Source organism: Desulfobacter sp. (genome assembly GCA_028768525.1).
In the GTDB taxonomy this organism is placed as follows: Bacteria; Desulfobacterota; Desulfobacteria; order Desulfobacterales; family Desulfobacteraceae; genus Desulfobacter.
In genome coordinates this window covers 3,739,043-3,854,385 of the sequence record CP054837.1, presented here as the reverse complement: position 1 = coordinate 3,854,385, position 115,343 = coordinate 3,739,043, and the positions used below count along the sequence as shown (strand labels likewise).

Here is a 115,343-nt window from a genome sequence, read left to right as displayed (position 1 = left end):
GCGGTTGAAGCCGTGCATATCCCAGCAGGCGGCTTCGCCGGCGGAGAACAGCCCCTTCAAGGTCGGGCTTTCGCCGGTGGCCTTGGTCCTCACCCCGCCCATGGAGTAATGCTGGGTGGGACGGACCGGGATGTATTCCTTCACCGGATCGATGCCCAGGAAGTATTCACAGATCTCTTTGACTTCCCTCAGGTTCTTTTCAATGTGTTCCCGGCCCAGCAGGGTGATGTCCAGCCAGAGGTGGTCGCCGTAGCGCGACGGCACGCCCTTGCCCTTTCTCATGTGCTCGGTCATGCGGCGGGAGACAACGTCCCTGGAGGCCAGTTCTTTTTTATCGGGCTCGTAGTCCGGCATGAAGCGGTAGCCGTCCTTGTCCAGGAGCAGCCCGCCGTCGCCGCGGCAGCCCTCTGTGGTGAGGATGCCCACGGGCACGATGGCCGTCGGATGAAACTGCACCGCTTCCATGTTGCCCAGGGTGGCGACGCCGGTTTCCAGGGCAATGGCGGTACCGATGCCCTCGGAGATGACGGCGTTGGTGGAAACGGAATACAGCCGGCCGTACCCGCCGGTGGCGATGGTGGTGGCCTTGGCCACATAGGCGATGAGTTCGCCGGTGACAAGGTCCCGGACAATGGCGCCGTGGCAGACCCCGTCCTCGTGGATCAGGGCGATGGCCTCTTTTCTCTCATGGACAGGAATTTCCATCTGGATGGCCTTGTTGTCCATGGCATAGAGCATGGTATGGCCGGTGCCGTCGGAGGTGTAGCAGGTTCTCCATTTTTTGGTGCCGCCGAAATCCCTGGCCGTGATCAGGCCCTGGGCCTCTTTCTTTTCGGTGATGGTCACTTTTTTGCCGTTGATGACCACGTCCCGGTCCCCGGCCCTGACCCTGGACCAGGGCACCCCCCAGGCAGAGAGCTGGCGGATGGCCTTGGGCGCCGTATTGACAAACATTCTGGCCACATCCTGGTCGCAGCCCCAGTCGGAGCCTTTGACCGTGTCTGCAAAGTGGACGTCTTCATCGTCCCCGTCGCCCTTGATACAGGCGCCTAAACTGGCCTGCATCCCCCCCTGGGCGGCTGCCGAGTGTGACCGTTTGGCCGGCATCAGGGAGAGTACAATGCTCTCATACCCCCTCTGCTTGGCGGCAATGGCGACGCGAAGCCCGGCAAGGCCGCCGCCGATAATAAGTGAATCCGTATATATGATATTCATTGAATCGTCCCTTTCTTAGTGTGTTTCGTCTGCGGCATGTGCTTGGTCACCGTGTGAATCGCCGGCCGGGGCATGTTCTTCATGTTCGGCATGGTCTTCCGCCGCTTCGGCCTCTGTGTCATGGGTTTCCTCTTCCACGGCTTCTTCGATAACGGCTTCCTCTTCAGCTTCGTCCTCGGCCTCTTCAACGACCGCTTCTGCTGCCTCTTCGGATTCTTCCGCTTCGGCTTCTACGGCCTCTTCCTCGGCAGCGGCCGTCTCTTCTTCAACGGCTTCTTCTTCAACGGCTTCTTCTTCAACGGCTTCTTCTTCAACGGCTTCTTCTTCAACGGCGGCAGCCTCTTCGGCAGGTGCGGCAGCCTCGGTCACGGCAGCGTGGGCCGGTGCATAGCGCTGTCCGGCCTGGTCCCTGTGCCCGATGCCGATAACCACAAATACCAGCAGGGCCAGGATACCCACAGAAAGAAAGAAAATGGTGAGTCTGTTCTTGAGTTGTTTGAGTTTTGTCCTCTTTTCCCTGGCGGTCTTGAAATCCTTTCCCGTGAACCATCCCCATTTCATGCACAGCCGGTAAAGGCCGATGGTGCCGTGGAGTTCAACACAGATGAGCAGGATGAGGTAGACCAGCCAGTAGTTGCTGGAAACCACCCGGTCTGCGGAAAGATAGGGGTCGATGCCGCCCGGATTGGTGAGCATGGTGTAAAGATGGATGGAACCGGCAAAAAACATGATAAAGCCGGTAAGGGCCTGGACATACCAGAGATTGGTGTCCTGGTGTTTCATCATGACCATCTGGTCCTGCATGATCCTATGCTGTTTCCAGGAAATGGGGAATTTTCTCATGCCCAGCAGGGCATGGAGGATAAACAGGGTAAAAACACCGGCCACGGCAAAGAACACGGCAATGGGATATCCATGGCCGGTATCCGACAGGAATGCCAGTTCCATGGTTTTGGCTATCCAGTTAAAGGCGCCTTTGCCAAGGATGATGCTGGCCACCAGGAGCATGTGCACCCACATGAACAGCCCCAGGATCAGGCCGGTACCGGACTGGAGAAAATCCAGCTTTGCGGGCAGCCTGCTCTTTTTCTTGTTTGATTCAATGGTGTAGCTTTCCAAATTAACCTCCTTACAGGATAAATAATGCCGGGCAGCCCTTTTCCAGAGGCCTGCCCGGCAGCTGCCTAGAATACGTCTTTACAAATCCGGCCGATCTGCCCAAGGTTCTCGCATACATGAATGCCGTTTTCCTTGAATGCTTTGATCTTGGCTTCCCCTGTACCGCTGGAGCCTGAGATGATGGCCCCGGCATGCCCCATTCGTCTACCGGGAGGCGCTGTCAGGCCGGCGATAAATCCGACCACCGGTTTTGTAACGTTTGCCTTGATATATGCTGCCGCTTCTTCCTCGGCAGACCCGCCGATTTCACCGACCATGACAATGGCTTCGGTTTCATCGTCTGCCTGGAATGCGGACAATACATCGATAAAATTGGTGCCGTTCACGGGATCGCCGCCGATGCCGATACAGGTGGACTGTCCCATGCCCAGTTTGGTGAGCTGGTCCACCACCTCGTAGGTGAGGGTGCCGGAGCGGGAAACCACGCCCACATTGCCCTTGGTATGGATCTTACCGGGCATGATGCCGATCTTGGTCTCTTCAGGGGTGATGATGCCCGGGCAGTTGGGTCCGATGAGGCGGCAGGATTTGGTGGCCAAAAAATTTTTCACCTTCACCATGTCCATGATGGGGATGCCTTCGGTGATGCAGACAATGAGATCCACCCCGGCATCGGCCGCTTCCATGATGGCGTCTGCGCCGAAGGGCGGGGGTACGAAAATCAGCGAGGCATTGGCGCCGGTTTCTTTCACGGCATCGGCCACGGTGTTGAATACCGGGACATCGTCCATTTTCTGGCCGCCCTTGCCCGGGGTGACCCCGGCCACGACCTTGGTGCCGTATTCGATGCACTGCCGGGCATGGAAACTGCCTTCATTACCGGTGATCCCCTGGACCAGGAGCTTTGTGTCCTTATTTACAAATATACTCACGTTGGGCCTCCTTTAATTCACAGCCGCAGCGATTTTTTGCGCTGCATCGGAAAGATCGGTTGCACTGGTCAGGTTGAGCCCGGCGTCGGCCAGGATCTTCTTGCCTTCTGTCACATTGGTCCCTTCCATGCGGACCACCACCGGGATGTTGATGCCGGTCTTCTTGGCCGCATCCACCACGCCCTGGGCAAAGATATCGCAGCGCAGGATGCCGCCGAAGATATTAATGAGTACGGCTTTTACCTTTTCATCGGCCAGGATGATTCTGAAGGCGTTTTCCACCTGTTCGGAGGAAGCGCCGCCGCCCACATCCATGAAGTTGGCCGGGGTGGCACCGGCGTTCTTGATGATGTCCATGGTGGCCATGGCCAGGCCGGCCCCGTTGACGATATTGCCCACATTGCCGTCCAGATTGATGTAATTGAGATTGAATTTCGAGGCTTCCACTTCCAGGGGATCCTCTTCGGTGAGGTCCCTCAGCTCAAGGAGGTCTTTATGGCGGTAAAGGGCGTTGGAGTCAAAATCCACCTTGGCGTCCAGGGCCAGGACATTTTCGTCGGCCGTGAGGATGAGGGGGTTGATCTCCAGCATGGAGCAGTCGTTCTCCACAAAGCACTTGTAAAGGTTGGACAAAAGGCCGCCGAATTGTTTGAAGGCCTGGCCTTTGAGACCCAGACCAAAGGCCACTTCACGGAGCTGGTAGCCCTGGATGCCCATGAGGGGATCCACCTGCACTTTTATGATCCGTTCCGGGGTCTTTTCGGCCACCTCTTCGATGTCCATGCCCCCGTCCTGGCTGGCCATGATGATCACCGATGCCGTGGCCCGGTCCACCAGCAGGGAGAGGTAAAGCTCTTTTTCAATGTTCTGCCCGGCTTCGATGAGCAGCTTCTGGACCAGCCTGCCCTCGGGGCCGGTCTGGTGGGTGACCAGGGTCATGCCTAAAATTTCACTGGCCAGGGTTTCTACCTCTTCCATGGAATGGGCCAGCTTGACGCCGCCGCCCTTGCCCCGGCCGCCGGCATGGATCTGGGCCTTGACCACCACGGGGAATCCGCCCAGCTTTGATGCGGCGTCCTTGGCTTCGTCTACTGAAAAAACAGGCTCGCCTTCAGGTACGGGGACATTGTACTTGCGGAACAATTCCTTTGCCTGATACTCATGTATTTTCATTTACTCTTCCTTAAAACTTGGATTGATAAATACCACACAACACCTAATACTTTGACGCTATAATAATGCCAGAAGCGCCCCGGCAGCCGCCGTGGGCGATATCTGAGCCTTTTCAACCCGGCTGGAAACCAGAGGAATCTCAGCCTTTATTTTTTCATTCTCCCTGAACCTGCGTTTCAGCCCCTCTTCCACCAGGGTCCACATCCACTCCAGGGACTGGCTTTGCCTGCGCTGGTCAAACTCTCCGGTGGACTGAAATTTCTTACGGTGGTCCAGTACGGTCTCCCATACCGCCCGGGTTCCGCCATCGGTCACCGAAGAGCAGGTCAGCACCGGGGTGTGCCAGGTGGGAGTATCCGGGGCCACCAGGTGCATGGCCACTTCCAGGTCCTGGCGGGTCCGTTTTACCCGGTCCAGGTTATCCCCGTCGGCCTTGTTGATGGCAATGGCATCGGCCAGTTCCAGCACCCCTTTTTTAATGCCCTGGAGTTCATCCCCGGCACCGGCAATGGCCAGGACCAGGAAAAAATCCACCATGGCGGCCACGGCGGTCTCGGACTGGCCCACCCCAACGGTTTCCACCAGGATGACATCGAACCCGGCCGCCTCGCAGACCAGCATGATTTCACGGGTACGGGCGGCCACGCCCCCCAGGGTTGAACCGGCCGGAGAGGGACGGATAAAAGCGTTTTCATGGGCGGAGAGCTGCTCCATCCGTGTCTTGTCGCCCAGGATGGAGCCCCCGGAACGCCGGGAGGTGGGGTCCACTGCCAGCACAGCCACCCGGTGCCCTTCATCGGCCAGGGCCACCCCCAGATTTTCGATGAAGGTGGACTTGCCCACACCGGGCACTCCTGTAATGCCCAATCGCACCGAATTTCCTGTCCTGGGCAGGATGGCTTCCATGATCCGGTTGGCAAGGGCCTGGTGGGCCGGCAGCCGGCTTTCAATGAGGGTCATGGCCTTGGCCAGCATCCGCCGGTTGCCGGCCTCAACCCCCTTTATCAGTGCATCCGGATCCAGTGGAGACATGGGATCAGGCCCCGATGGCGTTCAGGGTTCTGTTGGCGGATTCGGTGACCACGGTGCCGGGTCCGAAAATGTCAGATGCCCCGGCATCCCTCAGGAAATCATAATCGTTGGGCGGAATAATGCCGCCCACCACAACCTTGATGTCCTCGGCCCCTTCCTTTTTCAGGGCCTCAATCACCTGGGGCACCAGGGTCTTGTGCCCGGCGGCCAGACTGGAGACGCCCACCACATGGACATCGTTTTCAACGGCCATCTTGGCGGCTTCCTCCGGGGTCTGGAACATGGGACCCAGGTCCACGTCAAAGCCGAAATCGGCATAGGCCGTGGCAATGACCTTTACGCCGCGGTCATGGCCGTCCTGTCCCATCTTGGAGAGCAGGATACGGGGACGGCGCCCGGTCTTTTCTTCGAAATCCTTGGTCCGCTTGCGCAGGGACTCCAGGATTTCCGGGTCGGCGTTTTCCGCATATACCCCGGAGATGCACTGGGTGGTGGCCACAAACCGGGAGAACACCTTTTCCATGGCATCGGAAATTTCGCCCACGGTGGCCCGGGCACGGACCGCGGGCAGGCAGGCGGCCAGAAGGTTGTCGCCGCTTTCGCAGGCCGCTGTGATGTCGGCCAAAGCCTTTTCAACGGCGGCATTGTCCCGGGTCTTTTTAATCTCTTCCAGCCGGGCCACCTGTTCGTTTCTCACCTCTTCGGAGACTTCCCGGACCGGAATGGGCTCTTCATCTTCGATCTGGTACTTATTCACGCCAACAATCACGTCGTCGCCCTTGTCGATACGGGCCTGGCGGCGGGCGGCAGCCTCCTCGATGCGCATCTTGGGCATGCCCGATTCAATGGCCTTGGCCATGCCGCCGAGATCTTCGATCTCATTGAGGATCTTCCGGACCTCGTCCACAATATTCTGGGTGATGGATTCCACATAATAGGAGCCGCCCAGGGGATCGATGACATCACAGATCCGTGTCTCTTCCTGGACCAGGATCTGGGTGTTTCTGGAAATTCTTGCGGAAAGCTCCGTGGGCAGGCCCACGGCCTCGTCAAAGGAATTGGTATGCAGGCTCTGGGTGCCGCCCAGAACGGCGGAGAGGCATTCCAGGGTGGTCCGGATAACGTTATTATAGGGATCCTGCTGGGTCAGGCTCCAGCCCGAGGTCTGGCAATGGGTCCGCAGCATGCTGGATTTGGGATTCTTGGGGTTAAACTGGTCCATGAGTTCCGCCCAGAGGAACCGTGCCGCCCGCAGCATGGCAATGTACATGAAAAAGTCCATGCCGATGCCGAAGAAGAAGGAGAGCCTGGGGGCAAACTGGTCGATATCCATTCCCGTGGCCAGGGCTGCACGGACATATTCCAGGCCGTCGGCCAGGGTGAATGCGCACTGGAGCACGGGATCGGCCCCGGCTTCCATGATGTGGTAGCCGGAAATGGAGATGGTGTTGAAACGCGGCATGTTCTGGGAACAGAACCCCATGATATCCGAGATAATCCTCATGGAGGGTCCGGGCGGATAGATGTAAGTATTCCGGGTCAGGTATTCCTTGAGGATATCGTTCTGGATGGTGCCCATGAGCTGGTCGTGGGAGACGCCCTGCTCTTCGGCGGCCACGATGTAGCCGGCCAGGATGGGCAGCACGGCCCCGTTCATGGTCATGGACACGGACATCTTGTCCAGGGGGATCTGGTCAAAGAGGATTTTCATGTCTTCCACGGAGTCGATGGCCACCCCGGCCTTGCCCACGTCGCCGGCCACCCTGGGGTGATCGGAATCGTAACCCCGGTGGGTGGCCAGGTCAAAGGCCACGGAAAGGCCCTTCTGGCCGGCGGCAAGATTTTTTCTATAGAAAGCGTTGGACTCCTTGGCGGTGGAAAAACCGGCATACTGACGGATGGTCCAGGGGCGGCCGGCATACATGGTGGCCATGGGCCCCCTGACATAGGGATTGAACCCCGGGAGGCTGTCTTTAAATTCTACCTTTTCAAGGTCCTGGGCGGTATAGAGCGGCTTGACGGCAATGCCCTCGGGGGTGGTTTGGGTCAGGGCTTCCAGGGGCTTGCCCCGAAGCTGTTTTTCGGCCAGTTCTTCCCATTTTTGGATATCAGACGATTGAGACATGGTTATCCTCCGGTCATAAAGGGGTTATGGAGGGCACAGGCAGGCTCATTCTGCAGGCCCCGGACATTGGGTAGGCAAATCGCAATAGCTCAGGACTAAAAACGATTATCTTTCGCACAGTTCCACCAGCACACCCGAGGTGGCTTTGGGATGCAGGAATGCGATCTTGGCACCGCCGGCCCCTTTGCGGGGCACCTGGTCGATGAGTTGAATCCCTTTTTCCTTCAGTTCAGCCAGGGCCTCTTCAATATTTTCGACCCGGAAGGCCACATGCTGGATGCCTTCACCTTTTTTCTCAATGTACTTGGCTACGGGGCCGTCATCGGAGGTCGATTCCAGGAGTTCTACTTCACTTTCGCCCACTGGAAGAAATGCGGTGGTCACTTTCTGGGCCTCAACGGTTTCCGTTCCCTCAAAGGAAAGCCCCAAGGCGTCGGTCCAAAAATTCTTTTTTTCATCAATACTGGAAACTGCAATACCGAGGTGGTCAATTTTTAAAATTTTCATTTTGCATCTCCATTCTTGGTTAACAAAAGTACAATATCTATAGTTGGTTCATTTGCTGAAAGTCAACCATAAACTGGCTAAATCATTTAATAAGCAGACACTAAAAATAAAACGCCAGCCGGGCGTTTTCGCCGGAAGATGGAAAAATGTAATATATACAAGGCAGAGCCCCTGGCCGGTACCCTGCCTCCCCCTTCAGGGGGCTGCGGCTATACCCAGAAATCGGCGTCAGCCAGGATATTCCCGGCGATTCTGCCCAAATCACGGGCCGCCCCGCTCCGGGCATAGGTGGAGACAAAGTTCTGCCTCAACTGGATGGCGTCGCGGACCTTCTCATCGTATCGTATATTGCCGATGAAGCGGAATCTGGAATGGAAATGGCGGTTGCAGACCCTGGCGATCTTTTTCCCCAGGCCGGGATCGTCACCTCCCCGGACCTGGTTGACCAGCAGCTTGAATTCAAACCGGCTCAGCTTTGCCCTGAGCAGTTCCCCCATTTCCGGGTCTTCTTTTGATACGGCTCTGATGATGCGGAAGGACTGGTCCAGGCTGTTGCCGGAAAGATCAATATGCCGGGTCACCTGGTTAAAGGCGGCCAGCTTCAAAGTCCGCTTCACCACCCTGAAATACAGGGCCTTGATGAAATTAAAGGTGTTCTCAATGGCTGTGGGCTCGGAGGTGAGCAGGCAGATCCCCTGTTCCGAGGTCAAAAAGAAGTCCAGCATGTTGAAATGGGTGCCCGCCCCCAGGTCCATGATGATGAAATCATAGTCCAGGCCCTGGATGGCCCGGATGATTTTGGTCTTCTGGGCGGTATGGAGATTGGCCGCCTCGGTGTTGCAGTTCCTGGAACCGATAAAGTAGAGATTGGGCACCGCCGTGGGCACGGCAGCCGCTCCCAGGTCGTCTATCCGCTTGTCCAGATAGGACTCAAGCCCCCGGGCCCTGCCGTTCTGGTCCATAAACGTATGCAGGTTGGGCGACCCCAAATCCAGGTCCACCAGCAACACCCGCTTGCCCAGCCGGGCCAGCAGTTCCCCTACATTGGCCGTAATCATGGTCTTTCCGATACCGCCTTTTCCGCCCCCGACGGGATATATCTGAGCTTGTCTAATGGGTCCGTCCTTTAATAAAGCTTTATTAATAATTTCAGGATATATCTCAAATCTGCAAACCCCTGTCAAGATTAGGGATGGGGGGAATCAGGCCCGATGCATTTGGGAACGGATCCGAAAATCAGAAAAGAAGCAATAGGATGCCGCAGCACCGGTCTTGGGCGGGGAGGGAACGACGCTTTATCTACGCGGCCCATCGTAAGCCGCTCCGAAGCTCCCAGACCGCCCCTTTGCCGTCCGGTTTCTGCCCTTCAGGGTATGGCGTTCCGGTCCTCCAAAACCGCGTTCGCCCCCTCCCCGCTCAAGACAACATTCTCCGCCATCTCAAAGCCCCAATAAGCAGCATGAAAAAATATCGCCTTCATCCACCAACGCTCTGAAGAAGTAAGGCGCTTAATATAGAATCTGGCTTTTTGTTATCTTCAAGAAAGAAATTCAACAGGGCATTATGTTGACTGTTGCAATCCTGGCCTGGGTATGTTTAATCTCCAATAAAATTGATTCTCGTTATTGGGCCAACCTTTCCAAGATGGTTGGATAACATTCATTAAATTTGAATGATGGCTGATTTATTCTACTCAACAATATTCTTCATGTTTCCCATATATTTGGTCGTTGGGATTCTCTTAGTGCGATTACTCTTTGTTAAATTTATTAATCCCGCAATTGGTTTTTCCGGAAAACAAATATCAAAAAAAATAAATTGGGAAAGTGCAACCGTAAAAGGAGAGGACTATGAAGTTTACCAACTTCCGAATTCAATAAAGATATTGGCAATTCTTATCGTCTGCTATACGACATATTATGTTTTTAACAGAGAATCAACTTATGGTGGCCTTTTCGAGAGTTATTTATTCTTTGGGTTAAGTTGGGCCTTTTTTTTATTCCAAATTTATAAGATCGAACTTATCGAAGATCAATATTTAGTCTTTCACAGGGTTTTAAAGAAAACAAAATTTGAAATCAAAGAAATAACGCATGATTTTGATGGTATCCGATATTACAGGTTATACTACAAAAATGGCTCAGTCTATTTAGACCATATGATTCAGGGTATAGAATCCTTTAAAAATAGAATAAATAAGTTGAACCCAGAAATGAGCCACGAAGAGCTTTCCGCTAAAAACCTTCACAAAGATATTTGGGGATTTCAGTTTGCTTTTCACTACATAATTTTTGGACTTGGTCTAATAGCGTTGATCATATTCGTTTGTATTAAAATATTTTTTAATTTCTGGACATAACGAACGGCTACACAATGATACGGACCTTTACGCTGCGCTCCGAGATTGGCAACTGTGAGCCTTGGTGTTAAAGTCAACTCTATACATTAGTATCCTGATCTTCAGAAGAAGAGGCTTGCAAAAATCCTGCTGGTAAGGATATTCTCCGATATAGTTAATTTTGGTTTCTCTATGGATTCAATATCTTTTCAAGGGATAAGAGGGGAAACAATATGAAGTATGAAATTCAGGATGAATCAAAAAAATATGGTCGTTTTTTGATAAAGCTATCTGGCCCATTCTCGATAGACAGCCAAATATCTATGCTAAGGGAATTAGTCAGTCATTCCAATTGGAGGAAAGGACTGAATCAAGTTATAGACGCCCGGGAACTTGAATTTGAAAATTATAATATCAACGAAATTGACTCAGCAGCTTTGTCAGTTGCCCTGCTAAAAAAACATTTTGAGAACAGCCGCCATGCAATCATACTTTCAAAGGAAGCGGATGGGCTCATGAAATCTGAAATGTTTAACTTCCTGACTGGTGACAAAGTCGGGTGGGTTTCCAGGATATTTACAGAAGACGAGTACGAAAACGCATTAACGTGGACAAAAAAATAAGTTCAATCTCCCAATAAAAGCGGATTAATGCAATCGTTTGTATGTAGCACGCCTGCTCTTTCTTTTGGCTTTTTTAAGGGGGGCCCCTTTGTTTAATCATGAGCGATTCTCTTTCCAAGCCGAAAAAAATCATGTATATTAAGCGCCCTTGATGACAGCCCCACCATACTCAGGAGTACCATGGACGATACCAGCATAATTGACGAACTATTCAAGAACTACAACGCCCTCATTGCCAGGATTGATGCCCACACTGCCGCCATCCAGGCCAACTGGGACGGGCAGATTGCCTGCAAAAAAGGATGCGACGACTGCTGCCGGTTCCTGAGCCTTTTTCCAGTGGAGGCCTTTGCCCTGTCCAGGGCCTTTTGCGCCCTGGCGCCGCCGGACCGAGAAAAGGTGGTTGACCAGGCCCGGGCAGGTGAAGAGAAATGCCCCCTCCTGGTGGACCATGCCTGCATGGTGTACCAGGCCCGGCCCGTGATCTGCAGGACCCACGGCCTGCCCATCTACATGGAAAAGGGCGGTAAGGTCCAGGTGGATTTCTGCCCCGAAAATTTCAAGGGCTTGACGGAACTGCCCAAAGAGGCCCTGCTGGACATCGACCAGCTCAACACCCTGCTGGCCGCTGTAAACGGCCATTTCCTGGAAAACCTGGATGCGGACCTGCCGGACCGGATCCCGGTCTCCGAGGCACTGGAACTCTGGCAGGCCCTGGAAACAGACTAGAAAACAGCAAGGCGGGCGCAGCGGTCGCACCCCGGCCCGCCAAGGGTTGCATCCCTGCAACCACCCGGCCATATTCAGCCGTCCCTCCCTTTACAACCCATTCAATTCAAAGCATTTTTCAAAAAATGGGCTCTGGCACCCATTTTGCTCAAATCACCTCTGGATTTATAAGGAAACTAGAGGTACAACAAAACAGGCAAAAAAGAGGCGAAAACAGTCTTTTGCCACGATAAAAATTACAAAACCTAATAGAAGGAGGGTGTTCAATGAATGCATTGCTGATGATGGTGCTGGCCTTTGCCGGGTATCTGTTAATGTACAATCTGTACGGAAAATTTATCGGACAGAAAATTTTCAAATTGTCCAAGGAGGCCATCGCCCCTTCCGTTGAGCTGGAAGACGGCATAGACTATGTGCCCACTAAAAAAGAGGTGATCTTCGGCCACCATTTTACATCCATTGCCGGCACCGGCCCCATCGTCGGCCCGGCCGTGGCCATTATCTGGGGATGGGTTCCCGCCCTGATCTGGGTCTTTTTCGGCTCCATCTTCATGGGCGCGGTCCACGACTTCGGGGCCCTGATCATCTCCATGCGGAACCAGGGCAAATCCATCGCCGACTATACCGCCAAATACGTGAACAACCGGACCCGGTTTTTCTTTTTCCTCATCGTATTTTTAGAACTCTGGATCGTCATCGCCATTTTCGGCCTGGTCATCGCCGTAGTCTTTGCCATGTACCCGGCATCGGTATTCCCCGTGTGGTGTGAAATCCCCATTGCCGTATACCTGGGCCACCTTATCTACAAAAAGGGTAAAAGCGTGATGACCTGGTCCATCATTGCCGTGGTCGTCATGTACATCACCGTATTCCTGGGCGTGGTCATGCCCATTAAAATGCCGGCCATCGCCGGCATTCCGGCCACCGGTGTCTGGACCATCCTCCTGGTGACCTATGCATTCATCGCATCCACCCTGCCCGTCACCACCTTGCTGCAGCCCCGGGATTTTATCAACTCCCACCAGCTGCTCATCGCCATGACCCTGCTGGTTCTGGGCGTGATCCTTTCCGCCTTCGGCGGCAACCTGGAGGTGGTGGCCCCGGCCATCCAGACCACCCCGGCCAAAGCCCCCCCCATGTGGCCCTTCCTCTTTATCACCATTGCCTGCGGCGCCATCTCCGGTTTCCACTCCCTGGTATCCTCGGGGACCTCGGCCAAGCAGGTGAGATATGAAACCGATTCCCTGTTCGTGGGCTATGGGTCCATGCTCATGGAAGGCGCCCTGGCCACCCTGGTTATCGTTGCCGTCTCCGCCGGTATCGGCATGGGCTATGTGACCAAATCCGGTGAAACCCTCACTGGCGTGGCCGCCTGGACCACCCATTACTCTTCCTGGGCTGCGGCAGCAGGCCTGGGCTCCAAGGTCGGCGCCTTTGTCAACGGCGCCGCCAACATGATCGCCTCCATCGGCCTGCCCAACAGCGTGGCCGTGGTCATCATGGGCGTATTTGTGGCCTCCTTTGCCGGCACCACCCTGGATACGGCCACCCGTCTCCAGCGGTATATTGTTGCAGAGCTGTTCACCGCCGTAAGAATGCCCTTCCTCACCGGCAAATACACCGCCACCCTCATTGCAGTGGGTACGGCCCTGGCCCTGGCATTTGCCACCGGCGCCGGCGGCAAGGGCGCGCTTAAGCTCTGGCCCCTGTTCGGTGCGGTCAACCAGACCCTGGCCGGCCTGGCACTGATCATCATTGCCGTCTACCTGAAAACCAAGGGCGGCCTCAAGTGGCTCATCGCCGGCATCCCGGCGGGCCTGATGATGGTGATGACCATCTGGGCTCTGGTCATGAACCAGACCAAATTCGGCGCCAGCCACAATATGCTCCTGCAGTCCGTCAACGGCCTGATCCTGGTGCTTGCCATCTGGATCTTTGCCGAAGGCGCCATCAAACTGATGGGTTCCGACAAACAGCCCGGCGCCACCCAGACCAACCCCTAAACAACAGCGGGCAGGGCGAAAGCCCTGCCCCTTCTTATTATGATGAACCGTTTAAAAAAACTTTATTTTATTCTGCTTCTGCCGGCCCTGGTTCTCTTTGCCGCCTATTACCTGGCCCTTGAAACCAAACTGGTCCGGCCGGGGCAGATCACCCTGCCGGAAACCTTTAACGGGCTGCTGTTTACATTGGCCGCCGTCACCGGCATTGCCGGCCCCATATTTATCCGGACCCTGTTTGCCAACAAATTCAAAGACCAGCACCAGGTCCCCGAAGCGGCCTTTTATTCATTCCAGGCAAAACTGCTGACGGTGTCGGGCATCACCCCCTATATTGCCTTTGCTGCCGCGGCCTGCGAACTGCCACGGTTCCATGCCGGGGCCATCGTGCTCATGGCCCTGTACAGCCTCTACTATTATTTCCCTTCGGCCAGGCGGATCAATTTTGACCGGAAACTCTTCAGGGTAAAAGAAAATGCCGCCTGAATTCCTCAATAAAATTGTCCGAAGACTGAAGGAGATCTGGCAGACCGCCGACGAGGTGGCCCGGACCAAGGCAGTGGACCGCATCGAAGACGAGCTTGAAGAGCTTGAATACATATTTGCCGTCCTGACCCAGGGGGCCTTCATCGGCATGCCCGCCCCTCCGGTGCAGATCAGCATGGACCTGCTGCCCGAGATGGAAAAGGAGCTGGTGCTCCTCCTGGACCGGGTGGAAACGGCAAACGAACCCTTATCCAGATTATTCTCGGTGTTTGACATCTCATGAACCTGAATCCTAAAAAGAAAGATTCCAAAAAGACAGGCCCCAAAACCCTATTTTTCCTGGGCAAGGGCGGCACGGGCAAGTCCACAGCCTCTGCCCTCACAGCCCTGGAACTGGCCGCCAAGGGCAGCAAGGTGCTCCTGGCCTCCTTTGACGACGCCCACAACCTTTCGGACATCTTCCAGGCGGAGTTTTCCCACCGCCCCGCCCGGGTGGCCGATAACCTGGAGGTCCTCCAGGTGGACCGGGACCGGGAAATCAAACGCTACCTGGACCAGACCACCAAGAAGGTCAAACAGAGCTACAACTACCTCACGGCCTTTAACCTGCACAATTATTTCGATGTCCTGAAATTCTCCCCGGGCATGGAAGCCCATGCCCTGGCCACCGCCTTCACAGACCTGAAGAAAAAGCACCGGGGTCTGGATTACCTCATCATCGACATGCCGCCCACGGCTCTGTCCATGCACTTTTTCAACCTGCCCGCCCTCTCCCTGCTCTGGATTGAGCAATTGGAAAAGCTGAGAAACGAAATCAACGAAAGAAAAGAAATCATCTCACGAATAAAGGTGGGTAATAAGGAAATCCAGCGGGACAAGGTGCTGGCCAGAATCAAGGCCCTGAAAACCGACCACCTGGACCTCAAGGCATTTTTCGGGGATCCGGAAAGGGCACTGTTCATCGCCGTACACAATGGTGAGCCCCTCTCCCGGGCCGAAACCCAGCGGATCATCTCCCAGCTGGAGGCCATGGGCATCGGGATCACCGGCCTCATCCTCAACCACAGAAGCCCCTCCCGGCCCCGGGGCGAACTGCCTGCTGAGATGGCCGCCGTCAACAGCATGGAACTGCCATATTCCGCCGATCCCCTCATCGGCATGGACACCCTGAACCATTATGCCAAAAAAGAAAAAATCAACCTGGCCCCGCTATTATCCTGACCCCGGAGAAATAAAATATTGACAAAAAGCAGGGGCATATCCTACTAATCATAGGAACATTCTGCCTGAAGGCAGATCCATTTACCGACATTTAAGCGATACCAACAATAATAGACCACGAAGGTCCCTTTAAGGTGCTGCATGCCCTTGGACCTTTGTGGTTTTTTTATGGCATGCCGTTTCCTTGAACTGGACCGAAAATATTCAATGGAGGCCGGCTATATGGACAGACTCAAAGAAAAAATCGAACGCTACTGGAACTGGAGAAGCACCAGCTACGGACTGGACCATGACAAATCCCTTGAAACGGCCCAGGACTGGGAAGCCACCCTCCAGGACCTGGTTGCCGGGTTCAAGACGGCCTCCCCCCGTGCCCTGGATGTGGGGACGGGGCCGGGACAGTTCGCCTTTTACCTGGCCCGGGCCGGCTTTGATGTCACCGGCATTGACCTTTCCCCCAATATGATAGAAACGGCAAAAGAAAAGGGGCAGGAACTGGGGCTTTCCGTTGACTTCAGGACCGGGGACGCCGAGGCCCTGCCCTTTGAAGCCAATACCTTTGATGTGGTGGTATCCAGAAATCTGGTATGGACCCTTCCCTCTCCCGAAACCGCCATTCAGGAATGGCACAGGGTGCTGAAGCCGGGGGGGCGGATCATTATTTCAGACGGGTTCTGGAAAAACATGACCTGGCAGGATATCCACCGTATTGCCCTTAAGACGGCAAAGGGGATTTTGAAAAAATCCTGTTTGACCTCCCTCCGTTTTTTTTACCATTATGCCGGAATGATCCATTCCCTTCCCCTCTATGAAGGGGTCCCCCATAAACGAATGGGGAAGCTGATGCAGCAGGCCGGATTCAAAGGGGTGCTTTTCTGTAATATCCGGGATTGTTTCAGGATTAATCCATATGGCATGGACAGAACCTCTTCCCCGCCCTTTTTTATTGTATACGGCGACAAGTAGACATTTTCAGGCAGAGCAGCCCCGGGCATCCACCCGTTCTTTTTGAAGGGCGCCGCCGCTGCCCAGCAGGTAGAATGAATCAAAAAGATTCATGCACAGGGCCACATTGACCGGTATGATGCTGATCCGCTGCCCGAGGCGGGGGGGATGTTTGCATCGGCTGACATCCACCCAGCCGTGTTCTTCGTGCAGCCTGAATATCCGGGCCCCGGGATATTCGCAGACATATCCCATTTCCAGGGATTCACGGCGGAGCAATTGTTTGGCGGACAGCCCCTTTGACCCCGCATCAATGATCACCTGGCCCGGCACCCTGTCGGAAACCACCGTGGCCACAATGCGGGCGGCGCAGTCCGCCGGCCGGCAATGGTTGAATTTCAGCACAAAATAGTCGTTCAAATAGGCCGTCCCCACCCGGATTTCATTGATATGGCGGAGCCTGTGGGTGTTAAAAAGGGAGGGGGTGGAACCGGAGGAGACAGTCTTGGGCCGGAGGCCGGCATTGCACAGGGCCCCATACACGGGGTCCCATAATTCATTGATCCCTTCATAGCTTTTAGGATCGTCAACCGCCTTTCCGTACAGATGGCCCAGATAGATCTGGATGCCGTCATATCGGAGCCCGGGGGTGTTTTCAGCATGGCGGGCCAGGGCCAGCACCTGCCCCGCATCGGCAACCCCGCACCGGTGGAGCCCGGCATCAAAAATAATATGGATACCGATCTCGGTGCGGCGGCCAAGGGCGGCCTCCGACAATTGGGTCATCAAATACTCGGAATCAACGGCCACCCGCAGGGTATGGATTTCAGCCAGCGCGGCCATCCTTTCCGCACACCGGCTCCCCAGAACCGGGTAGGCCACGGTGATGTCGCACCTTTCCTTTTCCGCCATCCTTTCGGCTTCCCCGGCTTTGGCAACGGCAATACCAGCGGCTCCGGCAGCCTTCTGCATCCGGGCAATGGACAGGGATTTATGGGTTTTAACATGGGGCCGGACCCCATAGCCCTGCGCACGGGCATAGGAATGGATCCGCCGGATATTCGCCTGGAGGACCTTTTCCTCAATGAGAAGAAAAGGGGTGGGAATATGGGCGGTGGCGCGGAGAATATTTTCCGGCATCATCATCTGTCCTTTCCGACCTGCCCGGCGGCTTTCACCACAAAAACCGATGTATTGTTCACCGGCGGCTTCGGGCGGATACGCCTGTATTCCCTGAGTCCCCCGGGCAGCCTGAAATCAGACTGAACATCCAGCAGGCGCCTGAGTCCTTTTTCATAAATGCGGTAGGAGAGTCTGTCCCCGTCGGCCAGCCGGGCGGCAAGGTGTGAAAAAATCTCCTCTTTGGGCAGCGCGTCTGCACCGACCATGATCAGGTTGGCCGCCTCCGGCAGGGGCAGGGAAAAATGGTTCCCCTTGATGATTCGGATATGGTCCGCCAGCCCAAGCGCTGAAATTAACTGCCGCGAAAGGCTTGCGTATTCGTCACATTGTTCTATGCCGATCCCCTGAATTTCGTACAGGGTGCACAGAGAGATCAGTGTCAGGGGCAGAGGGCCACTGCCGAGAAACACCACCCGGTCTCCGGCAGAGAGGCCACCGCCCTCATATTCCATCCGTGCCAACGCCAGGTAGTTGGGATAATAGACGAACCCTTTGATGACCTCCCAGGGGGTCGGGGAAGCAATGATGGACTTTGCATTGTTGATCTCCATACGCAGCCCGTTTGCCCGCTTCATCCGTGAAATATGCACCATGGCCGGCTGAAGTTCACCGTCGTTTCTGAGGCTCTCGGCCTCCCGGTCATCCACATCCATTGCCGCCATCCGGTCCAGTTGCCTGAAACAGGGATATAATTCCTCCTGCTCTCCGCGGAGAAGCGAGGCCACCGAAATATCGGAAAGGGAGGCATAGATGTCCATGAACTCTGTTTTGATCAACTCCAGGTCTGCCATATCCTTCCTCTGCCTTCCGGCTGAAACCACCAGGCCCCGGCCCTAGGTATTAATCTGCATGAATACCGTGGTGTTGTTCACCCGTCCCGTAGGGGCAACGGCCTTCACGATTTTAAACCCCCGGATCTCCTCGGGCTGGACCGGTTTGTAAAGAACGGCCCTCATGCCGGTATAGGTCCGGAAGATCACCGGTGCCGCCGGCCCCCGCTTATCCAGAATGTTCCTTAGTGTGTTGAAAATCCTGGTTTTGGGTTCGGCCAGGGCCGCCACCAGTATGATATCCCAGTTTAAACTGTCCAGGCAGGACTCATCCCCCTGGATGATTTCAATATCCTTTTGCAGTCCCAGATGGCGGACCACTTTTCTGGACAATTCCACGGTTTCCGGATTGGCGTCAAGCCCCATGGAGCGGATGCCGTAGAGCCGGCTCATGAGAATCAGGGTCATGGGCACCGGTCCGCTTCCCAGGAAAAGAAACCGGCTTTTGGATGAAATGTGCATGGCCTCTATCTGGTTTCTCACCAGGGCTTCATAGCGGGGATACAAAGGGAAATTAACCAGATGGGCCCAGGGGTCTTTGCGATGAATCAGTTCCTGGGCCAGCCGGGCTTCATGGATACTGAAAAAGGCGGTGTAATAGGACCGGATCAGGGGGAGGGTCTGCCGGATATCCGCCTCTTCCAGAATGAGCCCCGACAGGTGGGGGCCGGCGTTCATATGCGCCAGGTCATCCAGAAGCTGGTAGAGCCGGTAGAGTTCATCCGGCGGAAGCGCCGTGAGCATGTCATGGGAATATTGTTCTATCCTGCCGGCAAAGCCCATGATATGGGGCTTGATGATGGCCAGGCTGTTCCGGCAGTCTTTGCAGCATCCCAGAAAATCATGCTCCGCCAGTTCGTGTTCATGTAGAAAATTGATATCATGCATGGCTTATCCCTGGACTTGCAGTTAGTAAGACGATTTCAGAGTATTCAGTCCAATCCTACCCGATTGGAGAGTATCCTGACTTTCGCCGGAATGGCAAGGACAAATAATTATCCGGATATGGCGGCTGACATCCTGGTCACCCTATAGCTCGCCAAGGTATTGGGGGCACAGGCAGCCCACACTTTGGCATGCCGGGAAAAGCCATGCCGGGAAACCGCTTGCCAGGGACGGAATATTGATGATAAAATCCTTCATATTAAGCTTTTCGTAAACAATGCCCATTCGCCGATTTAATTTATAAAAGAGAAATATAATGAAAAGGCACACCCCATTATATATTCTGATTTCATTTAGCATCCTCACCCAATTTATTTTCCCATGGGCAGATTTTTCTGAGGCAGATGCAGGCGGGCTGGTCTTAGCTGTAACAGAAAAGGAAGAGACACAGGCATTCCGGTGGTACACCTATCTTTACAATGAACTGGGGAAACGGCTGGGCATGGATATTCAACTCCAATACTATCCCCCCAAAAGGGCCAGTGTTATCTCCAACAAGGGGATCGTGGATGGGGAAGCCGGGCGCATCCGGACCTACGGCGGGCTGAATCCGAATCTTATCAGGGTTGAAAATAAAATCACCTCGCATGTATTTTCCGCTTTCACCCTTAATCCTTCCATTCAACTGGACGGATGGAAGAGTTTAAAAAGCATTGACCATATAGTCGTCGGTTACAGGCTTGGCATCACAGGAACGGAAGCTGTTTTGCCACGGCTGATAAACGGAGATAATCTGTCTCCTGTCACCAATACATACCTTGGCCTGAGAATGTTGATCAAGAGGCGTATCGATGTATATGTGGATGGGGAAGCCGCTGTGAGGCATTGGCTGCAAACAGATGAATTTCAAGACGCCGGTATAAAAAAAGCCGGGGAGATGGCAAAAGTAACCATTCACTGCTATCTGCATAAAAAGCACATGGAGCTGGTGCCCAAACTATCAAACATGATAGGGGAGTTGCGGAAAAAAAATCTGATAAAAAAGTATTATTGGAAGGCGGTCAGGGAAACGGAATCAACGGATACGGGGCAGGAAAATCCGCTTGGACTGCCGCCAACATTATAAGCGCCCCCTTTGCCGCCACGGTTGTCATCGCAGGGGGCATCAACAGGTACAAAGATAAATCAACCGGGAATTGCAACAAGCCGGCTTGCCGGAACCACTTGGATGCGGCCCTTGAGTTTGGGTAGCTCGATTCTGAGGGTATCCAGGGTGGCCTGGTAGGGGTGGCCGATGCCGATGGCATGGCCGCTTTTTTCAGCCCGGCGGAGCAATTTGCGGAACTGGCCGGAGATGTAATCGATCTTCTGGTAATTATCCAGAAAGATGTCCCTGTGGGAAAATTTCAGCCGAAACAATCGGGCCGAAGCCTCTCCCTTTGAATCAGGGGCGGTTTTGGAGTCAATAAAAAACAAATCCTCTTTTTTAAGCACCGTGAACACCTGGTTCATTTTGTCGGAAAGGGCGGTGAGCCTGGAGCCCATGTGATTGTTTACCCCCTTGACACCGGGAACCGCATCCAGGTCCTTGCGAAGCTGCGCCAGAAGAGCATCCGGCGACATGGAGGCCAGAAGCGCACCGGGGCCGGGATTCACCCTGGGGTACTGGGTGGGTTCCATGGGCAGGTGAAGCATGATCTCCGCCCCTCTGGCAGCAAGCCTGCCGGCAATGGTCTTGCCGAAGGGAGAAAAGGGAAGCACGGAAAAGGTGATATCCGGATCCACTTCGAACAGCGCCATGGCCAGTTGCTTGTCATAACCGATATCGTCAATGATGATGGCAATTTTCGGAGTTTTGTCCCCGGCGGCCGGCCCCACCGGCCTTTTCCGCGTATGTTCCGGCGCGACACCTTCAAAGACCTCATAAACGATGCTGGACTGGTCGGTTTTCTTCATGAGCCCCGGGGTCTTTGTGATGAGCTTTGGGGAGTCGTGGACAGGCTTGGTGACGGTCACCGCCCTTTTCTTCACCTCCGGCGGCACGACAGTCTCCCGGTGGCCAGGGGAGGAGGACACCTTCACCGCCCCAGGTCCGGGATCGACGGGACTGCCGGATTTAAGAAGGATATCCGCAATCATGGCCGTGGTCATGCAGATGGCCAGCAGGATGGCAATGCCCAGCCCGATCTTTTTCAGCTCATGGATCAGGCCGGACCGGGCCGCTGGTTTGGCGGTTTTTTTCCTGGTTTTCCTTGGGGGTGACGCTTTTTTTACTGCCGGCCGCCGTTTTTTGGCCGGGGCCTTGGAGGCGGCCGGTTTGGTCCGCCCCCCGGTCTTCTTTTTAACTGCCATTTACTTTACTGAAGATTCCGTAGCTGATGAGAATATCAAGGGCCCGTTTCACCTGGGCGTCTTTATTCAGCTTATCCACCTCAAGGTCTTTGGGAGTTTTGGTCTGTTTTTTCTCTTCTTTATCTGCAGGGCCTTCGGGTTTCAGGCTGTTTTTCAGATTTTTTTCCTTCATCATCCGTTCAAAAGCAGACCTTTTTGGATCTTTTTTTATCACGGTACCCGAGGCCGCCTCAATATCCGGCAGAATTCCCTTGGCCTGAATGGACCGGCCCGAGGGGGTGTAATACCTGGCAATGGTATACTTGATCCCGAAGCCGTCTTTCAGGGGGCGAACGGTCTGCACCGAGCCCTTGCCGAATGACGGCGTCCCCAGAATCAGGGCCCGGGAATGGTCCTGCAGGGCGCCGGCCACGATTTCAGAAGCCGAGGCGGAACCGCCGTTGATGAGTATTACTATCGGGTAATTTCGCTCGGTTTCATTGGGGTAGGCCTTGAATTCCTGGGTGTTTTTCTTAAGCCGCCCCTTGATGGAGACGATGAGTCCCTTTTCCAGGAAAAGATCGGAAATCTTGATGGCCTGGTCAAGCAGGCCTCCGGGATTGTCCCTGAGGTCAATGATCAGTCCCTTGAGACCGGGCGCCTCTTTTTCAAGGGTTCCAAGATGCTTTTCAACATCCTCAAGGGTATTCATTCTGAAATTGGTAATTCTCAGGTAGCCGTATCCAGGGGCAAGCATGGCAGATCTGACGCTGGTCATGGGGATGAGATCCCGTTTCAGCTTGAATTCCAGGGGAGCGGCCTCTCCGTCCCGGATTACCGTGATTAACACCTCTTTGTGCCTGGGCCCCCTCATCTTGCTCACCGCTTCCCACAGGGCCATGTCCTTGGTGGATTCTTCGTCGATTTTTATAATGATATCACCGGCGACGATGCCGGCCTTGTAGGCCGGCGTCCCCTCAATGGGGGAAACCACGGTGAGAATGCCGTCCTTCATGGTGATGACGATGCCGATGCCGGAAAACTTTCCCTTGGTATCGTCCTGGAGATCCCCGAAAGCCTCGGGGGGCATAAAGGAGGAATGGGGATCCAGATTCCCCACCATCCCCCGGATGGCATTGTGGATCAACTCTTCGGCATCCACTTCATCCACATAATTTTTCTCAATCTCTTCCAGGACATCGGCAAAGAGTTTCAGGGATTTATAGGTCGTATCCCCGGCCGCCCGCACTGGCGATACCTGTCCGGCCCACAGCAGGACCGTCACCAGCAGGGCCAGGGCGCAACGCCCCATCATCGGAAAATAATCATCTTTCATCTGTCAGGCTCCTTTTTTCAGCCAGGTCATGGGATTGACCGGCTTGCCGTGGTGGCGGACTTCAAAATGGAGGCAGAGACCTTTAATGGAACCGGTGTCTCCAGCCGTTGCAATCACTTCTCCCGTGCCCACCGATTCTCCTTTTTTCTTAAACACCTCTTCCACATGGGCATACAGGGTATAGTAATTGTCTCCGTGGTTGATAATGACCAGGTTGCCGTACCCCTTGAGCCACCGGGCAAACATGACTTCCCCTTTGAACACCGAGCGTACGGGCTCTCCCCGTTCCACCCTTATATCAATTCCGCTTTGAAAAGTGAAGGAATTGTAATCCCCTTTCCTTGCCTTGCCGTAACGGGAAACGATTTTGCCCGGCACCGGTGCGGCCAGACGCCCCTTCTGCCGGACAAATGAGGTATTATCCAGGGCCGGGCTTCCCCGCATCCCCATCCGGTCCAGGGCCTGGTCAAGTGCTTTGGCCGAGGATTTCAATGATGCAATGGCAGCCTGGGACAATTTCTTCTTTTGGCGGATTTCCTGGAGGATGGCGGATTTCTTTCTGGACTCTTTTTCCCGGATGCGGATCTGCAGGGCCAGTTCCTCCTCCAATGCCGTTCGCGATGCGATCTGGCGGCTCAAATCATCTTCCAGCCGGCCCAGTTCCCTCAGGTCGCCGGCCTGCTTCTCCAGAAGGGAGAAATCAGAAGCCACCACCTTTTTAAGGGACTTCTGCTTGATAAAAAAATCAAATAGGGAGGCAGGAGGGCCTGCCATCTCCAGGCTGCCCATCATATGCATGCGGTACAGGGCATTGAGCCTGCGGCCGGCATAGGCCTGGTTCTTATCCATGGCTTTGGCCAATGTGCTGAGGCTCCCCTGTATCCGGTCAATCTCAAGGGTCAGGGCCCGGGTCTCCCGCCTCAGGTCAACCGACCGCACCCGTGCCTGGTTCAGGGCAAAATCAATGGCATTGAGCCCGTCCAGAATCTCCACCTCTTTTTCGGAAAAAGAGGCCACCTTCCGGGCCTCCTCCTCTATCTGCTGTTTTATGGCCTTTTTCCTGGCCCTGGCCGCTTCCGGGGCCGGATCGGCGGGCTTTGCCTTTATCTCTTCAGAATGGGGCGCGTCCTTTGGGGGTTTGGGTTTGAGAACTTTTGCCGTGACGGTCCTGGGTGCCGCCTGGGCCGGTTCAGATTGTACCAGAGCAATATACTGAGGCCGGTTGCGCACATATCCCTCTTCTCCGTGGTAACGGACCAGAAGCCAGCCGCCGATGCCGCCTCTGGCTTCCAGCACCTCCACTTCCTCTCCCTTGTCAAGCACCAGGACCACGGCACTGCCCCTGGCCGGCCGTTCCCTGATATTCAGCTTATGGGCGGTGACCGTTCCCTGATACAGGACCTCCGCCCCCGACGCTGCTGCCGGGACCAGTGCAAGCCATGCTAAAAGCCACGCACAGAGAAACGGTTTGCCTATTTTAAAATTTGCTTCAGGGATAAAAAGCATCCAAACCAACCTAAAAATGTACTTGAAAAAAGGATCACGGCCATGGCCTGCCAGGAAAGGAACCTGATGTCCATGTAGACATAGGAGCCCAGGTTCCGGGTGATGCCCGATGAAAGAGTGAGAAACCCTGCCAGCAGGAGCCCCATGCCCAGCAGGCCGCCCAGGAACCCCTGGAACACCCCCTCAACGTAAAACGGGGTTTTGATGAACCCTTCGGTGGCCCCCACCAGCCGCATTATTTCAACTTCTGTTTTTCTGGCATAAAAGGCCAGGCGCACCGTATTGGCCGTTATGAAAAGGGCGATCAGCAAAAAAAGGCTGCACATGGCATAGCCCGTCATCTTGAAAAGGTTGAATAATCTCAGAAACCGCCCCAGCCACCCCTGGCCGTATTCAACGGAATCCACCAGATCAATGCTTTCAATCCGGTCCGCCAGCGCCTTGACCTCTTCGAAACTGGAATAGGATACCATGGTGATTTCCAGGGCATGGGGAAGGGGGTTGGTCTTCAGGCTGGACAAAAACTCGGTTTTGGACCCCATTTCCTTTTGGAGCCGCGCCAGGGCCTTATCTCTGTGGATAAAGTGGACCTCCTGAATACCGCCAATGGCATTGAGCCGCTCCCTGAGACCGGGCAGCATGGGGGGCTGAAACTCCCCACTCAGATAAACCATGGCCCGCCCCCCCTGATTCCAGGACTCAAGCACCCGGCTGGCATTTTCAAAAAAAAGCATGAACACTGAAACCAGAAGGATTGAAAGAGCAATGGTCATCACGGTGATCAGGTTTAAAAACCGGTTGGACCGGATATCTGCATAGGCTTTTTTTAAAAATCGAATCATGGTTCAGTCTTCTTTGTTTAGTAGAGCATGGTGGAAATCCCTTTGAGTTTGCCGTCCTCAAGGGCGATATTCCGGCCCCGTACAGAGCTTTCGATGAGACCCAGGTTATGGCTGGCGATAAGGATGGTGGCCCCTTTTTTATGGTAATCCAGCAGCAGATCCAGCACCCTGCGGGCGGATTCCTTATCCAGGCTGCCCGTGGGTTCGTCGGCCAGGATGATGGCCGGTTCCCCGACCACGGCACGGGCCACAGCCACCCGCTGCTGTTCACCGCCGGAGAGGGTGGGCGGAAGGTGGTTGGCCTTTTTCTCCATGCCCGTCACCCGGAGTACATGCATCACCTTTTTTCGTATATAGGCGGGTTTCTCCCCGGCCACCTTGAGAACCAGGGCCACGTTTTCAAATACGGTCCTGTTGGGGATAAGCTTGAAATCCTGGAACACCATGCCGAAACGGCGCCGCAGAAAAGGCAGCTTGGAAGCTGAAATCCGGGCCAGGTTCATCCCGTCGATGAGGATCTGGCCTTCGGATACCCGCTCTGCCAGATAGAGCACCTTGAGCAGGGTCGACTTCCCCGCACCCGAGGGGCCTGAGACGATGATGAATTCGCCGGGCTCAATATCCAGGGTGATGTCATCCAGCGCCATCTTGCCGCCGTACCGTTTGCACACATTAAACAGTCTGATAATATTGGCTTTACCGCCGTCCGCGTTCATACACTCCTAAGCTGCTCCATCCCCTTAAAGACCCATGAATAATTGACTGAAATTGAATTTACTGATATAAACCGCTTGTGTCAAGGAGTGCTGCAAACAGTTTTTCTTACACAAAGCCTTCACTGAACCCGTAAACCGGCTTCTTCCAACCTCAGTGAAGGCTTTTTATGTATATACTTTGGAAGAGGCCGAAAGACCCTTTAGGAAAACCAATGATGCTTTTTGATTCCCACTGCCACATTGACGATAAGAGCTATGATGCCGATCTTCACGATGTAATGGACCGGGCCCGGGATGCCGGAGTCCGGGCAATGATGGTGGTGGGCATTGACCGGGCGACCTCCTGCAAAGCCATTGAAATTGCAGGGCGGTTCGACAACGTATTTACCTCCGTGGGCGTCCATCCCCACGACGCCATCCAGTGCTCGGCCACCGTGCTGGAGGAACTGCGGGCCATGGCCCTTGAAAACCCCTGCGTCAGGGCCTGGGGGGAAACCGGTTTGGACTTTAACCGCATGTTCTCCCCCACAGAGGACCAGGAAGCCTGCTTTTCGGCCCAGCTGGCCATGGCCGGCGAACTGGACCTGCCCATGATCTTCCATGAGAGGGACTCCAAGGGGAGGTTTTACGAAATCCTCAAATCCGACGGCCCTGCATCCCGGAAAGGGGTGGTCCACTGCTTTTCCGGCACAAAGGAAGAGATGTTCAAGTATCTGGATCTGGGATATTACATCGGCATCACCGGCATCCTCACCATCCTCCAGCGGGGGGAATACCTAAGACAGATCGCCCCCCTGATTCCCGAGGACCGGCTGCTCATTGAAACCGACGCCCCCTATCTCACGCCCAAACCCCAGAAGAATAAATTCCGGCGCAACGAACCTGCCTTTGTCGGTTCCGTGATGGAACGGCTGGCCCAGGTGCGTGGGGCGGATCCGGACCACCTGGCCCGGGCGGTGTTCAAGAACACTTTAAGACTTTATAATATCACCCTGGGCTCGGATTAACCCTTCCCGCCGCCTGCCCTACCCCTTTTCCATAAGTTTGGTCACGGCCTTTTCAAGGCCGTCCAGGGAAAGCTCGTACATGGAAAAAATCTTGGAGATGGTCAGGATGGTGTGGGTATACCCCCACATGGATTCGGAGACCGGGTTGAGCCAGACCGAATGGGAAAATGTATCGGTGAGAAATTTCAGCTGTTCAATACTGGGCCGCCCGCTGCGCTCGCTGATGTGAATGGAGCCGTCATGGGCCATGAGCTCGTAAGGCGCCATGCTGGCATCCCCCACCACAATGAGCCTGGTTTCCGGGTCCAGCCGTGAAAAGTCCATGATTTTTTTGGGCTTTTTATACCGGGATGAATCCTCCCAGAGGTAGTCGTAAATGGTGTTATGGAAAAAATAGGTCTTCACCTCTTTGAACTGGGCCCGGGCATAGTCAAACAGGGTCTGGACCACCTGGATGTAAGGGTCCATTGACCAGCCGCCGTTGTCAATGGCCAGAATCACTTTCAGCCGGTCCTTCATGGCCCGGTCGAATACCAGTTCAATCTCCCCGCCGTTGCGCATGGTCTCCCGGATGGTTTCGTCCACATTGATCTGGTCCCTGGGGCCGGCCGGGATCATATTGCGCAGCCGCTTGAGGGCCTCCCCGATATTGGCCTGGGTCAGGGGCCCGTGGGTGGAATAATCCTTGTACCGGCGTTCGTTGGCCACCTTGACGGCGGATTTATTCCTGGACTCGCCCCCCACCCGCATTCCCCCGGGGTGGTATCCGGAATGTCCCACAGGAGAATACCCCCCGGTGCCGATCCATTTGCCGCCCCCGTCGTGGCGGCCGTCCTGGTCCTTGAGCCGCTTTTTAAAATACTCAATGAGTTCGTCCGGGGACATCTTGTTGAGTTTTTCCTGGTCAACACCCAGGGCATCGGCCATGGTCTTGGGATTCTTCAGCCATTCGTCCAGCATGGCACGGGCCATGTCATCAATCTCAAAACCGGCATCCTCGGGCAGGGGCACCCCGTCAAAATGGTGAGCAAAGACCTGGTCGTATAGGTCGAAATACCGCTCGCTTTTCACCAAAATGGAACGGGCGCAGGTGTAGAACTCATCCAGACTGTTGATCAGCCCCTGGTGCAGGGCCTTTTGCAGGGTGAGAAAAGAGGTGGGCGATACGGGAATTCCCACATCCTTTAAAGTATAAAAAAACTTGAGAAACATAGGGAACCGCCCTTAAAAAAGTTTCCGCCGGGCCGTCATATTCTTTGCCCGCTCATAATCAGGGCTTTTTTTGAACAATACGCCCAAAAAGGGCATGCTGCCTTTGACCAGGTCCTTGGCATGGAAATCAGAATCGGCGTTCAGGGCCCGAATCCAATTGATCAGTTCCCGGGTGGCCGGTTTTTTTTCAATGCCGTCGATCTCACGCAGGGAATAAAAGGCAGAAATGGCATTCTCTGCCAGTTTGCTGTCGATGTCCGGGAAATGGACCCGGATAATCTTGCGCATCATTTTGGGCTCGGGGAAGGCGATGTGATGGAAGTTGCACCGGCCCAGGAATGGGTCTGACAGGTCTTTTTTGGCATTGGAGGTGATGATGATCACAGGCCGGTTAACGGCGGAAACGGTGCGGTCGGTTTCAATAATATCAAACTGCATCTGGTCCAGCACGTCCAGCATATCATCCTGGAAATCGGTGTCGGCCTTGTCGATCTCATCAATGAGCAGGACGGCCCGCCGGTCAGCACAAAAGGCCTGGCCGATCTTACCCATTTTAATATATTCCTCAATATTGCTCACGTTTCTGGAGGAGTCCCCGAACCTGGAATCATTGAGCCGGGTCAGGGTGTCGTACTGGTAGAGCGCCTCCACCAGTTTCATGCTGGATTTCACATTGAGGATGATCAGTGGCATATCCAGGGTATCGGCGATAGCATGGGCCAGCATGGTTTTGCCGGTTCCGGGCTCCCCCTTGAGCAGCAGGGGCATTTCCAGCTTCATGGATATATTGACAATGGAAGCCAGCTCCGGGTCCAGTACATATCGTTGTGCCCCCTGGAACTGGGCGTCTGGATTTTTTGTCATGGAAGTCTCCGTCAATCTGTTTCGGGTTTATAATACTGATGAACACTGTTCTGGTTAACAGGCCGGGTTTTTATAGTCAACTCTAAAATATTATTCCTGACCGGCAATGGCGAGTATTCTATAAGGCTCATTTCCAGGGCTACTGAATTTAAATTACAAAAACGTATTTTTATTCCGATATACCTGAACTTCTTAGAGATTGACACCCCCGGGATGACATGCTAAGTAAACTATCTTGATTTATTTGAGTTTAACGCCATGCAATAAATTTAGGAGCATATTATGATTGGTGGAATCGGAATGCCTGAACTGATAATTATCCTTGTTATCATCCTCATCATTTTCGGTGCAGGGAAACTGCCGGAAATCGGAGCCGGGCTGGGCAAAGGCATTAAAAACTTTAAGAAAGCCACAAAAGAACCCATTGAAGACAAAAAGGACGAACCGGAAAAAATCGAAAAAGATTAATTTTCAGATTTGTTCTCAATTTCCGGGCCGCCGGGTCCAGAATTTATCCAGCCGGGCAAGTAAATTGTCCGGCTGTTTTATTTTCCTCTCCGCAATCCTCTGCTGAAATTTTACCAATAAATTCCCCATAAAATTTTAATTACAAAAATGTAAGTATAAAAATCATAAAACAGACATTTTTGTAATTAAAATTTCGAATTTCCATATGTGCAGCATAGCTCCATTTTGCCATCCCGGCAAAACCCTTGACATCAAAGGGGTGGCACAGCCATTGCAGTATATCGGCTCCGAAGATTTAACGCGAGGGGCAGAAACGCCGCTCAAAACATAACAGGGACTGAATTCAGCATATGGAAAGCAGGGAAGCCAACCGGTTAATCGAACAAAAAGAAAACCTGATCAAAGAGTTTCTGGCGGGCAATGCCGAAAACTTCCTTGAACGGTTAACCGGCTGCCTTGATGAATACTTTCTTTCTGTATTTGAAAAGAGCATTGCCGCCCGTAAAATGGTCATTTCAGGAGATCCTTTTGCCGTCATTGCCCTGGGGGGATACGGCAGAAAGGAACAATGCATCCATTCGGATATCGACCTGCTCATCCTCTTTGACAAGACCGTCCCCCCGGATGTGGAAGCCTTTGTTCAGGAACTGCTCTATCCCCTGTGGGACGCCCGGTTCGAAGTGGGATACGCAGTCAGGAATATTGATGAGTGCATTAAAATGTCCTTTGAACGCTTCGATATCCTGACCACGGTACTGGATGCCCGGTTTATCTGCGGGGCCTCCCTGGTTTACTCCGCATTCATGGAAAAATTCAGGCAGCAACTGGCCGGCAAACACCTAAAGGACGCCCTGAATTACTTATATGAAAACGGAGAGAAACGCCTGGAAGACTTCGGCGACTCCACCTATCTTGTGGCACCTGACCTGAAATCCGGATTCGGCGGGCTGAGGGATTACCACACCCTGCTCTGGTACGCCAAAATCAAATCCGACATTAAATCCAGGCGGGACCTCGAGTACTACGGGTTTCTTTCCCATTTTGAATATACCAGCCTGGAAGAATCACTGGCCTATATCTGGAACATACGTAACCGGCTTCACTACATTTCCCGCCGGAAAAACGATACCCTGCATTTTGAATTACAGCCCGAGGTTGCAGGGTTCCTGAATTACACCAACACAACCGGTCGCCCCGAGGTGGAAATTTTCCTTGGAGAACTCCACGAAAAAATGGAATTCCTCAAGCAAATCTTCCAGATCACCTTTGAGGACATTGCCTCATCCTGCCGGATCAAAAAAGAGAGCGCCGCCCCCAAACCGGCCGGCACCAACGGCCTGGTGATCAAAAAACGCCGCCTCTTTTTTGCCAACACCGTGGTCATTCTCCAGGAACCGGATCTGCTGCTCAAAATATTCCTTGAAAGCGGACGGACCAAAACCCCGCTCTCCATTGAGGCCAGGCGGGTGGCTTCGGAGTTCAGGCATCTGGTGGATAAAAAAATGAGGCGGGATCCGGCCTGCATAAAAATATTCAAGCGGATCTTATCCCTCTCCTTCTGGAAATTCAACGTACTGAACGTCATGCTGTCCACGGGCATCCTCCAGCGGTTCATCCCGGAGTTCTCCCCACTGGTGGACAAAATCCAGTACAACCACTACCACCTTTTCCCGGTGGACAAGCATTCCATCCGCTGCGTCCAGATCATCAACAGTTTTAAAAGCCCGGACACGTCCATGATGAGCAACCTTTATGCCGGGGTATACAAGGATATCCGGAATAAAAATGTCCTGCTGGTGGCCGGACTCCTTCACGATATCGGAAAGGCCGACCCGGCCAAGGAACATTCCAGGCGGGGTGCCCGTATTGCCACCCCCATCATTGACCGACTGGGGTTCAATGATACGGAAAAAGAAGATATCCTTTTTCTCATCAGGCACCACCTCCTTCTGGCCAAAACCGCCACCCGGAGGGATATTTTTGATGAAGAGACGGCGGTTTACACTGCGGGCAAAGTGGGGAAAATCAGACTGCTGCGCATGCTCTTTTTGCTCACCGTGGCCGATTCCCAGGCCACCGGCCCGAAAGCCTGGAACGACTGGACCGAGCAGTTGCTCAAAGACCTTTTCCTCAAAACCATGGGGATACTCAAAACCGGGGAACTGGTCTCCAAAAAGAGCAGCCGCCTCATTGAAACAAAGAAAAAAGACGTCCTCACCCTACTCCGGGAAAGCTGGCGGGAGGAGGAAGTCAACCGGCAGCTTTCGGCCATGGCCAGAAGATATCTGCTATACGTACCCGCCCGCAACATCGTAGAGCACATCAATCTATACCGGAACCTGGGGGACCGGGAATTCATCTGGCAGATCACCAAGGACAACGGCTCGGATATGCGTACCGTTTCCATCTGCGGCAAGGACAAACCCGGGTTTTACTCCAAGATCGCCGGCGTATTCTTCCGCAACAATATTGATATCGCAGCGTCCCAGGCCTATTCCCTGGGGGACAGCCACATCCTGGACGTATTCAATGTCCGCCCGCCCAAGGACCGGCTTTTTGAAAAGGAAAAATGGGAAAAAGCCGAACGAGACCTGAACCAGGCCCTGGAAGACGACCACTACCTGGACAAGGCATTGGACAAAATTCCGTCCGAGATCACCATTGCATCGGGGCGGCAGCCGGAGCCCAACCAGGTCCGCATAGACAATGAAACCTCCAGTTTTTTTACCATCATTGAGGTGCTCACCTATGATTTCCCCGGCCTGCTTTTTGCCGTAACCAACACCCTGTACCGGAGCGGGCTCAACGTCAACGTGGCCATGGTGGCAACTAAAATAGACCAGGTCATCGATATTTTCTACGTCAAGGACCTGGACGGAGACCGTAAAATCGAATCCCAGGAAAAATTAGAACAGATAAAAACATCCACCATCAATTGTCTTCCCAAAGTCGCATCAAAGGAGGTTGTAAATGAGAAAAATTGAGGCAATTATCAAACCCTTTAAACTGGACGACGTCAAAGAGGCCTTAAGCGAAATAGGCATCTACGGCATGACCGTGACGGAAGTCAATGGTTACGGCCGGCAGAAAGGCCACAAAGAAATCTACAGGGGCGCGGAATATGTCGTGGATTTCGTTCCAAAAATCAAACTGGAAATCGTTGTCAATGACGAACGGCTGGATGAAGCCGTAACCACCATCCGCAACGCGGCCAACAGCGGCAAAATCGGTGACGGTAAAATATTTGTGCTGCCGGTTGAACAGGCCATCCGCGTCAGAACCGGAGAGAGCGGCGACGAAGCCATTTAAATCAGTTTTAACCCTAATAATAAACAGGCAAACAAAAACCACAAAACCAAAGAAAGGGAATCAACATGACACCTAAAGACGTAATCGCAATGGCAAAGGAAAACGATGTAAAAGTAGTCGATATCCGGTACATGGATTTCATCGGAACCTGGCAGCATTTTTCAGTGCCCATTTCCGAACTCTCAGAATCTGCATTTGAAGACGGTTTCGGCTTTGACGGATCTTCCATGCGGGCATGGCAGAACATCGACAACTCCGACATGATCGTTATCCCCGAACCGGAGACCGCCAAAATCGATCCATTTTTCAAGGTCCCGACCCTGGCCATCATCGGTAATATCCACGACCCCATCACCCAGGAATCCTACAGCCGCGACCCCAGGGGCATCGCCAAAAGAACCGAAGCGTATATCAAGAGCACCGGCCTGGGCGACACTATTTTTGTTGGACCCGAGCCTGAATTCTTTATCTTCTCCAACATCCGTTACGCCTCTGATCCCCAGGCATCCTTTTTTGAAATTGACTCTCCGGAAGCCCATTGGAACACCGGCGACGGCTCCGAACCCAACCTGGGCTACAAAATCAAACCCAAACACGGCTATTTCCCCCTTCCGCCGACAGATCAGTACCAGGACATGAGAACCGAAATGATGCTCACCCTGGAAGAACTGGGTATTGAAATGGAATGCCAGCACCACGAGGTCGCCTCGGCCGGACAGTCTGAAATCGACCTGCGCTTCGACTCCCTGCTCAAAATGGGTGACAAGCTGGCCTGGTTCAAATATGTCCTCAGAAACGTGGCTGCCAAATACGGCCACACCGTCACTTTCATGCCCAAACCCCTGTACGGCGACAACGGTACCGGCATGCACACCCACATGAGCTTTTGGAAAGACGGCGAACCCACCTTTGCCGGCAATAAATATGCAGGCCTTTCCGATAACGCCCTCTGGGCCATCGGCGGCATCATGAAACACTGCAAGGCGCTTTGTGCCATCACCAACCCCACCACTAACTCCTACAAGCGTCTGGTGCCGGGATTTGAAGCGCCCATCAAACTGGCCTACTCCAGCCGGAACCGCTCCGCCGCCATCCGTCTGCCCATGTACTCCGGCTCTCCCAAAGCCAAACGGATCGAATTCAGAACACCGGATCCCTCTGCCAACGGCTACATGGCTTTCTCCGCCATCGCCATGGCCATGATGGATGGCATCCAGAACAAAATTGATCCCGGCGATCCCATGGACAAAAACATCTATGACCTGCCCCCCGAGGAACTGGCAGAAATCAAATCTGCACCGGGTTCCCTGGAAGAAGCACTGGACGCCCTGGCCGCAGACCACGACTTCCTGCTCAAGGGCGACGTATTCACCAAGGACGTCATTGACTACTGGATTGACTACAAAATGGAAAATGAAGTCAAACCGGTCATCAGCCGTCCCCATCCCCATGAGTTCTACCTGTACTATGACATCTAATTCCTAAGCGCCTGCTGAGGAAACACCTAAGGCCCGGAAACGCTTTGTTTCCGGGCCTTCCCGCCTCCCTGCATCCCCTTTCATTTTTTTTAATGCATTCAAAAACAAAATAAGCTATATAAACAGACTGGAATAATTGCCGGAACAGGACTGAAACGCTTTAAACCAGTAAGGGATCAGACACCTTGAATATGAAAAAACTCAACCTGCCTGTCGTAACTGCCCTGGGAATGCTTTTCTTTTTATGCGCGTCTTCCATACCGCCAGATGTCCGGGCTGCCGCCCCGGCTAAAGAGAACCTGTTGGCCCCCCTGGCACAGCGGCTGATAAAAGACGGATTTGACGCGGACAAAATCCAGGCCCTGTTTTCCAAAGAGAATGTTTTTTTCACCCCCGACGGGGTCTCGCTATTTTTCATTCATTCAGAGTCCAGCCTGAACTACGACCAATTTTCTTCGTCCAAATCCATTGCCAAGGCCAAAAAATACATGGCCCGGCACAAAGAAGCCCTGGATAATGTGGAAAATGCATTGGGGGTGGACAAAACCATCATCACAGCCATCATCCTGGTGGAGACCCGGCTGGGAACCTACCTGGGCAAACGGACGGTGATCAACACCCTGTCCACCATGGCCGCCCTCACGGATAGACCCCTCCAGGAAAAAGTATGGGCCGCCATACCGGATAAGAAAAAGCCCAAACGGGCAACCTTTGATAAAAAAGTGGAGAAACGGACCCAATGGGGCTATGAGGAACTTAAGGCCCTGATCCGCTACGCCGATCGGGAAGGCATTGACCCGGCCGCCATCAAGGGCTCTTACGCCGGTGCCATGGGCATCTCCCAATTCATGCCCTCAAACGCCCTGACCCTGGCCAGGGACGGCAATGCCGACGGCCGGGTGGACCTCTTCGACCATAACGATGCCATTTTTTCCGTGGCCAATTTTTTAAGACACCACGGCTGGAAACCGGGCATCAGCCGCCAGCAGCAACACAAGGTCCTTTTCAGATACAACCACAGCAATTACTATGTGGACGCCCTTCTGAAAATTTCCGACAAATTAAAATAAACAAGGAAACACAGCAGAACCAATGGAAGATACATTATTATACATCCTCATTGCCGTCGGGCTATCGTTTATCCTGACCATGGCCGCCCTCATAGACATCATCAAAAAGGATTTCCCCACGGTAAAAGACAAGTTTGTCTGGCACCTGGTGGCCATTATTCCGGTCATCGGATGGCTCCTCTATTTTGCCCTGGGTGCCAAAAAAGGAAAAAAGAAAACATTTACCCCGTAATTCCAATTGACTTTTATACGGTTTCATTATAAAAGTTAGCGTTCAATTGATGTGGTCCCATCGTCTAGCGGTTAGGACGCTGGCCTCTCACGCCGGAAACCGGGGTTCGATTCCCCGTGGGATCACCACTTAGAGTATCAAGGCTCTCAGCGTTTTGCTGGGGGCCTTTTTAGTTTCTGGGGACTTGGGTTCCCCACACTATTCCCCACACATTTCATCAATTTGAAGGTAATTCCAGGTAAAAATATTGCCTAACCCAGGTTGTCATACACCCTTTTGAATTTTTTAGGCTGGGCTTCGTAATACATTCACGTGGGGCCCCACACGATACACTACAAATTTTCTAAAGCCCCTTTGATTCTCTGTGGATCTCTTCTTAAATCGAGCACCCGCCATACAGTGGCGACGGATTTTTCTTTCAGTTTGTAGCGTATGGAAATCTTTTTGAAAGCATCCGGTGGCAACCATAGAATATTGGATGAATACCGGCGTAGAGCGTTAGAGAATCGATATCTGAGAACAAAGAATCAAAAAAGTATTCTCCCAGCCCGTCGCTTTGTTCCTCATAGAATTGTCGACCTTCTGCAAGGCCTGACATGGCTGAAGAGAGAATCTCAATTTTCATTCAAAGTGTTTCCGTAGTTCTTTTTTGGCAGTATGCCAATCTACAATTCTCTCTTTACCTTCTGCAAGACGCTTTTCTGTTTCCTGAAGGGCCTTTTTATGCCAGGTCGGCGATTCGAGCAGCTCTTCCTCTGATAATAAATCCGCCCACAAAGCATCCACCATCCTGAGTTTTTCTTCTCTGGTGAGGTGCTTTATTTCTATTGCATTCTGCATGGTTCAATCCTTTTATATTTAAAAAAAAATTAACACTAATGGCCATTAGTGTCAATTTCATCAAATAGTTTTGCAAGTGAAATGCTCCGCCACTACATCTACATTAAAACAAAAATTTTCCGGTTCCCCTCCGGTCCCTTGAAACGTCGGGAATAACCTCTTCAAAAGCAGTATTGAATTGAAACAAGTGGTCTTTTTTCCCTATAGTCACACCTCTCAAGATATGAAAAAAATCCAGGCAATATTGCACGAATTGAGATCCAGCAACGCCCACTTATCCAACCGGTTGGAAGAGAAGGTTCAGAATTGTCAATGGGCGTTGAGGCGTGTCCGTTGCCTGCAGTTATATCCGATTTCAAAGGGAAGGCGAAAGGTTTATGGCGGGGCCCGCAGGCGACAAAGTTGGGTGCGCCCCTGGGCAGATATTTTTCGCTATGTACCCAAGGGCGCGCCTTGAATAAGGCTTAAAATTCGGCGCTTAATTTTGAAGGTTTGATTCCGGTTTCGGGCCTTAAATGGGATCAGTACTGCTTTTCCCGCTGGACGGATCCGTCCTTTTTATAATAAGTCCACTTGCCGCTTTTTTTGCCGGTGGTGTAGTGCCCCTGGATACGGGACTTTCCGCTGTCGTGGTAGGTTTGGTAGGCACCGTCGCGCTTCCCGTCCTTGTACTGACATTCCGTCACGACCTTGCCGGCGGGGTTGAACTCCTTGTACAGTCCGTGCTTTTTGCCGTTTTTGTAAATGATTTCCTGGTACAGGGTAAAGTCATTGAGGGAGTAGACAAAGCTTTTTCCCTCCTTGATGTCGTCCTTGTAGCAGGTTTCCTGAATGGGCTTCCCTTCCTTGTACCAGATTTCATACCCGTTTCGCTTACCGTTGACTATGGAGATTTCCTTTACCGTATTTCCGGCGGAATCCTTAATTACGGACGTGCCTGTGAAGGGGGCGCCATCCATGCGGAAAAGCTTGGCACCGGCGTCGTATTGGATTTTAAGGCTGCTGACGTTCGGAGTCTGGGTGGTCATTTTGCAAAGTGCAGGCGAGACAAGCAAGAGAACAGCGGCGAGGGTCAAAAGAACGCGTTTCATGATTTCTCCTTAAATTGAGAATTAATTTACATATCGCGGGAGGGTATCTGATTTCCCGGGTGAAGTAAATTCTTTTTTCTGTGGGATTTAAATATGGGATAGGAAGACGTTTCAGAATTTTTACTTGGATTGGCCCGGGATCCGGATCAGATTCATCTGGACATTCGTTCGCATCTTTTTTACAATTACATTTCTATAAGTTGGGTATAAACTGCACTTAAAGGTATAACTATGGACATTAATGGGACCAATACCGGCGCATCAACCTATGCGATGAAAAAAGCCATAGAGATGCCTAGGGACATACTCAATCTCGTTCAGCAAATTCCCAATACCGAAAGCCAGTCGCTTAATTCAGAAAGGCCTGTAGTTAAGCAGGCATCCGACCCTGCAAGGATCGCAGGCAAAGGCAATATTATTGATATCATAGCCTGATTTTCAGATTAAACCGGCATCAGCCATCTCACCAATTAATGAGCATTTAAAGCCTCATTATCCGTTTCCTTTTTTTTATCTCCGTCTTGACAAACAGTTATATTAGCTTATTCTAAATTAGAAAAGACTAATACATAAAAAAGGGACAGGCTATGGAACAATTTGATCCTCAAAGACTTGAAGAAAACGCAGAAAAGGCTGCGAAGCTGCTCAAAATCATGAGCCACCCCAGCCGCCTGATGGTGTTGTGCCACCTGTTGAAAGGTGAATGCCCTGTCAGCGTACTCAATCAAGCTGTTCCCTTAAGTCAGTCGGCCCTTTCCCAGCATCTGGCAGGCTTGCGAAAGGCAGGTCTTGTGGACACACGGCGGGAGCGCCAGGTGATCTATTACCGCCTCAACAGCCGGGCAGTGTCAGGGATACTTGAGGCGCTTTACAACATCTATTGCAATAAAAACCATGAGGAGAAATAATTATGAACGGACAATTGAACTGGTTTAAAGGAGGTCTTTTACTGGGAGCGGCTTTCCTTGTCGCGGTTGCTTTCGTCAAACCCATCGGTGTATCAACACAATTTGTCATTGCCGACGGCATAGTGTGGAACCTGTTCTCAGACGAGGTGGTCCAAAAAGCCCCTGATAGCAAAACAGGCTACTCAAGCCCTAATGCATATCTGAATAAAAGCGGCGGCAAATACGCTAAAAACGTTGCCAACCCGGTGAACTACAGCTTTGTATTTGTCATTGCCATGGTTGCAGGGGCATGGTTATCCTCCCGCCTGGGCGGCCCCAAGCCCACAGCGTCTGACCGGAATGCACCCGAAGTCTGGCGCCGGCGCTTCGGGGAGAATCCCACATTGCGTTACGTGACCGTATTTTTTGCCGGATTGATCGTACTTTTTGGCGCCCGGCTGGCCGGCGGCTGCACCAGCGGGCACATGATGAGCGGTATGATGCAGACATCATTGAGCGGCTATCTGTTCGCATTCGGAGCCTTTGCCGCGGCCGTTCCGGCAGCCGTTTTAGTCTATAAAAGAAACTAGGAGGTGCGTTATGACGATCTTACTTGCAATCCTGATTGGAATATTCTTCGGATTTGCCCTTCAACGGGTCGGGGCGACGAACCCCCAAAACATTATCAATATGCTGCGCTTAAAGGACCTACACCTTATGAAAGCCATCTTTTTTGCCATTGGAATCAGCAGTACCCTTTTGTTTGTGCTGATGGCCGCTGGCGTCATCGACGCCGGGCACCTTTCTGTAAAGAGCAGCTACATTGGCGTCATCGTGGGTGGCGCGCTGCTGGGCCTGGGATTTGCCGTGGCCGGTTACTGCCCCGGCACGGGCCTGACCGCGCTGGCAGACGGTCGGAAGGACGCCCTGTTTTTTGTGGGGGGCGGCCTGCTGGGTGCCCTGATTTACACCCTGGTCTACGGCAGCATCAAAGGGACGGGGCTATTTGATAAAATCGCTGGCGGGAAGGTGATGCTGGCAACAGGTTCGGATAAATTCCAGGCATTGTTGCCCTTTATCCCGGGCACCGCTCTGGCCGCCGCCATCGGGATTGCGTTCATGCTTATTGCCTGGAAACTACCTGACAAAGTCTGATTTCAACCATTCCATTCAAAGGCCCGGCCTCCCGCCGGGCCTTTTCCGATATCCCGGCTGTTGTCCGGGTATCTTCCCCTTAATTGCCGATGGCGTCCATTGAGGCAAAGCGCGGCTCATGGAGAGGGATGAGAATATCCGCCTCTTCCTTGATCCGGGCCATGATATCATAGGCTTCATAGACATCCACATGGGTCCCGGGCGGAATCACATCCATTTCCATGCCCCGGATTTCGGGTGGGGGATCGTAATTTTCATCAATGATGCAAAAACCGGTGATGGCCGCCTTGCCCTTTGGGGTGTCGATGAATACCGTGAGCCCCCCCCTGGTGTGGACCGGGGTATGGACCACCCGAATACCCTCGACAATTTCCATATCTTCGGTAACCACGGTGATCTGGCCGTTGTCCTCCACATCCTCGATATAATCCTCCAGGTAGCGGTAGTCCAGGGGATGGGGATTGTGGACGGCGTCCAGTTCCTCCTGGCGGACGTAAAAGGTTGCATTTTCGCATTTATAATCGTTCTCGCAATGGTCCATGTGCAGGTGGGTGTGAATGACGATGTCGATGTCGGCAGGGGTCAGGCCGTGTTTTTCCAGGCCCTCTTCAAAGGTGTATATCTTGCCCTTGATGGCCGCCTCCCGGTCTTGGGACCGGATGGGATTCATCTCCCCGGTGTCCACCAGAATATTTTTGTCTCCGCCCTTGATGATCCAGGTAAAAATGGGAATGGTATAGGTTTCGCCCTGGCCGTGCTGGTATGTCATCATACTTTTGTCAAAGACTTTGGTCCCCATGGCGACGGGATGGATGGTGTATGTGGTGCCCATAACGCTGATATCCTTTCACTAATGTTTCCCCGGTCTCTTTTCTTTCTATATGGAATGCAGGGAAAAGTGTCAATGGGCAGCACCCGAGCCGGGCTAAATTCCGGTGTTATCTGGCCTTTTTCACCGACCTGGTCAGAAGCACAATCCGGGTGCCGTTGCGATCCACATGCTTCACCGCGTTGTTTTCGTTTTCTCCGGGGCATTTGTCCCAGGCCAGAGCCTCTCTATTTACAGGACTGGATATTCTTTTTGCTCTCGGCAATACAACTTTGGCAGAAGCTGGCCATATCTTCCGCCGGGCTGAGGGCCAGGGCCCGCTCCATATGGACAATGGTCTGCTCCGGATCGTTTTCAGCATAAAAAACCGACCCCAGGCACATGTGGTAAACCGGATTGGCCGGATCAAAGCTGATGGCCCATTGATAGGCATCCCTGGCATCCCTCATCCGGCCTGAAGCGGCGTATATCTGTCCGATATTCCCCCATGCTCCGGCATTGTAGGGATCGATATCCAGGGCTTTTTTATAATGGTCGAATGCCGCCTCAAATTGTTCCTGCTTCTGTAAGATCAAACCGATTTTCAGATGGGTGGCATAATCGTAGGAATCAAGCACCAGGCTGTGCCGGTAACGATCCAGGGCCGTTTCAATCTCCCCAATCGCCTCGTGGTATTCACCCATGCAGGCGTGGACCAGGGGATCATCGGGATTCAGATCCAGGGCTCCCCGAAACTCGGCAAGGGCTTTTTCAGGCGTACTGGCGGCCAGGAAAAGAATCCCTCTGTCCAGAAAATCCGTGATGGTTTTGGGGGTGAACGCCTCAAGAGACCGGGCAAAAAAACTGTTCCTGAACCCGATGAACTCATTGAAGATGGGCACCAGGGTCCGCCATATCTTTTTGGTTTCCTCCCGGATTCCGATATAGCTGCAGCCCGCCAACAGGGGACGGTAAGGCGCAAACCCGTAGATCCGGCAGCACATGGGCCGGGCCTCGTAAATGAGACAACCTGCCTCGGAACTGTAGGGGCATCGGGCCGGGGTACCGCCGGATCCCTTCAGCCGCCCGTTGATATAATCAATAAAAGCATCCTGGAAATCGAGTCCTTCATGGTGATGGAGAATATAGTCGATCTCCATGGAGGACACCGGAAACCGATACCTGTGGTGGCAGCACTGGACACAGGTCCCGCAAAAATTACCGTCCTTATCCAATTCAAGGGAGGCAATTTTTTCGTTGAGGCGGCTGTAAATACTTGCCAGCCCGTAAATATAATTTTTGTCCAATACCTGCCCCCCTGAAACAATTACCAATGGTTAAAGGCAAAGACCCGGGCTGATATTTTTCCAGCCCGGGTCTTATCCATTTTAAACAACACGTCCCTAAAGGATCTGCTTGAGAAAGAGCTGGGTACGGGCATGGGTGGGGTTGGTGAAAAAATGCTCCGGGGTCCCCTCTTCTATGATCTTACCCTCGTCCATGAAAATGACCCGGTCGGCCACTTCCCGGGCAAAGCCCATTTCATGGGTGACGCAGACCATGGTCATGCCTTCTTTGGCCAGGGTTTTCATGACATCCAGGACCTCGCCGATCATTTCCGGGTCCAGGGCCGAGGTGGGCTCGTCAAAGAGCATGATCTTGGGATCCATGGCCAGTGCCCTGGCAATGGCCACCCGCTGCTGCTGGCCGCCGGAAAGATTGGAAGGCCAGGCATTGGCCTTGTTGGCGATGCCCACTTTTTCCAGCAGGGCCATGGCCTTGTCCTCCCGCTCCTTTTTGGTCCGTTTCCTCACCAGTTTCTGGGCAAGGGTCACGTTGCCGAGGATGGTCTGGTGGGGGAAAAGGTTGAATGACTGGAAGACCATTCCCATTTCCATCCTGACCTTGTTGATGTCGGTTTTGGGATCGAATATATCCACCCCGTCCACCATGATCTGGCCGTGGTCGGCGGTTTCCAGGCGATTGAGGCAGCGCAGGAAGGTGGATTTGCCCGAGCCGGAGGGCCCGATGACCACCACCACCTCGCCGGCGTTTATGGTATTGGTAACATCCACCAGGGCCTTGACCTCGTGGGGGACGAAAAATGTCTTATAGATATTTTTGACTTCTATCATCTTGTAGCCGTCCTCCTTTCCAGATACTGGACAAACATGGAAAGCGTAAAGGTCATGCTCAGGTAAAGGATGGCACAGACAAACCAGAGCTCAAAAGTCTGGAGGCTTGTCGTGATCCCCTCACGGGTGGCCTTGGTCAATTCCCGGATGGAAATCATGCCCAGCAGGGAGGAGTCCTTGATCAGGTTGATGAACTGGCCGGCCAGGGGCGGCAGGATGGTTTTCAGGGCCTGGGGCAGGATGATGTGAAACATACACTGGAAATAGGTCATGCCCTGGGACCTTGCCGCTTCCACCTGTCCGGGATGGATGGCCTCGATACCGGCCCTGACAATCTCCACCACATAGGCACCGGTGAACACGGAGAGCGCCATGATACCGTACCATTCCGGATTGAGCTTGGGAATCCCGTTCATCATCAGAATGGAATTCATGGTGGTGCCCAGAACAAAATAAAAAATCATGATCTGAACCAGCAGGGGCGACCCCCTGATGATTTCCACATAGGTGATGGCCGACCATTTGAGCACCGGCGTATCCGACACCCTGGCCACCCCGCCGATGATGCCCAGCAGGATCCCCAGGATCGTGGAAATAAATGAAATTTTCAGGGTGACCCATAGCCCCTTGGCAAGGATGCCCGGTTTCCAGCCCCCTTCGTATTCGGCAATGATATCCCCGGGGGAAACCATATCCCCTTCGACCCAGTCAAAGGACCCCTTGGGAACGGTATAGGTGGTTTCGTCGCCGTCGATTTCGACGGTAATGGCAACCTTATCCTTGTTCGGGGCAATGGTTTTGATTTCACCGTCCCCCTCGGCATGGATGGCCACCACTGGTTTGTACATAAAATATTTGGGCACCTTAAACCAGCGCCACTGGTAATCCACGGCCACGGTGGCCCCGTATACGGCGCCGATGACCGTGCAGATCAGGACAATAAATCCGATCACGGAAGCGGTGTAAGCCGTGGGGTTGCTCAGCCGCTTGATGTTGGATACTTTTTCTTCCATAATTTCGCCTTAAAAAAGAGGGCCGGCAATCGGCCAAACCTGCGCGGTTGGCGACTGCCGGCCCTTTATTAAATTCTACCCAGCAACCTGACTTTTATTCTGCTGCAAGATCTTTCTGCCATTCGTTGGACTTGATCCATTTGTCATAGGATTTCTGCCATCTGCCGTCGTTTTTATACTGGCGGATGAAGTTGTTCAGGAAGTTCAGGAAATCGGGATCGCCCTTTTTCACTGCCATGGCCAGGGGCTCAAAGGTAAAAGGTTTGTTCAGGGCAAAGGTTTTGCCTTCGCCGTGGGTGGCCTGGAAGAACTCGACCAGGGGAAGATCGTATACAGTGGCGTCGGCATTGCCCTGGATAACTTCCATGCAGGCTTCGGCTTCAACCTCAAAGGATTTGTAGGTGGCTTTGGGGATCAGGCGTTTAACGGCCTGTTCGCCGGTGGTGCCCAGTTTGGAGCATACGGTGTATTTGGGATCGTTAAGGTCTTTGTAGGATTTGATTTTGCCGGCGTGTTTTTTGTTGACCAGGATGGCCTGTCCCACAACGATGTAGGGCTCGGTGAAGTTGATGGCCAGGTTTCTTTCCTGGGTCAGGGTCATACCGGAAATGATGATGTCATACTTGTCGGTGATCAGGCCGGGGATGATGCCGTCCCAAGCAGTGTTCACCGGTGCGTATTTAACGCCCATGGCCTTGGACAGGGCTTTTGCCATATCAACATCAAAGCCGATGTACTGTCCCTTGGTGTTGGTCATCTCAAAGGGGAGGTAGCCGGATTCAAAACCGACGCGCAGCTGCCCTGATTTTACGATGGACTCAATGGTGGACGTTTTGGCCAGATTGATGTCGGCACTGAAGGCCGGGGCGGATACAAATAGGAATGCCAGTACAAATAACGAAACAAGAACTTTTTTCATCTTTCTCCTCCTAAATTGGTTGACGCGCTGCCCGCATCCAGCATGGAATCCGGGTAAACGATCATCAAGATTAAATAATGTTACACCCTCCTATTAGTGAAATTAATACTTAGCATAAATTTTCCAAATGGCAAGGACTATTTCCCCAATAGCCCGGATTTCGCCGATGTTGCTACCATATTAGCCACATATCCCGCAACTTATAAAATGTCAACACCCAATCCCCCTTCGCCGGCAGGATTTTTGCCGCTTCAATAAATAAATCCACCTAAGCCGGAGGAATCATTAAAAGAATGGTTTATCCATTTTAATTTCTACCTCGCCGGAATTTCGTACCCGGTTGACTTGCCGGGAAAATCCGTCGTATGATTGCCCGGAGATTAACCTTAAGGATTTTTTTGCATGGGCGCCGTACCGACTTCGATCCGGAAACACAATTTAAGACTGCTGGCCGTATCTGACTTCATTGACAGGGAGCTGACCCGGAAAATAGAAAAACGCACCCTGGGACCGGTGGACCTCATCATCTCCTGCGGCGACCTGGCACCGGAATACATCGCCATGCTCCGGGACCGCCTGGACGCCCCTCTTTACTATGTGCGGGGTAACCACGACATCCGCTACACCAGGGAAAATACCATGGGATGCGAAAACATCCACGGCAGGATTATCAGCGTGGGCAGCCTGAACATCCTGGGCCTGGAAGGGTCCATGTGGTATAATGGCGGACCCAACCAGTATACCGAAGCTGAAATGAAAAAAAACATTTTCTGGATGGGACTTAAAATCTGGCGGAAGAAACCCATCCATATGGTGGTCACCCACGCCTCCCCACGCCATATCCATGACCGGGAGGATCCCTGCCACCGGGGATTTGACTGCTTTAACCGCCTTATTGCAAAGCTGGCCCCGGATTATTTTATCCACGGCCACATCCATGATGCGTTTAACACCTTTGAAGACCGGGTCACCCGGGTAAAGGAAACACAGGTGATCAACACCTGCGGACATACATTAATCGATATCTGAATCCAATAAATGAATCAGATGAGGTCTGACCATGATAAAGTTTTTCAAGCAGCTTTTCTCCGGCAAGCCGCCGGAGGAGGACACCGACCATGTCTCTTCCTTTAATGAACAGCAGGCCGAGGAAGAAGATGTCGAATTCATTGACCACGGAAACATCTCCGTGCCCTTGGACAAGATCACCGGAAGCGTCGGCAAATACCATGATTTCGATTCCAGGTTCCGGCCGAAAAAACATGTATCGGGGAAACGGTTTGCAGACATAAAGCGAACCATGCGGGAAGGCGGGGGCCTGCCGCCGGTGAGCCTCTACCAGATCCGAAACGATTACTATGTTCTGGACGGGAACCACCGGGTGGCTGCAGCCAAAGAACTGGGGTGGACGGATATAAAGGCCAAGGTGGTGGAACTGCTATCGGGCCGGAATACCATGGAAAACCTCATCTATATTGAAAAGAAAAAATTCTTCGATAAGACCAAACTGAAAGAAAAGATAGATCTCACTGAAATCGGCAAATACAATTTTCTTGAAAAACAAATACTGAAGCACCAAATCTACCTGGCGGCCCAGTCCGGACGGGACTGCGACCTGCAGAAGGCGGCCAAGGACTGGCATAACACCATCTACCTTCCCATGACGGCCATCATCAACAGCAGCGGCCTGCTCAAATACTTTCCCGACCGGGGCATCGCCGACCTGTACACCTATATTTCGTACCACCACTGGACCCGGAAGGCCGGCAGGAAATACGGCATCGGCATCGACCAGGTCATTCCAAAAAGCATGGAGGCCTTCAGGAAATCCATGCTGGAAAAAACCACTCCGGAATACCCGGAGATGAAGCGGACCATCACCGCCTTTGTTTTCATCAATGTCGGCGTGGCCACCCAGAACGAAATCCTGGAAGCCCTTTATGCCCTTGACGAAATTCAGGAGGTCCACTCGGTCCACGGCAGCATTGACATTTTGGTGAAAATGGTATTACAAAGAGACTTTCTGGCCTCAGATGCCGAAACCATAGCTGAATTCGTCGACCACCACATCCGCCGCATTGAGGGCATCAACAGGACCCAGACGATCATCCCCGGTATTTCAAAGGTCAAAACCCTGTTTAACACCTGATATCCGCCGGGCAAGCAGAGTATCCTCAACATTCACGGAGGTCCCCATGTTCAAACGGCAGAAGCTTGGTGTCCGGATCATCATGCCGGTCATCGTCATGGTCATCCTTTTCTCCGCCGCCCTCTTCATTTTGGGCAACATTACCTCAAAACGCATGATCCATGCGAATCTGGACAATGTGATTGATGCGAAAATCAAGGATATCTATACCTCCGTTGAGCGGGTCTCAGCCAAAGTATTGTCCGAAGCCGCCCTGTTCAGCCGGGCCGACGCCGTTCAGCAGGCCTATGCAACCGCCTACACCGGAAATATTGCCGATGCAAAGGAACCGGCCATGGAAGCGGCCAGGGGAGAACTCAGGGCCTTCTTCAGTTCCCTGGAAGAGGGCTACGGCCATGTGGTAAAAGGAAATTTCAGGATACACTTCCACCTGCCTCCGGCCAGAAGCCTGCTGCGCCTGTGGAAGTCCAAACAAAACAAAAGCGACGACCTCACCTCCTTCAGGAATACCATCCTGACCATCGGTAAAGGCAATCACGATCCCATCAAGGGCATTGAAATCGGCCGGGGCGGTTTTGCCATCAGGGGCCTGGCACCGGTCTTTTCCGACGATAAAAAATACCTGGGCTCGGTGGAGGTCCTCTCCACCTTTGACCCGGTGGTAAAATTCAGCATTTCCAGCAAAAAAGAATATATTGCCGTCTATATGAACAAGGAGTTTCTGCCCATTGCCACCCGGCTGCAGAAGCCCGAAAAAAACCCGGTGGTGGGCAATGAATTCGTCTTTGTCAGTTCCACGGATAAAAAGCGGACGGACAGGGTGGTCTCGGCAGGACTCCTGGCCCGGGGAAAGCAGGGAACGGTCAAGGAACGGATTGATGACGATATGGTCAGCGTATTTCCCGTGAAAAATTTCAATGGAGACCAGATCGGGGTCATCGCCTTTGTTTATAACGCCTCAGACCTTTTCAACAGCCTTACCACCATCCGCTGGGGCGTGGCCCTGCTCTGCCTGGCCCTGGCCCTGGGCGTAGGTATCCCCCTGGTCTTTGCCGTCAGGGGGGTCACCGCTCCCCTGAACCGTATCATCAGTGCCCTTTCCGACAGCGCCCACCAGGTGGCCGATGCCTCGGGCCAGGTCTCCGAAGCCAGCCAGATCCTGGCTGAAGGGGCCACGGAACAGGCCGCCTCCATTGAGGAGACCTCGGCCTCCCTTGAGGAAATCTCCTCGGTGGCCAGGCAAAACGCAGACAACTCCAAAGAGGCCAACACCCTCATGGTCCACACAGGGGAGGTGGTGACCCGGGCCGACCAGTCCATGGAGGAGCTGAACCGATCCATGGCCGATATTAACACCGCAGGCCAGGAAATCTCAAAAATCATTAAAACAATTGACGAAATCGCCTTTCAGACCAACCTGCTGGCCCTGAACGCCGCCGTTGAAGCGGCCCGGGCCGGAGAAGCCGGGGCCGGGTTTGCCGTTGTGGCAGATGAAGTAAGGAACCTGGCCCTGAGAGCGGCAGAAGCGGCCAGGGACACCTCGGGCATGATCGAGCAGACCATTGACCGGGTCAGCAAGGGCACAGATATCGTGAACCGTACCAATGAAGCCTTTACCGAGGTCCGGCAGAGCAGCGGCAAGGTGGGAGAACTCATCGGCAACATTGCCGGGGCTTCCGACGAACAGGCCCAGGGGGTGGAACAGGTCAATACCGCGGTATCCCATATGGACCGGGTGGTCCATCAAAATGCCGCCTCGGCAGAAGAATCCGCATCGGCATCCAGGGAGTTGAGCAGCCAGGCGGAACAAATGAAAGAGGTGGTGCGGGATCTGACCGCCATTGCCAACGGCCGGAATGAAAAAACGGCTGCCGCCCAGGCCGCGCTAGCAGCGTCCCCGGCAAAACAACTCCCACAGGAGGCCCGGCAGATACGGGGCCTGCCCCTTAAAAAATCTTAACAGGCAGCGAAGCTAAAACAAACACCGCCGGCCGGGGAACCTGCCCCGGCCGGCGGTGTTTTTATTTGCTCTATCTTATTTTGCGCTATCCTATAGGGGAGAGTTGGGCACCAACTCCCAGATGCCGCAGGGGCATGCCCCTTTGCAGAATCCGCAGCCGATGCACTTATCGGCATCCACCACGTACTCGAACCCCGCAGCGGTATCCTGCCTGGAGATCGCCGCTTCGGGACAAACGGCTACGCAGATGCCGCAATCCCGGCACTTGCCGCAGGAGGCGCAATCCTGGCCGCACTCGTCCATGGCATCGGCGTCATGCCTGGGATCGTAATAGGCCAGCGATACCCGCTGCTTGTCCACCATGGGTGCCAGGGTTTCCTGGTCCGGGGCCCGTCCGGAAATAATCTGGTCAATGGCCGCAGCCGCGCGCTTCCCTGCGCCGATGGCGTCGGTGATCAATCCGATGCCCACGGCATCACCGATGGCAAACACCCTGGAATCCGAGGTCCGGCCGATATTGTCCACCTTGACGAATCCATTGTCCAGGGCCAGTTCGTCACCGAGGAAGCCCAGGTCGGGCACATCCCCGATGGAGACCACCACGGTGTCCGCAGGGAGCAGTTCCCCGTCCTGCAGAAGCACGCCACGGGCTGTGATTTCCTTGGTGAACAGGGGCCAGCGGAATTGGGCGCCGCAGGCCTCGGCATCCTCCTTTTCCTTGCCAAAGGCGGCGGGCTTCTGCACATCGATGAGGAGAATATCCTTGGCCCCCAGTCGATGGGCTTCGGTGGCCACGTCACAGCCCACGTTGCCCGCACCGATGATGACGATTTTCTTGCCCGGTTTGGCCTTGTCTGCCTTGGCCGCTTCCAGAAAATCATTGGCATAGAGGGCCCGGTCAATCCCTTTTACAGGCAGGGTCCTGGGCTTTTTCGCCCCGGCGGCCACCACGGTGAAATCGTAGTCATTCTTGATCTTGTAAAATGATTCGGCATCTATTTCCTGGCCCAGCCGGATGTCCTTGATAAAGGAGCCCACCCGATCCAGTTCGGCATTCAGTGTATCTGCCGGCACCCGGGATTCAGGGATGACCGAGGCGATTTTACCGCCGATGGCCTTGCCCGTTTCAAAAACGGTGGGGGTGTGGCCCTTGAGGGTGAGATGCCAGGCTGCTGAGATGCCGCCGGGCCCCCCGCCGATAACGGCAATTTTCTTTTTACTCTTTTTGCCGGGTTTGGGCGGCTTCACATCCTGTCCGGCCCGGCCCAGCAGCCGGACATCAATGGGGCTCATATAGGCGTTGTTCCGGGTACAGGAAGCCATACAGGGAGAGGGACAGAGATACCCGCAGACCGTGGCCGGAAAAGGCGTATATTCCAGACCCATGGCAACGGCCTCGTCAATATTGTCCGCCCGGACCATGGCCCAGCGGTCCTGGACCGGGATGCCTGTGGGGCATGAAGCCTGGCAGGGAGAAATATACTTGCCCTGCTCCCACACCGGGACATACCGTCTCTGGTCACCCTTGGCAACCAGGGGAATGGTGCCCCGCTCGACCTCCTGGAGGTCGCCGATGAGGCCGCCGCGCCCCAGCTCTGCGTCCCAGACCTGGTCCCTGAACCAGGACATGGAAGCACGGTCAGGGCCTTCGGCCTTTTCCTGGGGGGTTTTGGCCATGAACAGCTTCCAGTCCGCCCGGTTGGCCAGGCGGCCGAAAATATCCTGTTTCCCGATTTTCTCAAGGAAGACCTTGAGGTTTTTCACCAGCCATTTCCAGTCGTTGTCGTCCAGGACCACTTCCTTGGCGTCTTTATCGGAATAGCCCTTGGCATCTCCCCGGACAAAAACCTGGCCGCCCACCATGCCCACCAGGGGGCGGTGGCCCAGAAGTTTTTCCCGGTCTTCGCATCCGTGGCCGCAGACCACGGCAATGCCCCCGGCCATGAACTCCCCGAAATAATCCCCGGCCGCGCCCAGAACCCAGAGTTCAGGCGGTTCGAATCTGGGGTTCCGCTTGGTCATGGTCATGCCCCGGGCGCCGATATTGCCCCCGATATAGACCCGGCCCTGGGCCGCGCCGTTCATGGCGCCGTTGGAGGCGCTGCCGTGGACGATAATCTCGGCCCCGGCATTGAGCCAGCCGATATCATCCGAGGCCGGTCCCATGATCTCGATGGTTGTGTTGGCATTGCCCAGGGAACCGGTTCTCTGGCCGGAATGGCCGATAATCCGGATCTTCATCTCATCGGAGCCGGCATCCCAGAGGCGTCCGCCAATGCCGTGCTGGCCAAAGGCCTGGACTTCGAGTTTTCTATTGCCCCGCTGGACATGCTGGTGGATGATCTCTTCCAGTACCCTGGAAGGAATCCGTTTTTCACCGTCTTTTTCAGATCTGCGTCCTGATATGAATATATAATCGCTTTTTTTCATAAAGGCCTCCTTTTACACCACGTACTTAATACTGAGGCGGTCGGCAATGGCTTTATCATCAATCCCCAGGGCATCGGACATGCCGATGGGCAGGGAGGTGGACCGGCCCAGGGGGGCCACTATCTTTTTGAGTTCCGTGTCAAAGGAAACAAAAAGGTCCACGATACGCTGGGCCACATCTTCGGGATCCAGCCGCCGGTACAGCCTGGGATCCTGGGAGGTGATGCCCTTGGGACAGATCCCCAGGTTGCAGACGTTGCACCGGTCCTCCTCGGTGCCCACGCAGCCGGCCGCGGCCTGCATCACGTATTTACCGATCTGGACCCCCGAGGCCCCCAGCATGATCAGGGCAGCGGCGTTGGCGGCGATGTTGCCGTTTTTACCGATGCCGCCCCCGGCAAATATGGGGATCTCGTTCTGCTTGCCGATCTTGGCCAGGTTCAGGTAATTGTCCCTTATGCAACTGGCGATGGGGTGGCCCATGTGGTCCATGGAGACCGAATAGGCCGCGCCGGTGCCCCCGTCCTCTCCGTCGATGGCCAGCCCCGAAGCATAGTCGTTCCGGGTCAGGTTGTTGAGCACGGCAAGGGAGGTGGAGGAGGCCGAAATCTTCGGGTACACCGGCACCCTGAAGCCCCAGGCCATGGACATGGACAGAATCATCTTGGCCACGGATTCCTCAATGGAATACTGGGTCTGGTGGGTGGGCGGAGAAGGCAGGCTCACGCCTGCGGGCACCCCCCTGATGGCGGCAATAAGCTTGTTCACCTTGTGCCACATGAGCAGGCCGCCGTCCCCGGGTTTGGCCCCCTGGCCGTATTTGATCTCAATGGCGCAGGGATCTTCCTTCATGTGGGGGATGGCATGGATGATCTCGTCCCAGCCGAAATAGCCCGAGGCAATCTGGAGAATCACATATTTGAGGAAGCGGGAACGGAGCAGCCGGGGGGGACAGCCGCCCTCGCCGGTACACATGCGCACGGGCATGCCCATCTCTTCGTTGAGATAGGCCACCCCCATCTGCAGGCCCTCCCACATGGTGGGGGAAAGCGCCCCAAAGGACATGCCGCCGATGATCAGCGGATAGATCTCCCGCACCGGCGGAATCCAGCCTTTTTCCCTCAGCCGCTTCATATTCTCCCGGGGGGAGAGTACCCGGCCCAGGAGGGTCCGCATTTCAAACTCGTGGCGGCCGGCATCCAGGGCCGGGTCCGTAAGCATGGAAATCCGGGTGAACTTGATCCGGTCCAGCACCGATTCAGAGGCGTTGCGGCGGCCGCCCCTGCGGCGGGGAACGCCCCCCTGATTGATGTGAAACTTCATCCGGTCAAGGCCCTGGTTTTTCACCGGCCGGATGGCATCGTTGGGGCAGGCCAGGGTACACATGGCGCAGCCGATGCAGGCATTTGCCACTTCCGTCCTCTGGCGGATGCCGTAGAATGTATCATAGGTATTGGAATGCTCGGCATTTTTGGCCACAGAGGTTTTAATGATCCGCTTCTGGAATACATTCAGCTCAATGGCTTTTACCGGGCAGACCGCAGTGCACTGGCCACAGAGGGTGCAGCGGTCATTGTTGTATTCAATCTGCCAGGGCAGATCGTTCAGGCTTAAAGAGGAAGGTTCAAGGCTTCTGTTTGACGACATATTTTTACCTCCTGGCGTTCAGGGCTTACAATGGCTGTATCAAGGTGCATGGGCTGAATATCTTTTGCCTTGTCCCGGTCGGGAATCACGGCGTCCAGGCCGCAGATTTCCGATGAAAAGGCGAACATGCCCGGTTTTCCGCCCACCACGCCGGGTCTCAGCTTTTTCCGGTCCTGGACCATGAACATGGAATGGTCCGGCAGGGTGCCGATGACACAGTTGGGACCGTCTATGATCAGGGGACGGCAGGTTTTTTTCAGATGGCTTAAAAATTCAAAGTCCGGATGGATTTCCAGATCCTCCCGCTGCAGGGGGGTGATCACATGCTTGTACCCCTCAATGCCCAGCCCCAATTCTTCCATGGAATAGTGGAGAATGTGGGCAAAGACCTCGGAGTCAGACTGGTAACCGGTATATCCGGTAATCTCCCTGGAAGAGAGGAAATCCTTAATGGGGATAAAGGCGGTATTTTCCCCGTTGGTCATGGTGCAGTATCCCTTGATAAAGAAGGGATGGCAGGCGTAGAGGTTGATGGCGTAGTTGGTGTTCTGCCGCCCCTGGGCCATGATCACCCGGGCGTGAAGTTCCTTTCTGTCCAGCCCCAGGTATTCGGCCAGCTGCATGGGATCGCCGATTTCCTTGATCATGATGGTGTCCGGCCAGAAGGAAAAGACCATCATATCTTTCTTTTCTTCGCCCATTTCCCGGATTTTAAGCCGGATGTTCAGCAGCCGGCTGGCCAACTCTTCCTGTTCCAGGCCTTCCCAGTCCTCGGGCAGTTCATAGGCCCGGATCAGGTAATGTTCCCGGCGGGGGATGCCTTCCACAGGCTTTTTGGGAATCTTCAAAGAGATTTTATATTTGGTGAGAAAACCGATATCCATCATAAAAAGGTCAAGGCGGCGGATGCCTTCCTCGGTAAATATGCCCGAAAGGATAGGGGCGTCTTTCATCTCTTCAAAGGGGCCTCCGAGATCCTGGAGCAACAGCCCCACCCCGGACCCGTCATGGCCTTCCTTCATCACATCCAGGGCCCTTATGGCCAGGATTGGAGAAACCGGGTCCTTGCTGGTCAGTGCAAACAGACGACACATAAACACACTCCTAAAGTCTGAGTAAATAATTCCACTAGCTAATCAGCCGTCGGCAAAATTTCGAACTTTTAAGCTTAAAGAGAGTCCCCGTGCCTGTCAATATTTTTTATTGGTAATCAAAGGGTTAGAAGGTCAGGCCGAAAGGCCTTGCTGTGGGTTTTCTGGAATTTGACCGAAAAAAATTATGTTTTATTAATAAATTCATAATTATGTTTTGAGAAATCATAATTATGCAAAATAAATCCAGGCGTATTTAAAATTGATATTTCAGTTAAAATAATTATTTTTTATAAATGCTGAATTTCTGCCGGGAGGTTCTACGCCCATCCCGGCAGGGAAATGGCGACGCCCCATCAGTGGTGATGGCCGCACCCACCTTCTTTTTTATTTTTCTTGCCCTGGCAGAGGTCAAAAATATGAAATAGTTTGAGCTCACCTTTTTCATAGAGGTCCAGGTTGGCTCCCACCGTCTCTGCGCCCGCGGCATACACTTTTATTTCCGAGGAATGGAGCCCGCGCTGCCCTCCGTCACCGATGCATTTGGTTACCACGGCACTGACCCCGGCATCTTTATCCAGAAATCCGGTTTTGCATGAAGAGCCCCCGGCTGCCTTTTTGTTGGGTACCACCTCAATATCCCGGGTATCCAGGTCGACGATCATAAACTCTTTTGCCACACCGAAATGGTCGTTTACCAGGCTGTCCAGCCCCCTGTTTTCCTTCACCGGAAATGCGATTTTCATGGATCCTCCATTTTCGTCTTAATTTCGTATCAGGCAGCGTGCCTGAAATTTAATACTATGATAAGGCATTAATCTGAAGATGCAACCACTTGTGCCCCACTGCCGATAGAAGGGCTTAAGATTTACATGGCCTGCGCATCGTGGTATGATTCCTGCCATACATTATTGTTATTTCAGATCTAAAAGCACAAACCTAATTTCTAATAGGGAGGGTGTGTCATGAAACTGAAGATCGGGGCTAAGGTGAATCTTTTGATCATCACCGCATTAATTCTCATGGGCGGAGCCGCCCTCATTGTGTCAACCTCAACCATGAACGCGGAAGCAGATTTCGCCATCAATGAATACAGCACCGACATGATGGGAGAAAAACGCGACCAGATCCGGGATCTGACCAATTCGGCGTTCACCATCGCCAAGGAACGGCTGGATGCCTCCAGGGACAAAGAGGCCATCAAAAAGGACTACGGCAACTCTGTCATGGCCGTTGTCAACCAGGCATTGTCCGTGTTTAAGGCCCTTGATGAAGACGAAAGTTATATCGATCTGGAAGCCCGCCAAACAGCGGCAATCAACATCATAGATAAAATGCGCTGGGGCATCGGGGGGAAGGAATACTTCTGGATCCAGGATACAGACGGCGTAATGATACACCACCCCATCAAACCGGCCCTGAACGGTAAAAACCTTCTGGGGCTTAAAGATCCGGACGGCAAATTATTTTTCAAGGAATTGGATGATGCCGTTGAAAAAGACGGGGCCGGATTTGTGGACTACAAATGGCCCAAGCCCGGATTTGATAAGCCCCAGGATAAAATTTCCTATGTCAAACTCTTTAAACCGTGGAACTGGGTCATCGGCAGCGGTGTCTACCTGGAATCCACCGAAGAGCAGGCAAAGGCGGACGCCCTCAGAAGCATCGGCGCCATCCGGTACGGGAAAAACGGCAAGGGATATTTTTTCATCTACGATTCCAAAGGAACCTGTATTCTGCTGCCGGCCAAACCCGAGCGCCAGGGGAAAAATTTCTGGGATCTCCAGGACAAAAAGGGAAATTACCTGGTCCGGGACCTGATCAAGGCTGCGGACAGCAACCCGGCAGGCGGATTTTCCAAATATTATTTCCCCAAACCCGGCTCAGATGTTCCCCTGCCCAAAACCTCGTTTATGAGAAAGCTGCCTGAATGGGACTGGTATATCGGCACCGGTATTTATACCGACGACGTTGATGCGGTGGTGAACCAGGCGAGCAAAACAATGAAGGAATTTGTTTCAGGGTCCATCTTCAAAACCGCTGTCGTCATCCTGGGCGTCATGGTATTGGCAATGGTGGTCTCCTATTTTGTCATCGCCAAAGGGGTGGTGGGCCCCATCCGGATGATCATTGACATGCTCAAGGATATTGCCCACGGAGAGGGGGATCTCACCAAACGGATCACGGACAATTCAGGGGATGAAACCCAGGAACTGGCCGAATACTTCAATCAGTTCATTGAAAATGTCCAGGGCATGATCGCCAAAATCAAGGGCGACACCCAGGTGCTCACGACCTCTTCCTCCGAACTGGCAGGGCTTTCAGAACATATGAACGGCGCGGCAAAGGATACATCGGGTCGGTCGGCATCCGTATCCGCCGCCTCGGAGCAGATGAGCGCCAATATGGACTCCATGGCGGCAGCCATGGAAGAGGCCGCCACCAATATCAACATGGTATCGGCGGCAGCCGAGGAGATGAGTTCCACCATTTCCGAAATCGCCCAAAATGCAGAAAAAGCGCGCCAGATAACCACCGAAGCCGTGGGCCAGGCCGAGAATGCCACCTCCCAGGTGGACGAGCTTGGGACCTCTGCAAAGGAAATTTTCAAGGTGGTGGACACCATCACGGATATTTCCTCACAGGTCAACCTCCTGGCCCTGAACGCCACCATTGAGGCGGCCAGGGCCGGTGAGGCCGGAAAAGGCTTTGCCGTGGTTGCCAATGAAATCAAGGACCTGGCCGGACAGACAGCGGAAGCCTCCAACGAGATCAAGGAAAGGGTCAACGGCATCCAGACCTCCACCGAAGGCACCATTTCGGAAATCGCCACCATCTCAAAGGTGGTGGCCGATATCAACGACATCGTATCCACCATTGCCACGGCCGTGGAAGAACAGTCCGCCACCACCGGTGAAATCGCGGAAAATGTTACCCAGGCCTCCCTGGGCATCTCCGAGGTCAATGAAAATATCGCCCAGGGCGCAACCGCAGCCCAGGGCGTCACCGAAGATGTGGCGGCGGTCACCGAGGCCTCCGGCCAGATCGCCGATGCCAGCAATCAGGTCAAGGAAAAGGCCGGCGGGCTGTCGGAACTGGCCGATGCCCTGTCGGAGATGATGGGCAAATTTAAGGTGTAAAAATTAAACTCTGATACATACGATACAAAGGCGGCCATAAAGGCCCACCAAAACCATATGGAATTCTTATTAAAAAGGAGGGGTAACCGCAAAGTGCCCCGCGGCATGATGGGTGTCATCCTCTGCCTTTTAATCATATCCGGCACCGGTGCCTGGGCAGACACCTTGCCCAGGCAGGGTAAACAGGTGGTCCTCTCGGCAATGGATCAGTGGCCGCCCTATACCGATACCGGAATGCCCGGCAGCGGCCTGTTTTCAGAAATCTGCACCCGTGCCTTCTCCCGCAGGGGCTATACCGTAACCATTAAATTCCTGCCCTGGAAACGGGCCCTGGAAATGACCCGCCGGGGCCTTTTTCACGGACTGATCGGCGCCTCCCTTACCCGGGATCGGGAAAAGGATTTTGCCTATCCCCGCAATTATTTATTCTGCGCCACCCACTTTTTTACCGCCGGCGCCACCCCCCTCACCTTCAGCGCCATGCGGGACCTCTGCCCGGCAAAGGTAGGGGTATTGCAGGGCTCCATCTGGGTCAAAAATGTCAGCGCCCATAAATGTTTTACTGTGGAACCCGTTCCCTCCTATGAACAGAATATACAAAAACTGATACGCGGCCGGATAGACCTTGTCATTGGCACCAAAGCCGCCTTTCTGTTTCACCTTAACCGCTCATTTCCCCAAAACGCCGCAAGGGTTAAGGCTGTTTACCCGCCCGTAAAATTAGACCGGATATTCACGGTTTTCTCCCGCCAGACACCGGGGTGTCAGCGGCTCATTAACGAATATGACATGGGCATTGAGATGCTCCGGTCCGACGGCACCTATGGAGACCTATTAAAAAAATACGGAATAGAAGAACCGGCACTGACCCGCCCGGGGCCGCCGGGTTAACTGAAATGGATTAACGGACAAGAGGCGGGCGGCCCAATCCCTTCACCGGAATGGGCCGTTTCCTTCACGACGCCCCGCCACGCTTATCCGTAGAGGCTCTCTATCTGTTCTCCGTAGGCATCCACAATCACATTTTTCTTGAGTTTAAAGGTCGGGGTCATCATATTGTTTTCAATGGTGAACTCCGGGACCAGGGCCACCTTTTTAATGGTTTCAAAGGAGGCCAGTTCCTTGTTGCGCAGGGAAACTTCCCCGTCGATGAGGGCCTGGGTGTCCGGATGCGCCAGCAGATCTTCCCAGGTATGATAGGCGATGTTGTTCTCATCGGCCCAGGCGGTAACATTTTCCTCGTCCAGGGTGGCCACGGCGGACAGGTATTTGCGCCGGTCCCCGACCACGCAGAACTGGTTGATATACTTGGAAGTGGCCATGATCCCTTCAATGCGGGAGGGGGCGATGTTTTTCCCGCCGGCTGTGATGATCAGCTCTTTTTTCCGGCCCGTGATCCTCAGGACGTTTTTCCCGTCAATGGACCCTAAATCCCCGGTTCTCAGCCATCCGTCCTCGGTGAATGTATCGGCCGTTTCCTTGGGCATCTTATAGTATTCCTTCATCACGTTCCTGCCCCTGAAAACCACCTCGCCGTCATCGGCGATTTTATGCTCAATGCCCACCCCCGGAGGCCCCACCACACCGAAATCGTAGTCATCGGGCCGGTTGACATTGGAAAAGGAGGTGTTTTCCGTCATGCCCAGCCCTTCCAGGATGAGCAGGCCGGCCCCGTGAAAAAACCGTGCGATATCCGGGTTCAGGGGGGCGGCCCCTGAGATGCACCATTTGACATTGCCCCCAAGTGCATTGTGTATTTTTGAAAAAATCAGCTTGTGGGCAATCTTGTATTTCAGGGCCAGAACCCCGGGAACCGGCTTCTTTGCAATCGTCAGCTCCCCCACCTCATTTCCCACGGCACAGGCCCAGTTGAAAATTTTAAGGGCCATGCCCCCCTTTTCTTCCACCCCGGCAATGATTTTGGTATGGATCTTTTCAAATACCCGGGGAACTGAAATAAACCAATGGGGCTTGGCCAATGCAAAATCTTCCAGCAGGGTGTTGATGCTCCTGGCAAAGGTGGTCCGGTTTCCGGTACGCACGGCCGTATAGGAGCAGGTTCTGGCAAACACATGGGCCAAGGGAAGGAAAAGGAACATCTCCTCCCCGTCCACGAATTCTGCGCAATTGTAAACGGACTGGCAGGTGTAGGTGAGGTTGTCATGGGTAAGGACCACGCCTTTTGGGACACCGGTGGTGCCGGAGGTGTAAACCAGCCCGGCCGTGTCCGACGGATTCACCCGGTTTACCCGGGTCTGGAATTCCTCGTCGCTGATATCTTTGCCCAGGGCCAGAAACTCCTCATAGGTAATCACCCAATCGTCCTGGGGATACTCGCCCTTAAAAAGGATGACCTTGCGGATCGCCGGAATTTCGTCCCTGATTTCCAGCAGCTTGTCCAGCTGGACCTGGTCTTCTGCAAAGACCAGCACCGCATCGGAGTGGTTGATGATATACTTGCAGTCCTGGGGCAGGTTGGACTGATAAATCCCCACGGTGCCCACGCCCACACTCATGTTGCCCAGATCGGTGAGCACCCATTTATAACAGGTGTAGCTCAGGATATTCACCTTGTCCCCATGTGCCACCCCCATTGCCAGGAGGCTCTTGGATACGGATTTCACCTGGGTGTAGAATTCCTGCCAGGTGACGGTTTCAGCCTCTCCATTTTCATCAAACCACCGGTAGGCGGGTGATTGGGCATATTGGTCAACGGTTTCGCTAAGCATTTGATGAAAATTGGCATAATCCTTAAACTGCATAACTCCTCCTGTTTCTAAATATTCCTGCTGAAATGGTGATCGCTGTGCATGGGGATGGCGCGGCCTATCCTGTCATGGTGTCTCCTCTTTTGGTTTGTAATTTTTTTCAGTAAACACCATTATTTAATAAAAAACAAGCTTGATATAATTTAACAGAATTGAACTTGACAGGAACTGGTTCAGGCGATAAGTTGTGACCGACAGTCACAACCTCCAGGAGCGGAAATGGGAATTTCAGACAGAAAAGAACGAGACTTCAGGCGGCGGGAGGAAGCCATCCTCAGGGCCGCCTTCGACCTCTTTGCGGAAAAAGGCATCGACGCCGCCACCATTGAGATGATTGCAGAAAAGGCAGAAGTGGGCAAAGGCACCATCTACAAACACTTTACCGGGAAAAACGACATTTTTGCCTCAATTGTCATCACCCATGGCAAAGAACTGCTCTCCACCCTGAAAGGCATGGACCGCAGCCTGCCGGTGATGGCCAGGATCGAAACGATGATCCGGATCTTCTGGGATGCCCATACCCGTGACATGCAGGTATTTGAAGTGATCCGCAACTGCCACCGCCTGATGACGGTGGATACCCTGCCCCCGGAAATACTGGCCCAATACAATCGGCTCCAGGAACTGAAAAAGACCTTTGTCAGGGAATTATTCCAGCAGGCCATCAATGAAAGGATATTCAAGGATGCCGATGTGGAAAACATGATCGTGGCATCCATGGGATTGTACACGGGTATGCTGGATGTAACCCTTGAGGAGGATATCCGCCCAACGGAAGAGCTTTACGATATTCTCAAAAACATGATTTTTAAAGGATTTATGCGCTGATTCGTTCAGTGCTTTTTTAGGGCGGCATCGTGACTACCAGTCACATATAGACCGCCAGTCACTACCCCCTTAAAAGGACTAAGGATATGCCCACTCGCCTCATCAAAAAACTGGTGCTTGATTTCCCCATACCGGTGCTGGTGGTGCTGACACTGCTCACGGCAATGTCGGCATGGTATCTGCCGAAGCTGAAAACCGATCCCTCCCCCCGGCTGCTGGCCCCGGACCACGAAAGCCGGGTGGCGGCGGAGCGCCTGAGGGAGGAATATACCGGGGCCAACGACGGGATCATTGTTATGCTTTCCGTTGAAGGCACAGAAAATTCAACGGTATTCAACCCCAATACCCTGAAACGGGTGGCCGACCTCACACGGGCATTTGAGGCCATCACCCTGATCACCCAGGCGGACAGGGAGGCCCTGGCCTCAACTGCGGCCGGTGCCCCGGAACCCATCCGCTCCCAGGCCATGGACCTGGCCGGGCAACCGGTGGACGGGGAGACCTGGCTCCGGGTGGACGAACTCAGTGAAGCCCTCTCCTTTGCCGATCCCCCCCTGCCGGGCCTGGAAGCCCTTGTGAACCAATGGCCGGAGAAACTATCCCCGGTGAAAAAAGTCAGTTCCCTGGCCTCCACAGACAATATTCTGGCCCGGAACGGCCGCCTGGAAGTAGATCCCATTTATGAATCCGTCCCAGAGGATCCCCGGGAACTGGACCGGATTCAAACAGAGGTCACCGGCAACGAACTGTTCAAAAAGCTGCTGGTTTCCAACGGCAGCCAGAACACCAGTATCAATCTTGAGCTGGATCTTGATGTCAGCCAGACCGATGAGCGCTATCTGGTCTATGCCCAGGTGAAGACCTTGGTGGAATCAGAATTTCCGGGGCCGGAAACCCACTATATCGCAGGATTTCCTTCGGTCACCGCGGCCCTGGGCAAGGCCATGGAAGAGGACAGCAAAATCCTGTTCGTGGCCGTCACCCTTATTGTTCTCTCCTGCCTTTTTATCAATTTCAGGGGCATCAAGGGGGTGACCATGCCCCTGGCCGTGGTAATCCTCTCCCTGACCGTTACCCTGGGCACCATGTCGGCCCTGGCCATCCCCCTGAATATCATCACCATTTCCCTGCCCGTGTTTATCCTTTCCATCGGGGTGGCCGACGGCATCCATATGTTTTCGGAATACCGGGACCACCTCAGGGCCGGACAGGATAAAAAAGCGGCCATATCAAAGACCATGGACCACCTTACCCTGCCGGTGATCATGACCTCCCTGACCACGGCCGCCGCCTTTTATGCCATTTCCATCACCCGCATCGTCCAGCTCAAATACTGCGGCCTCTTTGTCTGTCTGGGCGCCCTGGTGGCCATGGTCTTTTCACTGCTTTTCATACCGGCGCTTCTGGCCATTCTTCCGGAGACAAAATGGACCGCCGGCAGGGCCAGGGGCCGCAGAAAGGCCTCCTTCATTACCCCACTGCTCACCGGCATCACCCGGCAGGTGATCCGGAAACCGGCCCTGGCCGCAGGCATGGGCACCCTGGTCATGGCCGTGTTCCTGGCAGGGGCCATGCGGGTTAAAGTGGACAACAATTCAGTTGCCTTTTTCAAGCCTCAATCCCCCATTTATATCTCTTCAGCAGCCATGAACCGGGACGGGGCCGGATCCGCCCGGCTCAACTTTCTGATTTCAGCACCGGGCAACGAACCCTTTAAATTACCGGCCAACCTTGCCTCGGTAAACGCCTTTGCGGACTTCCTCGAAGCCCAGCCCCAGGTGGGCAAAGTCACGGCCATCACCGGGCTGATCCGGCGGATCCACTATGTCCTCAACGACCAGGATCCGGACCAGGACCGCCTGCCCGCCGACCCTGGACGGGATCCCAAAGATACCAGCCTCATCGCCCAGGAACTGCTCCTCTATGAAAACGGAGGGGGAGACGCCCTCTCCGACTATGTGGACCAGGGATATACCAAAGTAAACCTCTCGGCCGTGCTCACCACCAATTCCTCCCGGGAGACCAAGCTGCTCACCGATAAGGCACGGGCCTGGGCTGCTGCCGGACTGCCTGGGCATCTTCGCCTTGAGGTCACGGGTACGGCCAGTGTGGAGGCCGCCACCACCCGGGAAATCGTTACCGGCCAGATCACCGGACTGACGGTATCGGTTCTGGTTGTCCTGGCCATGCTGTGCCTCACCTTCAGAAGCATCCCCTACACCCTTATCGCCATGGTTCCCCTGGTGGGCACCATTGTGATCAATTTCGGGGTCATGGGCTTTTTCAATATTCCCCTGGACATCGGGACGGCCATTATTTCCAGCGTGGTGATCGGCATCGGTGTGGATTACAGCATCCACTACCTCAGCCGCCTCAAGGCCAATCTGGCCTCCGGCATGGCATTCACCGAGGCCCTGGACAACACCGTGGCCCACTCGGGCAAGGCGATTTTATCCAATGCCGTCACCGTGGGCAGCGGATTTTTAGCCCTCTGGTTCGCCAGCCTCACCCCTTTGATTATTATGGGCTGGCTCATCACCCTGACCATGGTGGTGTCGGCCCTGGCCGCCCTGGTGCTGCTTCCGGTGCTGGCCTCATTCATATGCAGGACATCCCCTGCCCGCCCGGATACAGAATCCCTGCCGGTTTCACCCCCTAAACAGATGAACACTTAAAGGAGAAGATCATGAAAATTTTTAACATAATTTTCAGCCTTTGTATGACCTTAACCCTGGCCTGCCCCGCTCTGCATGCAGAACCCCTCACGGCGGGCCAGGTCATGGAGGCCGTGGACAACAGGGAAGACGGAAATACCCTGACGGCAGACACCAAGATGATCCTCATTAACAAAAACAAAAGCAAGCGGGTACGGGACATCAAAAATATCCGCAAGGATTACGGACCGGACAAAAAGGGAATTCTCTTTTTCCTCAGCCCCCAGGATGTCAGGAACACCGCCTATATGTCCTTTGACTGGGACGACCCGGCCAGGGAAGACGACTCATGGCTCTACCTGCCCGCCCTGGGCAAGGTCAAGCGCATCGCCGCCGGAGACAAGTCTTCGGCATTCATGGGATCGGATTTTTCCTACGCAGACATCAACGGCATGGAAATCAAGGACTGGGATTACACCTTTGCTAAAGAAAGCTTTGACCTTAAGGGAGTGGACACCTGGGTGATCTCAGGACGCCCCAAACCCGAAGCCAGGGAACGGGTGGCAGAGGAGACCGGCTATTCCAAAATTCTCCTCTGGGTCCGCAAGGATAACTTTGTTGTGGCCAAGGCCAAATACTGGGTGAACAAGGGGAAGAAAATAAAATTTTTCAAAGCCGATGACATTAAAACCATAGACGGGATATGGACCCCTCTCAAACTGACCATGGTTACCACGGCCAAGGGCAAGCCCGTCCATACCACCGTCCTGCTGGTTTCCAACGTGACCTATAACGCGCCTGTGTCGGACAATTATTTCACCCCCAGGCGCATGGAACAGGGATTATGATGGAAGTTAAAAAGCTGCTTTTCGCGGCCCTGGCCGTTTTTTTAATTTTGACCTGTCCCCTGGCGGCCAGGGCCTCGGATGCCGGAACAACAGGAAATTCTGAAATTTCAGATTCCGATTCGGGCAACGGCTTTGATGACAGCCTGGAAGAACACTTTGACGAGGACCTGGAAGACCCGTTTTCAGATGCCGATCTGATTTTGGAAGAAGAAAAAACAGCCCCCTCCCCCTTTTATATCGGGGGGTATGCAGAAATCGGCAGTGATATCGGGTTTAATAAATCAAAAAACAAACTATCCTCCATCAAGCCGGTCCTCTCCATTGAAACCGAATACAAGGCCGGAAAAAACAACAAACTCACAGCAGGATTCAGGGCCGGGGTTGAAACCGCTTACGCAATGACGGACAGGGAGGATCCAGGCCCCCAAAGCCAGGACGACAGAGAGTGGGAGTTCCTGCCCTGGAACATTTACCTGGACTCCCGGCTTTCCGACCATTTTTCCCTGCGGGCCGGCAACCAGATCATTGCCTGGGGAGAATCCAACTACGCCCGGGTGCTTGATGTACTCAATCCCCGGGACATGACCCGCCCCGGACTCATGGAACTGGAAGACGCGCGCATGCCGGTGCCGGCCCTCCGCCTCACCGCCCAGTACGGCAGCTTCAGTGCCGAGGCCGTCACCATCCACGGCAATCCCGGTGATAAACTTGCCGGCCTGGGATCGGATTTCGATGCATTCGCCGCCCTGAGGCAGCCCGGTGTCAGGATTCTCAACAAGGAGGAGGACAGGTTCTCGGCATCGCCTGAAGGGGCCGGCATCAAACTGACCCGGTCTTTTAACGGCGTGGATATAAGTCTTGCGGCCGCCCGTACCCACGACGGCACCCCCGTGCTCTCTTACCGGGGAATAGATGGTGGGGATCTGACCTTTGTTCCGGTGTTTGAAAAAATGACCACCCTGGGCGCTGCCGTCTCACTGGTCCGGGATGCCGCTTTGTTCAAGCTCGAAGGGGTATTCAGAAAGGACAGGGCCGTGCTGCGCAACGATGTCCAGTCGCAGGTCATGGCCCAGCTGGGGGCGGGCATACTCCAGCCCACCGTCCGGTCATGGGAAGACTGCGACCAGGTCGAGGCACTGGCAGGCATTGAATATACCAAGATCGACGACTTGAGGATACTGGCCGAGGGCACATGGCTGCGCACCCTGGGCCACGACAACTTCCTGGCCCAGCCCCGGGACCAGTATACCACCTATGTCCAGGCCACCTACGAGATGTGGAACGACACCCTCTCTTGGGACCTGTTCTGGGTATACTTCAACCCCGGCGACGGCCATATCCTCCGCCTCACCGGCGAATACGACCTCACCGACAACCTGCGATTCAAGGCCGGTATTGCCTTTTACGATGCCGGCAGTCCGGAAACGCGGATCTATCCCTACCGGGACATGGACCGGCTCTTTTTCGCCATTACTTATTTTTTTTAGAGTTTATTCCCCTGTTCAGGCCCTTTGTTCCCCCTGGATAAAGTCTTCTTCCAGATCAGGTGGGCCGAACAGGGCGGGGTCGGATTTGATGCTGGCCTTGTCTCCGGCCAGGTGGCGCCTCTGTTTTTCCTTTATCTTTTTTATCTGGAGCCTGACCTTGTCGGCCAGGGCGTCAATGGCAGCATACAGATTGTTTTCAGCCTCCTCCCTTGCATGAATTTTAATCTTGTCGCAGTTCAAATTAATATCTGCGATATGTCTCAACTTTTCGATGGACAATACGATATGAGCATCTGCCGGATGATCCAGCATCCTGTCCATTTTATCGAATTTTTCGTTAATGTGGGATTTAACGGCTTCTGAAGGGTCAATGTTTTTAAACATTACGGATACCTGCATAAACGCCTCCTGATAAAAGGTGGGTGATACGATTCATAGTAACACAGGCCCAACCATGAATCAACGCCATTAAAATCATCCCCTGGAAGGCCTGCCAGCAGCCTGAAATCCCCCCCCCGCCAAGGTCAAACATATGCCAAACAACCCCCGCCTAACCCTGCCCCAGCATCGGCAGGCTCCTGCGTCAAACTTCCGCCGTAACATTTTCAAACACCAAGACAATTCGCAAGACCGGGTCGGATCCCCCGGCAAGCGTCGGGTGATCAGCCTAAGAAAGCCTAATGCATCTACACGAAAATCCGTTAAACTCGGCTGGGGCCTCAGACAGACGGATTTTTTCGTTCCGGTGCATAAGGCGTTCTAAAGGCAGATCATTTTAACGCCCCTTGCCGGGGGATCCGACCCTCAGTGCCAAATTCGAACACCATCGTAAAACGAATGGAATTGTGGCACTGCGTCCAGGCCTTGGCGGGAAGGGGGACTCCGCGGCGTGGAGGGCGGCCGGCGCCAGGACGGCACAGACGGCCGCCCGATCGCTTCTCAGCGGGTCAGGACGACCCGCTGAGATTTAGCGGAGCCCCCCTTTCCGTTCAAGGCCGGGTTCATGTCCCTCTCTTTAAACCTTTCAGATAGAAACACTCTCAAGAAAAAAGCTTGCCAAAAATCCCAGAGTACGTTTATTCTCCAATTTAGTTTGTTGCTTTCAATAACTTTCAAATAGAGCGATAAATTTGGAAATCATTGATAAAATACTCATCATTTCCATCATCTTATTCAATTATTCTTTCTTAAGCATGTGGAAAATTCTATATGGCAGCTATTTTCCTCGCCCCACGTGGAAATGGGGTAAAGATATACAAAGATTGAAACTATTAACTTTAGCGGCTGATAGCCCCGAAATTCGGCAAAAATGTACAATAATTCTCTTTTTGGTTTACCTATCGATCCTAATGTTAGTTTCAGGTATTCTACTTGAGCACTTTTTATGAAACCGAATGCGGCACGCCTAAATCAAGCCGGCGAGCCCTTTTGACCCGGGCCGCAGAATCGGTTAAAATGCGGACCATGAAACAAAAGATAAATATCGTTCAAAGGGGAACGGGCTGGATTTGTGTTGAAAAACCCGGGGGAATCAGTGTTCACAATTCGCCGGGGAAAGATGTAATTTCCATTCTCGGGGCCAGGCCGGTATCCGGAATTCCTAAAAATGGCATTCTCCAGCCTGTCCACCGGCTGGACAAGGAAACCTGGGGCCTGTTGCTTCTGGCAACTGACCATGAGACATTGGCAAGGCTATCGGATCTCTTTGCCCGGGGCCGAGTTGTAAAGCGTTACAAGGCGCTGGTTCACGGAAATTTCGACCTGGCCCGGGAGGCCGGCGGCATTTGGGATATCCCCCTGTCAAAGGAGGCCGGAGGCAGAAAGGATCCCCGGGGAAGGGGAAAAAAGGTCAGGGCCGAAACCCGGTACCGGGTCATCGACCAGAGTCCCCACTATGCCCTTCTGGACATTGAACTGTTCACAGGGCGGAAGCACCAGATCCGCCGCCATGCCAAACTGGCCGGCCACCCCGTCACCGGAGACAGCCGGTATGGGTCCCCCAGGGCCATAAAATTTTTAAAGGAACAACGGGATTTCCATGCCATGGGGCTCCAGTCCTGTTACCTGGAATTTGAAGAAAACGGCAGACCGGTCACCATGGAACTCAGCGCTCTGCCCTCCCCCATGGAGCAGTTATTAAAGGAAGACCAGGAATCGAAAGCAGATCCCCCTAGCCTTCAATAATTTTCACATTCACCTTCCGGGTACGGGGGCCGTCAAACTCGCAGAAAAATATCCCCTGCCAGGTGCCCAGAACCAGTCTGCCGCCTTCCAGGGGGATGGTTTCCGATGGACCGAACAGGCTGACTTTTATGTGGGCTGCGGAATTGCCCTCCATGTGTTTGAAATTGTCGTCCCAGGGAATCACCCTGTTGATGCAGGAGAGGATATCCGCTTCCACGGCCGGATCCGCATTTTCATTGATGGTGACGGCGCCGGTGGTGTGCATGGAATAGACATGGACCAGCCCCTCTTTCACCCCCGAGGCCGTTACCGCCTCCCGGACCTGGGCGGTGACATCGATCATCTGGGTCCGGGCGTTGGTTTTGACTGAAAACTGCATGGTTTCCTCCTCTGTTCAAAGGGAACAAGTTAAAAGAAAGGCCGGTTCGGATCATCCGCAGATGCCCGGACCGGCCTTCTATCTCATCTTAACCGATACGTGGTCAGGCCGGGTTACAATTCCAGCGCTTTTTTCACGATATTTTCCGCGGAGAATCCAAACTCCTTGAGTACGGTGCCGCCGGGGGCGGAAGCGCCGAACCGGTCAATGCTGATGGTCTTGCCTTCATTGCCCACATATTTTTCCCAGCCCATGGAAATACCGGCTTCAACGGCCAGGCGTTTTTTAACGGACGGGGGCAGGATTCTTTCCTTATAGGGGGCCGGAGCCTTTTCAAACAGCTCCCAGGAGGGCAGGGAAACCACGGAGGCCTTGACATTGTGTTCCTTTTCCAGGATGGCGGCCGCTTCCACACAGATGTGGACCTCGGAGCCGGTGGCAATGAGAAGCATATCGGCGTCCTTGCCGGCATCCTTCACCGTGTATCCGCCCCATTCCGCATCCCCGTCTTTATAGGACATGTCCAGGGTGGGCAGTTTCTGGCGGCTGAGGATAAGAGCAGTGGGCCCGTCCATGGTGGTCAGGGCTTTTTTCCATGCCATGGCGGTTTCATTGGCATCGGCCGGCCGGATCACGTTGAGGCCGGGGATGGCCCGCAGGGACGCCACATGCTCAACGGGCTGGTGGGTGGGGCCGTCTTCGCCCACGGCAACGGAATCATGGGTGAATACGTAGATCAGGGGCAGCTTCATCAGGGAAGCGACCCGGATGGCACCCCGCATGTAATCGGCAAATACCAGGAAGGTGCCGCCGTAGGGGCGGACGCCGGAATGCAGGTACATGCCGCTCATGACGGCACCCATGGCGTGCTCCCGGACACCGAACCGGATGTTCCTGCCTGCCCAGGATTCCTTCTGGAAAACGTCTGAGCAGTTCAGGTAGGTCTTGTTGGAAGGTGCCAGGTCGGCGGACCCGCCCATGAGTACGGGCAGGTTCTTGGCAATGGCGTTAAGGACCTGGCCGGAAGCGGCACGGGTGGCCACGGGGCCGTCTTCGGTCTTAAACACGGGTACTTCACTGTCCCATCCCTTGGTCAGAAACCCTGAAACGGCATCAACGAAAAGCCCGGCCTCGTCGGCATAATCCGCCTTGTAGGCATCAAAGACATCCTGCCATTCATTTTCATATTGTTCGCCGTAGGCCAGGGCCTTGCGGGTACCTTCCAGCACCTCTTCCGGCACGTAAAAACGCTTGTCCTCGGGCAGGCCGTAGAATTTTTTAACCAGTTTGATCTCTTCTTCACCCAGGGGGGCGCCGTGGGCGTCCGGGGTGTCCTGCTTGTTGGGGCTGCCGTAGGCGATGTGGGTGGAGACCTTGACCAGCGAAGGCCGGCCCACGGCATCCTTGCCCGCCTGAATGGCCTTTTCAATGGCGGCCAGATCGTTGCCGTCTTCCACTTCCACCACATGCCAGTTCATGGCTTCAAACTTGGCGCGGGTGTTTTCGGTAAAGGTGATGCCGGTTTTTCCTTCAATGGTGATTTCATTGTCATCATAGATCACCACCAGCTTGCCCAGGCCCAGGTGGCCGGCCAGGGAAGCCGCTTCCAGGGCAACTCCTTCCATGAGGTCGCCGTCGCCGCAGATGGCAAAGGTGTGGTGGTTGATCAGTTCTTTGCCCTCTTTGTTGAACCGGGCGGCCAGATGGCGTTCGGCAATGGCCATGCCCACTGCGTTGGCAACACCCTGGCCCAGGGGGCCGGTGGTGGTCTCAACACCCGGGGTCTCGCCGAATTCAGGGTGGCCCGGGGTCTTGGAGCCCCACTGCCGGAAATTCTCAAGGTCTTCCAGCTCAAGGCCGTATCCGAACAGGTAGAGCATGCTGTAGAGCAGAGAAGAGGCATGGCCGCCGGAGAGGACAAAGCGGTCCCGGTCAATCCAAGAGGGGTTGGCGGGATTCTGCTTCAAAAAACGTTTGAACAATACATAGGCGGCCGGGGCCAGGCCCATGGGGGCGCCGGGGTGGCCGGAATTCGCCTTTTGAACGGCATCCATGCACAGGGCCCGGATGGTGTTAACGGTAAGTTGGTCAAGGGTGTTGGCATTATCAGCCATGGTTACGATCTCCTGTAAAAATTAAAAAAATTACAAGGCCCTCATGTATTCGGGTTTTAACGGAATTTTACCGTCAAGGGCCTGTGATATGAGTTCAAGGGTTTTTTCCTTATCCCGGGGAAGGCGCGCCCGGATAGGAAGATAATTGGATGCATGGTTGGCATGGAAGAGCCCGTCGGTAAGGGTGGTGGCGGCGAACATTGCCCCCAGTTCCGTGAGCATTTCCTCGGCACCGGGCAGTTCAAACTCACCGGCCTCGTACTGGTCGTGGAGTTCGGTACCCGGGATGAGCATCAGGCTCAGGGCCCCCACATAGTCGGGGTCCATGGCCGTGAGTACCCGGCCGGTCTCCCGGGCATGGTCCAAAGACCCTTCCCGGCCCCCCAGCCCCAGCAGCACGGTGACGGAAACCTTGATGCCGGACCGTTTCAGCTTTCGGCCCATGTCGATCATCTTTTGGGAATCCGCACCTTTACGGATCGCAGCAAGGACACGGTCATCACCGGACTCCAGTCCCATATAGGCGATTTTTACGCCCAGCGCCCTCAATTCGGCGAGTTCCTCATCGGTCTTCATCTTGATGCTTTTGGTGTTGGCATAGACCCCGATCCGTTCCACCCAGGGCAGGCGCTCTTTTATCCGTTTTAAAATAGGCACCAGTCTTTTCTGGGGAACGATCATGGCATCCCCGTCGCAGATGAACAGCCGGTTCTGGCGCCGGCAGTTTTCCCTTGCAAATTCAATATCCTCAAAGATCACATCATCTTTTTTGATATTGAACCGCTTGCCCCTGAAGGTCCCGCAAAAGGTGCATTTATTGTGGGAGCACCCCAGGGTCACCTGGAGCAAAATACTGTTGGCCTCGCTGGGGGGCCGGATAATCATCCCCTCATAGTGCATCGTGCATCCCCTAAAAAAGTCAAAAGCCTTTTTTAACAGGTATTGCTTAAAATTTCAATATCTTGATTTACCCCCAGGCGCCCGGAAACGGATCAAGGAAAACGGGGCGGGAATCAGACAAAGCCCTCAATGGAAAGAAGAAATTGCATCAGAGGGGTTAAAAATTCCGGGGTGGCATCCTGGAATTCCGCGCCGATGGACAGGGTTCCCCCTTCCCGCCGGGTATTCCTGACACAGGCCATGGCCCCGGCTTCTTCCGAGTATCCGGGAAACTTGCAGTACAGCCTCAAGAGATCCCCTTCCCTCAAGGGCGTTTTATCCTGGTGGATGAACTGGCAGCCCCTTTTGCTGATATCATTGACAATAATGGGAAAGTGAACCTTTTTGGCCTCCACCCTGCCGGGGATGACAACGGCCCTGCGCCGGTTGTTGCGCAGTTCCCGTTTCTGGACCACCCGGGGATATTCCAGGGCCAGGGCCCGGATGGGATCGGTGATCATCTCAATGACGCCGCTTTGGAAGGCATAGACCGACCCTTCATGAATGTATTTGACCACCATCCTGTTTCCCGGGAACAATTTGCTCTGGACGCTTTTATATTTTCTGGGCAGGGTAATCAACAGAAACTCGTCCTTGAGCAGCCCAATAAATATGCTGGTCACAGAAAAGGTCACCCCGTCGATCTCAAGAAACACCTTTGTGCCGATGTCAATATAAATCCCCTGGGATTTGTTCAGTTCAAGCAGGCCTTCCAATTCATTCATAACTACTTTCCTTTTCCGGGTCTTTCATGATGGAATAAAAAATTAGATTATAAATTTAAGTATTGGGTCACCTGAGTTTTGTCAAGGGAAAAGCCGTGGCTTTACAGGGTTTAAAGCGATTTAATCATATCCTGCATCTTCCCGGTAAGAATATTCCATACCCAATTTCAGGGGCACCATGGGCGAAATCCCCCATGAAACGGGCCCCACCCGGCCGTAAAAAATAGGCAGGCAGCCCTTGGACACGGTCCGGTGACATTCTCCTTGCAATTGCCCCATATTCGTGTAAGATACGCGCCTTACATACAAGTAAAATGCAGATTCCCTGTCGGGATATTAATTCTTTCAGGTCGTCCTCGCTGACCGCGTTGTCTGACACACATCGTTCGTTACCGTTGATATTTTTGCGGATTACTTAACAGTGGAAACCGTATGAAGAATTTGTTGGAAACGACGCCTGTCATATCCTTATCATTGATAATGATCCATCAATAGCCGCTTACCTTTTTTCACTGACTATACGGCAGGCCGGGCGGCCCCGGAGAAAATCCGGTCATCCTCCGGCAGATCAATCAATATTTAAGGAGTTTGAATGCGTTTCAGCCAGTTTAAGTTTCACCCCGACATTAATGCAGGCATTGATGCCTGCGGATACACCACCCCCACCCCCATTCAGGCACAAACCATCCCGCCGATTCTTGGGGGAAAAGATGTGCTGGGCCTGGCCCAGACCGGCACCGGCAAAACCGCCGCTTTTGTACTTCCCATTCTCCAGCGCCTGACAGGCCAGACGTCCTCAAAAACACGCAGGCTGCCACGGTCTCTGATCATGGCCCCCACCCGGGAACTGGCCGAGCAGATCCATGAGAATATAAAACTGATGGCAGTCCATACCCCCGTTAAAAGCGTGGCCGTCTACGGCGGTGTCGGGAAAAATCCCCAGATAAATGCCTTTCGCAAGGGGGTGGATATTATTGTGGCCTGCCCGGGACGGCTGCTGGACCTTATGAATGAAAATGCCTTAACCCTTAACAGCGTTGAGGTTCTGGTCCTGGACGAAGCCGACCAGATGCTGGACATGGGCTTTCTGCCGGATATCAGACGGATTATCAAATATTTGCCCAAACACCGGCAGTCCCTGGTTTTTTCGGCCACAATGCCCAAAGAAATAAGGCATCTTGCCCAAAACATCCTGAACCGGCCGGTTACGGTCCGCATCAACCGGACGCAACCGGCCCCCCGTATTGCCCATGCCAGGTTTAATGTTCAAAAACAGGAGCGGACAGCCCTGCTCAAAAAGCTGTTTGCCGGAGAGGGCATGACCAGCACCCTTGTTTTCACCCGCACCAAGCATAAGGCAAAGAGCCTTGCCGTCCAGTTGAAAAAAGCCGGATTCCGTGCGGTTTCCCTGCAGGGTAACCTGTCCCAGAACCAACGCCGCAAAGCCATGGAGGGATTCCGAAGCGGTTCTTTCAATATACTGGTGGCAACAGATATCGCGGCCAGGGGCATTGACGTGTCAGGGGTTTCCCATGTGATCAACTATGACCTGCCCGATACGGTTGAAACTTACATCCACCGGACAGGCAGAACCGGAAGGGCGGATCAGTCCGGCCAGGCTTACACGTTCGCTTCTGTAGAGGACGGCAAGATGGTCGCATTGATTGAAAAGGCCATGGGCAAAAAAATGATGGAGAAATCCTTTCCCCAGAATTAACCCCTGCCATCATCCGGGTGCCGGTACGATTTTCGTCTTATTTTTTTCGAACCGGCGCCAGGTATTCAATCCAGGTTTCCCCGTCATCCCGACGGTCAACACCGTTTCTGCATTCGGGGTTGGATCGCTTTTCAACCCCCGTATAATTTGATGTGTTGAGTCTGCGACGGTCAACTCCGGACCGCCTTTCTTCCCGCTCCCGGCGTTCTTTGTTTTTTTCCATCTTGACACCCTCCGTCATCATGCCCGAAAACTCTTCTAGGAGTGTTATAAAAAATATAGGCTGGAACCCGGGCCCTGTCAAATATAATCACCCGGTCCGATTGGGCCGGGTGATTTATATTTGCGCATTGCCAAACAGGCAGACATCGGAAGGCGAACAATACATCGCCGTCTATATAAAAACTGGCGGTTAGAATGCCAATTCCACTTCCTGGCCGTTGAGATAGAGCTTGTTCTCCCTGATTTCGGCCCGGTGCTTCAGGGTCTCCCCCTCCCGGATGAAGATGCCGGTTTTCATCCCCGGAAAAGCCGGAACGGTGAGATCCTGCTGCCTGGGGCCGGCCAGGGCTGCGGGCAGGGAAAGCGCCGAGTTCAGTGAGAATATGTCCAGGGCCAGATCCGGCTGGACCGCCAGCATCATGCACTGGGCCATGGTCACATCCTGTTTCAGGCCCAGGGCCAGACTGCCGGTGATTTCCCCCTGGGGCAGGGCCAGGTCGAGCCGGGAAACCTTAAATTCAAGCCCCTTTTTCATCAGTTTTTCCAGCCCGCCGACCAGCTTGGGGGCATTCCTGGCCATGAGCTTCTGCATCTCTTCACCGGCCGCCTCCGGGGAGAGGGCAGCACCGGCGGTCCGTGTCATATGGCTGTTTATCATCTTATAATAAACCTGTGCAAACTCTTCATAGGCCTGAATATCAATATTGTTCATGCCGAATTCCACTGCCCATTCCGACAGGGGCTTGCCGTTAAAAACAATATTCCCGGCCTTCATTCCCATGGTGATATCCATATTTTTGTGATCCGGGTCTGCGGACAGGTCATAATCAAGGCTCAGGTCGGAAAGATTCACCGAGGCATCAGCCTCATCCGCAGAAAAAGAATCAACGGCAATGGTCCCTTTTCCTTCCCATATCAAGTCTGAGAGTCTTTTATGAACTGCCTCCAGGGTCACTGGGCCCATTTTATTTGCATTATCTTCGGACAGACCGTCCCATTTTCCGGACATGGCAACTGAGGTAAAGGATTTATCAAGGGTGCTGGTAAATTCAAGGGCTCCGATATTGAGAGGGGCCTTTTTGGTATCCACGACGACCGGGTCCAGAGTGACGATGGAAACAATGGGGCCGATGGCTGAATATTGAGTGCGGATTTTTAAGGGATCTTTCCCCTCTAGCTGGCTTCTGACCCAGTCGGTATACCAAAGATTCTTTTCCAGGCTGGTTTCCGAGGTAATGCCGAGGAACCCGTGACTGGCCTTTTCCGTGAGTACGACATCCTCAATGCCATAGGCTTTGGAGAGGCTGCCGAAGTCAATGCGCCACTCTACATGGGTGTCAAACAGGCCCCGGTCATATTCCTTGATTTCAAACTGCATATCCGACCCGGTACCGGCATATATCTTATTCATATTGTCAACGGCGCCCCTCAGGGTCCGTTCCATGACAATACCGTTAACAAAGGGAATCCCCGGGAGCGCAGCGAGAATAATGACAGCCAGTACGATTACTAATTTTTTCATGATCATTCCTTTTAGAGTCCGATATCGAAGATGTATTATGGATACTGAAATTATACCTGGTTATCAAAGGCAGCCCCGCGGGTCAAGGGAAATCCTTTAGCGGACTCTGCCGGGAGGGTCAGCCCTCTGCCAGTCTCTCTTTCAGTCCGGAAAGCCGCAGGGCGGTCTTATTGTTCTCAAAAGCGATTTCAAACGCCCGGGAAGCGCCCACGATGATGACCAGGTGCCGGCCCCGGGTCATGGCCGTGTATAGCAGGTTACGCTGGAGCAGCGGGAAATGGGCCGTGGTCAGGGCGATGACCACGGCATCGTATTCAGATCCCTGGGACTTGTGCACGGAAATGGTATAGGCCAGGGTAAGCTCATCCAGCTCCAACAGCTCATAGGGCACGGTTCGGCCCTCGTAATCCACCAGTACCTTTCCTTCGGCCTTATCCGCAGAAATCACCCGGCCGATGTCCCCGTTGAACACCTCTTTTTCGTAATTGTTCTTCAGGTGCATGACCTTGTCCCCGGGTTTGAAGGTCTGGCCGTGGGAGTCGATGCCCCCTGGTCGGGGGTTGAGGGCGGCCTGGAGCCGCTGGTTCAAATTGATGGTGCCGGCCTCCCCCCGGTGCATGGGGGTAAGCACCTGGATTTCTTCAATATGGGGAAAGGCCTTGGGAATCCGGGTGGCGCAGAGTTCGGCAATGGTCTCCACCACACGGGCCGGCTCCCGGTTCTCAATAAAATAGAACTCCGAAGCCTTTTCAGGGCCCGCCCCTTTGACCTCGGGCATCTTCCCGTTTCGGATGGCGTGGGCGTGCATGACAATGGGGCTTTCCTGGGCCTGGCGGAAAATCTCGGTAAGGGAAAAGACAGCCACCCGTTCCGATGCCATCATGTCGGACAGGACATTGCCCGGTCCCACCGAGGGCAGCTGAAAGGTGTCCCCCACCAGGATCAGGGTGGCCATGGGCGGCATGGCTTCCAGCAGCCGGTACATGAGAACGGTATCCACCATGGACGCCTCGTCCACCACAAAAAGGTCCAGATCCAGTGGATTGGCAAAATTCCGGCCGAAAATGCCGCTTTCGTGGTCAAATCCCAGCAGCTTGTGCAGGGTGGACGCCTTTTTGCCGGTGACCTCGGACAGGCGGCGGGCCGCCCGTCCCGTGGGGGCGCTGAGCACCACCTTTAGCTTCAGCCGCCGGAACACGGCGCACAGGGCCCGGACCAATGTGGTTTTCCCGGTGCCCGGGCCGCCGGTGATAATGGAAACCTTCTGTTCCAGAATCCGGGTAACCACATCCATCTGCTCCTCGGAAAGGCGAACGGCCAGGGCGGAAAGCACCTCTTCGGCAATCTGGCCTTCATCAATCTTAAAGGGGCGGGCAGGCATGGACAGCAGCGCCCCGATGCGCCGGGCAATGCCGGCTTCCGCCCGAAAGAGGGGTTGCAGATAGACCCGTTCCCCGTCCAGGACCACCTCATCCTTATCGGCCAGGTCTGCCAGGACGCCGTCGAACAGTGCACTTTCCACCCGGGCCATGTCTGAACAGGATCTGAGTAAATCCTCTTTTTGGGCAAACACATGGCCATCCTGCTCCAGCAGCATGAGCCGGCAGATCACACAGGCGGCCAGGCGGTTTTCATTTTCCCGGTCAACATCTGCCCCCCCGGCCAGCTGGTCCACGACCCGGAACCCGATGGCAGGAATATCCCGGGCGATGCGAAAGGGATCTGTTTTCAGGATGTTTAAGGCGTCGTTGCCGTATGTTTTCAATATGGTGCCGGCATGGGTTACACCGATGGGGGTCTCCTGGAGGTATTGCATCACCCGCCGAGCGGAATGATGGGAATTCCAGGCCCTTTCGATCTGGTTTTTCTTGGTTTTGCCGATGCCGTGGACATCCAGCAGCCGGTCCGGTTCATTTTCAATGATATCCAGGGTCCGCTCTCCAAAGGTATCTACGATTTTATCGGCCAGATGGGCGCTGATGCCCCGGATCAAGCCGGAAGCCAGGTATTTCCGGATGCCGGAAAGTGTTGCCGGCAGGGTGACTTCATAGGTTTCGGCCTTGAACTGGTCTCCGAATTTGGGGTGTGAGGTCCATGCCCCCTGCAGTTCAAGCTGCTCCCCTTCGGCCACGCCGGCCAGATGGCCCACCACGGTGATGGGTTCCATTACCTTGGGCACACGGATCCTGCAGACCGTATAGTGGTTGTCCGGGTTCTGAAAGGTAATGCGGGAGAGGGTACCTTTAATGGTGATCATGGACCAATCCGGAGGCGGGGAGGTTGGATGCCAGCCATTGGGCCGCATCATAGAGATCTCGGGCCCAGTAATCCGGTGTAATCCCCTTGTCGGCCAGTTCCTGCCGGGCCTTGGGCCCGTTGCCCGTGGCCACCAGCACGGTTTTGGCACAGCCGGCAGCCCGGCCGCACTCAATGTCCTTGGCCGAATCCCCCACCATGGCCGCGGCTGCCGGATCAATTCCGTATTTTTTTATGGCATCCAAAATCAATCCGGGCCTGGGTTTTCTGCAGCGGCACCCCTCATCCGGGGTATGGGGACAGAAAAAAACATCCTTGATCCGGCCGTCCGCCGCCCGTATGCCGGCCTGCATTTTATCAAAAATGGAAGCCAGGGTCTCCCGGGTAATCATTTTCCGGCCCACGGCGGACTGGTTGGTAATGAGGATCACCTCAAATCCGCTTTTATTGAGCAGGGCCACTGCTTCAGGGCTTTTGGGGATGAAGTGGAACTCCTCCGGGCTTTTGATATATGCCGGGGAATCTTCATTGATCACCCCGTCCCTGTCCAGAAAAATGGTATACATGGACTTACTCCGCAACGGCAAACGTCCGGCCGAACCCCTCATTCATGAGCTGTTCGCTGAACTTTACGGCATCGTTGAGTTTGGAAAACCGGCCGATTCTCACCCTGAAAAACTTGCCCCTGTAATCCTCGTAGGGGACGATATGGGCATTAAGATAGGATTTGGAAAGCTTTTTACGGTAATTTTCCGCATTGGTCCGGACCTTGAAAGCCCCCACCTGCACCGTAAAATTGCCCTTCCAATAGTCCACGGGCTTAAAGGCAGTGGGAGTATGGTCTTTTTTGGAATAGGAGGTGGCCCGCCCCAGGGCCGTGACCCGGACCCGGGCCGTTCCCGGCCCCACCATGCCGATGCGGCTGGCTCCTGAATAGGACAGGTCGATGATCCGGCCCGCCACAAAGGGCCCCCGGTCATTCACCCTTACGGTGATGGTCTTGCTGTTGTCCAGGTTCTCCACCCGGACCCAGGTATTCATGGGCAGGGTTTTGTGGGCCGCGGTCATGGCGTACATATTATAAGTTTCACCGTTGGAGGTTTTCCTGCCGTGGAATTTCCGGCCGTACCAGGAGGCACGGCCCGTTTCCACATACCCGTGGGCCGTGGACAGGGGCACATACTGCCGCCCCTTAACGGTGTACGGCCGCTGGGTGGCCGGGGTTCCTTTAGGATATTTTTTCTTGACCGGCGGACGGTGGCGGGTGTCATAGGTTGAACTTGAACAGCCGGCAAGTGCCAGGGCGCAAAAAACACATAAAAACAGGGCGATTCGTCTCAAGGGGCAGTATCTCAATTTCATTATTATCTATTGCAGGGCGATATCAAGGACATCTTCCATTTTATCGGTAAAAAAGAATTCCATGTTGGACTGGATGTGGGCGGGGACATCTTCCATATCCTTTTCATTCCACTGGGGCAGGATCAGGGACCGGATGCCGGCCCTGTGGGCCGCAATCACCTTTTCCTTAATCCCCCCCACGGGCAGGACCTCTCCCCTGAGGGTGATTTCCCCGGTCATGGCCAGGCGGGGGCGGACCATCCGGTGGGTGATCAGGGAGGTCAACGCCGTAAGCATGGTGACCCCTGCCGAGGGACCGTCCTTGGGGATGGAGCCTTCTGGCACATGGATATGGATATCGTGTTCAGTGAAAAAAGCGTCATCCACACAGAGGCGCTTTGCATTGGCCCGGATAAAGCTCAGGGCCGTGGAGGCGGACTCCTTCATCACATCCCCCAGCTGGCCGGTGAGGGTAAGCCCGCGGCCGCCGGTCATGGCCACGGCTTCCACAAAGAGGACCTCGCCCCCCACCGGTGTCCAGGCCAGGCCCACCACCACCCCCGGGGTATTGATGCGGCGGGCCATGTCCGGCATATTCTGAACCGGTCCCAGAAAGGCGGTCACATCCTTCTGGCCGATGGCCAGCTTGTCCACTTCGTTTTCGGCGATTTTAGCGGCCACGCCACGGCAGACAGCTCCGATGCGGCGCTCCAGGTTCCGCAGACCCGATTCCCGGGTATACCCTGAAATGATCTTCTTTACGGCGCCGGCCGTAATCTTGATCTGACCGGCGGTGAGCCCGTTGGCCTCCCGCTGGCGGGGGATGAGGTAGCGGGTGGCGATTTTCAGCTTTTCTTCTTCGGTGTATCCGTTGAGTTCCAGCACCTCCATCCGGTCCCGCAGCGGCGCCGGAATGGTATGGAGCACATTGGCAGTGGTCAGAAACATCACATCGGAGAGGTCAAAGGGCACATCAAGGTAATGGTCCACAAAGGTGTGGTTCTGTTCCGGGTCCAGGACCTCCAGCAGGGCCGAGGAAGGGTCCCCGTGGTAGGAGGAGTTGACCTTGTCGATCTCGTCCAGCATGAATACCGGATTCTTTTTTCCGGCCTTTCTCAGGTGCTGGATGATCCGTCCGGGCAGGGCCCCCACATAGGTCCGGCGGTGCCCCCGGATCTCGGCCTCATCCCGGACGCCGCCCAAGGCCACCCGGACAAATTCCCGGCCCAGGGCCCTGGCAATGGACTTGCCCAGGGAGGTTTTTCCGGTGCCCGGAGGGCCGGTGAAACAGAGGATGGGCCCCTTGGAATCCTTTTTGAGTTTGCGCACGGCCAGGTATTCCAATATGCGTTTCTTGGGCTTTTCCAGGCCGTAATGGTCCTGGTCCAGGACCCGCCGGGCCCGGCTGATATCCAGATGGTCCCTGGAATAATCCTGCCAGGGCAGTGCGGTGAGCCAGTCCAGATAGGTGGAGGAAACCACATACTCCGATGATGAAGGGTGCATCCGGCCCAGGCGCAGCAGTTCCCGGTCGGCTTCCTTCCGGGCCTCTTCGGGCAGGCCTTTGTCTTCGATCAGGGCCTTGTATTCACGGATTTCCACGCTTTCGTCCTCGGTTTCCCCCAGCTCCTCCTTGATGGCCTTGAGCTGCTGTCGCAGGTAGTACTCCCGCTGGCGCTTGTCCATGTCTTCCTTGACCTGGCTCTGGATCTTGGAACCCATTTCAAGGATCTCAAGCTGGTCATTGACCAGGCGGGTCACCTTTTTGAGACGCATGTTCACATCCAGCATCTCAATGACCTTCTGCTTTTCCGTCACCGGGGCATTAATGGTGGAAGCCACCATATCCGCCAGGACATTGGGTTCCTGAAGGGTCTTGATCATCTGCCCCATTTCCGAGGGCAGGCCCGGAGAGAGGTCCACGATCTTCTCGTACTGCTCCATTATGTTGGCCATGAGCGCCCGGTTTTCCTTATTCCGGTCTGCATTCCGGCTCTTGAGTACGGAAATCTTGGCCTGCATATAGGGTTTGCCGGTCAGATATTTCACCACCTTGAACCGGTTCAGCCCCTGGATGAGCAACTGGGCCCGCTCATCTTCCATTTTGGACATCTTGAGGATCATGGCCACGGTGCCGATGCGGTGCAGTTCATCCGCCGTATGCTTGGAATCAATATCCGACCGCCGGGAAAGCAGCAGCCCCAGCATCCGGTTCCCGGCCATGGCCTCGTCAATGAGGTCAATGGCTTCCTTCTGGATCAGCACCAGGGGAAGAACCATTTTCGGGAATAAATTGGTGTCCACAATGGGAAGGATGGGAAGATTTTCGGGTATATCGTCTGTGCTTATGGGGGCGGAGGGATGTCTTAACTCATCCATTCGTCTTCCTTATAGAAAATCCATGGACAGATTCTGTTTTTGTTTGATGTCCTGTCTGGCCAGTTTGCCCAGGGACAACTCAAGGAACCCGTCTGAAAAAGAGGCGGTAACCTTTTCAACGTCAATCACGCTGGGCAGGTAAAGCACCCGCTCAAACTGGCCGAACTGAATTTCGGCCAGCCGGTAGGTGGCCGTGGGATCGGGCTGGCTGGATTTCCGGGTGCCGGAAATCTTAACGGCTTTGTTGGACACTTCAATGACCATGTCCTCCCGCCTCACCCCGGCCATCTCGGCCTGGATGATAATCTGCTCCCGTGTTTCAAATATATCCATCTGGGGCTTCCAGACCCGCTTGGTAAAGCAGAACATGGGATTGACCGACTGAAACATCTCTTCAAAGGATTTCTCCTCCGTGGCCGGTGTCTCGATATGATCCCCAAACCGAATTTCAATATGCTCCATAAAACGCTCCCGCTGACACTCGCGCTGTTTATGCTGTATTTGCCGCCGGCCACGATGGTGTCCCTTTCCGGCGGCCGGTCAGCCGTAAGGCCGACCTGTTAAAAATACCACCTGGTTGCATCCTTGTAAAGCGCTATAAAAGATTCCCGGCAATTCCCGGCATTTACACCCCGCGCGGATTGCTGCCCATACTCTATGCGTGAACAAATTAAGCATCCTGCATGGAGAGCACTCTGCAATTGGTGGCCATGCGCTCCTGGATGAGAGGCAAGAGCTGTCTACTATTTTTCTTTACATATGGAATAAACTTCCATCAATTTGTGTATTTTTTTTCATATCCAGTCAACCTCTTTTATACGGAAGTTTTCCTAACAAAAAGCTACATTTTCGAAGCTTCGCCCCTGCGACAGCCGGCAATTAAGGTCTCTGAACTCTCTTTTTTACAGCGCTTTCAATGGGGCTTATATGTTTTCTGCTTTGCAAGGAACATGGTACATAAATTGCTGTAGTTATTCACTGTTATTTGCTGTATTTTTTAACAGCAAAACTGACCACATGCGGAATCTCTCCAAAACTGAGACCTGAGTTGCTATTCATTACGAAAAAAAATTTGCCATGGGTTTTTGTTAGTGGCTGCGATGGGATTGAGGCGAAATAAATTATAGCAATCCCTTAAGGAGGGGTGTTTTTACTCTCTACAGGGATTAAAATTCTCCTTAATCAGATTTATCACCATCTGCATTCCAGGAACAAAAACCTGACCCATTAATTTATCCAAAGCATGGTAATGGCAGGCCATGCTTAAAAAAACAAAGGGAGGAGTTTTATGAAAAAATTTTTATTATTAATGGTCATTTTCGGGGTAATTCTTGGCTTATCCGGAAGTGCATCAGCCCTGTATGTCACCGGAGGGGATGCGGCATCTCAAGCCGATGCAGACGATGTGCTTGATATCGTTTTCGCGTTTGATACAAGCGGTTCCATGTACGACGAACTGAATGCCGTGATTGGATCAATCGAAAGGATTGTGACCAGCATTAACTGCCCGGACTGTGATGTCTGGGTCAGAGCGACATTGATGGGAATTACAAGCGATTATACTATGGGTGAAAATGTCAGAGACTATGTATACGGTGTCGGAGGCACCCCTGTTTCCAACCACTCGGAAGACAATGGTCCTGCGGTTACGGACCTGGTAAACTACTTCAACTGGAACGACGATACAACTGCAGATCAGGACTATTACAAGGCAATCGTCACCATCGGGGATGAAGGAACCGAAAATGGTGCAGGAGTTTATCAGGATGACTGGGATGCCGCTTATGCCGCAAACCAGGCAGCAGACGCCGCAGGCATCATGGTTTTCTCCATACTTGGCACCCCATTTACCGCAGCTGCAGAAGGCGTATTCAGCGCCATGGCCATCGGTGGAACCGGCGGCGGTCACACTTTTGCGGATACCGGCGGCACCTTTGTTAAAACCAGCAGCAATACCATTGAACAGGACATTGAGGATATCATCTGTACCGCAGGTGGCGGGGGAACCGGTAATGAAATTCCCGAGCCGGGAACCATGATTCTTTTCGGGCTGGGCCTCCTTGGATTCGCAGGATATTCCAGAAGAAGAAAATAATTTTTTTTAGTATCGTTTCTTAAAAAAGGCAGGAGATTTTTCTCCTGCCTTTTTTATTTCAAAATCTGAATAAAAAAACAAGGTTGCAACCAATGACAGTTCAATGATATGAAAAAATAAATTCCAGACTCGGGAGCCTGCCATGAATCAATCAGCGTTTATCGTCTGCCGGATACTTTTATTATTTTTCATCCTGTTTCCTGCCTGTACATCGGATTCAGAAAAAATTAATACTTTTTTATCCGAAGGAAAAATATTTCTTGAAAAGGGTGAGTATGGTAAGGCAAAAATTCAATTTCTCAACGCCGTCAAATTAAATCCAAACTCGATAGAGGCCAATCTCCTTTTGGGGGAAGCCGTTAGCAAAACAGGTGATGTAAAGGAAATCTTCAGAACATATCTTCGGATAGAAAAAATTGTTCCTGAAAATATCCAGGTAAAGCTTCAGTTGGCATCCATAACGCTTTTAGCCAACCGGCCAACGGAAACACAAGACCGAATCAGTTTCATCCTTAAAAAAGAACCCAACAATATTAAGGCCTTATATCTACAGGCAGGCTTATTCACAAAATTAAACCACAGGCCAGAAGAAATCACACCTATTTATGATCAGATTCTAACTGCTGATCCCGGTCAGATTCCCGCCCTTTTATTGTATTCCCAATACTATATTTCAAAACAGCAGTGGGATGACGCCGAAAAAAAAATAAGAACGGCAATCTCTATTCCCCCCAAGAAAATGGAACTTTATAAGGCGCTGTACCTGCTTTACATAGATAAAAAAGACTTTAATTCAGCAGAAAACACACTAAAGGACATCGAACGAAGGTGGCCGGAATCCTCTGAAGCAGACTTAATGCTGGGGAATTTTTACTCCGGACAAAAAGGGGATGAGCAAGCGGAGAAATACTATCTTAAGGCCATTGAAAAGAATCCTGCCAGCATAAAGGCTCCTCTTAGACTGGCAAAACTCTACAACCGGACGGGCAGGGTCGCCTTGGCTGAAAAACTCATAATCAAAACCGTGGCCAAGGCCCCGGATAACACACGAGTTAAAATCGTTCACGCTAATTTTTTATTTTCCCATGATCGCATAGATGAATCCCAGGAGATTGTCGAGCAGGTCCTGAAAGAAAGACCCAACTTGTTGGAAGCACGAGTATTGAAAGGCAAAATTTCTATCTCTCAAAAAAAATTTGACCAAGCCGTTAAAATATTCAGCACTCTGGTGAAAGAAGAGCCTGAATCGCCAAATTACAACTATTTAACGGGAGTAGCACTATTTGAAGAAAAGAAATATGAACAGGCATTGGGTTATCTGAATACGGCGATTGAAAAAAGACCATCACACCATCAGGCAAGGCAGCTTATTTCAAAGATTTATTTTTATAATCTGGATTTCTTAAGTGCCCAAAATGAACTGGAAAAAGTTCTGGAATTCCATCCCGAAGACTACCAGGCGAATCTCCTGATGGGAAATATCCACATGGCGCAAAAGCATGAAAATGAAGCGCAGACATTCTTTAAAAAATCCATTGAGCTAAAGCCAGATAATCCCGAAGCTTATTATCGGATGGGTATCTTAAAAAAACTCCAAAAAAATAACATAGAAGCCATTACCTATTTTAAAAAAGCGCTTGATATTAACCCAGACCTGATGGATGTGTTTTCAAATATGATTTCGGTGTACCTGGATGACAAACAAATAGATGGAGCCATGACACAATGCCGTAATTTTATGAGAAAAACGGAACAGAAAACAACGAAGGCCGTCCTGCATACTATTCTTGGCCGTTTACACTTCAAAAAAAAAGAGGGCCGCCTCGCAGAAGAAGAATACAAAAAAGCCATTGATCAAAATCCCCAATTTGTCACCCCCTACCTATCTTTAGCCGATATTTATAAAGAAGATGGAAGAATAAAGGAAGCAATTGACCAGTACAATGCTGTGCTCGAAAAACAACCGGATCATGCCGGTACACATAATTCGCTGGGCACACTTTACGAGAGCCTCAATAAAATTGAGCTCGCCGAAAAGCATTACACATCGGCGATCAAAATTAACGACAGCTTTGTGCCGGCCATGAATAATCTTGCCTATTTATATGCCGATAATGACAAAAAGTTGAATCTGGCGTTAGACCTTGCCAGAAAAGCTAAAGAAAAGGCAAACCAGTCTGATGTAATAATAGATACATTGGGCTGGGTGTACTATAAAAAAAAATTGTATGACAGCGCCATTGAAGAATTCAAAAATTGCATACAAATCAAACCGGGCAATCCCATTTACCATTACCATATAGGCCTTGCCTACCATAAGAAATGGGAGTATGAAAAAGCCTTTCAAGCACTCAATAAGGCTCTCAGCATTAGTGATGATTTCAAGGGGGCAGATAATGCAAAAAAACTATTATCCCAACAATAATTTACCCGCTATTCCAGGTACGCCCTATAGATAAAACAACCCCAACCTTGCAGAAAATCGTTAAACAACTCCAGTGTCAATCAAATTGGAAGCCCCTCCCCATCCGCCCGGTCCTTTCACACGGCCGCACAAGAGCCCCGCTGCCGGCAGGCCGAGCCGCCGGCAGCGGGTGGTTGTTATTCCGGTTTGACCGTGACGCAGAAAGTGACATCCCGTCCGCTGTACATTTCGCTGTCGGGAAGCAGATCATCATGGCACCGGGTCTTTTCAAACCCTTGGCTGGCCGTAACTGCCCTCAGGTCGTCGTGGGAAAAAACATGGGTCCAGAACCGGTACACATCCATGGCACCGGTATCCTCAACGACCACGTGCTGGCTTAAGACGACCTTTTCCTCTTCATAGAGAAAGGCATCGGAGAGGGCCAGATGCGGCGTTTCTCTCCAGAAGCCGCATTTCTCCGCCTGCCAGGATTTCTCCACCGGTTTTTCCAGAAACCGCTCGTTAAGCACATCAAATATAAAGGTTCCTCCCGGTTTCAAGGCCCGGTATATATTTTCCAGGAGCCTGTCCCGGTCCCCGGGGACCAGCACCCCGAAATCAGTAAAAATCATGATGATGAGATCATATTTATTCTCTTCACGGAGGGTCAGGTAGTTCTGATGCACATAGCTGAGGTCCAGCGCTTTATTCCGGGCGGAACGGCTGGCATATTCGATGGCGGTCAATGAATAGTCCATTCCCGTAACCTGGTGGCCAGACCCGGCGATCCGCTCCGTATAAAGCCCGGGTCCGCAACCAAGATCAAGAACAGCCAGATTTTCTCCTGGGACCTGGCCGAGAAGCCAATCCACCGTATCTGATATGGTGGCCTTTTTCCTGCTGGCCAGGTCGATGTCCGGATTGAGGTGAACCGCCAGCAGGTGACGGGAAATATGGGGATCCACCCACATTTCGGCGGTTCCTTTTGTGTAAACGGGTGGTTTTTGGATATACGCAATCAATTGTTTCATGTTCATAATTGCCTCGTTTTCATGGGGACCAGGTAAACAGTGAGTGGATCGCAGGGCGTGATGGTCTCATCGGGTATGGTTTACTTCCATACAGACCTCACCACGGGCGGAAGACGAGCCTCTGCCGGTCCGGTCGATCAGAATGTGTCTGGTCCTGGATAAATGTAAGAATAAAAAGGCAGCGGGGCATTCCGCGGCTATAAAACGGATGCCTTGGCAATACCAAGGCAGGTCTCCTGATTCAATAAGCCACTGGGCCCGCTGTTTTCTAAAAACCGGGGGACGATTGGTTGGATATGGGATTAGTCATTTTTCATAATGCGGCCTATTTAATCTAAAGCCCGGGGGAGGTCAAGTGTTTTTATCCAAAACCGTCAATTTACAAAAATCAAAAAAAAGCATATCTTAAATGTATAGCTTATACTCATTGCTCCCAAAAAAAGTTGCGCCGCATCTTGTTTGTTTACAGGAGAATAAATGCCGCGAGTCAGCAGAAGAACATTTCTCAGGTATTCCTTTGGTGCCTTAAGCAGCATGGTTTATTTCACCATTTTTCCCAGACAGCCATGGGAGGATCGCCGGGCCTTTGCGGAAACGCTGAAAGAGGAAAAAAGGAAGAAAAGGCTCGCCAAATATATATTTAATTTCAGTTCCCCGTACTTTACCTCAAACTATTTGACCACCCCCCATGCCCACCTCGAAATTAAGCGGCTGATAGAAAAATATACAAAGAATAAAATCTTCGTGATCATCCACGACGGCGGAAGCCGGGGAATCGGTTCAGAGCTGTCAAACTGGGTTTCCCTGGGCAAGTCCGAAGGCGCCCTGCTATCCATTGCCAATTTGTCGCCATTGTGCCCGGAACTGGATATTTTAAATATCCCCTTTTGGGCTGCCAATGAAACCGAATATATCCGGCTGTTTAACTCCCAGGCCTGGAACAGGGCCGTATTGTCTAAAACCCGAAAGGCCAGAATACAGGTATTGTTCCCCTATGTTGTCGGAGAAAGAACGGCCACCTCCACAAAAAGGTACGGGAAGCTCATTAAATCCCCCAAAGATTTTGAAGGGGTCAGATTCAGGGTGCCGGGATCTGAAAGCCTCGCCTTATTTTACAGGCTGACCAAAGCCAAACCCATGAACATCCCCTGGAAATTTTGCGCAAGGACAGCCCGGGGAGGCCGGTATGATGCACTTGATCCGGCAATCATCGGGCTTTATGCCGGCCCGGAAGGGCTGAATAGGGAATTGGGAATCATTTCCGAAATAAAATCCGTGCATGACGGATGGGTGGCCATAGCAAATACAGATTATATTGCCGCCTTGGATTCCCGAACCCGGAGCCAATTCCTTGATGCATTCAATGAAATTCAAGGGGCCCAGCTGAAAAATTATAAAACCGCAGTGACCTTTTGTTCTGAAGAATTTAAAAAGCTCGGCGTAAAAATATATGCGCCCACCCCCCGGGAACAAAAAGTGCTGGCAAAAAAATTCGGACCTGCCAACCCGGCCTGGGAGCCGGTTAAAAAGAGGCTGTTGGGTGCTGACGGTTTGGCTGTTTTTGATAAATTTTATAAGATCGCCAAGGGCTAACTCCCTGAACGTTTTTTATCCCATTGAATCCGACATTGAGAAATATGGCTGGCATTTAACTATCCGGCATCCTGTTTGACAAAGAAATGGGGACTATGTATTTTTAAATTTACCATAGATCCAAACTCGGAGGCCCTTGGATAGAAAATGGACCAGACAGCATATATCGAAACCATACGCTCTGCCCTAAAATCAGCGGACCACCCCCTGCCCCCGGATCCGGCGGTTTACCAGCCCACATCTGTGATGGCCTTGTTCCTGTTCAATTCTGACCCATCCCTGCTTTTTATCCAGAAGGCGGACCGGGAAGGATACCCCTGGCGGAACCAGATGGCATTCCCCGGCGGCCATGTGGATAAAAGGGACAAATCACCCCGGGACACCGCCCTGCGGGAACTTGAAGAAGAGACGGGGATCGTATCGGACAATGTAAAGGTGATGGGGTCTCTGGGCCATTTTCAGACCCTGAGAAACAAGGATATCCAGGCCTTTACCGGGATCTGGAACCAGAAAGACCATATTATTTTTGATACAGAGGAAATTTCCAGAATTTTTAAAATCCCCTATGCCCATCTGACCCGGGTCCACCGGGAAAAAGGATATGCCGGACGCCGGCCCGATATCATGGAACTCACCTATCCCTATGAGGATGTGGTGATCTGGGGGGTAACGGCTAAGATTCTCCACCATCTAATAGAGGTGGTGGACGCCGTAGAGAATGAATGAGCACTCCTGATTAATCGGTATCCTGATTGAAATGCTATTCCTGCCGGGCCCTGGCCCTCAGCCGCAGCCAGACCTTGATAATCAGGAAACCGGATAATCCCCCCAGCATACCGGGGAACCAGAGATGTTGTGCAAATCTGGGATCAGAGCCTGCCACCGCCACCCCGCCCAAAGCAAAACAGAACACCAGGAGCATGGCAAAAATCAGCACCCCGCAGGCAAAGGTGGAATCATACCAGGGAGTTATGTTTTTTCTGAAAAAGGGATTCTGGTCCAGCTGCATTTTTATCCTTGTGTGTCTTTGGTTAAAACCACTATATGTGGTTTTTTTCCTCTTGACACACACTACATATTGAGTTAAATCTTGCCTCATCCCCACCAATTCCAATCGGAATTTCTGCGGGCAAAGAGCAACAAGAGTTACAAAATAGAATAAATTCATTCAGATTTCAAGAGGTGGACATGTTTGAGCAGATCAAAAAACGTGATGGACGGGTTGCGGAGTTTGACGCCACAAAAATTACCAACGCCCTGGTTAAGGCGGGCGAGGCAACCGGAGAATTCAACGGACGGGAAGCCAAAAAAATGACCATGCGGGTACTCACCCTGGCCCGGGATCTCCAACTGGGGCCGGTGCCCGAGGTGGAAGATGTCCAGGACATTGTGGAACGGGTACTGCTGGACTCCCCCTATTACCAGACCGCCAAAGCCTATATCATCTACCGGGAACAGCACAATCAGATCCGTAAAATCGCCATTGATGAGAATGTCGGCCTCATGGAATCCTATATCAGCCGCATGGACTGGAAGGTCAAGGAGAACTCCAACATGAGCTACTCCCTCCAGGGGCTGAACAACTATATTTCTTCGGATATCACCGCAGAATACTGGCTCAACAAAATCTATCCCCCCCAGGTGCGGGATGCCCACTATGCCGGTGACATCCATATCCACGACCTCAGTCTCCTCTCCGTCTACTGCGTGGGCTGGGACCTCCAGGACCTGCTCATCGAAGGGTTCAAAGGGGTGGCCGGTAAAGTGGAATCCTCTCCCCCCAAGCATTTCAGAAGCGCCCTGGGCCAGATTGTCAACTTTTTCTACACCCTCCAGGGGGAGGCGGCCGGCGCCCAGGCCATGTCCAACTTCGACACCCTGCTGGCTCCCTTTGTCCGCTATGACAAGCTGAGCTACAAAGAGGTGAAACAGGCCCTCCAGGAATTTGTATTCAATATCAACATCCCCACCCGGGTGGGATTCCAGACGCCCTTCACCAACATCACCATGGACCTGAATGTGCCCGCCACGCTTAAGGATTCCCCCATCATCATCGGCGGAGAATACCTGGAAGAGACCTATGCGGGCTTCCAGGATGAGATGGACATGATTAACGCCGCCTTTGCCGAAGTCATGATGGAGGGGGACGCCAAGGGCCGGGTATTTACCTTCCCCATTCCCACCTACAACATCACCGAGGATTTTGACTGGAGCAACCCCAGGCTGGACAATCTCTGGAAAATGACCGGCAAATACGGGATCCCCTATTTTTCCAACTTTGTCAACTCAGACATGGACCCCGAAGACGCCCGGTCCATGTGCTGCCGGCTCCGCCTGGACAACCGGGAGCTGCGCAAACGGGGCGGCGGCCTCTTCGGTGCCAACCCCCTGACCGGCTCCATCGGGGTTGTCACCCTGAACCTGCCCCGGCTGGGGTATGTGGCCCAGGACGAGGCCGAATTTTTCGACCGCCTGGACAATTTGATCAACATTGCCGCCGAATCCCTGAGCATCAAGCGCAAAATTCTTGAAAAGTTTACCAACGGCGACCTCTACCCCTACTCAAAGTTCTACCTGAGGAAAATCAAGGAGAGCACCGGGGTCTTCTGGCGGAACCATTTTTCCACCATCGGCATCCTGGGCATGAACGAGGCCTGTATCAATTTCATGGGCGAGGACTACGGTATTGCCTCCCACAAGGGCCAGGAATTTGCCGTAAAGGTCATGGACCATATCCGTTCCAAGATCGAATCCCTCCAGGAAGAGACCGACGAAATTTTCAACCTGGAAGCCACCCCGGCCGAAGGCACCACCTACCGGTTTGCCAGCAAGGACAAAAAGAAATTCAAAAACATTGTCTGCGCCAACGAGGAAGAGTACAAAAACGGCAGCGATCCCTTTTACACCAACTCCACCCATCTGCCGGTAAATTACACCGACGATCTGTTCGAGGCCCTGGAACTCCAGGACGAACTCCAGACCAAGTACACCGGCGGCACAGTTCAGCACCTTTTCCTGGGTGAAGAAGTCAGCGACACCGAAGTGGTCAAACAGGTGGTATCCAAGGTGTCCAATTCCTTCCGCCTGCCCTATTTCACCCTGACTCCGACGTTCAGCGTCTGCCCCTCCCACGGGTATATCTCAGGGGAACATGAAAAATGCGATACCTGCAATGCAGACACGGAAATCTACTCCAGGGTGGTGGGCTACCTGCGCCCGGTGGGCCAGTGGAACAACGGCAAGCAGACGGAATTCTGCATGCGCAAGACCTATGACACCCACAAGGTTGCCTCATAGAAGGCGGCCATGTACATCGGCGGATTTCAAAAGAACTCCCTGATTGATTTTCCAGGGGCAGTGGCCTGCCTGGTCTTCACACCGGGCTGCAATTTCACCTGCCCCTACTGCCATAATCCGGACCTGGCTGCCGGCCCCCTCACCGGGTCCGGCAGTCCCGCCTTTGACCAGGAGGAGATCTTTTCCTTCCTGGAGAAACGGAAGGGCATGATCCAGGGGGTGGCCATCACCGGCGGGGAGCCCACCCTCCAAAAGGACCTGGGCGACTTCATCACCCGGGCCAGGGAAATGGGGTATAAAATCAAACTGGATTCCAACGGCACCCGTCCCCAGGTTTTAGAAGACCTGTTTGACCGGGGGCTTGTGGACTACCTGGCCATGGATATCAAAACAGATCCGGCCAACTACACGGCCCTGTTAAAAAACAAAAACGATCTGGACCGGATCCTGGAGAGCATCTCCCTGGTCATGGAAAAGGCGCCGGCCTATGAATTCAGGACCACCTGTGTCCGCCCTTTCATCAGCCGGGACATCATGGAAAGGATTGCCGCGCAGATCCAGGGGGCAGACCTGTATATTCTCCAGCAATGCTCGAAAAATGTGGATGTCCTGGACCCTGACTTTCTTAAAGACCCCGGTCGGTTTTTCACGGAAAAAGAGATGACCCAACTCAAGGCGGTCATCGCCCCCCATGTCCGGGAGGCCCGCATCAGATAATCAGAACAACCTTAAAATAAAAAAGGGGACAACATGAATCAAAAACAGACATCTCTCATCTACTTCAGTCCCACAGGCACCACCCGGAAAGTCCTCGAGCAGATTGCCTCGGGCCTGGGCTGCGACAGCCCGGAAATCATCGACATTACGTCATCTGCCCAACGGAACCTGGGACCGGCCCCGCTTAAGGGGGATATTGTCCTCCTCGGCGCCCCGGTCTATGCCGGACGCATCCCAAAGGATGCGGTCCAGTATTTCAAAGGCTTGAAGGGGAATGGTAAACCGGCCGTACTGACCGTGGTCTACGGCAACCGGGAATTTGAAGATGCACTTCTGGAACTGAAAACCATTGCAAAGGAATGCGGTTTCATTCCCGTGGCAGGCGCCGCCTTTATCGGGGAACACTCTTTCTCCTGCGAAACGTTCCCCATTGCCGTGAACCGGCCGGACAAGGCAGACCTGGAAACGGCTGCTGATTTCGGCAGGCAGGTTGCCGCCCGCGCCGGCATTCTGGACCATCCGGAAACCGCGGGGGACCTGGCGGTACCGGGCAACTTTCCCTACCGGGAGGGCATGAAAGAGACGGCCTTCGCCTTTATGAACGTCTCCGAGGACTGCACCGGCTGCGGCACCTGCGCCGAGGTCTGCCCCAAGGAAGCCATTGATGAAGCAAATGGCTACACCACAATGGATGACAGGTGTATCTTCTGCTGCGCCTGCATCAAGGCCTGTCCCGAAAATGCCCGCTCCCTCATGGACGGCCCCATAAGGGACACGGCCAAACGCCTCCACGAAAACTGCGCTGAGCCCAAAGCGCCGGTGCTGTTCTTTTAGCCATCGGTCCTGAAAACGCCAACGCCCACCCTTTACACCGGTCCCGGACCATCCCGGACCGGTGTATTCTCCCAGTGCCATTGTTGATGCTTTATCCCTTGGCCGCCATCCCCTGTTGCAATTAACAACAGGACCTTGCGCCGTGCAATAGCGTCGCAACCCACTGATTAACAAGCACTTTCATCTCATGTCCGTTATCGAACATTTCAAAATGAAACAACCCGGATCTTCCCTCCCACTTCCGGCCCATATCAACCGGAACAACCAGAAGACAGGCCTCTTGAAAGCTTTTCAGGGAGGAACGCCCGCCTGGTACATAAAATGCTTTATACATAGCAGAGTCCCATTCCTGTGGACGCCCAAGATGATTTTGATGACCCATAGAAAGGTATGAGATGAAGCAGATACTGCTTGCCATTGACGGGGATACACCCACCCGTCCTGTTTATCAATATACCGCAGACCTGTGCAGGCAGGTCAAGGCGGAACTCTGTATCTTGCAGTTCACTACGGAGACCCAGGTCAGGCAGTGTTCTTTGTCCACCCCAAAGCCGGATTCCCCTTCCTTGAAAACATCTGCAGCCCGCCAGGGGGGTGTCTGCAAAGCGGACCCTATCCTGACGGGGGTCCCCGCGCCGCTGAAAAAGATGCTGAAGAGCCCCGACTGTCCGGTTCCGTTTAAGGTAACCCTCAGCGCCGGCACCCCTGAGACCCAGCTATCGGACTATATTGACACCCATCATGACATCATATTAACGGTGTATGATCCCTCCCTGGACCGGAGGCGGGCAACCGGCAGTGCCGCTACACGGATAAATGCCCTGAAGGGAAAACTTCAGGTGCCTCTGGTGATTGTTAATTCCGAGAAACGGGCTGCCCCTTCCCGGCCCTGAGTACCTGGTCCACCACCTCGCTGAGTTCCCCGGCCGTCAGAATTTTTATTCCCTGCTTAAGCTTCGGGTCAATGGTGGCAATCTCCGATTGATTTTTCATTGGAAAAATCACGGTTTTGATGCCGGCCATTTTGGCGGCCAGAAGCTTTTCCTTGATTCCGCCCACGGGCAGGATCCTGCCGCTGAGGGTGAGTTCGCCGGTCATGGCCGTATCCCGCCGGCAGGGTTCTCCCCGCAAAAGGGAGAGCAGTGCCATGGCAATGGTCAGGCCGGCAGAAGGCCCGTCTTTGGGAATGGCACCCGACGGCACATGGACGTGGATATCCTGGCCCTGGAAAAAATCCGCTGCCAGGCCGAACCGCTCCGTATTGCTCCGGATATAGCTTAAGGCCGCCTGGGCCGACTCCTTCATGACCTCCCCAAGATAGCCCGTGAGAATCAGCTGGTTGGTCCCCATCATCCGGGTGGCCTCCACAAAAATGATCTCCCCGCCGCTCTCTGTCCAGGCAAGGCCTGTGGAACACCCCACCCGGTCTTTGGCCCCGGCGATTTCATAGTGATACCGGCCGGGCCCCAGAAAGGATTCCACTTCAGCCTCATCAATACAGATCTCTTTTGAAGATGCCCCCGACTTGATCAGCCGGCGGGTGACCTTCCGGCATATGGCCGCGATTTTCCGTTCAAATTCCCGGAGCCCGGCTTCCCGGGTATGCTCCCGGATAATTTTCCTCAAGGCCTCTTGGGTGAACTCAAGATCAAAACCGGCCAGGCCGGTATCTTCCTTGGCCCTGGGTATCAGGTGACGGCCGGCAATATCCACCTTCTCCGCCACCGTGTACCCGGACATGGCAATGACCTCGAAACGGTCCAGCAGCGGCCCGGGAATTCTGGCCACGGTATTGGCCGTGGCAATGAACATGACCTTGGACAGGTCATAGGGGACATCCAGGTAATGGTCGATAAACTGAGCGTTCTGCTGGGGGTCCAGGACCTCAAGAAGGGCCGATGCGGGATCGCCCTTGAAATCCTGACCGATCTTGTCGATCTCGTCCAGCATGAACACCGGATTACTTGACTCCGCCCGGCGGATCTCCTGGATAATCCGTCCGGCAAGGGCGCCGGCATAACTCCGCCGATGCCCCCTGATATCTGCCTCATCCTTGATGCCGGCAAGGGAGACCCGGACGAATTTACGCTCCAGGCTTTTTGCAATGGACTGACCAAGGGATGTCTTGCCGGTTCCCGGAGGGCCGGCAAAGCAGATCACAGGGCTCCGTGTTTCCACAAGCCCGGTTTTCTTTTCCAGGGCCTTTTTCACCGTGGCCCGTATCTCGTCCAGCTTCAGGGGTTTGGCAATAAAATGGAAGGACCCCCGCTTGATGGCATCCACCGCCGTGAGCACCGTGGCGTATCCGCTGATAATGATCACCTCGGTGCCGGGACTGGTCTTTTTGATACAGTCCAGCAGGGTCAGGCCGTCCACCTTGTCCATTTTCAGATCCGTAACCACCAGGTCAAACTGCTGGTTCTCCAGCAACAACAGGGCCTGGCTGCCGCTGCCGGCGGTATCCACCTCATACCCCTCCTTTGTCAGCACATGGGAAAGGTTCATCCGGGTCATCTCTTCGTCGTCCACCACCAGAACGGTATTTTTCTTGGACAGCTTCATCTGCCTGACCGCCAGGTGCTCAAGTATCCTTTCCTTGATTTCGCCAAGTCCGTAATGGGCGGCATCAAGGATTTTTTCCGCCCTCAGGGTATCCAGATTGTCCTGGGTATACCGGTTCCAGGGCAGGGTGGTCAGATAATCAATGTGATTGAGACCGATGGTATACTCTGCCGAGGCCGGATTGATCTTGAGCAGCCGGTCAACCTCCTTGAGTACAATTTTTTCCACTGCCGCCGGCATATTCCGGTTCAGCACCGCCTCCCTGAGTTCATCAATCTCTGCCGATGCCGTCTCCGTCTCAACTGCTTCCTCTTTTTTGAAAATACTTCTCACCGTAGCCCTCCTTCCCATGGATGCAAAAATCGATATCCCTCTGGTCAGCAATAACCATGCCTTTGTCTTCACTGCCAGGGGGTAAAGCGGTTTCCGCCCCCGTTTGGCGGATTTACCCATTCTGCTTTTCCGGCGGAATTTTCAGATCCCATCCAGTTAAATCGTTACAAAAAGCAACACTCCATTGTCAACTGCAATATTCGCTCAAGGCCCGCAGGGCAGGGATGTTCACGGAACAGCCAAAAAACATTGCATTTTGCAACATTCGTCCGATCCTATTCTTCCATCCGAATCAGTGAAAGGCATTGATATACAAGCGTTTTGCACCGTCCCCCCTTCTGGTATGCAATTTGCCTAACATAACTACGATAAAAAGACCAAAGATCAAAGAAATATAACCTCAAGTGCAAGAGGAAGGAGATAAATTATGAGTTTTTTCAAGACCTTAAAAACAAAGGTATTGCATCCAGGTAAAAAGGCGGATGACAACAGCGAGGCCATCAAATTTTCCACTCCCCCTGACCAGACACCCGAAAAAGAAGGGGAGAAGATAGCCTGTTGCGAAAACCAGGGAAAAAACCTGGTGGTGGCCACCATGGAAAGCCGGTTCACGGACGATATGGTTGAGTACGCCCTTGATATGGCCCAGCGGATGGATTACGGCATCATTGCTGTCAATGCCGCCAACCTGACCCATGATGTCACAGAGTTTTTCTCCACCAGCCATGAGGAACTCTTCCGGGATTTCAAGGAGACCGCCGTTAAAAATGCAGCGCCCTTTAGCAAACGGGCGGCAGAACTGGGCCTGAAATTCGCCCACGCCGTTAAATACACCCATGTGGACAAGGCCATTGAAGATATCACAAAGGAATGCGGGCAAATCGAATTTATCATCACAGAAAACAAAGAGCCTGTGACCGCAAGGGATTCGCTTTCCAATGACAACAGAATCGCCCAGCGGCTTTTTGTTTATTCAGTGGATTAAGGAGGACAATTTATGAGCACCCAATTCATCATCGGTTTAGGCCTGATCCTGGCCGTGGCTATCCTTTGCTTTATCTACAGAAATGAAAATGAATAATACCTGCGCAATACCCTGAAAATTTAGGATTGAATGGAGAACTGTTAAATGACACCTGAAATGATTATGACAATGATTGTGCTTGTTTTTGTGATCTGTCTATTTGTTTTTGAATGGGTGAGGGTGGATGTGGTGGGGATCATGATGATGGTCCTTCTGCCGCTCATCGGCCTGATCTCACCCAAAGAGGCCTTTGTGGGACTGAGTTCCAATGCGGTATGTTCGATTATCGCGGTGATTATCATCGGTGCCGGGCTGGACAAAACCGGAGTAATGAACAAGGTGGCCAAGCCCATCCTGGCCCTGGCCGGAAAAAGCGAGGGCAAAATCATGCTGCTGGTCTCGGGAACCGTGGGCATCATTTCCAGCATGATGCAGAACATCGGGGCCGCGGCCCTGTTTCTGCCCGCCACCCAGCGGATATCCAAACGCATCGGCATCCCCACCTCAAGAATCCTCATGCCCATGGGATTCTGTGCCATCATCGGCGGCACCCTGACCCTGGTGGGGGCCAGCCCCACCATCCTGCTCAACGACCTCATGGTCCTGGGCGGAGAGAAACTTGAACCCTTCGGGCTCTTTACCCAGACCCCCATCGGCGTCTGCCTCCTTTTAACGGCCCTGCTCTATTTCCTTTTTTTCGGGCGGTTCATCCTTCCGGACAGCAGCGGAAAATCAGGCAAAGGCGCATCGGACATGCTGATCAAGGAATACCAGGGAGTCAACAGTATTATTGAGCTCCACGTCCCCAAGGACACCGGGGTAACCGGGGTACTTGATCACCTGAGCATCCGGCCCCGTTTTCTGGTGACCGTCATCGGCATCTCCTCCCCGTCCACCCGGACCACCAACCATGTGCCCCACAGCTACGAGGAAATCACTGCCGGAGACGATATTGCCGTGGTGGGCAAACGGGCCAACATCGAACAGCTGGCCAAGGAGTACGGCTGGGAAATCAAGGACAGCCTGGAAACCTTTGCCGAATCCCTGGCCAACACCAATGCGGGCATGGCGGAAACCGTTGTCTCGCCCAGGTCGGAACTCATCGGCAAAACCCTGAACGAGGTGGATTTCAAGGAAATGTTCGGCCTCAACCCCCTGGTGCTGTTCAAGGACAACAGGAAATACTATTCCGGCCTGACCAATATCCGGCTGGCCATGGGGGATACCCTGCTCCTCCAGGGACCCTGGGAGAAATTCCACATCCTCAAAAACCGCCCCCAGCCCCGGGCCCTGGTATTTGCCTCCCCCCTGGAAGGTGAAATTCTCCGGCCCCAGAAGGCCATGCTTGCCGTGGGATGGCTGGCCATCGCCCTGTTCCAGATCATCTTTTTGAAAATCCAGCTTTCCGTGGCCCTGATGTCCGGCGCCCTGGGCATGATTATCACGGGGGTACTCACCGTGGACGAAGCCTATCTCTCCGTGGACTGGATGACCGTTTTTCTGCTGGCAGGCCTCATCCCCTTGGGCATTGCCTTTGAGAAAACCGGGACGGCGGCCTTCATCGCCCAGACCGTACTGGGCCTCATCGGCACCCCATCGCCCATTGTGCTGCTGGCTGTGGTCGGGATCATGACCTCCTTTTTCACCCTGGTCATATCCAATGTCGGGGCAACGGTGCTTCTGGTGCCGCTGTGCATGAACATGGCGGTGATGGCAGGAGGGGATCCCCGGATGGCTGCCCTTGTGGTGGGGATCTCAGCTTCCAACACCTTTGTCCTGCCCACCCACCAGGTCAATGCCCTGATCATGCGGCCCGGCGGATACCGGACCGTTGACTATGCCAAGGCCGGGGCGGTGATGACCCTTCTGTTCCTGACCGTGGAATTGGGCGTAATCTACTTTTTCTACGGCATCGGCTGATCCCTAACCTATTCCCGGCGGACCGGCCAGCATCCTAAACGCTTGCGGCCGGTACCGCCGGAAAATTTTTATCTTGTTTGTCCGCCATGAATAACGATAAGATACAACTTATGAAATTCAGCATCAGACAAAAAATATCCTTTCTGTTTCTTATTTTCATGGCGGTGAACAGTATCATCTGGTTCTTCAACCACTACAGCAACTCGGCCATCAACTCAAAACTGATTCTCATCGAAAAAAAACGGGACCTTCTGGACACGGTGCTTGAGGCCAGGCGGTACGAAAAAAACTTTTTCCTGAGAAGAGACCTCCAGGACCTGACCCAGGCCCTGGCCTATATCCAGAAAACAGCTGAAAAACAGGCCCTCATCGAAAAGGAATTCCCGGGAATTCCTTCGGTGCGGCACCGGAGCCGGACCATAGCGGCTTACCAGCGGAACATGAAAGAACTGCACGATTTATACCATGAAGATACATCAACCCAGGCGCATTTCAACCAGGTCCTGAAAATACAGGAGACCGCCACCCGGCTGGGCCGGGAGCTGACCACCGATATTGAAAAATTCGAAAAAAACGAACGTGAGCGGGTCTTTGAACTTCTGGACCGGTCCAGGGGATACCTGCTGGCCTCCTTGTTTTCCCTGTTCATTCTGACCATTTCCACCGCCATATTTCTTGTGTGGAAACTCAACCGCCCCCTGAAATCCATTGAGACCGGAATCAAACGGATCGTCAACGGCGAATTCGATAAGATTCCGGAAATAAAAACCGGGGACGAATTCGAATCCCTGGCCCACAGCCTCAACCATATGATCCAGGAACTGGATAAGAGAAAAAAGCAATTGGTCCAGGCCGAAAAAATGTCCTCTTTGGGCACGCTCACCTCCGGGGTGGCCCACGAGTTGAACAACCCCCTGAACAATATTTCCACCTCTGTCCAGATCATCAAGGAGGAAATAGAGGAACCGGACATTGAATTTAAAAAGACCCTGCTCACCCAGGTGGAGCAGGAGATCAACCGGTCAAGGGACATCATCCGCGCCCTGCTTGAATTTTCCAGGCAGAGCCACTTTTCCATCGAGCGGGTCCGGTTCAAAAACCTGATCCAGAGCACCATGCACCTGATCGCAGGCGAGATCCCGGCGGATATTGATGTGGTCATAGCGGTGGAAGAAGACCTTGAGGGCAAAATGGATCCCCGGCGGATCCAGCAGGTGCTGCTCAACCTGATCATCAACGGCTTTCTGGCCATGGACACGGGAGAGGGCGGTCGCCTGACCATTGGCGCATTCAATGACAATGACGCCAACAATTTCGTCTTTAAAGTGTCCGACACGGGCCGGGGCATTAAAAAAGAAAATCTGGCCAAAATTTTTGATCCCTTTTTTACCACCAGGGAGGTGGGCAAAGGATCAGGGCTGGGCCTTTCCATTATCCACGGCATCATTGAGCAGCACGGGGGCACCATTGATGTGGAAAGCAGCCCGGGAAAAGGCACAACATTTACGGTCAGCCTGCCCGGCTGATACGGTTTAGGGAGCACCATGCAAAAACAGATCCTGATCATCGAAGATGAGATGATCGCCCGAAATAACCTTGAACATATTCTGATAAAGGAAGGATACAAGGTAACCGCCGTGGAGAGCGGCATTAAGGGGCTGGCTTTGATCAAGTCAAAGCCCTTTGACCTGATTATCACCGATTACAAGATGAAGAAGATGGACGGCATGCAGATTCTGGAGCACAGCCGTCAGCTTCAGCCCTACACCGAAGTGATCATGATAACCGGCTACGCCACGGTGGACAATGCCGTCACGGCCATGAAGGAAGGGGCCTACCACTATATTGCCAAACCCTACAAAATAGAAGAGGTGAGGCAGGTCATTAAAGAAGCCCTGCTCAAACGATCCCTTCAGCTGGAAAACATATCCTTAAAGCAGGCCATTGGAAAGGGCCCCAAGCTGCCCCAGATCATTGGAAACAGCCCGGCCATGACCGAGGTCAAAAAAACCATCAGGCAGGTGGCCCAAACCGATATCAGCGTCCTGATCCTGGGGGAGAGCGGCACCGGAAAAGAACTGGTGGCCAGGGCCATTCACAACCTGAGCAGCCGGCACAGCCACGAAATGGTGGCCTTTAACTGCGGTTCTTTTTCAGAAGAACTCATGGCCAACGAACTCTTCGGCCATGAGAAAGAGGCCTTTACCGGTGCGGTCAAAACCAAAAAAGGCCTTTTTGAATTTGCGGACAAGGGAACTGTCTTCTTTGACGAAATTGGCGACATGCCCCCGTCCATGCAGATTAAAATATTAAGGGTAATCCAGGAAAAGGAACTCATGCGGGTGGGCAGCACCCAGACCGTTCCTGTGGACTTAAGGTTCATCGCCGCCACCCACAGGGATTTAAAGCACGAGGTTGACAACGGCAATTTCCGCCAGGACCTTTACTTCAGGCTGAATGTGGTCACCATCCAGCTGCCGCCCCTTGCCGAACGCAAGGAAGATATCCCCCTTCTGGCCTACCATTTCCTGGGCAAGAAAAACCGGGAAATGAACAAATCCGTAAAAGAGATCGACCGGGCAGCCATGGATTTTCTGGTGAACTACTCCTGGCCCGGCAATGTCCGTGAACTTGAAAACATCATTGAACGGGCGGTGGCCATGGAAAACAGCGAGGTGATTTATCCGGCGGCCCTTCCGGACCAGATGACCCAGCTGGCCATCGAAACCTATCGGACCGCACCTGAAGGAAAAATTCCCACCATGAAGGAACAGGAAAAAAGATATATCCGGTGGGTGCTTGAACAGACAGGCTGGAACAAGACAAAGGCCGCGGAAATCATGGAAATCGACCGGGTTTCCCTCTGGCGTAAGATCAAAACCTTCAAACTGGAATAAGCTGTCCGGCAGCATTCTTTAAAAATGGCCTGCCGGGCAGTCTTGTCTTTTTGTTGCCTGCAGCGGGATCAGGCCCTGCCCACGTAAGCCAGCGATGAAATCTGCTCGTCTTGTTTCTGTACAAAAGCAGGCCGGCGGCCGGCCACCTGGGCATACATCCGTTCATACTGAATTTCAATGGGCCGGTAGGACACCTGGGGGGCGGGCTTGAATTCGCAACCGGGATAGATATCTGCCCTGTAGAACAGGGAGCCGGCCCGGGTGCGGACATTTCCCACGCCTCGAACGGAGCGGGCAAGGGCGGAGAGTTTTTTGCCGTACCTGGAAAGCATCAGAACCGGTTTATGGATTTTGAGGTCCACTTGGTCCTCCTTGGCGTCCACAGATACCCGATGCCCCTTTTCAGCCATGAGCCGGGAGACTCTGGCTGCCAGGGAAAACTCCTTGGGGGTCATCTCTTCTTTTTTTTCAGACGCCGCATCGAAGATCATATCAATCAGCTCGGACTGCCCGGTCCTGGAAACACTGACCACGCCATCGAAATTCGAAGGTTTACGCCCTTCTGTGGTCTTCAGATAAAGGGACCACCTCAAAAATGCCTCGTCCGTCTCCAGCATCTGGTGCCCTTCGCGGGTGATCTCATCCGTATTCCGGCGCTGCAGCCGGCGGCGCCTGGAATTCTCTGAGGCGGTTACCAGAATATGCAGGCCCATCTTTGAGGGAACCAGTCCCCCGAGAAATCCGCTGATTATCACCTGCCCCTTTTTGACCTCTTCGGCCAGGACAGATTTAACGGCCGCAATGCATCTGGCCTTATCTGCAGAATACCGTTCTGCCATGGGCGGGTCCAGATAGATGCTCTTACGGATATCCTTTTTTTTCAATCCGTATTCCCTGGCGGCGGTATCGATCAGGTTCCGGTCATACACCACTCTATATCCGAGGATATCTGCTGCTTTTTCTGCCAACGGCGCTCTTCCAGTAAACTTCCGTCCGAAAAATGTAATGACGCTCATGCCAATCTCCTTTACCGGTTTGGGTTCAACCCGTACCAGAGCAATTATTGCGCCAATGCAAACTCTCCCCTTATATGACTGAAATTAAAGGATATCCTGAACAGAGAATTGGATTCACCCGTTCCGTCAAACAGTTGCAATTTGCAACATAGCATTTAAAACCATCCGTTTTGGCCAATAAAATTAGCTACATATCGCTTTGTTGCATTTTCACAGTGCCCATTACATTTTGCAACGCGACGGATGCCCGGGCGGTCCCCGGGCATGGCCATCAAATCTTGATCACCTTATCCGCCAGCTGCATGGCCGTCACAATATCCAGCATATTGGTGGTTTCGCCGGCCTGTTTTTCCTCCAGCAGGCCGAAATGGGTGAGGCAGGTACCGCACACAAGGATCTGAAGCCCCTCCTTTTCATAGGCCTGAAGCTCTTCAAGCACAGGGGAGCCCCCGATGGTCAGCTTCACCCCGTTGTTCACAAAGACCAGCCGCCACAACTCATCCCCCATCTCCTTCAGGGTCTTGATAAAGCTGATCATCAGTTTTTTGCCCAGTTCATCATCCCCGTATCCCATGCGGTCCGTGGCGCAGACCACGGCAATCTTTTTCAAATCCTGGTCATCCGTGTCATTTTCCCCGGGCTGGAACTCGGGCACGGCATCCCGGTCCCCCATGATAAAATAATCTTCACCGGCCTGTTCAACCGCCGTCTGGAATCCCTGGGATTCTAAAAACCGCCGGACATTCTCCTGGGAGGCGGGATTGTCCACCACCACCTGCACCTGTGTTGACTTTTCCTCTTCAAGCCCTTTTTTGGTTCTGATCACCGGTTCGGGACAGGCCAGTCCCCTTGCATCTATTTCCATATTCATCTTCTTCCTTATTTTATTGATTTATGTATATTTTCTCATCCGGCCCCTCGGTTATCTCACCAAAGCAGGCCGCATGCGCTATCCCGATGTCCTGAAGGGCCTGGACCAGTTCCCCGGCCTGATCCGGTGATACCGCCATCAGCAGGCCGCCGGATGTCTGGGGATCAAATAGAATGTCCTTGGCCGCACGGGGCAGTCCATCAGAGAATTCGACCATGGACTCCCTGAACTGCCGGTTGTTGTAGGCGGCCGTGGGCAGGAACCCCATGTCCGACAGTCCCATTGCCTCGGGGATCACCGGCACCCGGCCGGAAAAAATACGGGCTCCCAGACCCGTTCCCTCCAGCATCTCCGCCAGGTGGCCGGCCAGGCCGAACCCCGTGATATCGGTACAGGCAGTGACAGGAAACCGGTCCATCACCTCTGCGGCCCCCCGGTTAAGCTGGGCCATGAGGGAAACCGCCTCCCGGTATATATCCTCCGGCACCATCCCGGCTTTTTGAGCCGTATTCAGAATACCCGTGCCCAGGGGCTTGGTCAGCACCAGCCGGTCACCGGCAGCAAGCCCGTTTTTCGTCAGCACCCGGTCCGGATGGATAAATCCGGTGACGGAAAGCCCGTACTTGATCTCCGGATCCTCAATACTGTGTCCCCCCAGGAGCACCGCCCCGGCTTCAACCAATTTGTCCGTTCCCCCCTGGAGAATTTCCCGGAGAATTGAAAGGTCCATGGATTTTGAAGGAAAGGCCACCAGGTTCATGGCCGTTTTAGGAGTCCCGCCCATGGCATAGACATCACTCAATGCATTGGCCGCGGCAATCTGGCCGAAAAGATAGGGGTCATCCACCACCGGGGTGAAAAAATCAACGGTCTGGATCAGGGCCACCTCATCGGAGACCCTGTATACCCCGGCATCATCGGCCCGGGCCAGCCCCACCAGCACATTCTCATCCGTGGGAAACTCCATCCCGCAAAGCGCTTTGTCCAGGTCCCCTGGAGGCAGCTTGGCAGCTCAGCCGGCACCGGCCGACATCTTTAATTCTTTTATCAGATCTTTCTTTGCCATCTAGATGACCCTTCTTAAAATAAATCGCATATCTATCCGCACCGGGCGGATCTCAAGGGATACAGACATACTAGAAAGCGGATGACAGGGCAAATTGATATTTCGGATGCCCGCCCCTCGGCCTATGGAAATTTTCTATCCAATCCCTGTTGTTCTATCCGGATTATCACTTTGACTTGATACTGGATCTCCCATAAACAGCGACCAACAACACCAACCAACAGGAGACCTATGATAAATCTGAAACCCTTTACCCTCTTTTCAGAACAGAGCCTGGCCGACCTGGACCAATGGCAGGAGGAAGGCCGAAAAATTGCAGGGGTTTACTGCATATACGCCCCCAATGAACTGATACGAGCCGCCGGCATCGCCCCTGTCAGCCTCTGCGGAAAAAAACAGGCCCCCATCCAGGCCGCTGAAAAGGAACTGCCCCCCTCATTCTGTCCCCTGGTGAAATCCAGCTACGGATACGCCGTCACCGACACCTGTCCCTTTTTCAGCTTTTCAGACATCCTCATTGCCGAGACCACCTGCGACGGGAAAAAGAAAATGTACGAGCAAATGGGGCGGCTCAAGCCCCTGCATCTCATGCACCTGCCCCACACCCAGGCTGGGCCCTCGGCCCTGGCCTACTGGAAGCAGGCCCTATACGAGCTGGCCGAATTCCTTACCGGCCACTCCGGCATCCAGGTGACCGAAGAGGCCCTGAAAAAAGAAATCCGCCTCCAGAACCGGATCAGGGAGGCCCTCTACCAGGTTTCCCTGCTGGCAGCAGACAGCCGCTCTCCGGTCACCACCGCCCAGATGCTGGCCATCCAGGAAAGCAAAAGCTTTGCCGTCTATCCCAAAAACTACCTGGAGCGGCTGATGGTGCTGAAGGCCGAACTTGAGGCCGATCTGGAAAGGCCCGGCCTCCCCGTGCACACCGGCCCCAGGATACTGCTCACAGGCTGCCCCGTGGGAAAGGGATGCGAAAAAGTCCTCCAGATCATCGAAGCACTGGGGGCACGGGTGGTGTGCATGGAAAACTGCACCGGCCTCAAGGGCATGTCCCTGGCCGTGGACGAAACCGGGGATCCCTGGGAGGCCATTGCCCGCCGCTACCTTGAAGTGCCCTGCTCCTGCATGACCCCCAACCCCGGCCGGCCGTCATCCGTTGAACAGATGGCTGAAGCATTCAGGGTTGATGCCGTCATCGATATGACCTGGCTGGGCTGCCATACCTATAATGCCGAATCCCTGTCCCTGGGGCAGTTTGTGGAAACCAAACTCGGGCTGCCCTTTTTGCATGTAGAAACCGACTATTCAGCTTCGGACCAGGGCCAGCTTAGGACCCGTATTGAAGCCATGATCGAACTTCTGGAATAAAAACACAAAACAAAGGAAAAAAACCAATGCACAGATTCACCCTGAAAAAAGCGCTCATCACCTGTTTCGCCCTTGCGGCTGCCCTGGTATTTGTATCCGGGGCCTCCGCCGCCCCAAAGGTGCCCAGCCTCTATATGGGCTATGTATTCACCACCCATCACACCCCCCTGATGGTGGCGGCGATCAAGGGAGAGGCGTTCAAATCCTCAGGCGCCTACCTTGCCCCCATGGTGGACAAACAAAAATACAGGCTCATGGATGCCGACGGCACCCCCATGGCCATACTCAACCTCATCGTATCTAAAAGCGGCTCGGAAACCGCCACCCTCTTTGCCATGAACCGCCTGGACATCGGCCTTGCCTCCAGCACGGCATTCATGAGCGGTATTGACAAGGGGGTTTCCATGAAAATCCTCTGCCCCCTCCACGTGGACGGCATGAGCATGGTCTTCCCTCCGGACAGCAACATCAACGGCTATGAGGATCTGGCTGCAGCCGTCAAAGCCTCAGACAGACCCTTTAAAATTGGTTACCACTCCCCCACCAGCGCCCCCCGGGTGGTTTTTGAAGGCGCATTGCACCGGGCCGGTTTCTCCATTACGGGCAATCCCAACGATGCCGATGCCGATATCCTCATGGTGGATCTCAAATCCACTTCCAACCTGATCCCTGCCCTGGCTGCCAAACAGGTGGACTGCTGGGTCGGACCTGCCCCCCACCCGGCCGTTGCCGAGTACAGGAAGGCCGGGCACATCGGACTGGATTCCCGGAACCTGCCTCCCCAGGGCCAGTGGAGTGATTTCCCCTGCTGCGTCATGGGCGCCGCCGGCCGGCTCATCACCGATCATCCCCAAATCGTCCAGGCCATGACCGACCTGATGACCGAGGCCTCCTCATGGTGCAACACCAACAAAAAGGAAGCCGCAACCATCTCCGCCGGATGGATCGGCGTCCCTGCGGAAGCGGTGGCACACTCATCCATTATTTACACCACCAACCCCTCTGAAAACTGGATGAACGGCGAGGCGGCCTTCCTGGATATGCTCAACAATATGAAAAAATTCAAAGGGAAAATTGCCGGTAAGGATCTTATTTCCGCCGCTCCCCTGCTCTATGATTTTTCATTTGTGGAAAAGAGCCTGGGCCAATAGCCACCGGATTTAATGGACCTCCCATGAAAAAACATCCGGTTTTCAACCTTGTCCCTTTTCTGGCGCCCATGCTGCTGGCCGCAGCATGGGCCATCCTGGCCCGGCGGGTGGGCAACCAGGTCATCCTGCCCGCCCCCGGCCAGGTCGGGATGATCCTGGCCCACCCGGGGCAGGACCTCATCAGCATGGGTTCCCTGGCCGGCAATGTGCTGGTGAGCCTGGCGCGGGTGACCGCCGGGTATGTCCTGGCCGCCCTGGTGGCCGTCCCCCTAGGAGTGCTCATGGGGTATTACGGGACAATCTTCAATTGCTTTAACGGATTTTTAAACCTGTTCAGGCCCATCCCCCCCCTGGCATGGGTGCCCCTGGTCATGGCCTGGTTCGGCATATCCAGCCTGGCCACCCTGACAGGCGCCCAGACGGGGAACCTCTTTATCTACCTGGACAATATTAAATTTTCCATGCTCTTCATCATCTTCATCGGTGCGTTCTTCCCCATTCTCACCGCCACCATCCAGGGGGTGCGGAATGTCAGCCCCACCCTCATTGATTCGGCCAGGGTACTGGGGGCGGGACAGGGGCAGATCTTCAGGAAAATCCTGATGCCGGCGGCCATGCCCGACATCATCACCGGCATGCGCATCGGCCTGGGCATTGCCTGGATGTGCCTGGTCTCGGCGGAAATGCTGCCCGGTTCCCTCTCCGGAATCGGGTACATGATCACCCATGCATTTACCCTGGCCTCCACCGATATCGTCATTGCCGGCATGATCTCCATCGGATGCGTGGGTGCGGTTCTGGACATGATGTTCAGACGGCTGGAGGAAAAGAAATTTTCATGGCGGCGGCAGGGGGGAAAATGATAAACCAGACAGAAGAGATCATCCGCATCACCGGCCTGTCAAAGGTGTATGCCACGGAAAAAGGCGAGGCGGTGCAGGCCCTGGACGGGGTGGACCTCAACATCCAAAAACAGTCGTTTACCTGCATCGTCGGCCCCTCGGGCTGCGGGAAGTCCACCATCCTCAGGATTGCGGCAGGCCTTGAGACGGCCTCCGCCGGCACCGTCAACTACCGCGGCGTTCCCGTCGCCGGTCCCCGGGCTGAAATCGGCATGGTATTCCAGGAATATTCCCTTTTCCCCTGGATGTCGGTGCTGGACAATATTGCCGCAGGGCCGGCCTTTGCCGGGGAGAACAAGAAAAAACGGTGTGCAGATGCCATGACCTACCTGGATATCATTGACATGGCCGACTTCAAGGATGCCTACCCCCACGAGCTTTCCGGCGGCATGCGCCAGCGGGTGGCCATTGCCAGGGCCCTGGCCAACGAACCGGACGTACTGCTCATGGATGAGCCCTTCGGGGCCCTGGACGCCCATACCCGGATCCTGCTCCAGGGCGAACTGCTCAAGATCTGGGAAGCCACCCGGAAGACCATTGTCCTGGTGACCCACAGCGTGGATGAAGCGGTATTTCTGGCGGACCGGATTGTGGTGATGACCGGCCGTCCGGGCCGGATCAAAGAAGAGATCGACGTGAATATGGCCCGGCCCCGGAGCCGGGCGGTGGGACGGTTCGGCCAACTGACCCAACGGATACTCAAGGCCCTTGAACCCGAGTCCGCCAACAGAACGGCAGCAGCGACCGCGGCGACCGCGGCGCTGCCATAAACGAAAAAGGAGACAAAATGAGCGAAAATTATGAACCCATGTGGAAGGAACTGGGCCTGGACCTTGAGGCCCACAACGCCCTGCTCAATGTGCTGGGACAGGGGTACACCGACATCTATCTGGCCCAGGAGAACCGCCCCGAAGGCATGGCCTATTTCGATTTCGTCATGTCCGAAGTCCACGGGCTGAGAATCAAAGAACTGATGGAAGAAAAAAAACAGGGCCGGAAAATCATCGGCAGCTATTGCGTCTTCGTCCCCGAAGAAATCGCCCTGGCCGCCAACGCCACCCTGGTGGGGCTGTGCTCCGGTGCGGATTTTGCCGTGGAGGAAGTGGAAAAACACCTGCCCAGGAACACCTGCGCCCTGATCAAATCCGCCCTGGGCTTCAAGCTGGGCCGGGTCTGCCCCTACCTGGAAAGTGCCGACATGGTGGTCGGCGAAAATACCTGCGACGGAAAGAAAAAGGCCTATGAAACCATGGGCGGCATGATGGACAACCTCTATGTCATGGACCTGCCCCAGATGAAATCCGGCCTGGGACGGCAGCTGCTCAGGGCAGAGTACGACAGGTTCAAGCAGGCCGTGGAGGAACTGACCGGTGTACAAATCACTGTGGAATCCCTGAAAGCGGCCATTGCCACAGTCAATGCCAAGCGGTCCGCACTGCACCGGCTCTACCGGCTGCGTAAGGCCGATCCCGCTCCCATCTCCGGTCTGGACGCCCTTCTGGCCAACCAGGTTTCCTTTTACGACAATCCGGCCCGGTTTACCGAATCGGTAAACAAAATCTGCGACGAACTGGAAGAGCGCATCCAAGAAAGCCGGGGTGTCGCCAAGCCTGCTGCCCCCCGGATACTGGTCTCGGGCTGTCCCATGGCCGTGCCCAACTGGAAACTGCCCTGGATCGTGGAAACCGCCGGCGCCGTCATTGTGGGCGAGGAATCCTGTGTGGGCGAACGGGGCACCCGTAACCTCACCGATGACTCCGGGGATACCGTTGATGCCCTCATGGATGCGGTCACCGACCGGTATTTCAAGGTGGACTGCGCCATTTTCACCCCCAATACGGACCGGCTGGACCATATTGTGGAAATGGCCGAAGCTTACGGGGCCGACGGGGTCATCCATTACGGACTCCAGTTCTGCCAGCCCTATCTCATGGAATCCATTCCCGTTGAAAAGGCCCTTGAGGAAAAAGGCATGCCCTGCCTCAGGATAGACACGGACTACGGCATGGAAGATGCGGGACAGCTCAAGACCCGGGTCCAAGCCTTTATTGAACAGATTTCAGATTAGGATAGCCCATGATTGCAGCAGGAATCGATATCGGCTCCCGGTCCATGGAACTGGTGCTGGTTGAAAAGGGCCGTATTCTGGAAAGCCGGCAGGCGGATACAGGGTTTGATCCCATCACCCGGGCCAAAGAACTTCTGGACGGACTGACCTACGACGGCATCATGGCCACGGGGTACGGCCGGGATCTGTTTGAAACCGCATTTGACCGGACCGGCACCGTTACGGAGATCAAGGCCCACGCCGCAGGCGCCAGGGCCCAATTCCCCGACGCCCTGACCATCCTGGATATCGGCGGGCAGGATGCCAAGGCCATCGGCCTTCTGGACAACGGCCGGGTCAAAAAATTCGAAATGAACGACCGCTGCGCCGCCGGCACCGGCAAATTCCTGGAAATCATGGCCCGGAACCTGGGCTTCTCCCTGGACGAGTTCGGACCAGCCGCCCTGGCTGCAAAAAAGGATTTGGCCATCAACAGCATGTGCACTGTCTTTGCCGAATCCGAGGTCACCTCCCTCATCGCCAGGGGGGCGGACCGGAGTGAGATCGCCCGGGGGCTCCACCTCAGCGTGGTCAAGCGGGCCGTCTCCATGCTCAACCGGGTCTCCCCCTCCGGCCCCATTGTCTTTTCCGGGGGGGTGGCCTGCAACCCCTGCATCTGCAGCATGGTCGGCAAGGCACTGGACCGGGAGGTATTGGTGCCAAAAGCCCCCCAGATGACAGGCGCTTATGGGGCGGCCCTGCTGCTTGAAAAGCAATGGGCCGCCGCTTGATCACCCGTTACTTTTAGCGGTTTTGCCCCCCAGTGCGGGGGCAAGCTGCTCAGCCACCAGATAAACGCCCACGGCGCAGAATACGGAGTTCACCGGGGCGATGCCCGGGATAAACTTGGCGGCCAGGACGCCGGCCAGCCAGGCGATGACCGCCGTGGGGCGGATACCGTCGAACCGGGTATTGGAAAGACGGCCGTAATTGCCCTTTTTCACCAGGAAATAGTCGGCAATGATCACCCCGCCGATGGAGGGCAGCATGGTGTTCAAAAAGGCCAGCCAGCCCACAAAGTTGTTATAGAGGAACAGCGCCATGATGGTGCCCACGGCCCCGTTCACCAGGACCAGCAGTTTTTTGGGCAGCCGGGTGATATTGGAAAAGCCCAGGCCCGAGGCATAGAGGGCCGAGTCATTGGTGGTCCAGATATTCAGGCCCAGGATGATCATGGCCCAGACAATCATGCCCTGCTTGAGCAGCACCTCGGAGATATCCGCCTGCTGGTAAAAGGTGGCGCCCACAGCCCCGAAGAGGAACATGAGCGAGTTGCCCAGGAAAAAGGCAATCACCGTGGTGGAGACGGCGATTTTTGTATTCTTTGAAAACCGGGTGAAATCCGGGGTCAGCGTCCCGCCGGAGATAAAAGAGGCCACGCAGATGCCGATGGCCGTAAACAGCGACATGGGCTCGGCCGGCACCGCGTCCAGCCAGGCACCCAGCCCGCCGAACTCGGAAAAGGCATTGCCCACGGATACAAATCCCAGGGCGGCGATGGCCGGAACAGCTACCAGGCTGAGGATGGTCAGGGCCCGGATGCCGAACCAGGCCGTGGCCGTCATCACGGCACCTGAAATCCCGATGAGCAGGTTGATGTCCCATCCGGTCACCTTCTGCACAGGCAGGGCAAACATGGCCACGCCCACACCGAACCAGCCCACCTGGGTGATGCCCAGGAGGAAGGAGGGCAGGCAGGATCCCCTTTCACCGAAGGAATACCGGGCCAGCAGATGGGTGGACAGCCCGGTCCGGGCGGCAATGGCCGCCAGGCAGGCGGTGTAGCCCCCCAGAATCAGGTTCCCGGCCATGACGGCGGCCATGAGTTCGTAGGCGGTGAGCCCCACCCCGAGTTTTCCCCCGGCCCACATGGAGGCGGAAAAAAAGGTAAATCCCAGCATCACCACCATCATGGGGATGAATCCGTTTTTGTGGGAATCCGCCACATGGTCCAGTGCAAAATCAATATCGTTGTTTTTTTTCATCTTCTATTCCTTTTATTTACTGTGTGAATCCCTTTATCCAGGCCAATTCTTCGTCACTAACTTTTCCCAGGTCCACATCTCCGAACCGGTCCGCATCCAGTTCCGGAAACCGTTCCTCCAGGAAGGCGCGGTAAGAGACGCCACTGCCGGCGATTTCCCTGACCCTTGTCCAGTAATCCTCAAGATCCGCAAGGTACTCCGGCGTCCAGAAGGCCCTGGACCCGGCATCGTAAATGGTGCAGCGCTGGATGGGATAGGCGGGATCTTCATACTGGGAGGCCACAAATTCAGGGGCCATGACGGCGTTTAGCCGCAGCAGGTCGGTTCCTGTAATCTTGATGGAGAGCCGGGTCTCAGGCGCCGGCACGGCGAAACAGCCTTCCAGGTAAACCAGGACGGTCTTTTCAAACCCGGGGAACCGTTTCCTGCACATGGCATCGGTGGCCGCCAGGATCTCGGCGGCCCGGGGACTGCCGATGGTGAAAAAGACCACGGAACGCAGATCCGCCCCCTGGTTCTCGGCCTCGGCCACCAGGGCCTTCATTGCATGCTCCAGGCTGGTGCCCGTGGCCACCACATCCCCGATGACGATGCTCGCCCGGTTGGGCATGTAGACTTTGGAATAATCGCCTTCCACAATATGCCATTGTTCCGGGGAATCATCATCCCTGGCCCGCTGGGCCGAAATAAAGGAAGAGCCGTGGCAGTTCCAGCCAAAGGCATCGCCCAGGGCCTCCCGCAGGCCGAAATTCAGCCCGCCCCTTAAAATATTGAATACAATGGTCTCGGTTTCTTCAAGACAGGTGAGGCCGTTAACTGAAAGGGCGTTGAGCACATGTGAACAGGCCTGCTGCAGGCGGCGGGTATAATCGATTCCCATGACCCTGGGATCGTTGGCGATGGCCCGGGTTTCCGGGGTAGTGGCGATGATGCGCTCAATGGCGGCATCCTTTTTCCCTGCCATGCGATAGAGGCCGCAGGCAGGACTGACATCTATTTTTTCAAGCATTTACATCTCCGTGGCTGCTTAGGTTATCCGTAAAAAAGCCCGGAGCAGAAGCTGGCAGACCCTTTACACAGAAATGCCCTGGAACGGTAACCGGCCCAAGGCAACAGTCTCGCAACCCATGGGCTGCTGTTTTTTTGCATTCAGGATCGCCGGCAAAAACATGTACCTGCCGCGAGCTTACGTCTTTTAGTCGAAACCGTTAAGGATGTCAAGAAATTTTGCCGGGCCAGATTCCCCCTTGCATTCCAGGCAGGGGCCGGGGGGATTTCCCATATGCATTTGCGTAAAGCAATCATTTTTTTCCTTGACCTGGCCTGCAAATATTGTTACGCATCAGGTGTTGCGCAACCACCGATGCTCATTCTACCCTTTCCCTTAAACCGATGAGGAAGAAATTTCGTGCCGCCTAAATTTAAATTTACCAAAGACCAGATACTGAATACTGCGCTTCACCTTGTCCGGAAGAAGGGTTGGACAGCGCTATCCACACGGACCCTGGCAAGTGCCCTGGGAACATCGGCCAAGCCCATTTATTCTTTTTTTAAATCCATGGACGATCTGGAAGAGGCGCTGGTCATAGAAACATTGAACCTTATGTACTGCCGGATGAGGCAACCCGTTACAGGCGATCCTTGGATTGACCATGGCATTGGCTATGTCATGTTTGCCCGCTCGGACAATCATTTGTTCAGGGGCAGTAATAATGAAAAAAATATTCGTCATTTCAAACACCATGGGGAGGGGATATGGAAAAAGTGTACCGACTCTCTGGCCGGATATTCTGGATTTGCCGGCCTGACTCCCGATGAAATTTATCAGGTCCAACTTACCCGGTGGCTGCTCTGCCATGGCCTGGCCTTTCAATTGAGCAATCCCCCCCCTGCGACCTGGGATGACGACACCATTATCAAGGTGGTAAAGGACGGAAGCATCGCTATCCTTGAGGGACTCAAAGGACAGCGGACATAACACACAATTTTTTTTAAAAAAGGGGGAGATCATGTATCTGGGATTGCGGTCGGTTATGTACCCGGTGGACAACCTTGCGGCCGCCGGGAGGTGGTATGAAAAAGTCTTTGACAAGGCGCCAACCCTTTTGGACGACACCACCATCGGGTTTGAGGTCGGCCATGACCGGGTCTGGCTGACCACCCGATCCGAGGTGACGCCGGGGGATATCCAGGGCGCTTCGGCCTTCTGGGCGGTCTCCGATATTGACAGGGAATTCCTGCGGCTGCAGGAGCTGGGCGCGACGCCAATGCAACCGCCCCTCAAAGTGAGCGGGGAGTTTCACCAGGCCAAGGTGACAGATCCGTTTGGAAATATTTTCGGCATCGTCGGCCTGAAGGCAGATCCTCTGCAAAGCACCATTGACGACCAGGCCTCCAGGACAGCCTTGTGGACGACCTTGATGCGGGCTTTTTCCCAGGCGGATTCCACGGGTATGGGATGTGAAGACCGACTGGCCCGTTTTTTCCTTCTTCCGGACCAGCAGGCGGCTCTGGACGATCTGAACCATCGTTCAAGCTATATGGAAAAATTTTTCGTCGTCGGCGTTTATGAATATGTCACAGCCCGGACCCATATCTTTGACACCTTCTTTAAGGAGGCGATGGACAGTGGATTTGAACAGATCGTACTCCTGGGTGCCGGGTACGACAGCCGAGCGTATAGATTTGCAGGGGAGCTTGACCGGGTAAGGGTATTCGAGGTAGATGCCCCCAAAACCCAGGCCAGAAAGAAAGACTGCCTTGCCCAGGCCGGTATCCCTGTACCAGAGCAGGTATCTTTTGTCCCCCTGAATTTCAACACCGGCTCCC

At 53.8% G+C, this 115,343-nt stretch carries 101 protein-coding genes, 1 tRNA gene and 2 pseudogenes (2 of these 104 running past the window's edge); 53 read left to right on the top strand and 51 right to left on the bottom strand.

Annotation, left to right across the window (positions count from 1 at the left end):
- The 8 genes from HUN04_17135 to HUN04_17100 form a co-directional block, all read right to left on the bottom strand.
- On the bottom strand, positions 1-1,215 hold the 5' portion of the coding sequence (locus HUN04_17135) for a fumarate reductase flavoprotein subunit (protein WDP91327.1). Its footprint begins 756 nt before the window's first position; only the first 1,215 of its 1,971 coding nucleotides appear in the window; it begins with the start codon at positions 1,213-1,215; its stop codon lies beyond the left edge, outside the window.
- A 15-nt stretch (positions 1,216-1,230) separates the two neighbouring features.
- Positions 1,231-2,334 (bottom strand): fumarate reductase cytochrome b subunit, encoded by a 1,104-nt coding sequence (locus tag HUN04_17130; GenBank protein WDP91326.1) that lies wholly within the window; start codon positions 2,332-2,334, stop codon positions 1,231-1,233.
- Between the two features lie 65 nt (positions 2,335-2,399).
- Positions 2,400-3,266, bottom strand: a complete 867-nt coding sequence (gene sucD / locus HUN04_17125) for a succinate--CoA ligase subunit alpha (protein WDP91325.1) — start codon at positions 3,264-3,266, stop codon at positions 2,400-2,402.
- A 12-nt stretch (positions 3,267-3,278) separates the two neighbouring features.
- Positions 3,279-4,439, bottom strand: coding sequence for an ADP-forming succinate--CoA ligase subunit beta (gene sucC, locus HUN04_17120; protein WDP91324.1), 1,161 nt, complete (start codon positions 4,437-4,439; stop codon positions 3,279-3,281).
- 57 nt (positions 4,440-4,496) lie between these two features.
- Positions 4,497-5,471, bottom strand: a complete 975-nt coding sequence (gene meaB / locus HUN04_17115) for a methylmalonyl Co-A mutase-associated GTPase MeaB (protein ID WDP91323.1) — start codon at positions 5,469-5,471, stop codon at positions 4,497-4,499.
- A 4-nt stretch (positions 5,472-5,475) separates the two neighbouring features.
- Positions 5,476-7,596: a methylmalonyl-CoA mutase gene (gene scpA, locus HUN04_17110; protein WDP91322.1), complete on the bottom strand. Its 2,121-nt coding sequence runs from the start codon at positions 7,594-7,596 to the stop codon at positions 5,476-5,478.
- Between the two features lie 105 nt (positions 7,597-7,701).
- The gene (mce, locus tag HUN04_17105; GenBank protein ID WDP91321.1) at positions 7,702-8,103 is read right to left on the bottom strand and encodes a methylmalonyl-CoA epimerase; all 402 of its coding nucleotides are present in this window, start codon (positions 8,101-8,103) and stop codon (positions 7,702-7,704) included.
- 209 nt (positions 8,104-8,312) lie between these two features.
- Positions 8,313-9,161 (bottom strand): hypothetical protein, encoded by an 849-nt coding sequence (locus tag HUN04_17100; GenBank protein ID WDP91320.1) that lies wholly within the window; start codon positions 9,159-9,161, stop codon positions 8,313-8,315.
- 614 nt (positions 9,162-9,775) lie between these two features.
- Here HUN04_17100 and HUN04_17095 point away from each other — a divergent pair.
- The 8 genes from HUN04_17095 (at position 9,776) to HUN04_17060 (ending at position 16,466) form a co-directional block, all read left to right on the top strand.
- A complete protein-coding gene (locus tag HUN04_17095; GenBank protein ID WDP91319.1) occupies positions 9,776-10,462 on the top strand; it encodes a hypothetical protein in 687 nt (228 codons plus the stop codon).
- Between the two features lie 212 nt (positions 10,463-10,674).
- Positions 10,675-11,064: a hypothetical protein gene (locus HUN04_17090; GenBank protein WDP91318.1), complete on the top strand. Its 390-nt coding sequence runs from the start codon at positions 10,675-10,677 to the stop codon at positions 11,062-11,064.
- A gap of 180 nt (positions 11,065-11,244) precedes the next feature.
- Positions 11,245-11,793: a YkgJ family cysteine cluster protein gene (locus tag HUN04_17085; protein ID WDP91317.1), complete on the top strand. Its 549-nt coding sequence runs from the start codon at positions 11,245-11,247 to the stop codon at positions 11,791-11,793.
- A gap of 266 nt (positions 11,794-12,059) precedes the next feature.
- The gene (locus HUN04_17080) at positions 12,060-13,796 is read left to right on the top strand and encodes a carbon starvation protein A (protein ID WDP91316.1); all 1,737 of its coding nucleotides are present in this window, start codon (positions 12,060-12,062) and stop codon (positions 13,794-13,796) included.
- 39 nt (positions 13,797-13,835) lie between these two features.
- A complete protein-coding gene (locus HUN04_17075) occupies positions 13,836-14,279 on the top strand; it encodes a hypothetical protein (protein WDP91315.1) in 444 nt (147 codons plus the stop codon).
- Entirely contained in the window at positions 14,269-14,562 is a 294-nt protein-coding gene (locus tag HUN04_17070; GenBank protein ID WDP91314.1) for a hypothetical protein, read from the top strand. Before HUN04_17075 ends, HUN04_17070 begins: the two co-directional genes overlap by 11 nt.
- Positions 14,559-15,500 carry an ArsA family ATPase gene (locus HUN04_17065; GenBank protein ID WDP91313.1) on the top strand — a complete coding sequence of 314 codons (942 nt, stop codon included), beginning with the start codon at positions 14,559-14,561 and terminating at the stop codon, positions 15,498-15,500. Before HUN04_17070 ends, HUN04_17065 begins: the two co-directional genes overlap by 4 nt.
- A 207-nt stretch (positions 15,501-15,707) precedes the next feature.
- A complete protein-coding gene (locus HUN04_17060; GenBank protein ID WDP93326.1) occupies positions 15,708-16,466 on the top strand; it encodes a class I SAM-dependent methyltransferase in 759 nt (252 codons plus the stop codon).
- Between the two features lie 6 nt (positions 16,467-16,472).
- Here the strand turns inward: HUN04_17060 and HUN04_17055 are convergent, their stop codons facing one another.
- Genes HUN04_17055 through HUN04_17045 form a run of 3 tightly spaced genes read right to left on the bottom strand, consistent with a single transcriptional unit; the run spans position 16,473 to position 19,345 of the window.
- Positions 16,473-17,591, bottom strand: coding sequence for an alanine racemase (locus HUN04_17055; GenBank protein ID WDP91312.1), 1,119 nt, complete (start codon positions 17,589-17,591; stop codon positions 16,473-16,475).
- Complete coding sequence (locus HUN04_17050) at positions 17,588-18,418, bottom strand: methyltransferase (GenBank protein WDP91311.1); 831 nt, start codon at positions 18,416-18,418, stop codon at positions 17,588-17,590. The genes HUN04_17055 and HUN04_17050 overlap by 4 nt, the downstream gene beginning before the upstream one ends.
- A 42-nt stretch (positions 18,419-18,460) precedes the next feature.
- Positions 18,461-19,345, bottom strand: coding sequence for a nicotianamine synthase (locus tag HUN04_17045; protein WDP91310.1), 885 nt, complete (start codon positions 19,343-19,345; stop codon positions 18,461-18,463).
- Between the two features lie 562 nt (positions 19,346-19,907).
- Here HUN04_17045 and HUN04_17040 point away from each other — a divergent pair.
- Positions 19,908-20,468, top strand: coding sequence for a hypothetical protein (locus tag HUN04_17040; GenBank protein ID WDP91309.1), 561 nt, complete (start codon positions 19,908-19,910; stop codon positions 20,466-20,468).
- A 59-nt stretch (positions 20,469-20,527) separates the two neighbouring features.
- Here the strand turns inward: HUN04_17040 and HUN04_17035 are convergent, their stop codons facing one another.
- The 5 genes from HUN04_17035 to HUN04_17015 are packed head-to-tail and all read right to left on the bottom strand — an operon-like array spanning position 20,528 to position 26,073.
- Entirely contained in the window at positions 20,528-21,694 is a 1,167-nt protein-coding gene (locus tag HUN04_17035; protein ID WDP91308.1) for a divergent polysaccharide deacetylase family protein, read from the bottom strand.
- Positions 21,684-23,009, bottom strand: a complete 1,326-nt coding sequence (locus HUN04_17030; GenBank protein WDP91307.1) for a S41 family peptidase — start codon at positions 23,007-23,009, stop codon at positions 21,684-21,686. Before HUN04_17030 ends, HUN04_17035 begins: the two co-directional genes overlap by 11 nt.
- A 3-nt stretch (positions 23,010-23,012) precedes the next feature.
- Positions 23,013-24,515, bottom strand: coding sequence for a peptidoglycan DD-metalloendopeptidase family protein (locus tag HUN04_17025; GenBank protein ID WDP91306.1), 1,503 nt, complete (start codon positions 24,513-24,515; stop codon positions 23,013-23,015).
- The gene (locus HUN04_17020) at positions 24,482-25,357 is read right to left on the bottom strand and encodes an ABC transporter permease (GenBank protein ID WDP91305.1); all 876 of its coding nucleotides are present in this window, start codon (positions 25,355-25,357) and stop codon (positions 24,482-24,484) included. The genes HUN04_17025 and HUN04_17020 overlap by 34 nt, the downstream gene beginning before the upstream one ends.
- A 17-nt stretch (positions 25,358-25,374) precedes the next feature.
- The gene (locus tag HUN04_17015) at positions 25,375-26,073 is read right to left on the bottom strand and encodes an ATP-binding cassette domain-containing protein (protein WDP91304.1); all 699 of its coding nucleotides are present in this window, start codon (positions 26,071-26,073) and stop codon (positions 25,375-25,377) included.
- 212 nt (positions 26,074-26,285) lie between these two features.
- Between HUN04_17015 and HUN04_17010 the strand changes: the two genes are divergently transcribed.
- Positions 26,286-27,080 (top strand): TatD family hydrolase, encoded by a 795-nt coding sequence (locus HUN04_17010; GenBank protein ID WDP91303.1) that lies wholly within the window; start codon positions 26,286-26,288, stop codon positions 27,078-27,080.
- A gap of 18 nt (positions 27,081-27,098) precedes the next feature.
- Here the strand turns inward: HUN04_17010 and HUN04_17005 are convergent, their stop codons facing one another.
- Together HUN04_17005 and HUN04_17000 are read right to left on the bottom strand one after the other, a co-directional pair.
- Positions 27,099-28,292 carry a hypothetical protein gene (locus HUN04_17005; GenBank protein ID WDP91302.1) on the bottom strand — a complete coding sequence of 398 codons (1,194 nt, stop codon included), beginning with the start codon at positions 28,290-28,292 and terminating at the stop codon, positions 27,099-27,101.
- Positions 28,293-28,304: 12 nt separating this feature from the next.
- A complete protein-coding gene (locus HUN04_17000) occupies positions 28,305-29,156 on the bottom strand; it encodes a MoxR family ATPase (protein WDP91301.1) in 852 nt (283 codons plus the stop codon).
- A gap of 282 nt (positions 29,157-29,438) precedes the next feature.
- Between HUN04_17000 and tatA the strand changes: the two genes are divergently transcribed.
- The 7 genes from tatA to HUN04_16965 all read left to right on the top strand — a co-directional run bounded on the left by tatA (position 29,439) and on the right by HUN04_16965 (position 35,841).
- Positions 29,439-29,624, top strand: coding sequence for a twin-arginine translocase TatA/TatE family subunit (gene tatA, locus HUN04_16995; GenBank protein ID WDP91300.1), 186 nt, complete (start codon positions 29,439-29,441; stop codon positions 29,622-29,624).
- A gap of 350 nt (positions 29,625-29,974) precedes the next feature.
- Positions 29,975-32,608 carry a [protein-PII] uridylyltransferase gene (glnD, locus tag HUN04_16990; protein WDP91299.1) on the top strand — a complete coding sequence of 878 codons (2,634 nt, stop codon included), beginning with the start codon at positions 29,975-29,977 and terminating at the stop codon, positions 32,606-32,608.
- On the top strand, positions 32,595-32,933 hold the full coding sequence (locus HUN04_16985) for a P-II family nitrogen regulator (protein ID WDP91298.1): 339 nt from the start codon (positions 32,595-32,597) through the stop codon (positions 32,931-32,933). The genes glnD and HUN04_16985 overlap by 14 nt, the downstream gene beginning before the upstream one ends.
- A 65-nt stretch (positions 32,934-32,998) precedes the next feature.
- The gene (gene glnA, locus HUN04_16980; GenBank protein ID WDP91297.1) at positions 32,999-34,411 is read left to right on the top strand and encodes a type I glutamate--ammonia ligase; all 1,413 of its coding nucleotides are present in this window, start codon (positions 32,999-33,001) and stop codon (positions 34,409-34,411) included.
- Between the two features lie 191 nt (positions 34,412-34,602).
- On the top strand, positions 34,603-35,481 hold the full coding sequence (locus tag HUN04_16975) for a lytic murein transglycosylase (GenBank protein WDP91296.1): 879 nt from the start codon (positions 34,603-34,605) through the stop codon (positions 35,479-35,481).
- 22 nt (positions 35,482-35,503) lie between these two features.
- Positions 35,504-35,713 (top strand): PLDc N-terminal domain-containing protein, encoded by a 210-nt coding sequence (locus HUN04_16970; protein WDP91295.1) that lies wholly within the window; start codon positions 35,504-35,506, stop codon positions 35,711-35,713.
- A gap of 53 nt (positions 35,714-35,766) precedes the next feature.
- A tRNA-Glu gene (locus tag HUN04_16965) sits at positions 35,767-35,841 on the top strand.
- A gap of 204 nt (positions 35,842-36,045) precedes the next feature.
- Here the strand turns inward: HUN04_16965 and HUN04_16960 are convergent.
- The 3 genes and pseudogenes from HUN04_16960 to HUN04_16950 form a co-directional block, all read right to left on the bottom strand.
- Positions 36,046-36,338 (bottom strand): annotated as a pseudogene (locus HUN04_16960) (type II toxin-antitoxin system RelE/ParE family toxin).
- A complete protein-coding gene (locus HUN04_16955) occupies positions 36,335-36,553 on the bottom strand; it encodes an addiction module protein (GenBank protein WDP91294.1) in 219 nt (72 codons plus the stop codon). The pseudogene HUN04_16960 and the gene HUN04_16955 overlap by 4 nt, the downstream one beginning before the upstream one ends.
- 521 nt (positions 36,554-37,074) lie before the next feature.
- Positions 37,075-37,644: a hypothetical protein gene (locus HUN04_16950; GenBank protein ID WDP91293.1), complete on the bottom strand. Its 570-nt coding sequence runs from the start codon at positions 37,642-37,644 to the stop codon at positions 37,075-37,077.
- Between the two features lie 231 nt (positions 37,645-37,875).
- Here HUN04_16950 and HUN04_16945 point away from each other — a divergent pair, with 231 nt between their 5' ends.
- From HUN04_16945 to HUN04_16930, 4 genes are all read left to right on the top strand, one after another.
- Complete coding sequence (locus HUN04_16945; protein ID WDP91292.1) at positions 37,876-38,079, top strand: hypothetical protein; 204 nt, start codon at positions 37,876-37,878, stop codon at positions 38,077-38,079.
- Between the two features lie 152 nt (positions 38,080-38,231).
- Positions 38,232-38,552, top strand: coding sequence for a helix-turn-helix transcriptional regulator (locus HUN04_16940; GenBank protein WDP91291.1), 321 nt, complete (start codon positions 38,232-38,234; stop codon positions 38,550-38,552).
- A gap of 2 nt (positions 38,553-38,554) precedes the next feature.
- Complete coding sequence (locus tag HUN04_16935) at positions 38,555-39,121, top strand: YeeE/YedE family protein (GenBank protein WDP91290.1); 567 nt, start codon at positions 38,555-38,557, stop codon at positions 39,119-39,121.
- Positions 39,122-39,131: 10 nt separating this feature from the next.
- Positions 39,132-39,686: a YeeE/YedE family protein gene (locus tag HUN04_16930; protein ID WDP91289.1), complete on the top strand. Its 555-nt coding sequence runs from the start codon at positions 39,132-39,134 to the stop codon at positions 39,684-39,686.
- A 79-nt stretch (positions 39,687-39,765) separates the two neighbouring features.
- Here the strand turns inward: HUN04_16930 and HUN04_16925 are convergent, their stop codons facing one another.
- The 5 genes from HUN04_16925 to HUN04_16905 all read right to left on the bottom strand — a co-directional run bounded on the left by HUN04_16925 (position 39,766) and on the right by HUN04_16905 (position 44,561).
- Positions 39,766-40,518 carry an N-acyl homoserine lactonase family protein gene (locus HUN04_16925; protein WDP91288.1) on the bottom strand — a complete coding sequence of 251 codons (753 nt, stop codon included), beginning with the start codon at positions 40,516-40,518 and terminating at the stop codon, positions 39,766-39,768.
- Between the two features lie 224 nt (positions 40,519-40,742).
- On the bottom strand, positions 40,743-41,801 hold the full coding sequence (locus HUN04_16920; protein ID WDP91287.1) for a tetratricopeptide repeat protein: 1,059 nt from the start codon (positions 41,799-41,801) through the stop codon (positions 40,743-40,745).
- Between the two features lie 96 nt (positions 41,802-41,897).
- Entirely contained in the window at positions 41,898-42,629 is a 732-nt protein-coding gene (locus HUN04_16915; protein ID WDP91286.1) for an amino acid ABC transporter ATP-binding protein, read from the bottom strand.
- Positions 42,626-43,642, bottom strand: a complete 1,017-nt coding sequence (locus HUN04_16910) for an ABC transporter permease subunit (GenBank protein ID WDP91285.1) — start codon at positions 43,640-43,642, stop codon at positions 42,626-42,628. The genes HUN04_16915 and HUN04_16910 overlap by 4 nt, the downstream gene beginning before the upstream one ends.
- Before the next feature lie 94 nt (positions 43,643-43,736).
- Positions 43,737-44,561: a transporter substrate-binding domain-containing protein gene (locus HUN04_16905; GenBank protein ID WDP91284.1), complete on the bottom strand. Its 825-nt coding sequence runs from the start codon at positions 44,559-44,561 to the stop codon at positions 43,737-43,739.
- 402 nt (positions 44,562-44,963) lie between these two features.
- Here HUN04_16905 and HUN04_16900 point away from each other — a divergent pair, with 402 nt between their 5' ends.
- The 4 genes and pseudogenes from HUN04_16900 to HUN04_16885 all read left to right on the top strand — a co-directional run bounded on the left by HUN04_16900 (position 44,964) and on the right by HUN04_16885 (position 48,670).
- Positions 44,964-45,590, top strand: coding sequence for a metallophosphoesterase (locus HUN04_16900; GenBank protein ID WDP91283.1), 627 nt, complete (start codon positions 44,964-44,966; stop codon positions 45,588-45,590).
- Positions 45,591-45,621: 31 nt separating this feature from the next.
- Complete coding sequence (locus HUN04_16895; GenBank protein ID WDP91282.1) at positions 45,622-46,710, top strand: ParB N-terminal domain-containing protein; 1,089 nt, start codon at positions 45,622-45,624, stop codon at positions 46,708-46,710.
- A 46-nt stretch (positions 46,711-46,756) separates the two neighbouring features.
- Positions 46,757-47,671 (top strand): annotated as a pseudogene (locus tag HUN04_16890) (hypothetical protein).
- A complete protein-coding gene (locus HUN04_16885) occupies positions 47,597-48,670 on the top strand; it encodes a hypothetical protein (GenBank protein WDP93325.1) in 1,074 nt (357 codons plus the stop codon). The pseudogene HUN04_16890 and the gene HUN04_16885 overlap by 75 nt, the downstream one beginning before the upstream one ends.
- A 90-nt stretch (positions 48,671-48,760) precedes the next feature.
- Here HUN04_16885 and HUN04_16880 read toward each other — a convergent pair whose 3' ends face one another.
- The 4 genes from HUN04_16880 to HUN04_16865 form a co-directional block, all read right to left on the bottom strand.
- Entirely contained in the window at positions 48,761-51,100 is a 2,340-nt protein-coding gene (locus HUN04_16880; protein WDP91281.1) for an FAD-dependent oxidoreductase, read from the bottom strand.
- A 12-nt stretch (positions 51,101-51,112) separates the two neighbouring features.
- Positions 51,113-52,747 (bottom strand): 4Fe-4S binding protein, encoded by a 1,635-nt coding sequence (locus tag HUN04_16875; protein ID WDP91280.1) that lies wholly within the window; start codon positions 52,745-52,747, stop codon positions 51,113-51,115.
- Positions 52,711-53,841 (bottom strand): glutamate synthase, encoded by a 1,131-nt coding sequence (locus HUN04_16870; GenBank protein ID WDP91279.1) that lies wholly within the window; start codon positions 53,839-53,841, stop codon positions 52,711-52,713. Before HUN04_16870 ends, HUN04_16875 begins: the two co-directional genes overlap by 37 nt.
- A 353-nt stretch (positions 53,842-54,194) precedes the next feature.
- Positions 54,195-54,584, bottom strand: coding sequence for a dinitrogenase iron-molybdenum cofactor (locus HUN04_16865; GenBank protein ID WDP91278.1), 390 nt, complete (start codon positions 54,582-54,584; stop codon positions 54,195-54,197).
- Between the two features lie 219 nt (positions 54,585-54,803).
- On the opposite strand from HUN04_16865, the gene HUN04_16860 reads away from it, so the two are divergent.
- Positions 54,804-56,978, top strand: a complete 2,175-nt coding sequence (locus tag HUN04_16860) for a methyl-accepting chemotaxis protein (GenBank protein WDP91277.1) — start codon at positions 54,804-54,806, stop codon at positions 56,976-56,978.
- Between the two features lie 93 nt (positions 56,979-57,071).
- Positions 57,072-57,869 (top strand): transporter substrate-binding domain-containing protein, encoded by a 798-nt coding sequence (locus HUN04_16855; GenBank protein ID WDP91276.1) that lies wholly within the window; start codon positions 57,072-57,074, stop codon positions 57,867-57,869.
- Between the two features lie 83 nt (positions 57,870-57,952).
- Here the strand turns inward: HUN04_16855 and HUN04_16850 are convergent, their stop codons facing one another.
- Positions 57,953-59,740 carry a long-chain fatty acid--CoA ligase gene (locus HUN04_16850; protein ID WDP91275.1) on the bottom strand — a complete coding sequence of 596 codons (1,788 nt, stop codon included), beginning with the start codon at positions 59,738-59,740 and terminating at the stop codon, positions 57,953-57,955.
- Between the two features lie 225 nt (positions 59,741-59,965).
- Here HUN04_16850 and HUN04_16845 point away from each other — a divergent pair, with 225 nt between their 5' ends.
- From HUN04_16845 to HUN04_16830, 4 genes are all read left to right on the top strand, one after another.
- A complete protein-coding gene (locus tag HUN04_16845; protein ID WDP91274.1) occupies positions 59,966-60,574 on the top strand; it encodes a TetR/AcrR family transcriptional regulator in 609 nt (202 codons plus the stop codon).
- 86 nt (positions 60,575-60,660) lie between these two features.
- Positions 60,661-63,249: an MMPL family transporter gene (locus HUN04_16840; GenBank protein WDP91273.1), complete on the top strand. Its 2,589-nt coding sequence runs from the start codon at positions 60,661-60,663 to the stop codon at positions 63,247-63,249.
- Positions 63,250-63,260: 11 nt separating this feature from the next.
- Entirely contained in the window at positions 63,261-64,076 is an 816-nt protein-coding gene (locus HUN04_16835; GenBank protein WDP91272.1) for an outer membrane lipoprotein-sorting protein, read from the top strand.
- Positions 64,073-65,563 (top strand): hypothetical protein, encoded by a 1,491-nt coding sequence (locus tag HUN04_16830; GenBank protein ID WDP91271.1) that lies wholly within the window; start codon positions 64,073-64,075, stop codon positions 65,561-65,563. Before HUN04_16835 ends, HUN04_16830 begins: the two co-directional genes overlap by 4 nt.
- Before the next feature lie 15 nt (positions 65,564-65,578).
- On the opposite strand, the gene raiA is transcribed toward HUN04_16830, so the two are convergent.
- Complete coding sequence (gene raiA, locus HUN04_16825; protein ID WDP91270.1) at positions 65,579-65,962, bottom strand: ribosome-associated translation inhibitor RaiA; 384 nt, start codon at positions 65,960-65,962, stop codon at positions 65,579-65,581.
- 1,065 nt (positions 65,963-67,027) lie between these two features.
- On the opposite strand from raiA, the gene HUN04_16820 reads away from it, so the two are divergent.
- Positions 67,028-67,747, top strand: a complete 720-nt coding sequence (locus HUN04_16820; GenBank protein ID WDP91269.1) for an RNA pseudouridine synthase — start codon at positions 67,028-67,030, stop codon at positions 67,745-67,747.
- Here HUN04_16820 and HUN04_16815 read toward each other — a convergent pair.
- The 4 genes from HUN04_16815 to HUN04_16800 all read right to left on the bottom strand — a co-directional run bounded on the left by HUN04_16815 (position 67,734) and on the right by HUN04_16800 (position 71,904).
- Complete coding sequence (locus tag HUN04_16815) at positions 67,734-68,126, bottom strand: YjbQ family protein (protein WDP91268.1); 393 nt, start codon at positions 68,124-68,126, stop codon at positions 67,734-67,736. The two genes, HUN04_16820 and HUN04_16815, sit on opposite strands and share 14 nt — an antisense overlap.
- Before the next feature lie 113 nt (positions 68,127-68,239).
- Positions 68,240-70,240, bottom strand: a complete 2,001-nt coding sequence (tkt, locus tag HUN04_16810) for a transketolase (protein ID WDP91267.1) — start codon at positions 70,238-70,240, stop codon at positions 68,240-68,242.
- A gap of 30 nt (positions 70,241-70,270) precedes the next feature.
- Positions 70,271-71,140: a radical SAM protein gene (locus HUN04_16805; GenBank protein ID WDP91266.1), complete on the bottom strand. Its 870-nt coding sequence runs from the start codon at positions 71,138-71,140 to the stop codon at positions 70,271-70,273.
- Between the two features lie 113 nt (positions 71,141-71,253).
- Positions 71,254-71,904, bottom strand: a complete 651-nt coding sequence (locus tag HUN04_16800; protein WDP91265.1) for a flagellar brake protein — start codon at positions 71,902-71,904, stop codon at positions 71,254-71,256.
- A 592-nt stretch (positions 71,905-72,496) separates the two neighbouring features.
- On the opposite strand from HUN04_16800, the gene HUN04_16795 reads away from it, so the two are divergent.
- Positions 72,497-73,621, top strand: coding sequence for a DEAD/DEAH box helicase (locus HUN04_16795; protein ID WDP91264.1), 1,125 nt, complete (start codon positions 72,497-72,499; stop codon positions 73,619-73,621).
- A 37-nt stretch (positions 73,622-73,658) separates the two neighbouring features.
- Here the strand turns inward: HUN04_16795 and HUN04_16790 are convergent, their stop codons facing one another.
- The 7 genes from HUN04_16790 to HUN04_16760 form a co-directional block, all read right to left on the bottom strand.
- Complete coding sequence (locus HUN04_16790) at positions 73,659-73,844, bottom strand: hypothetical protein (GenBank protein WDP91263.1); 186 nt, start codon at positions 73,842-73,844, stop codon at positions 73,659-73,661.
- Between the two features lie 189 nt (positions 73,845-74,033).
- Positions 74,034-75,365, bottom strand: coding sequence for a DUF945 family protein (locus HUN04_16785; GenBank protein WDP91262.1), 1,332 nt, complete (start codon positions 75,363-75,365; stop codon positions 74,034-74,036).
- 118 nt (positions 75,366-75,483) lie between these two features.
- The gene (locus HUN04_16780) at positions 75,484-77,622 is read right to left on the bottom strand and encodes an ATP-dependent RecD-like DNA helicase (protein WDP91261.1); all 2,139 of its coding nucleotides are present in this window, start codon (positions 77,620-77,622) and stop codon (positions 75,484-75,486) included.
- Positions 77,609-78,229, bottom strand: coding sequence for a D-glycero-beta-D-manno-heptose 1,7-bisphosphate 7-phosphatase (gene gmhB, locus HUN04_16775; protein WDP91260.1), 621 nt, complete (start codon positions 78,227-78,229; stop codon positions 77,609-77,611). Before gmhB ends, HUN04_16780 begins: the two co-directional genes overlap by 14 nt.
- Complete coding sequence (locus tag HUN04_16770; GenBank protein WDP91259.1) at positions 78,192-78,983, bottom strand: septal ring lytic transglycosylase RlpA family protein; 792 nt, start codon at positions 78,981-78,983, stop codon at positions 78,192-78,194. Before HUN04_16770 ends, gmhB begins: the two co-directional genes overlap by 38 nt.
- Before the next feature lie 6 nt (positions 78,984-78,989).
- A complete protein-coding gene (gene lon / locus HUN04_16765; GenBank protein ID WDP91258.1) occupies positions 78,990-81,341 on the bottom strand; it encodes an endopeptidase La in 2,352 nt (783 codons plus the stop codon).
- 9 nt (positions 81,342-81,350) lie between these two features.
- Complete coding sequence (locus HUN04_16760; GenBank protein ID WDP91257.1) at positions 81,351-81,803, bottom strand: Hsp20/alpha crystallin family protein; 453 nt, start codon at positions 81,801-81,803, stop codon at positions 81,351-81,353.
- An 826-nt stretch (positions 81,804-82,629) separates the two neighbouring features.
- On the opposite strand from HUN04_16760, the gene HUN04_16755 reads away from it, so the two are divergent.
- Together HUN04_16755 and HUN04_16750 are read left to right on the top strand one after the other, a co-directional pair.
- The gene (locus tag HUN04_16755; GenBank protein WDP91256.1) at positions 82,630-83,436 is read left to right on the top strand and encodes a PEP-CTERM sorting domain-containing protein; all 807 of its coding nucleotides are present in this window, start codon (positions 82,630-82,632) and stop codon (positions 83,434-83,436) included.
- A gap of 142 nt (positions 83,437-83,578) precedes the next feature.
- Positions 83,579-85,861, top strand: coding sequence for a tetratricopeptide repeat protein (locus tag HUN04_16750; protein ID WDP91255.1), 2,283 nt, complete (start codon positions 83,579-83,581; stop codon positions 85,859-85,861).
- 176 nt (positions 85,862-86,037) lie between these two features.
- Here HUN04_16750 and HUN04_16745 read toward each other — a convergent pair whose 3' ends face one another.
- Positions 86,038-86,871: a class I SAM-dependent methyltransferase gene (locus HUN04_16745; protein WDP91254.1), complete on the bottom strand. Its 834-nt coding sequence runs from the start codon at positions 86,869-86,871 to the stop codon at positions 86,038-86,040.
- Between the two features lie 477 nt (positions 86,872-87,348).
- On the opposite strand from HUN04_16745, the gene dctP reads away from it, so the two are divergent.
- The gene (gene dctP, locus HUN04_16740) at positions 87,349-88,464 is read left to right on the top strand and encodes a TRAP transporter substrate-binding protein DctP (protein ID WDP91253.1); all 1,116 of its coding nucleotides are present in this window, start codon (positions 87,349-87,351) and stop codon (positions 88,462-88,464) included.
- A 147-nt stretch (positions 88,465-88,611) separates the two neighbouring features.
- Positions 88,612-89,190: a CoA pyrophosphatase gene (locus HUN04_16735; GenBank protein ID WDP91252.1), complete on the top strand. Its 579-nt coding sequence runs from the start codon at positions 88,612-88,614 to the stop codon at positions 89,188-89,190.
- A 34-nt stretch (positions 89,191-89,224) separates the two neighbouring features.
- Here the strand turns inward: HUN04_16735 and HUN04_16730 are convergent, their stop codons facing one another.
- Positions 89,225-89,473 carry a hypothetical protein gene (locus tag HUN04_16730; GenBank protein WDP91251.1) on the bottom strand — a complete coding sequence of 83 codons (249 nt, stop codon included), beginning with the start codon at positions 89,471-89,473 and terminating at the stop codon, positions 89,225-89,227.
- A 179-nt stretch (positions 89,474-89,652) separates the two neighbouring features.
- Between HUN04_16730 and HUN04_16725 the strand changes: the two genes are divergently transcribed.
- The 4 genes from HUN04_16725 to HUN04_16710 all read left to right on the top strand — a co-directional run bounded on the left by HUN04_16725 (position 89,653) and on the right by HUN04_16710 (position 94,205).
- On the top strand, positions 89,653-91,761 hold the full coding sequence (locus HUN04_16725) for a ribonucleoside triphosphate reductase (protein ID WDP91250.1): 2,109 nt from the start codon (positions 89,653-89,655) through the stop codon (positions 91,759-91,761).
- A gap of 9 nt (positions 91,762-91,770) precedes the next feature.
- Positions 91,771-92,478, top strand: coding sequence for an anaerobic ribonucleoside-triphosphate reductase activating protein (locus tag HUN04_16720; GenBank protein ID WDP91249.1), 708 nt, complete (start codon positions 91,771-91,773; stop codon positions 92,476-92,478).
- A gap of 33 nt (positions 92,479-92,511) precedes the next feature.
- Positions 92,512-93,312, top strand: a complete 801-nt coding sequence (locus tag HUN04_16715; protein ID WDP91248.1) for a 4Fe-4S binding protein — start codon at positions 92,512-92,514, stop codon at positions 93,310-93,312.
- 395 nt (positions 93,313-93,707) lie between these two features.
- Positions 93,708-94,205, top strand: coding sequence for a universal stress protein (locus tag HUN04_16710; protein ID WDP91247.1), 498 nt, complete (start codon positions 93,708-93,710; stop codon positions 94,203-94,205).
- On the opposite strand, the gene lon (HUN04_16705) is transcribed toward HUN04_16710, so the two are convergent.
- Positions 94,168-96,207: an endopeptidase La gene (gene lon, locus HUN04_16705; GenBank protein ID WDP91246.1), complete on the bottom strand. Its 2,040-nt coding sequence runs from the start codon at positions 96,205-96,207 to the stop codon at positions 94,168-94,170. The genes HUN04_16710 and lon (HUN04_16705) overlap by 38 nt on opposite strands.
- Positions 96,208-96,634: 427 nt before the next feature.
- On the opposite strand from lon (HUN04_16705), the gene HUN04_16700 reads away from it, so the two are divergent.
- From HUN04_16700 to HUN04_16685, 4 genes are all read left to right on the top strand, one after another.
- Positions 96,635-97,192, top strand: coding sequence for a universal stress protein (locus HUN04_16700; GenBank protein ID WDP91245.1), 558 nt, complete (start codon positions 96,635-96,637; stop codon positions 97,190-97,192).
- 144 nt (positions 97,193-97,336) lie between these two features.
- On the top strand, positions 97,337-99,151 hold the full coding sequence (locus tag HUN04_16695; GenBank protein WDP91244.1) for an SLC13 family permease: 1,815 nt from the start codon (positions 97,337-97,339) through the stop codon (positions 99,149-99,151).
- 110 nt (positions 99,152-99,261) lie between these two features.
- Positions 99,262-100,677: a HAMP domain-containing protein gene (locus HUN04_16690; protein ID WDP91243.1), complete on the top strand. Its 1,416-nt coding sequence runs from the start codon at positions 99,262-99,264 to the stop codon at positions 100,675-100,677.
- 18 nt (positions 100,678-100,695) lie between these two features.
- Positions 100,696-102,048 (top strand): sigma-54-dependent Fis family transcriptional regulator, encoded by a 1,353-nt coding sequence (locus HUN04_16685; GenBank protein ID WDP91242.1) that lies wholly within the window; start codon positions 100,696-100,698, stop codon positions 102,046-102,048.
- Positions 102,049-102,116: 68 nt separating this feature from the next.
- Here HUN04_16685 and HUN04_16680 read toward each other — a convergent pair whose 3' ends face one another.
- From HUN04_16680 to selD, 3 genes are all read right to left on the bottom strand, one after another.
- Positions 102,117-103,064, bottom strand: coding sequence for a cytidylate kinase family protein (locus HUN04_16680; protein ID WDP91241.1), 948 nt, complete (start codon positions 103,062-103,064; stop codon positions 102,117-102,119).
- Positions 103,065-103,335: 271 nt separating this feature from the next.
- Positions 103,336-103,935: a sulfurtransferase-like selenium metabolism protein YedF gene (gene yedF, locus HUN04_16675; GenBank protein WDP91240.1), complete on the bottom strand. Its 600-nt coding sequence runs from the start codon at positions 103,933-103,935 to the stop codon at positions 103,336-103,338.
- A gap of 13 nt (positions 103,936-103,948) precedes the next feature.
- The gene (gene selD / locus HUN04_16670) at positions 103,949-105,001 is read right to left on the bottom strand and encodes a selenide, water dikinase SelD (GenBank protein ID WDP91239.1); all 1,053 of its coding nucleotides are present in this window, start codon (positions 104,999-105,001) and stop codon (positions 103,949-103,951) included.
- A gap of 234 nt (positions 105,002-105,235) precedes the next feature.
- Here selD and HUN04_16665 point away from each other — a divergent pair, with 234 nt between their 5' ends.
- From HUN04_16665 to HUN04_16640, 6 genes are read left to right on the top strand one after another with little or no spacing between them, the layout of a single operon-like run.
- Positions 105,236-106,369, top strand: coding sequence for a 2-hydroxyacyl-CoA dehydratase (locus HUN04_16665; protein WDP93324.1), 1,134 nt, complete (start codon positions 105,236-105,238; stop codon positions 106,367-106,369).
- A 26-nt stretch (positions 106,370-106,395) separates the two neighbouring features.
- Entirely contained in the window at positions 106,396-107,520 is a 1,125-nt protein-coding gene (locus tag HUN04_16660; protein ID WDP91238.1) for an ABC transporter substrate-binding protein, read from the top strand.
- A gap of 23 nt (positions 107,521-107,543) precedes the next feature.
- Positions 107,544-108,383, top strand: coding sequence for an ABC transporter permease (locus tag HUN04_16655; GenBank protein ID WDP91237.1), 840 nt, complete (start codon positions 107,544-107,546; stop codon positions 108,381-108,383).
- Positions 108,380-109,192: an ABC transporter ATP-binding protein gene (locus HUN04_16650; GenBank protein ID WDP91236.1), complete on the top strand. Its 813-nt coding sequence runs from the start codon at positions 108,380-108,382 to the stop codon at positions 109,190-109,192. Before HUN04_16655 ends, HUN04_16650 begins: the two co-directional genes overlap by 4 nt.
- A gap of 17 nt (positions 109,193-109,209) precedes the next feature.
- Positions 109,210-110,490, top strand: coding sequence for a 2-hydroxyacyl-CoA dehydratase (locus HUN04_16645; protein ID WDP91235.1), 1,281 nt, complete (start codon positions 109,210-109,212; stop codon positions 110,488-110,490).
- 8 nt (positions 110,491-110,498) lie between these two features.
- Positions 110,499-111,260 (top strand): 3-hydroxyacyl-ACP dehydratase, encoded by a 762-nt coding sequence (locus HUN04_16640; GenBank protein WDP91234.1) that lies wholly within the window; start codon positions 110,499-110,501, stop codon positions 111,258-111,260.
- Here the strand turns inward: HUN04_16640 and codB are convergent, their stop codons facing one another.
- Positions 111,261-112,514 (bottom strand): cytosine permease, encoded by a 1,254-nt coding sequence (codB, locus tag HUN04_16635; GenBank protein WDP91233.1) that lies wholly within the window; start codon positions 112,512-112,514, stop codon positions 111,261-111,263.
- Positions 112,515-112,530: 16 nt separating this feature from the next.
- Complete coding sequence (locus HUN04_16630) at positions 112,531-113,523, bottom strand: phosphoribosyltransferase (protein WDP91232.1); 993 nt, start codon at positions 113,521-113,523, stop codon at positions 112,531-112,533.
- A gap of 399 nt (positions 113,524-113,922) precedes the next feature.
- Here HUN04_16630 and HUN04_16625 point away from each other — a divergent pair, with 399 nt between their 5' ends.
- A complete protein-coding gene (locus tag HUN04_16625) occupies positions 113,923-114,492 on the top strand; it encodes a TetR/AcrR family transcriptional regulator (GenBank protein ID WDP91231.1) in 570 nt (189 codons plus the stop codon).
- A gap of 31 nt (positions 114,493-114,523) precedes the next feature.
- A protein-coding gene (locus HUN04_16620; protein ID WDP91230.1) for an SAM-dependent methyltransferase crosses the window boundary here: on the top strand, positions 114,524-115,343 show its 5' portion. The gene runs 428 nt beyond the window's last position; only the first 820 of its 1,248 coding nucleotides appear in the window; the start codon lies at positions 114,524-114,526; its stop codon lies off the right edge, out of view.

Excerpts from the sequence above, each read along its gene's own strand:
- sucC (WDP91324.1), bottom strand. The coding sequence starts at position 4,439 with ATGAAAATACATGAGTATCAGGCAAAGGAATTGTTCCGCAAGTACAAT.
- meaB (WDP91323.1), bottom strand. The coding sequence starts at position 5,471 with ATGTCTCCACTGGATCCGGATGCACTGATAAAGGGGGTTGAGGCCGGC.
- scpA (WDP91322.1), bottom strand. The coding sequence starts at position 7,596 with ATGTCTCAATCGTCTGATATCCAAAAATGGGAAGAACTGGCCGAAAAA.
- mce (WDP91321.1), bottom strand. The coding sequence starts at position 8,103 with ATGAAAATTTTAAAAATTGACCACCTCGGTATTGCAGTTTCCAGTATT.
- HUN04_17100 (WDP91320.1), bottom strand. The coding sequence starts at position 9,161 with ATGATTACGGCCAATGTAGGGGAACTGCTGGCCCGGCTGGGCAAGCGG.
- HUN04_17095 (WDP91319.1), top strand. The coding sequence starts at position 9,776 with ATGATGGCTGATTTATTCTACTCAACAATATTCTTCATGTTTCCCATA.
- HUN04_17090 (WDP91318.1), top strand. The coding sequence starts at position 10,675 with ATGAAGTATGAAATTCAGGATGAATCAAAAAAATATGGTCGTTTTTTG.
- HUN04_17085 (WDP91317.1), top strand. The coding sequence starts at position 11,245 with ATGGACGATACCAGCATAATTGACGAACTATTCAAGAACTACAACGCC.
- HUN04_17080 (WDP91316.1), top strand. The coding sequence starts at position 12,060 with ATGAATGCATTGCTGATGATGGTGCTGGCCTTTGCCGGGTATCTGTTA.
- HUN04_17075 (WDP91315.1), top strand. The coding sequence starts at position 13,836 with ATGATGAACCGTTTAAAAAAACTTTATTTTATTCTGCTTCTGCCGGCC.
- HUN04_17070 (WDP91314.1), top strand. The coding sequence starts at position 14,269 with ATGCCGCCTGAATTCCTCAATAAAATTGTCCGAAGACTGAAGGAGATC.
- HUN04_17065 (WDP91313.1), top strand. The coding sequence starts at position 14,559 with ATGAACCTGAATCCTAAAAAGAAAGATTCCAAAAAGACAGGCCCCAAA.
- HUN04_17060 (WDP93326.1), top strand. The coding sequence starts at position 15,708 with ATGGAGGCCGGCTATATGGACAGACTCAAAGAAAAAATCGAACGCTAC.
- HUN04_17055 (WDP91312.1), bottom strand. The coding sequence starts at position 17,591 with ATGATGATGCCGGAAAATATTCTCCGCGCCACCGCCCATATTCCCACC.
- HUN04_17050 (WDP91311.1), bottom strand. The coding sequence starts at position 18,418 with ATGGCAGACCTGGAGTTGATCAAAACAGAGTTCATGGACATCTATGCC.
- HUN04_17045 (WDP91310.1), bottom strand. The coding sequence starts at position 19,345 with ATGCATGATATCAATTTTCTACATGAACACGAACTGGCGGAGCATGAT.
- HUN04_17035 (WDP91308.1), bottom strand. The coding sequence starts at position 21,694 with ATGGCAGTTAAAAAGAAGACCGGGGGGCGGACCAAACCGGCCGCCTCC.
- HUN04_17030 (WDP91307.1), bottom strand. The coding sequence starts at position 23,009 with ATGAAAGATGATTATTTTCCGATGATGGGGCGTTGCGCCCTGGCCCTG.
- HUN04_17025 (WDP91306.1), bottom strand. The coding sequence starts at position 24,515 with ATGCTTTTTATCCCTGAAGCAAATTTTAAAATAGGCAAACCGTTTCTC.
- HUN04_17020 (WDP91305.1), bottom strand. The coding sequence starts at position 25,357 with ATGATTCGATTTTTAAAAAAAGCCTATGCAGATATCCGGTCCAACCGG.
- HUN04_17015 (WDP91304.1), bottom strand. The coding sequence starts at position 26,073 with ATGAACGCGGACGGCGGTAAAGCCAATATTATCAGACTGTTTAATGTG.
- HUN04_17010 (WDP91303.1), top strand. The coding sequence starts at position 26,286 with ATGATGCTTTTTGATTCCCACTGCCACATTGACGATAAGAGCTATGAT.
- HUN04_17005 (WDP91302.1), bottom strand. The coding sequence starts at position 28,292 with ATGTTTCTCAAGTTTTTTTATACTTTAAAGGATGTGGGAATTCCCGTA.
- HUN04_17000 (WDP91301.1), bottom strand. The coding sequence starts at position 29,156 with ATGACAAAAAATCCAGACGCCCAGTTCCAGGGGGCACAACGATATGTA.
- tatA (WDP91300.1), top strand. The coding sequence starts at position 29,439 with ATGATTGGTGGAATCGGAATGCCTGAACTGATAATTATCCTTGTTATC.
- glnD (WDP91299.1), top strand. The coding sequence starts at position 29,975 with ATGGAAAGCAGGGAAGCCAACCGGTTAATCGAACAAAAAGAAAACCTG.
- HUN04_16985 (WDP91298.1), top strand. The coding sequence starts at position 32,595 with ATGAGAAAAATTGAGGCAATTATCAAACCCTTTAAACTGGACGACGTC.
- glnA (WDP91297.1), top strand. The coding sequence starts at position 32,999 with ATGACACCTAAAGACGTAATCGCAATGGCAAAGGAAAACGATGTAAAA.
- HUN04_16975 (WDP91296.1), top strand. The coding sequence starts at position 34,603 with ATGAAAAAACTCAACCTGCCTGTCGTAACTGCCCTGGGAATGCTTTTC.
- HUN04_16970 (WDP91295.1), top strand. The coding sequence starts at position 35,504 with ATGGAAGATACATTATTATACATCCTCATTGCCGTCGGGCTATCGTTT.
- HUN04_16955 (WDP91294.1), bottom strand. The coding sequence starts at position 36,553 with ATGCAGAATGCAATAGAAATAAAGCACCTCACCAGAGAAGAAAAACTC.
- HUN04_16950 (WDP91293.1), bottom strand. The coding sequence starts at position 37,644 with ATGAAACGCGTTCTTTTGACCCTCGCCGCTGTTCTCTTGCTTGTCTCG.
- HUN04_16945 (WDP91292.1), top strand. The coding sequence starts at position 37,876 with ATGGACATTAATGGGACCAATACCGGCGCATCAACCTATGCGATGAAA.
- HUN04_16940 (WDP91291.1), top strand. The coding sequence starts at position 38,232 with ATGGAACAATTTGATCCTCAAAGACTTGAAGAAAACGCAGAAAAGGCT.
- HUN04_16935 (WDP91290.1), top strand. The coding sequence starts at position 38,555 with ATGAACGGACAATTGAACTGGTTTAAAGGAGGTCTTTTACTGGGAGCG.
- HUN04_16930 (WDP91289.1), top strand. The coding sequence starts at position 39,132 with ATGACGATCTTACTTGCAATCCTGATTGGAATATTCTTCGGATTTGCC.
- HUN04_16925 (WDP91288.1), bottom strand. The coding sequence starts at position 40,518 with ATGGGCACCACATACACCATCCATCCCGTCGCCATGGGGACCAAAGTC.
- HUN04_16915 (WDP91286.1), bottom strand. The coding sequence starts at position 42,629 with ATGATAGAAGTCAAAAATATCTATAAGACATTTTTCGTCCCCCACGAG.
- HUN04_16910 (WDP91285.1), bottom strand. The coding sequence starts at position 43,642 with ATGGAAGAAAAAGTATCCAACATCAAGCGGCTGAGCAACCCCACGGCT.
- HUN04_16905 (WDP91284.1), bottom strand. The coding sequence starts at position 44,561 with ATGAAAAAAGTTCTTGTTTCGTTATTTGTACTGGCATTCCTATTTGTA.
- HUN04_16900 (WDP91283.1), top strand. The coding sequence starts at position 44,964 with ATGGGCGCCGTACCGACTTCGATCCGGAAACACAATTTAAGACTGCTG.
- HUN04_16895 (WDP91282.1), top strand. The coding sequence starts at position 45,622 with ATGATAAAGTTTTTCAAGCAGCTTTTCTCCGGCAAGCCGCCGGAGGAG.
- HUN04_16885 (WDP93325.1), top strand. The coding sequence starts at position 47,597 with ATGGTCAGCGTATTTCCCGTGAAAAATTTCAATGGAGACCAGATCGGG.
- HUN04_16880 (WDP91281.1), bottom strand. The coding sequence starts at position 51,100 with ATGAAAAAAAGCGATTATATATTCATATCAGGACGCAGATCTGAAAAA.
- HUN04_16875 (WDP91280.1), bottom strand. The coding sequence starts at position 52,747 with ATGTCGTCAAACAGAAGCCTTGAACCTTCCTCTTTAAGCCTGAACGAT.
- HUN04_16870 (WDP91279.1), bottom strand. The coding sequence starts at position 53,841 with ATGTGTCGTCTGTTTGCACTGACCAGCAAGGACCCGGTTTCTCCAATC.
- HUN04_16865 (WDP91278.1), bottom strand. The coding sequence starts at position 54,584 with ATGAAAATCGCATTTCCGGTGAAGGAAAACAGGGGGCTGGACAGCCTG.
- HUN04_16860 (WDP91277.1), top strand. The coding sequence starts at position 54,804 with ATGAAACTGAAGATCGGGGCTAAGGTGAATCTTTTGATCATCACCGCA.
- HUN04_16850 (WDP91275.1), bottom strand. The coding sequence starts at position 59,740 with ATGCAGTTTAAGGATTATGCCAATTTTCATCAAATGCTTAGCGAAACC.
- HUN04_16845 (WDP91274.1), top strand. The coding sequence starts at position 59,966 with ATGGGAATTTCAGACAGAAAAGAACGAGACTTCAGGCGGCGGGAGGAA.
- HUN04_16840 (WDP91273.1), top strand. The coding sequence starts at position 60,661 with ATGCCCACTCGCCTCATCAAAAAACTGGTGCTTGATTTCCCCATACCG.
- HUN04_16835 (WDP91272.1), top strand. The coding sequence starts at position 63,261 with ATGAAAATTTTTAACATAATTTTCAGCCTTTGTATGACCTTAACCCTG.
- HUN04_16830 (WDP91271.1), top strand. The coding sequence starts at position 64,073 with ATGATGGAAGTTAAAAAGCTGCTTTTCGCGGCCCTGGCCGTTTTTTTA.
- raiA (WDP91270.1), bottom strand. The coding sequence starts at position 65,962 with ATGCAGGTATCCGTAATGTTTAAAAACATTGACCCTTCAGAAGCCGTT.
- HUN04_16820 (WDP91269.1), top strand. The coding sequence starts at position 67,028 with ATGAAACAAAAGATAAATATCGTTCAAAGGGGAACGGGCTGGATTTGT.
- HUN04_16815 (WDP91268.1), bottom strand. The coding sequence starts at position 68,126 with ATGCAGTTTTCAGTCAAAACCAACGCCCGGACCCAGATGATCGATGTC.
- tkt (WDP91267.1), bottom strand. The coding sequence starts at position 70,240 with ATGGCTGATAATGCCAACACCCTTGACCAACTTACCGTTAACACCATC.
- HUN04_16805 (WDP91266.1), bottom strand. The coding sequence starts at position 71,140 with ATGCACTATGAGGGGATGATTATCCGGCCCCCCAGCGAGGCCAACAGT.
- HUN04_16800 (WDP91265.1), bottom strand. The coding sequence starts at position 71,904 with ATGAATGAATTGGAAGGCCTGCTTGAACTGAACAAATCCCAGGGGATT.
- HUN04_16795 (WDP91264.1), top strand. The coding sequence starts at position 72,497 with ATGCGTTTCAGCCAGTTTAAGTTTCACCCCGACATTAATGCAGGCATT.
- HUN04_16790 (WDP91263.1), bottom strand. The coding sequence starts at position 73,844 with ATGGAAAAAAACAAAGAACGCCGGGAGCGGGAAGAAAGGCGGTCCGGA.
- HUN04_16785 (WDP91262.1), bottom strand. The coding sequence starts at position 75,365 with ATGAAAAAATTAGTAATCGTACTGGCTGTCATTATTCTCGCTGCGCTC.
- HUN04_16780 (WDP91261.1), bottom strand. The coding sequence starts at position 77,622 with ATGATCACCATTAAAGGTACCCTCTCCCGCATTACCTTTCAGAACCCG.
- gmhB (WDP91260.1), bottom strand. The coding sequence starts at position 78,229 with ATGAGGGGTTCGGCCGGACGTTTGCCGTTGCGGAGTAAGTCCATGTAT.
- HUN04_16770 (WDP91259.1), bottom strand. The coding sequence starts at position 78,983 with ATGAAATTGAGATACTGCCCCTTGAGACGAATCGCCCTGTTTTTATGT.
- lon (WDP91258.1), bottom strand. The coding sequence starts at position 81,341 with ATGGATGAGTTAAGACATCCCTCCGCCCCCATAAGCACAGACGATATA.
- HUN04_16760 (WDP91257.1), bottom strand. The coding sequence starts at position 81,803 with ATGGAGCATATTGAAATTCGGTTTGGGGATCATATCGAGACACCGGCC.
- HUN04_16755 (WDP91256.1), top strand. The coding sequence starts at position 82,630 with ATGAAAAAATTTTTATTATTAATGGTCATTTTCGGGGTAATTCTTGGC.
- HUN04_16750 (WDP91255.1), top strand. The coding sequence starts at position 83,579 with ATGAATCAATCAGCGTTTATCGTCTGCCGGATACTTTTATTATTTTTC.
- HUN04_16745 (WDP91254.1), bottom strand. The coding sequence starts at position 86,871 with ATGAAACAATTGATTGCGTATATCCAAAAACCACCCGTTTACACAAAA.
- dctP (WDP91253.1), top strand. The coding sequence starts at position 87,349 with ATGCCGCGAGTCAGCAGAAGAACATTTCTCAGGTATTCCTTTGGTGCC.
- HUN04_16735 (WDP91252.1), top strand. The coding sequence starts at position 88,612 with ATGGACCAGACAGCATATATCGAAACCATACGCTCTGCCCTAAAATCA.
- HUN04_16730 (WDP91251.1), bottom strand. The coding sequence starts at position 89,473 with ATGCAGCTGGACCAGAATCCCTTTTTCAGAAAAAACATAACTCCCTGG.
- HUN04_16725 (WDP91250.1), top strand. The coding sequence starts at position 89,653 with ATGTTTGAGCAGATCAAAAAACGTGATGGACGGGTTGCGGAGTTTGAC.
- HUN04_16720 (WDP91249.1), top strand. The coding sequence starts at position 91,771 with ATGTACATCGGCGGATTTCAAAAGAACTCCCTGATTGATTTTCCAGGG.
- HUN04_16715 (WDP91248.1), top strand. The coding sequence starts at position 92,512 with ATGAATCAAAAACAGACATCTCTCATCTACTTCAGTCCCACAGGCACC.
- HUN04_16710 (WDP91247.1), top strand. The coding sequence starts at position 93,708 with ATGAAGCAGATACTGCTTGCCATTGACGGGGATACACCCACCCGTCCT.
- HUN04_16700 (WDP91245.1), top strand. The coding sequence starts at position 96,635 with ATGAGTTTTTTCAAGACCTTAAAAACAAAGGTATTGCATCCAGGTAAA.
- HUN04_16695 (WDP91244.1), top strand. The coding sequence starts at position 97,337 with ATGACACCTGAAATGATTATGACAATGATTGTGCTTGTTTTTGTGATC.
- HUN04_16690 (WDP91243.1), top strand. The coding sequence starts at position 99,262 with ATGAAATTCAGCATCAGACAAAAAATATCCTTTCTGTTTCTTATTTTC.
- HUN04_16685 (WDP91242.1), top strand. The coding sequence starts at position 100,696 with ATGCAAAAACAGATCCTGATCATCGAAGATGAGATGATCGCCCGAAAT.
- HUN04_16680 (WDP91241.1), bottom strand. The coding sequence starts at position 103,064 with ATGAGCGTCATTACATTTTTCGGACGGAAGTTTACTGGAAGAGCGCCG.
- yedF (WDP91240.1), bottom strand. The coding sequence starts at position 103,935 with ATGAATATGGAAATAGATGCAAGGGGACTGGCCTGTCCCGAACCGGTG.
- HUN04_16660 (WDP91238.1), top strand. The coding sequence starts at position 106,396 with ATGCACAGATTCACCCTGAAAAAAGCGCTCATCACCTGTTTCGCCCTT.
- HUN04_16655 (WDP91237.1), top strand. The coding sequence starts at position 107,544 with ATGAAAAAACATCCGGTTTTCAACCTTGTCCCTTTTCTGGCGCCCATG.
- HUN04_16650 (WDP91236.1), top strand. The coding sequence starts at position 108,380 with ATGATAAACCAGACAGAAGAGATCATCCGCATCACCGGCCTGTCAAAG.
- HUN04_16645 (WDP91235.1), top strand. The coding sequence starts at position 109,210 with ATGAGCGAAAATTATGAACCCATGTGGAAGGAACTGGGCCTGGACCTT.
- HUN04_16640 (WDP91234.1), top strand. The coding sequence starts at position 110,499 with ATGATTGCAGCAGGAATCGATATCGGCTCCCGGTCCATGGAACTGGTG.
- codB (WDP91233.1), bottom strand. The coding sequence starts at position 112,514 with ATGAAAAAAAACAACGATATTGATTTTGCACTGGACCATGTGGCGGAT.
- HUN04_16630 (WDP91232.1), bottom strand. The coding sequence starts at position 113,523 with ATGCTTGAAAAAATAGATGTCAGTCCTGCCTGCGGCCTCTATCGCATG.